Raw genomic sequence first — 111,179 nt, forward strand, 5'->3', positions numbered from 1 at the left:
CTTTCGCGGGTACGGGAATATCAACCCGTTGTCCATCGACTACGGCCTCTCGGCCTCGCCTTAGGTCCCGACTCACCCAGGGCGGATTAGCCTGGCCCTGGAACCCTTGGTCATCCGGCGGAAGGGTTTCTCACCCTTCTTTCGCTACTCATGCCTGCATTCTCACTCGTGCCGCGTCCACAACTGGGTCACCCCGCTGCTTCACTCGCGGCACGACGCTCCCCTACCCATCCACACACCTGCACAAGGAATCAAGTCCAAGCGAGGTTAAAATGTGAATGCCACAGCTTCGGCGGTGTGCTTGAGCCCCGCTACATTGTCGGCGCGGAACCACTTGACCAGTGAGCTATTACGCACTCTTTAAAGGGTGGCTGCTTCTAAGCCAACCTCCTGGTTGTCTATGCGACCCCACATCCTTTTCCACTTAGCACACGCTTAGGGGCCTTAGCTGGTGATCTGGGCTGTTTCCCTCTCGACTACGAAGCTTATCCCCCGCAGTCTCACTGCCGCGCTCTCACTTACCGGCATTCGGAGTTTGGCTGATTTCGGTAAGCTTGTGGGCCCCCTAGACCATCCAGTGCTCTACCTCCGGCAAGAAACACGCGACGCTGCACCTAAATGCATTTCGGGGAGAACCAGCTATCACGGAGTTTGATTGGCCTTTCACCCCTAACCACAGGTCATCCCCCAATTTTTCAACATTGGTGGGTTCGGCCCTCCACGCGGTCTTACCCGCGCTTCAGCCTGCCCATGGCTAGATCACTCCGCTTCGGGTCTAGGACACGCGACTGAATCGCCCTATTCAGACTCGCTTTCGCTACGGCTCCCCCACACGGGTTAACCTCGCCACATGCCACTAACTCGCAGGCTCATTCTTCAAAAGGCACGCCGTCACCCCGCAAGGCTCCGACGGATTGTAGGCGAACGGTTTCAGGTACTATTTCACTCCCCTCCCGGGGTACTTTTCACCATTCCCTCACGGTACTTGTCCGCTATCGGTCACCAGGAAGTATTTAGGCTTACCAGGTGGTCCTGGCAGATTCACGGCAGATTTCAGGGGTCCGCCGCTACTCGGGAACACCCACAGAAGGTCAGCAACTTTCACCTACCGGACTTTCACCGTCTACGGTCAGCCATTCCAGACTGTTCGACTAGCCACTAACTTTGTAACTTCTCGAACAAGTGTCAGCTTGTTCAGCAGGGTCCCACAACCCCGACCACGCAACCCCTGACAGGTATCACACGCAGCCGGTTTAGCCTCGATCCGCTTTCGCTCGCCACTACTCACGGAATCACTAAATTGTTTTCTCTTCCTACGGGTACTGAGATGTTTCACTTCCCCGCGTTCCCTCCACACACCCTATGTGTTCAGGTGTGGGTGACACCACATGACTGGTGCCAGGTTTCCCCATTCGGACACCCTGGGATCACAGCTTGGTTGACAGCTCCCCCAGGCCTATCGCGGCCTCCCACGTCCTTCATCGGCTCCTGGTGCCAAGGCATTCACCGTTCGCCCTTGACAACTTGACCACAAAGATGCTCGCGTCCACTGTGCAATTCTCAACAAACGACCAACCCACAACCCGATCCGCCCCACACCAAACCCAGCCCTTCAGGACCAGCGGTATGTGGGGCCAGGCCATGCCTGGCAGACTCCCAGCCCCCACACCGGAGGGCTGGCCAAGTCTCTGAAACAACAACCGATGGTTGTTCCTTCAGGACCCAACAGGGTGCTCACATTTCTTCTCAGCCGCACCAGGGACTTCGTTCCCACCACCCGAAAGCAGCTGTACTAGAAGGAACCCGGCCGTTGCCGAGGAAAAACTTGCCAGTGTCTCCGCCATCTGAGCACCCCACCACCACAGTCGGGCAGTGCGGGCTCCTTACCGACTTTCGTCGGAAGGTGCTCCTTAGAAAGGAGGTGATCCAGCCGCACCTTCCGGTACGGCTACCTTGTTACGACTTCGTCCCAATCGCCAGCCCCACCTTCGACGGCTCCCTCCCACAAGGGGTTGGGCCACCGGCTTCGGGTGTTGCCGACTTTCGTGACGTGACGGGCGGTGTGTACAAGGCCCGGGAACGTATTCACCGCAGCGTTGCTGATCTGCGATTACTAGCGACTCCGACTTCACGGGGTCGAGTTGCAGACCCCGATCCGAACTGAGACCGGCTTTTTGGGATTCGCTCCACCTCGCGGTATCGCAGCCCATTGTACCGGCCATTGTAGCATGCGTGAAGCCCTGGACATAAGGGGCATGATGACTTGACGTCATCCCCACCTTCCTCCGAGTTGACCCCGGCAGTCTTCGATGAGTCCCCGCCATAACGCGCTGGCAACATCGAACGAGGGTTGCGCTCGTTGCGGGACTTAACCCAACATCTCACGACACGAGCTGACGACAGCCATGCACCACCTGTGACCGCCCCCGAAGGACCTCACATCTCTGTGAGTTTTGCGGCCATGTCAAACCCAGGTAAGGTTCTTCGCGTTGCATCGAATTAATCCGCATGCTCCGCCGCTTGTGCGGGCCCCCGTCAATTCCTTTGAGTTTTAGCCTTGCGGCCGTACTCCCCAGGCGGGGCGCTTAATGCGTTAGCTGCGGCACAGGAAACCGGAGAGGTCCCCCACACCTAGCGCCCAACGTTTACAGCGTGGACTACCAGGGTATCTAATCCTGTTCGCTCCCCACGCTTTCGCTCCTCAGCGTCAGTATCGGCCCAGAGACCCGCCTTCGCCACCGGTGTTCCTCCTGATATCTGCGCATTTCACCGCTACACCAGGAATTCCAGTCTCCCCTACCGAACTCTAGCCTGCCCGTATCGACCGCAGGCTTGGAGTTGAGCCCCAAGTTTTCACGGTCGACGCGACAAGCCGCCTACGAGCTCTTTACGCCCAATAAATCCGGACAACGCTCGCACCCTACGTCTTACCGCGGCTGCTGGCACGTAGTTGGCCGGTGCTTCTTCTGCAGGTACCGTCACTCTCGCTTCGTCCCTGCTGAAAGAGGTTTACAACCCGAAGGCCGTCATCCCTCACGCGGCGTCGCTGCATCAGGCTTCCGCCCATTGTGCAATATTCCCCACTGCTGCCTCCCGTAGGAGTCTGGGCCGTGTCTCAGTCCCAGTGTGGCCGGTCGCCCTCTCAGGCCGGCTACCCGTCGTCGCCTTGGTAGGCCATCACCCCACCAACAAGCTGATAGGCCGCGAGCCCATCCCAAGCCGAAAAACTTTCCACCCCCAGCCATGCGGCCGGAAGTCCTATTCGGTATTAGCCCCCGTTTCCGAGGGTTATCCCAAAGCTTGGGGCAGGTTGCTCACGTGTTACTCACCCGTTCGCCGCTCGAGTACCCCGAAGGGCCTTTCCGCTCGACTTGCATGTGTTAAGCACGCCGCCAGCGTTCGTCCTGAGCCAGGATCAAACTCTCCAACAAAAAATTAGTTGAACAGCATCCTGACAACAAACAAATGTTGCCAAAGGAATCCCAACCAGCCAGCAAAAACTGACCAGTCCGGGGTATAAATCATAATTGGCACTGGCTTTACAAGCACCCTGTTGAGTTCTCAAAGAACAACCACACACCGACCAGAAGCCCCACCTCAGTGGAACCCCGTTTCGGGGCAACCGCTCAAACTTACTTGGTCAAACTTTCGTTGTCAACCTCGTATCCGAGGCGATCAACTTGGTTCGTCCGGATCCACGATGACGCACGCCGTGACCGGCGGTCGTTACTGTCGTGGGAAGCCGCAGACCGGCCGATCGCCGCTTCGCGGCTCTCCGCCCGGCTCCTGCCGGCTCCAAAACTCTACCCGGTCGGCTTCGCGTTCGCAACCCCGTATCCGGAGTGTTCCGCACCGCCCGATCCTCGGTCTCGCTCGGCGTTCCCGCCACGAGCCCGGTGCCCGTTCTCCGCCGGTTTGTCCGGCGTTCCCCGTGCAGAGAGAAAGTTACGCGGACGGCCCGGAGAAGGCAAATCAGGGTTCATCACTGGTTCGACCGACCGGGGCGCGGCGGCACCCGGCGCAGGCTCGGGACGCGGGCTGTCCCGACGTGCCAGAGTGTCAGACATGGATGAGTCCGGGCTGGGCACCAGGGTGTTCGCCGAGGAGGCACTACTGGGCCTCCTCCTGCCGTTCTGGCAGGTGGTGATCGGTGCGGTCGTGCTGGTCGTCCTGGTGCTCTCGGTGGGACGGCTGGCCCGACGGGGCAAATCCCGGATGACCACCGCGCTGCTGGTCACCGCCGCGGCCATCGCCGGGTTCGCGGTGATCGGCGTTCTGCTGGAAGGCTGAGACTGCCAGGCCCTGGTGTCAGAGCCGGCGGTTGGCCAGGCTGGGCAGCTCGGCCCGGATCGCGGCAAGGCGGTCGAGGTCCAGGTCGACGACGGACACACCCGGGCCGTCCGGCGCCTGGGCGAGGACCGTCCCCCACGGGTCGACCACCATGCTGCGCCCAAAGCAGGTGCGACCTGGCTCGTGGTCGCCGGTCTGGCCAGCCGCCGCCACGAAGCACTGGTTCTCGATTGCCCGGGCCCGCAGCAGGACCTCCCAGTGGTCCCGTCCGGTGTGCATCATGAACGCTGCAGGGACCACCAGCAGTTGTGCGCCGCCATCGATGGCGAGCAGCCGGTAAAGCTCCGGGAAACGCAGGTCGTAGCAGATCGACAGGCCGACCCGCAGGCCCTCGACGTCCACCACCACCGGTTGCACACCCGGCGCCACGCTCGCGGACTCCCGGTAGGAGACCCGACCGGGGATCTCCACGTCGTACAGATGGATTTTGCGGTAGCTCGCTGCCAGGGCGCCGGTGCGGTCGAAGACCAGCGACGTGTTCCAGGTGTGCTCCGGGTCCGGGCCGGCCTCGTGGAAGGAGCCGGCCACCACCCAGATGCCGAGCCGTCGGGCGATCCCGGCGAAGAAGCTGCCGACCTCCCCGTCCACCGGCTCCGGCTCCGGCAGTCCGGCGGCGGGGCCGAGGTAGTCGACGTACTCCGGAAGGACGGCAAGGTCCGCGCCGCCGGTGGCGGCGCGTTCCAGCAGGACCTCGGCGGCGGCCAGGTTGGCCTTGCGGTCGTCCCGGGCGTTCAGCTGGCAGACGGCGACACGCATGACCACAGGGTACGGCGGGAGGTGCCGGCGTGGACAGCGTCAGCGGCGGTCGGGGGCCAGGGCACCGACAGCACCTGTACGACCGGCAGCGGGACGCTGGGGAGCCGCGACACCGTGGACAGGGCGATCGAGTCGGCACGACGGAACGCTTCCCGTCGGACCCAGCCGCGGTCAGCGTGACGACAGCGGCGAAGCGGCCCGGCTGATGATGGTGGCGGCCCCCCGGTCGGGCGAATGGGACCGCCAAACGCGATCACGCCGGCCGCGTCAGGATCGAGCGGCCGGCGTGACACGGGGAGGATCAGGCCGACTTCTCCTCGCGGTCCCGCCGGGCACGGCGCCCGGTGAACTCGCGCGGAACGATCGTCGGGTTGACGTTTTCCAGGACCACCTCGCGGGTGATCAACACCCGGGCGGCGTCGGGGTTGCTGGGCACCTCGAACATCGCGGAGAGCAGAACCTCCTCGATGATGGCGCGCAGACCACGGGCACCAGTGCCCCGCAGCATCGCCTGATCGGCGATCGCCTCCAGTGCCGGCTCGTCGAACTCCAGCTCGACCCCGTCCAGCTCGAACAGGCGCTGGTATTGCCGGACCAGCGCGTTGCGCGGCTCGGTGAGGATGCGAACCAGGGCGCTGCGGTCAAGGCTGCGCACGTTGGTGATCACCGGCAGCCGGCCCACGAACTCGGGAATCAACCCGAACTTGAGCATGTCTTCCGGCATGACCTGGCTGAAGATGTCGTCGGTCGACCGATCGGACACCGACCGGAGCCGGGCACCGAAGCCGGTGCCGCCCTGCCCGGTGCGGGACTCGATGATCTGATCCAGGCCGGCGAACGCACCGCCGCAGATGAACAGCACGTTGGTGGTGTCGATCTGGATGAACTCCTGGTGCGGGTGCTTACGACCACCCTGCGGCGGGACGTTCGCCACCGTGCCCTCGAGCATCTTGAGCAGAGCCTGCTGCACGCCCTCGCCGGAGACGTCGCGCGTGATCGACGGATTCTCCGACTTGCGGGCGATCTTGTCGACCTCGTCGATGTAGATGATGCCGGTCTCGGCGCGCTTGATGTCGTAGTCCGCGGCCTGGATCAGCTTGAGGAGGATGTTTTCCACGTCCTCGCCGACGTAACCCGCCTCGGTCAGCGCCGTGGCGTCGGCGATGGCGAACGGGACGTTCAACATCCGGGCGAGGGTCTGCGCCAGGTGGGTCTTGCCGCACCCCGTCGGACCGAGCAGCAGGATGTTGGACTTCGCCAGCTCGACGGCATCATTGCCGGAGCCTGGCGCGTTGGCCGCCTCGGCCTGGATCCGCTTGTAGTGGTTGTAGACCGCGACCGCGAGCGCCTTCTTGGCCTGATCCTGCCCCACGACGTAGTTGTCGAGGAACTGGCAGATCTCCATCGGCTTGGGAAGCTCTTCCCACTTCACCTCGCCGGACTCGGCCAGCTCCTCTTCGATGATCTCGTTACAGAGATCGATGCACTCGTCGCAGATGTAGACCCCTGGGCCCGCGATGAGCTTCTTGACCTGCTTCTGCGACTTGCCGCAGAAGGAGCATTTCAGTAGGTCGCCGCCGTCACCGATCCGTGCCACCTACGTTCTCCCTGCACTCATCGGCCGGAGACCCGGCCCTGACCTGCGGACGCTGCGCGCCGTCCGGCTTGGTTCGCCCCGCCGGTCGACCGGCGAAGCGGTACGGACCCGACGTTACCCGCTGGCGGGGCATTCTCCGACCCCCAAAACGGGTGTGTCAGAGGTCGGCCGGGAACGAAAGCCCCGGCCAACCTCTGACCCGGTACTGCTCAGCTAGCGGCCTGGGCGGCCAGCAAGCCCTTCTTGCGGCTGGTCAGGATCGTGTCGACCAGCCCGTACTCCTTGGACTCCTCGGCCGTCATGATCTTGTCACGGTCGATGTCCTTGCGAACCTGCTCGATCGGGCGGTTGCAGTGGCGGGACAGCATGTCCTCCAGCTGCGTACGCATCCGCAGGATCTCCCGGGCCTGGATCTCGATGTCCGAGCCCTGCCCGTAGCCGCCCTCGGTGGCCGGCTGGTGGATGATGATCCGCGAGTTCGGAAGAGCCATCCGCTTACCGGCGGTGCCCGCGGACAGCAGCACCGCAGCCGCGCTGGCGGCCTGGCCGAGGCAGACCGTCTGGATGTCCGGACGGACGTACTGCATGGTGTCGTAGATCGCCGTCATCGCGGTGAACGAGCCACCCGGCGAGTTGATGTACATGATGATGTCGCGGTCCGGATCGGTGCCCTCGAGCGTCAGCAGCTGGGCCATCACGTCGTTGGCCGACGCGTCGTCCACCTGGACGCCGAGGAAGATGATCCGGTCCTCGAAGAGCTTGTTGTACGGGTTCGACTCCTTGACCCCGTACGACGTGCGCTCGACGAACGACGGCAGCACGTAGCGGTTGTGCACGGCCGCGAACTGGGGCGGCAGGCTCAGATCGGTCATCGTCAGCTCCTCAGCTCAGGGTCCCGGCGCCATCCGGAACCTGTGCGGCCCCGATGATCACCTTGTCGATGAAGCCGTAGTCCATGGCCTCCTGGGCGGTGAACCAACGGTCCCGGTCCGAGTCCGCCTCGATCTGCGACTGGTCTTGGCCGGTGTGGTGCGCGACCCGCTCCTGGAACATCCGCTTCGTGTAGAGCATCTGCTCCGCCTGGATGGCGATGTCGGACGCCGTGCCGCCCAGGCCACCGGACGGCTGGTGCATCATGATCCGGGCGTGGGGCAGGGCGTAGCGCTTGCCCTTGGTGCCCGCGCAGAGCAGCAGCTGACCCATCGAGGCAGCCATGCCCATCGCCACGGTCGACACGTCGTTGTCGATGAACTGCATGGTGTCGTAGATCGCCATGCCGGAGTAGACCGAGCCACCCGGCGAGTTGATCCACAGGTTGATGTCGCGGTCCGGGTCCTCCGCGGCGAGCAGCAGCAGCTGCGCGCAGATGCGGTTGGCGACCTGGTCGGTCACCTCACTGCCCAGGAAGATGATGCGCTCCTTGAGCAACCGGTTGTAGACCGAGTCGTCGAGGTTGCCAATGGAGTCGCCACCGCGCGCTTCAATCGCCCGGAGCGACTTCTTGGGGATGTGCATGTCGGTCATGGCAGCCCTTCGCTCTCCGTACCGTCTTTCCCGACACTAACCGCTGTGCGGGGCGGCAGAGTCCCGGTCGGGGCACTGTTCGCTCTCAGCGCAGCTGTGTCGGGCGTACCCGCGGCGCGGGCTTCCGGGCCGTACCCCGGAAAGGGAAACGGCCGCCATCCACCGCGCAGCGGCGGACGGCGGCCGCACCCGACGATCAGTGGTTGTGCTCGGCCTCGTTGGCGGCGCGCAGCGCGTCGAGGCTGACGGGGTTGCCGGCCTCGTCCTTGATCGTGATGCGCTCCATGACAGCGGCGAGCGCCTTGCCCCGCCGCACGTCGCCGAAGACCGCAGCGGCAGCGCCGGAGCGCACCAGCTGGTCGTAGTACTGCTGGGGAGCCATCCCGGCGCGCTGCGCCCGGTGCACGATCTCGTGACCGAACTCGTCGTCGGAGACCTGGACGTCCTCGGCGTCGGCCAGCGTGTCCAGCAGGAGCTGGACCTTGACGCCCTCGGTCGCCGCCTCGGTCAGCTCGGCGTCGATCTGCTCCTCGGTCTTGTCCTCGGCCGCGAGGTATTCCTCCATGGAGGCGCCGATCCGCTCGAGCTGGTCGACCATCGCCTGCTTGCGGCTCTCGACCTCCTCGCGGACGACACCCTCCGGGGCCGGGATCTCGGCGGCCTCGACGAGCTGCGCCAGGGCCTTGTCCCGAGCGGCGTAGATCTGCTCGACCTGCTTGCCCTGGGTGACCCGCGCCCGCAGGTCGCCGCGCAGCTCCTCGATGGTGTCGAACTCGCTCGCCATCTGGGCGAACTCGTCGTTCAGCTCGGGCAGCTCCTTCTCCTTGACCGTGCGAACGGTCACCGCCACGTCGGCGTCGCGACCGGCGAAGTCGCCGCCGACCAGCTGAGTGGTGAAGGTGGTTTCCTCGCCGGCGGAGAGGCCGACCACTGCCTCGTCCAGGCCCGGCAGGAGCTGCTTGCTGCCCACCTCGTGGGAGATGTTGCTCGCCTGGCCGCCCGGCACGTCCTCGCCGTCGACGGTGGCGTTCAGGTCGATCTGGACGAAGTCACCCTCGGCGGCGGCCCGCTCGACGGTCTTGAGGGTCGCGAAGCGCTCCCGCAGGTTCTTCACCTGCTCGTCGATCTCGCTGTCGTCGATCTGCAGCTCGTCGACGGTCACCTCGATGGTGCTCGTGTCCGGGATGGTGATCTCGGGCCGGACGTCGACCTCGGCGGTGAAGTTCAGCGAGTCACCGTCGTTGAACTCGGTGATCTCGACCTCGGGGCGCCCCAGCGTCTTCAGGTCGTGCTCACGCACGGCGGCGAGGATGTTCTCCGGGATGGCCTCCTGGACCGCCTCGTTGAGGACGGTGCCCCGGCCCACCCGCTGGTCGATCACCGCGGTCGGCACCTTGCCCCGGCGGAAGCCCGGGACCTGGACCTGCGAACCGATCTCCCGGTACGCCTTCTTGAGGCTCGGCTCGAGCTCGACGAACGGCACCTCGATGGCGAGCCGCACGCGCGTCGGGCTCAGAGTCTCGACGGTGCTCTTCACAGGCGTACTCCTTGACGGATCTCAGTTGAGTCTGGGCGTGATTCAGCCCATCGAGTGTAGGCGAGCCGGCCTGACGCTCCGGCATCGCCCGGGGACCGCGCTGGGCGGCACCCGGGGCGGCCCGGCCGCGGACGACAGTCGGGGTGGCGGGATTTGAACCCACGGCCCCTCGCTCCCAAAGCGAGTGCGCTACCAAGCTGCGCCACACCCCGTGGCGACGAGCAGTCTATGCCGTCGCCGCGCCTCAGGCGGTGCCGGGGCATCCCCCACCCGGACACATCCCCCAAACCCGCCGAATCGCCCACTCTGCCGAGCACGGAGGTGCCCGCCGCCCGGCCGTCGCCCAAGATCCGCACAACTTCCGGGTTGTAGTGGCCTCAGGGCGTGCGGAGACCACAACATCCCTGATGTTGTGCGGATCTTCGGGGCTGCCACGCGGGGCCGGGACGACGCGGCGCCGTCAGGCGGTGGCGTGGCTACGCGCCGGGCGCAGCCATTGGGTACGCTGTCGGCGCGACCCGCTCAGGTGGGTGCACGCGGGCGTAGCTCAATGGTAGAGCTTCAGTCTTCCAAACTGACTACGCGGGTTCGATTCCCGTCGCCCGCTCCACCAGCCCTCCGGCCCAGGCCAGAGGCTGTCCCCCGGGGACACCGGCTCGACCTGGAGGATGTCCAGCCATGATCCTCCCGAAGGTGCGGGACCGGCGCTTCATCACGCTTCGCCGCGGTGGGAGCCTCACCGATCCGGATCACCACCTCCTCGCCCTGTGGGCCGCGTCCTGCGCGGAGCACGTCCTGCACCTGTTCGAGTCGGTTCGGTCGGACGACCCTCGACCGCGGGAAGCGATCGAGCACGCCCGCGCCTGGGTGCGGGGTGAGGTCACGATGACGCAGGCCCGCTCGGCGGGCGGGCACGCCATGGGCGCGGCCAGGGACCTGCGCGGGGCGGCACGGCACGCCGCGTACGCCGCCGGCCAGGCGGGGGTCGTCGCACACGTCGCCGCGCACGAACTGGGTGCGGCCGCCTATGCGATCAAAGCCGCACGTGCCGCCGCGCCGGCCGGCGACAGCGATGCCGCGGGGCGACTCGAGTGCCGGTGGCAGCGTGCACAGCTCCCGGAGGCGATCCGCGAGCTGGTGCTCGACGACCAGCGGCTGCGCAACGACATCTGCTGGTCGGTCTTCGACTGCTGAACAGGGCGCCAGCCCACCTCACCGCTCACCAGCCCGTACCCCCGGCGTTCGATGTCCGCCGATACGGCTCCTGCGCGACCGGTGGCGGATGGCCGAGACTGTGGCGATGTCGCACAAGGGTGAGGGCGCTCCGCGCAGGCAGGTCGTTCTTGCCGCTCTGCTCGTCGTCGCCGGCGTGCTCGTCCTCTTCGTCCCGGCGGGCGACGAGGGCAGGGTCCTCATCGCCCTCAGCGAAGGTCACGGACTGACGGCCGTGGACGTGGTCGGCGCGGCGCTGCTGACGGTGGGCGGCACCTGGCTGGAGGTGCTCGTGATACGACGCCTGCCGCACCTCGCCCTGCCCCCACGGGCCCTGTTCGCACTCGGCCTGCTGGCCGGCCTCGGCGTGGGACTCCTGATCGCCTCGGTCTTCTCGGGGTTCTTCTGGTGGTGGGCCGTCGGCGCCAGCACGCTTGGCGTCGCCGTCGCCGTCCTCGTGCCCCTCACGGCGCGCCGGTGAGGCCGGCGCGCCCCGGATCACCCCGTACGCGTCACGAGGCGCGCGGCAACGCGAGCCAGTCCTGCCAGGCGATGTCGCGGCCCAGGTAACGGGGCTGCCGGAAGGGCCAGTCCGCGGCGATCCACTGCGGCACCAGCGCGTCGAGTGCGCGCTCCGCCTCGCCGCCGACGAGGTCGTCCACCACCCACCAGGAAACCTCGCCGTCCGAGCCGGTGCGCTCGGGCGGATCGACGTAGACGCAGCCCAGGATCGCCGTCTCGTCCGCGTCCAGCAGCGCGTAGTTGAACGACTGGTGCGCGGCTATCTCGACCTCGTGTCGCAGCAGGTCGATGCGGTCCTCTTCGTAGGTCATCTTCTCGTTCGGCCACGCCCAGGCCGGACCGAAGATCTCCCACAGGCGCTCCCGGGAGCCCATCACCGCGGGGTAGTCGAGCGCCGTGTCCGCCTCCCGGATCGGCCGCAGGTGAAGCGTGGTGCCGGGCACGGGCACGTGGACGGGGTGGACGAAATCGTCGGGCAGCCAGCTCATGGGCGCTGACGCTACAACCGCCTTACACCTGATGATCCACGCGGCGGGCTCTGACGCACAGCAAGGCCCAGGTGGACCGCACGGTGGCGGCACCTGGACCCACTCGGCGAGGCCGAGTCGCCGTGTCACTTCAGGTGGAACCGTTCGTCGACCGCGAGAGCCGCCAACTGCGGCACGGAGAACGGCAGCTTCGTCAATGCCGGCCGGCTCTCGTCCAGCCGCACGCTCTGCGCCACGAAGACCACCACGCCGTCCGGGTGCCGGTACGCCGACCACTGGTCCAGCCGATCGTCGTCGCTCGGCCGGACCACCACGCCGACCCGCGTCGCACCGACGGTCTCGACCTGGCACTCGCCCCTCATGCCCCAGAACTTCTGGGCCAGGTCGCACGGCTCGGCCGGCAGCGGGTTGGGGGCGTCGTGCACCTCGACGATCACGCGCCCGGTGCCCTTGCCCTGGGCCACGGCCACCGAGGTCAGGTAACTCCACACGTCGATGCCGTCCACCTCGGCCTCGAACTGCGCCTGCTGGGTCCGCAGAGTCGGATCGGACTGGCCCGGTGGATCCTCCGGTGCGGTGAAGCCGGCGGGCACGATCGAGACAGCCTCCCTGAGCAGGTGGATTCCCTGCTCGTACTTGGATCCGGCTCGCGCGGTCCGGTCCTCCTGCGGTCGACCGTCGGGCCCGGTCGGCCACGCCTGCTTGGTGTCCCCCGACGCGTCCGGAGATGCCAGTGGCCCGTTGCCCGCCGGCTGGTAGAGGCGGCCGTCCGGAGTGGTGACGGCCGCGAAGCCGGCGACCGCCAGCACGACAGCCGCCGATCCGAGGGACGCCCACACCGCTCGGCGGCGGAACTGCGTCCGCCGGGCCGCGCCGAGCGCTGCTCCCGTACTCAATGGTGGTGGCGGGGTAACGCCCGCCATCTCGCTGCGCAGGCCCTCGCGCAACTCTTCCTCGTTCATCGCTCCCCCATCTCGATCCCGCTGTACGTGGGTGCCAGGAGGCCGCGCAACGTGTCGAGCCCGCGTGCCGCCTGGCTCTTCACCGTCCCTGGAGAACACTCCAGCAGCGCCGCGACATCCTCGACGGACAGGTCCTCCCAGTAGCGCAGAACCAGCACGGCCCGCTGGCGCGGTGCCACGCGGGCCAGCGCCTGGAGCAGCACCAGTCGGCTCTCCGCCGAGTCGGGCGGGGCCACCTGGTCGGTGTTCTCGCCACCCACCCGTTCACGCCGCCACCAGCCGCGACGGCGCTCGTCGAGGAATGTCCGGATCAGGATCTGGCGCACGTAGCTGTCGAGCACCTCGTGCCGGGAGATCCGGTTCCAGACCCGGTAGAGCTTGACGAACGCGGTCTGGACCAGGTCTTCGGCGCGGTGCCAGTCGCCGCACAGCAGGTACGCGGTGCCGCGCATGGCACCGGAACGTGCCGCGAAGTACTCGGCGAACGCCTTGTCGCGATCGCTCATTCAGGCCTCCGATCCCCGTTTCGAGGTAGTCACGCGGGGTCCGGCACGCCGGGTTGCTCCGGAACTCGCGGACGTGTCACCCGATCAACGCCGAACGACGTCCGGAGGCTACAACCGATGCCGCATCACCTTGACAGGTGTCGATCTATGCACTGGTGTAAGGGCCAGGTACATCGATGTCCGTCAGGAGGGCACATGATCGTCCGACGACGGTGGACAGCTGCCGCCACCACAGCGATCCTGTTCAGCGCAGTGCTGTCCCACCCCGCTCCGGGAACCGCGGCACCCGCCGATCCCGCACCACCGATCACCCTGAGCGCCACCGAGACCGCCCTGGTCCGAGTGCAGCTACGTGACCAGGCACAGCTCGACCGACTCGTCGCCACCGGCGCGGACCTCGCCAACCGGCCCCGGGCGCGGGACGGGCGGATCCTCGCCGACCTCGTGCTCAGCGGCACGCAGCTCGCCGAGCTGACCGCCCAGGGCGCGAAGGCCGTACAGGTCGTGCAGCGTGCCGGGGACGGCAGCCGGCACCATGCCGAGAGCGTTCGCGCGGCGCAGGCCCGCACCGCCGCCGGGCTGCGCGCTCCGGCCGCCGGCCAGCGGACCACCGCCGCCGCGGCCGTGGACACCCTCCAGGTGCAGCAGGCGTACTGGTGGACCACGAGCGGCCAGACGTTCCTCCAGGCCCAGGTGGCCACCACCGCCACCGACGACCCGGACGTGGAGATCACCGTCAGTTGGCGGACGGCGGACGGCGCCACCGGGTCGTTCCCGCTGTACCGGTTCGAGGACTCCGGCGAATACCAGTACCACTACAACCTTCCCCAGCCGGTGCCGAACCGGCCGGTCCAGTTGACCGCCACCTCCAGCCTCGGCGGGGCCAGCCGCGTGATCACGCCGACGTTCTGGCCCAACGCCACCCCGCCGCCCCTGCCGGCCGGTTACCAGAAGGACTTCATCGACGCGTACCTGACGCCGACCGACATCCAGGCTCGGATCAAGCGGCTGGCCCGCCAGTACCGGGATCTGGTGGACGTCATCGACCTGCCGAACAAGACCCAGGGATACCGGCGCAACGCCGTCGCGTACCTGGGTGACCCGGCCGTGGCGGCCGTGGTGGTCGAGTCGGTCCGCTTCGGCGACCAGGGCATGAACGGCGTGCAGGTGCGGACAGTCGACCCGGGCCGGCGCAACCGACCGCTGACCGTCCGTTACCGCGATCGCGTGCTGACCGTGTCGTTGGCCACCGACACCGCCGGCAAGACGGTGAGCACCACCGACGAGGTCGCCGCGGCGATCAACGCCCGCCAACCGAACCGCTTCCGGGCCACCGTCGAGGACGGCTCGACCGGGCTGCCCATGCCGGTCGCCGGTCCGGCGCGGCTCGACGACGGGTTGCAGGGCACCGAGGTGCCGGCACGGCCGTGGACGGTGCAGGCGCTGCGCCTCGGCGTACACCGTGACGGCTCCCGGGTCGGCGTGCTCGCCTACTCCCAGGAACACGCCCGGGAGTGGGCCACGCCGCTGGTGACGCTGGAGTTCGCCGAGCGGATGCTGGCCAACGCCCGGACCGACCCGGCCACCCGCGAGCTGCTGGAGCAGGTCGACATCTTCGTCATTCCGACGGTCAACCCCGACGGCGCGAACTATTCGTTCAACGACTTCAACATGCAGCGCAAGAACCTGGTCAACCACTGCACCGGGGCGGCCCGCGACCCGAAGTACCGCACCTCGTGGGGCGTCGACCTCAACCGCAACTACACCGTCGGGTCGTACTTCGACGGCTACGTGGGCGCCAGCGCCAACTGCCTCTCCGGCACCTACGCGGGCACCGCCGAGCTGTCCGAGGCGGAGAGCAGCAACGTGATCGCGCTCGCCAAGGCCCACTCGAACATCAAGTTCGCGATGAACGTGCACTCCTATGGCGGGTACTTCATGTGGCCGCCGGGGGCGTACCGGGCCGACGGCCGGGTCACCCTGCCGCGACCGTCGATCGACGAGTCGACGCTGTTCCTCAACAGCGCCCGGCGGATCGTCGGCGCCATCGCGCAGGAACGGGGCACCGTCACCTGGCCGTCGCAGACCGGGCCGGTCGCCGACGTGCTCTACTCCGCCGCCGGCAACTCGGCGGACCAGCTCTACTACGAGTTGGGCATCTTCGCCTGGGACTTCGAGGTCGGCAACGACCGGTGGAACCCGGCGACCAACCAGTGGGAGGGCGTCGGCTTCCAGCCGCCGTTCGACGAGGCACACGGCGAATCCCAGGAGTACGCCGGCGGACTGGTGGAAATGGTCCGGGTGGCCCGCGACTACGCGGCGGCCCAGCCCGCCGCCTGATCTCCGGGCGGTGCCGTGCCCGCACGCCGGGCACGGCACCGCCCGCCGACATTTCATCCGTTTCCGCCCGACGGCTCGCGGGTAGGGCTTGTTCATGGACACGAACACCACGGCCCACCTGATTGGCGGCCCCCGCGACGGCAGCACTCACGACACCGGCGGCGACGCGCTCGTCGAGCTGGAGATCGACGGCATGATGCACCGCTACATCAAGACCACGAAGCAGCACGACGACGGCCAGCCGCTCTACAACTACGACGGGATGGTGGCCCCCGACGGCGGCGAGCCCGGCGTCGAGGACCCGGCCGCCCGGGTCGTCTCGCCCCGCGCCGACGCCGAAGGGCACGGCGGCACCCACTGACCGCAACACCGAGCGGATCGAGCCGCCCCGAACGGGGGCACCAGTCGAACCGGCCGGCCACGGATGAACCGTGGCCGGCCGGGTAAGCAGCAGCCTTGCCTGGTGGGGAGACGACCGGCGTCGCGGCGTGCCGCGACCGGGCGTACGGGCGGGCGGCACTGAGCCGACCCGCCCGTACGCGCCCGCGATCAGTTCGAGGAGATCCAGTTCCAGGCCGAGACGACCCACTCGGTCTGCTGGAGCCAGGCCACGCCGAGGCCGACGAGGAACACCGCCGTCGCCAGGTGGGCGCCGCGCGCACCGCGCCGGACCCGACCGAGTTGCCGCTCCAACACCACCCGGCCGACCAACCGGAACAGGGCGAACAGGCCGACCGCCACCAGCAGACTGAGCACCAGCACCAGCAGCGGACCGCTCAGGTCACCCTGGCCGGAGAGCGCCCAGATCCCCCAGCAGACGAACGCGAACAGCCCGGCCGCCGCGCTCCACTCACCGCCACGCCGGAGCTGCGACATCCGCGAGCTCAGCGACCGGCGCGGGGCCGGCTCGCCGGGCCAGCCGGTGCCGGTCGGCTCCTGCTCCACCACCGGGAACGGCTCGGTCCGCGGGCTGCGCGGCTGGCCCACCGGGGCGACACCCCGGCGGAACCCGTCACGCTGCGGCGGCACCCCGACGCCGGCCTGCGGCGGCACCTCCACGGTCCGCTCCGCCCACGGCTGCGTCTGGTCTGCCATCTTGTCCTCCCCCTGACCGACGGCAACAACACCGCCTGATCCGAGGGTAGCCAGCCGGCAAACTGGTCGCCGACCCCGCCCGAGACGCCGGCCGACGCGACAGTGCCGAATCCCACCCCGGGCAGGGTACGGTCGGCTGATGGGTGACCCCGACCGACGACGGCGACGGCTACGCCACCACCCCGACTCGGAGCCGGCCGGGCGCAGTGCCGACAGCCCGACGGTCAGCACCCCCGGGGTGCATGACGGTGACGACCCGCCGCCGCGCCGCCGAGGCCCGGGTGGCGACGAGCGCGACGGCGAGCGGGGGCTGCGAGGGCTGGTCGGCTCCGGCTCGTCCCAGGTGGGCCTGAGCGCCGCGCTGCGGGCCCGGGACGCCGCCCGGCCCACCGACGAGGATCTGGCCGAGGCGGAAGCCCGGGTGGTTGTCGTCCGCCGAAACTGGGTGCCCCGCGAGGAGTTGCCCCGCTCGCCGCGCTGACCTCAGGGCAGGACGGGCAGCTGCCGGGTCCGCTCATACTCGGCGACCTGGTTGATCCGACGGGCATGCCGCTCGTTGCCGGAGAACGGCGTGTTCAGGAACGCCTCGACGATGCCGGTGGCCTCGTCCAACGTGTGCTGCCGGGCACCGATCGCGACGACGTTCGCATCGTTGTGCTGGCGCGCCAACTGAGCGGTCTCGACGCTCCAGGCCAGCGCGGCGCGGACGCCGGCGACCTTGTTGGCGGCGATCTGCTCGCCGTTGCCGGACCCACCGATGACCACTGCCAGACCTGTCTCGTCAGCCACCACCTGGTCGCCGGTGTGCAGGCAGAACGTCGGGTAGTCGTCGTCCGGGTCGTAGCTGTGCGGGCCGACGTCGACGACGTCGTACCCCTGCTTGGCCAGGTGGTTGGCCAGGTGCACCTTCAACTCGAAACCGGCGTGGTCGGATCCCAGGTAGACGCGCATACCGGGCAGTCTGTCAGGCCGCGCTCTCCGACGTCGCGGGGGCGGCGTCGGAGAGCCGGGTTCGTCACACGGTCGTGCCGGGGAACGCTCAGCGCGGCAGCTCGGCGACGACCAGACCGCCACGCGCCTTCGGGGTGAACCAGGTGCTCTTGCGGGGCATCTTCTCCCGAGCGAGGTTCACCGCGACGAAGTCGGCGACGGTCACCGGCGCGATGAGGATGGCCAGCTCGGCCCGCCCGGCGTCGACCTCACCGGTGAGCCAGCTCGCCGGGTAGTCACCGCCGACGTAGGTGATCCTCTTGTCGCCCGGGTCCAGACCGAGCGCGTCGCGCAGCAGCAGCCGCTCGACCAGAGCGTGGTCCAGGTTTTCCAGGCGGGCGGAGGCCGTCGTCGGCAGGCGCACCGCGTACCCCTGGCCGTCGAGGCGGAGGTGCACGGTGCCGCCACCCTGCGGGACCTCGACCGGGCCGTCGATCGGCTCGACCTCGGCGCCCGCGGCCCGCAGCCGGTCGAGCAGCTCGGCCGGTGTGGTGGTCAGCTCGCTGACCAGTCGGTTGTACGGCTGGATGGCCACCGACGCGGGGGTCGTGACCACGGCCAGGAAGCGCGACAGCCCGCCGGTCTGGGCAGCCAGGCTGCGGTGGTTGCCGTCCGCGACGACCAGCTCCCCGCCGCCGGCGAGAGCGGTCAACGCGGCCTGCTCCGGCCCGGGACCGAGCAGCCAGATGGCGTGCGTGCGCCCCGCCTGGTCGGTGTCCGTCGCGGCGGGCGCGCCGGACATCTCGGTCGCCGACGCGAGCGCGGCGTGCAGCTCGTCGCCGCGCCCGGTCTGGAGCAGCAGTACGGGTGAGAGCAGGTGACCGAGCGCCTCGGCCAGTGCCACCCGCTCGCGCACCTTGGCGATGAAGACGTCCTCGTTGCGGATGACCAGACCGGGCTCGTCGGCCCGGGTGGAGATCTGGTCGGTGTCCACCATCGCGAACAGCCCGTACGCCGGCTCCTCGCCGGGTGCGGTGATCCGGTAGAGCACCACCACCTGCTCGGCGGGGGTGTAGCTGCCGTCCGCCTTGGCCTCGGCGAGGCGCGCGACCGCGTCCGGCAATGCGTCCAGGAACGACCTGCCCAGGCTCTGCGGGGCGCGGTGCGGCATCTCGATGCCGAGGGCACTGTGCGGGTTCGCCTCGATGATCGCGGTGATTTCCGCGTCGTCGGCGAACTCGTCGTAGTTCTGCGCGCCGGTGCCACCAGTGGTGACCCACGCCCGGGAGATCGGATGCACGACCGTCATACCCGCTGACGCTACCGGCGACGGTGTCGCCGTCGACGGGGGACCCGCGGGGGGTCCACCAGATGAAAGCGCCAGGCCGGGCGGAGTGGTCAGCCGGTGCGGTCGGACGCGCCCCGGCGGTGCCTGCCTGCGGTTGCCGGCCCGCCATTGCCCCGCCGGCCGGTGCCGACCGGCCCGGTGTTCACGGCACGGCGGGGTGACGCGGGCGGCCCCGGCACGGGCCGCTCGGGCGGCGGCGACGGGACGGGTCGCGGGCTCATGGGCGGCGTGGGCACCGGACGTGAGGGGGCGGGCGCCGGCGGAGGCGGCGCGGGTTGGGCCGGTGCCGCCGCCGACGGGACGGGCGACGCCGGGACCGGCAGCGCCGGGACGGGCGACGCCGCGGTGGACGCCACGAGGTCGATCGGGCCGGAGTCGACGGCTGACGTCAGAGGGTCGGCCGACGTGGGCGGCGTGAGCCGGGAGGTCACCGGAACCCGGGCCACGCCCACCACGATGGGCGGCGCGAGCAGGTCGACAAGATGGGCGGGTAGGTCCGGACGGACCGCCGGCCAGCGGGAGTCGTCAACGGACCAGTAGGCCGCGCCGGGAGTGTCGATCACCCCCTGCCGGGTCAGCTGATCGTCACCGGACGCACGGTGCTTGGCCATCGGGATTGCCTCCACGAACTGCGGGGTGCGGCCCTGCGGGTCGCTGCGGCGGACATGCAGGCCAACGAGCGCGGCGGTCTCCCGGTGACGGGGCGGGCATCGCCACGACGCGACACGCCGAGCGGGGCGCGCTGCGGAGGTGGTCGGCGATGGAAAGGACCCCCGATCGACGCCGGGCGTCGGCCGGGGGCCCCTGGACACACCTCAGTCGAAGATCGGGCCCTGCTCCCGGGTGCGCTTGAGCTCGTAGAAGCCCGGCGTGCCGGCGACCAGCAGGACGCCGTCCCAGAGCCGGCCCGCGGCCTCCCCCTTCGGAGCCGGGGTGATCACCGGGCCGAAGAACGCGACAGGGGTGCCGTCCGGGCCGGGCGCGTGGACGACCGGCGTGCCGACGTCCTGCCCGACCGGGCGCATCCCGGCCTCGTGGCTGGCCCGCAGCGCCTCGTCGTAGTCGGTGCTGTCGGCGGCCGCGGCCAGCGCCGGGTCCAGACCGGCGTCGGTCAGCGCGGCGACGTACAGCTCGTGACCCCGCTCCTCCTTGCCCAGGTGCATCCGGGTGCCGAGCGCGGTGTAGAGGGGACGCAGGGCGTCGTTGCCGTACCGCTGCTCGGCGGCGATGCAGATCCGCACCGGGCCCCAGGCGGTCTTCAGGAACTCCTTGTATTCCTCGGGCATCTCGTCCCGGCCATCGTTGAGCACGGCGAGGCTCATCACGTGGAAACGGATGTCCACGTCACGGACCTGCTCGACCTCAAGCAGCCAGCGGGATGTGATCCACGCCCACGGGCAGGCCGGATCGAACCACATGTCGGCGGTGACACGATCGGTCACGGTGAGCTCCCTTCGCGACGGGGGCGCCGGCAGTCCGGCGTCTCAGGGGAATCTTCACCCCGCAGCCCGTCGAGCGGCACCCGAATGAGAGCGTGACCTCGGCCACCGCGGGCTGCTCGTACATGGAAGACTCGGTTCGGGCCGGCCGCCACGAGCGGTTGGCAGACGGGCGCCGCCGGGCGTACGGCGAGATGTTGGGATGGAGACGAACAGTGCCGGGAGTGCGCAACCTGACGCAGGTCGAGGCGACCGAGCGGGCTCGCCTGCTCAATGTGACGGGGTACGACATCAGTCTGGACCTGTCCACCGCCGTGCTGGCGGCGGACGGCCGCACGTTCCGGTCCACGACCGAGGTGCGTTTCCGCTGCTCGGAGCCGGGTGCGAGCACGTTCATCGAGCTGGCCGCCGAGTCGGTGCGTTCCGCGACGCTGAACGGCTCCCCCGTCGACCTCTCCGACTGGTCGGCCGAGAAGGGCCTGGTGCTGTCCTCCCTGGACAGCGACAACACGCTGGTCGTCGACGCCGACTTCGGTTACTCCAACAGCGGCCAGGGTCTGCACCGCACTGTCGACCCGGTGGACGGCGAGACGTACCTCTACAGCCAGTTCGAGACGGCCGACGCGCAGCGGGTGTTCGCCTGCTTCGACCAGCCCGACCTGAAGAGCGTCTACACCTGGCACGCCACGGTGCCGGCGCACTGGCGGGCCGTGTCCAACATGCCCGTGCAGCGCGAGGAGCCGGCGGGTGAGGGGCTCAAGACCCTGCACTTCACCGTGTCGCCCCGGATGAGCACCTACATCACCGCGATGTGCGCCGGCCCGTACCACGAGGTGCGGGACAGCCACGACGGCATCGACCTGGGGGTGTTCTGCCGCGCGTCGATGGCGCGCTACCTGGACGCCGACGACCTGTTCCTGATCACCAAGCAGGGCTTCGACTTCTTCCACGAGAAGTTCGGCGTGCGCTACCCGCTGCCGAAGTACGACCAGCTCTGGGTGCCCGACTTCAACGCCGGCGCGATGGAGAACTTCGGCTGCGTCACGCACGCCGAGTCGCACTACCTGTTCCGCTCGCAGGTCACCGACTTCGAGTACGAGCAGCGGGCCAACACGATCCTGCACGAGCTGGCCCACATGTGGTTCGGCGACCTGGTCACCATGCGCTGGTGGAACGACCTGTGGCTCAACGAGTCGTTCGCCGAGTGGGCCAGCCACTGGTGCAACACCCACGCCACCCGGTTCACCGAGGCATGGACGACGTTCCTGTCCATCCGCAAGAACTGGGGCTACCGGCAGGACCAGCTCTCCTCCACGCACCCGGTCTACACCGAGATGCCGGACATGGAGGCCGTCGAGGTCAACTTCGACGGCATCACCTACGCCAAGGGCGCGAGCGTCCTCAAGCAGCTCGTCGCGTACGTGGGTGAGGAGCCGTTCGTCGCCGGGCTGCGGGCCTACTTCGGCAAGCACGCCTGGGGCAACGCCACCTTCGACGACCTGCTCACCGAGCTGGAGGCGGCCTCCGGCCGGGAGCTGCGCAAGTTCGCGGCGCAGTGGCTGGAGACCGCACAGGTCAACACGCTCCGCCCGGAGGTGACCATCGGCGCGGACGGCACCTACGAGCAGGTGGCGGTCCTCCAGGAGGCGCCGACGGCATACCCGACGCTGCGGACGCACCGGATCGGCGTGGGCCTGTACGACCTCACCGACGGGCGGCTGGTCCGTCGCGAGCGCTACGAGGTGGACGTGACCGGCGAGCGGACCGACCTCGCCGAGCTGCGCGGTGTCCGGGCGGCCGACGTGCTGCTGCTCAACGACGACGACCTGAGCTACACCAAGCTGCGCCTCGACGACCGGTCGATGGCCAACGTGGTGCAGCACATCGGTGGCTTCGAGTCGTCGCTGGCCCGGGCGCTGTGCTGGACCGCCGCGTGGGACATGATCCGCGACGCCGAGCTGTCGGCCCGTGACTACGTGGCGCTCACGCTGAGCGGGCTGCCCGCCGAGACCGACATCAACCTGGTCACCGCCACCCTGCGGCAGGCGACCACCGCGCTCACCCTGTACGCCGACCCGGCCTGGGCGCCGACCGGTTGGGCCGACCTGGCCCGTACCGCCCGGGACGCGCTCGCCAGCGCCGAGCCCGGCAGCGGTTTCCAGCTGGCCTGGGCCCGCGCGTTCACCTCGGCAGCCCGCTCCGACGAGGACCTGGCGACCCTGCGCGGTTGGCTGGACGACACCGGCATCCCGGCCGGGCTGACCGTGGACACCGAGCTGCGCTGGTCGGTCCTCGCCGCGCTGGTGGCCAACGGCGCGGCCGGTGCCGCCGAGATCGAGGCGGAGCTGGCCGGCGACCGCACCGCGAGCGGTGAGCGGGAGGCCGCGTACGCCCAGGCGTTGTTGCCGACGGCCGAGAACAAGGCCGCCCTGTGGGCGCTGCTGACCGGCTCCGACGCGCTGCCCAACTGGCGGCACCGGGCGCTGTTGCAGGGCTTCGCGCACCCGACCCAGGTGGAGCTGATCGCCCCGTACCGGGAGCGGTACTTCGAGACGGTGGCGCAGGTGTGGGCCACCCGGGACAGCGAGCCGGCGCAGGAGTTCGCCCAGTTGGCATACCCGGCCTACCTGGTGGAGGACGACACGGTGGCGGCCACCGACGCGTGGCTGGCCGGCGACGGGCACCCCGGCCCGCTGCGCCGGCTGGTCGCCGAGGGCCGCGACGGCGTGCTGCGGGCGCTCAAAGCCCGCGCGAAGGACGCGCAGACCGCCTGAGCAGCGGTTGTCCGGCCCGGGGCCGGCGTGGGTGTGAGCCCGCGCCGGCCTCGGGCCATTATGGTTGCGGAAGGAGGTGGACGCGATGGCACAGCCGACCTACCAGTGGCAGCCCCCGGAGCGGGGCTGGCGCGAGCAGGACCTTTTCGACCTGCCTGCGGACGGGAACCGCTACGAGATCATCGACGGGAGCCTGCACGTGACCCCTCCAGCTGGTCCCGAGCACCACGAGTTGGCGGACGAGATCCGGATGACGCTGCGCCAGGCGGGTCCCACCGATTGGCGGGTGATCCGGGAGATTGGGGTGCGGGTTCCCGGCGGCAATCTCATCCCTGATCTGACGGTGTTGCGACCGAGCGCACCGCGCGGGCGAATGTGGGCCGAACCGCTGGACATCGCGCTTGTCCTGGAAGTCGAGTCGACGGGAAGCCGTCGTCATGACCGGTTCACCAAGCCGGCGCTGTACGCCGAGGCGGGTATTCCGCACTACTGGCGGGTGGAACGCGGCGATTTCGGCCCGGTGATCTACCGCTACCGGCTCGGCAAGGGTGACCATTACGAACTGCTGGGCACCGTTGGCCCGGACGACCCGGTGAGCGTGGACGAGCCGTGGCCGATGAGGTTGGACCCGAGCGCCTGGCCTCGCTGAAACAACCCAGGCAGATCGAAGCCCGGCCCGCTGTTCGCGGGCCGGGCTTCGTCGTACGAGGAGAGGGTCAGCCCTTGCCGGCGTGGCTGGAGAGCTGGTCGAGGCCGTTGATGATGCCGCCGGCCAGGTCACCGCCGCTGAACGCGCCGGCCATCGAGAGCGCGGCCAGCTTGGCGTACGTGTCGGGGATGCGCTTGCGCGCGTACCGGCCGGTGATGATCTCCAGCTGACGCTGGTTGGGCGACACCGCGATCAGCACCGACTTGTCCGGGTCGGCGAGCTGACGGTGCAGCCGCTGGGCGTGCTCCCGGACGGGCTCGTCGAGACCGCCGACGAAGACCGAGAAGACCAGGCCGGTGCCCTGGTCGGCAAGGCGCAACGCCTCGTCGATGCGCAGCAGCTGGCGGGTCGAGAAGGGCCCGTCCAGCACCTCGGGCGGATTTTCCGACCCGGCGTGCTTTTCACCAACGGTCACTTGCGCCTCCGGTTCCACCGGCCGGCGCCTCGACGCTGGCCTGCTCAAGCTTGTGGCTGGTCAGCGCGGGCGCCTGCGCCCCCGCCGTCAGCGCGGTGCCGGCCGAGTCGGCCAGCTGCTCCGGGCGGCCCAGGAACCAGACCGGAGTGAAGTCGAAGGGCCGGCCCGGGCGGTAGCGCTTGGCACCACGGCCACCGCCGGTGGCACCACCGCTGCTACCGGCATAGGTGAGGCCGGCGATGACCAGCACCGCGGCCAGCGGGATGCCGACGAAGACCAGCAACGTCTCGGTAACAGACAATCCCAACGCCCCCAGGCGGAAGAAGGACGACCTCGAACAAGCGGGTCGGATGGATGATCATGATGCTGGCCACCCGACGCCGTCACCATTCACGTTAGCGGAGTCGACGGCCCGCCAGATTGCGGGGTGCCGATCCCATCCGTCACTGGAGTTCTCCAGTTGCGCAGCGGTCGCGATGAGCCGGGCGTCGTCGCCGTACCGGCCGGTGAGCAGCACCCCGACGGGCAGGCCGTCGGTGGTGGTGCCGACCGGTAGGGAGACGGAGGGATCGCCGGTGACGTTGAAGATGGCGCAGTAGGGCGAGAAGCGGCGTTGCCGGTCGAAGTCGGCCGCCGGGTCACCATCGGCGGTGAACCAGCCGACGGGCGCCTGCGGCGCGGCCAGGGTGGGACAGAGCAGCAGGTCGACCCCGGCGGTGCGACGGGCGCCGAGGCGGACCTGAGCCTGCAACTCGCCGAGGGTGGCGGCCAGCGTGCCGGCGGAGATCTCCGCGCCCCGGGCGCGCATCAGCCGGGTCAACGGCAGCAGCTCCGCTTCCCGCTGCGGCGGCACCGGGGCGAGCGCCAGCACGTACCAGAGGATCTCGAACAGCGGCCACACCGCCGGCCCGAGCGGCGGCGGCACCTCGACCACCTCGTGGCCGGCTGCGGTGAGCAGCGCGGCGGCCCGGTCCACGGCGGCCACGCAGTCGGGGTGCACCGGCTCGTCGGCGAGCATCGGCGTGGTGAACCGGCCGATGCGCAGCGGGCCGGGCTCGGCCCGGCGTGCCACGGCCAGATATCCGCCGGACGGCGCGGGCGGCGACAGGTAGGGTTCGCCGGGGACCGGCACGGCCATCACGTCGAGCAGCGCGGCGACGTCGGCGACGGTCCGCCCGAGCGGGCCGCTGGTGGGCAGGCCGAACGCGCCGGAGCCGAGCGGCCCGCCGGAGACCACGCCACGGCTGGGCTTGTAGCCGACCAGGCCGCAGAGCGACGCCGGGATGCGCAGCGAGCCACCGCCATCGGACCCCTGGGCGACCGGGACCAGCCCGGCAGCCACCGCCGCCGCGGCGCCGCCGCTGGACCCACCAGCGGTGTACGCCAGCTGCCACGGATTGCGGGCCGGCGGCGCGACCCGGCCCTCGGAGTAGAGCGAGCAGCCCAACTCGGAGGTGGTCGTCTTACCGAGGCTGACCAGCCCGGCGGCCTTGATGAACCGGACCACGTCGGCGTCGACCGGCGGGACGAAGTCGACGAAGGCGGCCGAACCGAAGGTGGTGCGCACGCCGGCGGTGAGGGTCAGGTCCTTGATCGCGGTCGGCACACCGTGCAGCGGGCCGCGCGCCTCGACCGGCACGGCGTCGGCGGCGCGTGCGGCCTGCCGGGCGAGGTCCTCGGTGACGGTGACGAACGCGCCCACGGTGTCGCCGAGCGCGGCCACCCGGCCCAGGCAATGCTCGACCAGGTCGACGCTGGTCAGCTCGCCACGGGCGATCGCGGCGGCCTGTTCCAACGCGGTCAGGTCGTGCGGCTCGGCCATCCCCTCATCCTGCCCGCTGGGACGGGCCCCGGGCGTCCGACACACGCCGGACTCCCCCACCCACTCGGCCCACCGGCCCACAGATGCGCTCAGCCGCGCAGGAAGCGCTGGGCGTTGGTGGAGAGGAGCTTGTCGCGCTGGGCGTCGGTGAGGAAGTCGGCGTCGCGGACCACCGCGCCGGCCGGGCGTTCCCCCAACGGGTACGGGTAGTCGCTGCCGACCAGCACCCGGTCCTCCCCCATCGTGTCGACCAGCAGCCGTAGCGCGGGTGCCGCGAAGACCACCGAGTCGACGCTGAACCGGTCCACGTAGCTGCTGGGCGGGGCGACGGACGCGCCACGGACCAGGTCACCACGGCGGTGCCAGGCGTTGTCGGCGCGGCCCAGCCAGAACGGGAAGCTGCCACCACCGTGTGCGAAGCAGATCCGCAACGTCTCGGGCACCCGGTCGAAGACGCCGCCCAGGATCATCGCCAGCACCGACAGGTGCGTCTCGGCGGGCATCCCGGTGAGCCACCGGGCCATCCAGCGGTCCAGGCGCGGGCCGTCCGGCATGTCCCACGGGTGGACGAAGACGGGTGCGCCCACCTCGGCACAGTGCTGGAGGAAGGTGACCACCCCGGCGTCGTCCAGGTCCCGGTCGCCGACGTGGTTGCCGATCTCCACACCCACGTGCCCGGCGGCCAGGCTGCGGTCCAGCTCGGCGCACGCGGCGTCCGGGTCCTGGAGGGGCACCTGGCAGAACGGCACCAGTCGGTCGCCACCGGCAGCGGTGACCTCCAGGGTCAGGTCGTTGAAGATCCGGGCGACCTTCACCGCCTGGTCGGCCGGGCGGTCATAGCTGAAGAAGACCGGGGTGGGCGAGACCACCTGCACGTCCACGCCGTCGGCGTCCATGTCGGCCAGCCGGCGCGACGCGTCCCAGCACTCGGCTCCGACCGGGCGGAACTCCCTCTCCCCCACCATGATCATGGCGGCTCGTTCGGAGTCGACCCGCAGCCACGGCCAGCCGGACCCACCGCACGCCGCGCCGAGGTCCGGCCACCCCTTCGGTACGACGTGCGTGTGCACGTCGACGACGCCTGCGGGCATCAGCCCTTGCCCGGGTGCAGGGTGCCGCAGTTGGCGCAGGTGCGTGCCTGCTCGTCGGCGTAGAACGCCTGGAACACCGGCGGTAGGTCGGCGGCGATGTCGCGGACCTGCAACTCCACCTCGTGCACCTTGTTGCCGCACTTCGGGCAGTACCACTGGAACGTCTCCAGCGTGCCCTCCTCACGGACCCGCTCGACGACCATGCCGATCGAGCCGGCCTCCGGCCGCTGCGGCGAGTGCGGGGTGTTGCGCGGCAGCATCCACATCTGACCCTCGCGCACGTGCACCGTACGCGGCCCCTCGGGGGTGACCAGGTTGATGTGCATGTTGCCCTTGACCTGGTAGAAGAACTCCTCGTACGGGTCCACGTGGAAGTCGGTGCGCTGGTTGGGCCCGCCCACCACCATCACGATGAAGTCGTCCCCGCCGGGGAACATCTCCTTGTTGCCCACCGGCGGCTTCAACAGGTGCTGGTTGTCCGCGATCCACCCGGGAAAGCTGAACGGTTCGGCGATCTCACTCACGACTGACCTCCCGAGGGAAGAAGGGCCACGGCCTGGATCTCGATGAGCAGGTGTGGATGGGGCAACTGGTGCACGGCCACCGTGGTGCGGGTCGGCCCGGACGCGTCGAAGAACTCCGCCCACACCTCGTTGTAACCACCGAAGTCATTCATGTTGACCAGGTACGACGTCACCTGGACGAGGTCGGCGAGGTCCGCGCCGACCGAGCGCAGCAGATCGCCGATGTTCTCGATCACGGCTCGCGTCTGCACCCGGATGTCGAGGTTGGTCGTGCCGAACTCGTCCACCGACACACCAGCGAAGCTGTTGTCCGGCCGCCGCGACGACGTACCCGAGACGAAGGCGAACCCACCCGCCACCTTGACGTGCGGAAAGGCCCCCCGAGGCACAGCCTTGCCGGCCACCACCCGCGCGGTCACGACGACGCCCGCAGCGACGCGGTGCCGAGCTTCTCCACGACCGCACGGACGTGCGCGCCGGGACGCAGCGGCACAGCCGCGGTGGCGGCGCCGGCCAGGAAGACCCACCCGGACTCCAGCCGCACACCGTGCCGGCCGGCCAGCCGGATGCCCTCGTCGAGGGCCCGGCGTGGATCGCCGAGGATCGCCGCCGTCGAACCGACCTGCGCCACCCGCCCGTCGACCTCCAGCAGCACACCCAGGTTGTCCAGACCCGCCGGCACCGGCGACCACGGCCCGATCACGAACGCGGCGGCCGAGGTGTTGTCGGCGATCACGTCCGGCAGCGAGAAGCGGAAGTCCGCGTACCGGGAGTCGATCAGCTCGATGGCCGGGGCGACCGCGCGGACGGCGCTGGCGAAGTCGCCGACCGGCTCACCCGGCTCGGGCAGCCGGTCCAGCAGGAACGCCACCTCCGGCTCGACCCGGGGGTGGATGTACGCGGCCCGGTCCACCACGCCACCGTCGGGGACCCGCATCGTGTTGGTGAGCCGCCCCCAGATCACCTCGTCCACGCCGACCTGTGCCATCTTCGCCCTGCTGGTCAGCCCCATCTTCAGCCCGACGAGCCGCTCACCGGCGTCCACCCGGCGTTGGAGCAGTGCGGCCTGCACGCCGTACGCGGCATCCACGTCGAGGCCGGTCTCGGCGGCGAGCTGCGGGATCGCGGTGGCCGTGGCCGCTGCCGCGCCCAGCTTCTCGGCGATCCCGGCGATGTCCGGTCCGATCATGACTGCTCCTCCTTGCCGGCCAGGTCGAGTGCGACGTCCACGATCATGTCCTCCTGGCCGCCGACCATCCGGCGCCGGCCCAGCTCGACCAGGATCGACCGGACGTCCACCCCGTACCTGGTGGAGGCCCGCTCGGCGTGCCGCAGGAAGCTGGAGTAGACCCCCGCGTACCCCAGGGAGAGCGTTTCCCGGTCCACCTGGACCGGTCGGTCCTGCAACGGGCGGACGATGTCGTCGGCCGCGTCCATCAGCGCGAACACGTCGCAGCCGTGCTTCCAGCCGTGCAGCTCGGCGACCGCCACGAAGACCTCCAGCGGTGCGTTGCCGGCACCCGCGCCCATGCCGGCGAGGGAGGCGTCGACGCGGACGGTCCGGCCGTGGGGTGCGCCCGGGCCGACCGGCGCGGACCCGGTGACCCGACCGTGTTCGACGGCGAGCACGCTGTTGGCGACCCCGAGCGACAGGTTGTGGTGCGCGTGGATGCCGATCTGCGTCTCCGGGTCGAGGACCTGCCGGTACGCGTCGATGCGCTGCGCCACGTCGGACATCAGCAGCCGACCACCGGAGTCGGTGACGTAGACGCAGTGCGCGCCGTAGGACTCCATGAGCTTGGCCTGAGCGGCGAGCCCGGCCGGATCGTTCATGTGCGACATCATCAGGAACCCGGCGACGTCCATTCCGTTCTCCCGCGCCCAGGAGATGTGCTGGGCGGAGATGTCCGCCTCGGTGCAGTGGGTGGCGATCCGGACGCTTGTCACCCCGAGCGCCTTCGCGGCCTTCAGGTCGGCGATCGTGCCGATGCCCGGCAGCAGCAGCGTGGTCAGCTTCGCCGTGGTGAGCACCTCGGCTGCCGCGGAGATCCACTCAGCGTCGCTGGCGGCGCCGTGGCCGTAGTTGACGCTGGAACCGGCGAGCCCGTCCCCGTGCGCCACCTCGATCGCGGCCACCCCGGCGGCGTCCAGCGCGGCGGCGATGGCGCGGACCTGCTCGACGCTGTACTGGTGGGCGATGGCGTGCATGCCGTCGCGCAGCGTCACGTCCTGGATGTACAGGTCGGTCATGGCGCGGCCACCTCCGAAGAACGCAGGGCGATCAGCCGCTCCGCGGTACGCAGAGCGGCAGAGGTCATGATGTCCAGGTTCCCGGCGTACGCCGGCAGGTAGTGCCCGGCACCGGAGACCTCCAGGAAGACCGACACCTGCAACGCGGTGAGCTGCCGCCCGAGCGTCGGCACGTACGCCCGCACCCGGTCGAACTGCACGTCCTGCTTGAGCCGGTAGCCGGGGACGTACTCCTGCACCGCCGCCACCATGTCCGCCACCGAGGCGGCGATGGCGTCGGTGTCGGCGTCGGCGTCCGGGCAGAGGCAGTAGACGGTGTCCCGCATGAGCAGTGGCGGGTCCGCCGGGTTCAGCACGATGATCGCCTTGCCCCGCTCGGCCCCACCGACCACCTCGATGGCCCGAGCGGTGGTCTCGGTGAACTCGTCGATGTTGGCCCGGGTGCCCGGGCCGGCCGACCGGGAGGCGATCGAGGCGACGATCTCCCCGTACGCCACCGGGGTGACCCGGCGCACCGCGGCGACGATCGGCACCGTTGCCTGCCCGCCGCAGGTCACCATGTTGACGTTCGACTCGTGCAGGTGCTCGTCGAGGTTGACCGGCGGCACGACGTACGGGCCGAGCGCGGCCGGGGTCAGGTCGACCACCGTGCGGCCGTGCGCGCGCAGCACCTCGTCGTGGTGTCGGTGCGCTCCCGCCGAGGTGGCGTCGAAGACCAGTTCGACGTCGGCGAACTCGGGCATCGCGACCAGCCCGTCCACGCCGTCGGCGGTGGTGGCCACGCCCAGGCGGCGGGCCCGGGCCAGCCCGTCGGACTCCGGGTCGATGCCGGCCATCGCCACCATCTTCAGGCTGTCACTCAGCCGCAACACCTTGATCATCAGATCGGTGCCGATGTTTCCGGACCCGAGCACCGCCACACCGGTCACTGGTTGTCTCCCTTGCTGAAACTCGTGCGCACCGAGCCGAGCCCGGAGATCCGTGCCTCGTACGCGGCTCCCGGGGTGACCGGGACCATCGGGCCGAGCGCCCCGGAGAGCACCACGTCCCCGGCGCGCAGCGGGTCACCGGCGCGAGCGAGCGTGCTGGCCAACCAGTGCAGGGCGTGCAGCGGGTTGCCCAGGCAGGCCGCGCCGGCGCCGACCGAGACCGGCTCGCCGGCGTGTTCCAGCACCATTCCGCACAGCCGCAGGTCGACGTCGGCGAGGCGGCGAGGCGTGGTGCCGAGCACGAAGAGCCCGCTGGAGGCGTTGTCGGCGACGGTGTCCACGATGGAGATGTCCCAGCCGGCGATCCGCGAGTCGACGATCTCGATCGCCGGCAGCACGTAGTCCACCGCGCGGATCAGGTCGACAGTGGTGATCTGCGGGTCGGCGAGATCCCTGTCGAGCACGAACGCGATCTCCGCCTCGACCCGCGGCTGGAGCAGCCGGTCGATGGGCACCTCGACCCCGTCGCCGACCGCCATGGCGTCGGTCAGCATGCCGAAGTCCGGTTGGAACACCCCAAAGGTCTCCTGCACCGCCCGGGAGGTCAGCCCGATCTTCGCGCCGACCCGGCGTTCACCGCGGCCCTGCCAGGCCCGCGCCTGGAGCTGCTGCACGTGGTACGCGGACTCGACGTCGCCCTCCGGCAGCAGCCGGCCCCGAAGTGGTGCACACGGCTTGCCGGTGCTGCGGGCGTCGGCCAGCTCCCGGTTGGCGGCCTCGATGTCAGCTTCCATGCCCGCTCCCTCGCTACGGCTCACGACAGGTCCACGCTCGCTACGGCTCACGACAGGTCCACGCAGACGTTGGTGAGTTCGGAGTAGAAGTTCAGCGAGTGCACGCCGCCCTCCCGGCCGATGCCGGACGCCTTCACCCCGCCGAACGGGGTGCGCAGGTCACGCAGGAACCACGTGTTGACCCACACGATGCCGGCGTCGAGCCGGGCGCCGGCCCGGTGCGCGACGCCCACGTCCCGGGTCCAGACGGTCGCCGCGAGGCCGTACTCGGTGCCGTTCGCCAGCGCGTACGCCTCGTCCTCGGTGTCGAACGGCGCGACGTGCACCACCGGCCCGAAGATCTCCTCGCGGTTGGTGCGCGCCTGCGGGCCGAGCCCGGTGAGCACTGTCGGCTGCACGTACGACCCGCCGTCGCGGGTGTCACCGAAGGTGGGCGTGCCGCCACCGGTGAGCACCTCGGCGCCCTCGGCGCGGGCCAGCTCGTACGCGCCGAGCACCTTCGACCGGTGCTGGTGGGAGATCAGCGGCATGGTGGCGGTGGCCTCGTCGGTCGGCCAGCCGTACGCCAGCTCACCGGCCCGCTTCGCCAGCCGGGCCGTGAACTCCTCGAAGACCGGGCGCTGCACGTAGATGCGTTCGGTGCAGAGGCACACCTGCCCACCGTTGGTGAAGCTGGACCGCACCGAGCCGGCCACCGCGGCGTCCAGGTCGGCGTCGGCGAAGACCAGGCCGGCGTTCTTGCCGCCCAGCTCGAAGCTGACCGCCTTCACGCCGTCGGCGGCGGCCCGCATGATCGCGCCGCCGGTGGCCGACTCGCCGGTGAAGGTGATCGCGTCCACGCCGGGGTGGCGGGTGAGGAACTCACCCGCCGAGTCCGGCCCGAACCCGTGCACCAGGTTGAACACCCCGGCCGGTACGCCCGCGGCGGCCATCACCTCGGCGAGCACCGTCGCCGAGGCGGGTGTCTCCTCGCTGGGCTTGACCACCACGGCGTTGCCGCAGGCCAGCGCCGGGGCGACCTTCCAGGTGAGCAGCAGCAGCGGCAGGTTCCACGGCACGATGACCGCGACCACGCCGACCGGCTTGCGCAGCGCGTAGTTGAGCGCCCGGCCACCGGTCGGGGTGACCGTCGTGAACGACTCGGTGGGCGCGGTCGCCACGATCTCCGCGAACGCCCGGAAGTTCGCCGCACCACGAGGAATGTCCAGCGTGCGGGCCTGGGCGATGGACTTGCCGGTGTCGGCGACCTCGGCGGTGACCAGATCGTCGAAGCGGCGCTCCAACTCGTCGGCGACCCGGCGCAACACCTCGGCGCGTTCCCGTTCGCCCATCCGGCCCCACGGCCCGCGCAGCGCCGCCCGGGCGGCGGCCACCGCGTCGTCCACAGTCGACCGCGACGCCTCGTCCACCTCGAAGACCTGGTCCCCGGTGACCGGGCTGGCCTTGGTGAACATCGACCCGCCGGCGACGAACTCGCCGGCGACGAAGTTGCGCAACCGCTGCGGGCCACCCGGCGCGTGGCCGGCCATCAGTCGCGGGTCCCACAGGCCGGTCATTCCTGCCTCCCTCGGCTCAGTACCGCGCCGATCGCGCCGACCAGCAGCACCGCGGCCCCGCCGACGACCGCCCCCAGCACCCGGTGCTGTCGGCGCACCCGGCGGCGCACCTCCGCGTACGGGGTGGTGGAGAACGACACCAGCTCGTACTGCGAAACGTACCGGCCGGGGAGGGCTCGCTCCAGGGCGTGCTCCACCCGCCGCCGCGTCTGGAAGACCGGGGAGGCGACCTTGTCCCGCATCTCCACGAAGTTGGTCAGCGCCATCGTGGCGATGGCCTCGGCGTTCTCCTGCCGGCGTCGCTGGAAGAGGGGCAGCGCCGCCAGCCAGTCGTCGGCGCACTCGTCCAGGCAGCGCTCCAACTCGACCACGTCCTCGAAGGCGCAGTTCGCGCCCTGCCCGTAGAAGGGCACGATCGCGTGCGCCGCGTCACCGAGCAGGCCGACGCTCCCGTTGACCTGCCAGGGCGTGCAGCGAACAGTGCCGAGCACGCCCACCGGGTTGTGCTGGTAGTCGTCGACGAGGTTCGGGGCCAGCGGGATGACGTCCGGGTAGTGCTCGGCGAAGTGCCGCTCGATTTCGGCCAGGCTGGTCAGCGAGGCGAAGCTGCCGGCGCCGTCGTTGGGCCAGAACAACGTGCAGGTGAAGGAGCGGTCCGGGTTCGGCAGCGCGATCATCATCGAGGTGCCGCGCGGCCAGATGTGCAGGGCGTCCGGGTCCAGGGCGAAGTCCCCGCCCAGCGGCGGGATCGTCAACTCCTTGTAGCCGTAGTCGAGGAAGTCCACGCTCTCGTTCAGCAACCCGTACGCGAGCAACTGCCCCCGCACCGCGGAGCCGGCGCCGTCGGCACCCAGCACGACCGACGCCTTGGCCGCGACAGTGCCCTGCGGTGTCTCGAAGCTCAGCGAGCCGTCGGTCGGGTCCAGCCCGACCAACCGGTGGTCGAAGACGACCCGCACCCCGGGCAGCGCGGTGGCCTCGTCCAGCAGGGCGTTGTTCAGCGCGCCCCGACTGATCGAGTTGATCGCCCGGTCGCCGGCCGCGCTGTACGACTGGAACTGCTGCTCCCCCTGGACCGGGTGGATCATCCGGCCCCGCATCGGCAGCGCGTCGGTCATCACCTGCTCGGCGAGCCCGATCCGGCGCAACGCGTCCAGGCCGCGCTCGGAGAGCGCCAGGTTGATCGAGCGCCCCCGCTCGGCCGTGCCGGCCCGCGGGTCGGAGCGGCGCTCGTAGAGCGCCACCGGGTAGCCGCGCCGGGCCAGGAAGCAGGCGGCCAGACAGCCTGCGAGGCCGGCACCGATGATCGCGACCTCGTCGCGCCGCGCGGTCACGGGTTCACCTGCCCCACCGTCGCGGCGAGCGCCGCCGCGGCCCGCCAACAGTCGAGGTACGTGGAGTAGAGCGGCACCGGGGCGAACCGGATGACGTCCGGTTCGCGGGCGTCGGCGATGACGCCGTGCTCGTGCCGCAGGCGTTTGGTCAGCTCCGCCGCGCTGCCGTGGCCGATGCGCACCGAAAGCTGGCAGCCCCGCCGAGCCGGGTCGCGCGGGGTGACCACGCGCAACGGCCGGTCGACGACGACCTCGTCGAGCAGCGACTCCAACCAGCCGGTGAGTCGCTGGCTGCGGGCGCGCAACGCCGTCATGCCGACCGCGTCGAAAACCTCCAGCGAGGTGCGCACCGGGCCCATCGCGAAGATCGGCGGGTTGGAGATCTGCCAGGCCTCCACTGTTGCGGGTGGCCGCGACACCGGGGTCATCTCGAAGCGGGTGGCCGCCGCGGTGCTCCACCAACCCTCGAAGCGGGGCACTGTCTCGTCGCCGAGGTGCCGCTCGTGCACGAAGACGCCGGCCAGGGCACCCGGACCTGCGTTCAGATACTTGTAGGAGCACCACGCGGCGAAGTCGACATCCCAGTCGTGCAGGGCCAGTGGCACGTTGCCGACCGCGTGGGCCAGGTCCCAACCGACCACCGCGCCGGCCGCCCGGCCGGCGGCCGTGATCGCCGGGATGTCCAGCAGCTCACCGGTGAGATAGTTGACCCCGCCGAGCAGCACCAGCGCCACCCGGTCGCCCTCGGCGGCCAGGTAGGCGGTCACGTCCTCGGTGCGCAGGGCGTCCTCACCGTCGCGCGGGCGCAACCGGACCACGGTTTCGTCCGGTTCCAGGCCGTGGAACCGGGCCTGGCTGCGCACCGCGTAGCTGTCCGACGGGAACGCCGCGTCCTCGATGACGATGCGGGTGCGCGCGCCGGCCGGGCGGTAGAAGCTCACCATCAGCAGGTGCAGGTTGACCGTGAGCGAGTTCATCACCACGGTCTCCGCGGGGCGGGCGCCGACCAGTCGCGCGGCCGGCGCGGTCAACAACTCGTGGTACGGCAGCCACGCGCGCGTCGCCTCGACGTGCCCCTCGACGCCGAGCCGCGCCCAGGCGTCCAGGTCGGCGAGGAGTTCGTCGCGGGTGGCCCGGGGTTGCAGGCCCAGTGAGTTGCCGGCGAGGTACGCCGACTCGGGGTGGTCGCCGCCGTCGGCCGGGGGCACGTGGAACAGGTGCCGGTGACCCGGGTCGGCTTCGTCGAGGCGGTGCGCCTCTCGTTCTGGGGTGTGCACAGGGGTGTCTCGCTCTCCGGTCACATCGCGGTGCGGGCCGACCACAGCTCCGGGAAAACCACCCGGGCCATGCTGCGTTGCAGCCACGCCAGGCCGGCGGAGCCTCCGCTGCCGACCTTGGCGCCCATCGTCCGCTGCACCGCCTTGACGTGGTTCCACCGCCAGTCGCCGAACTCCTCCGCGACCGAACTCAGCGCCTCACCGAGCAGTCGCAGGTGGTTGTCCGGGCCGCCGTCGTCGTAGATCCTCACCCAGGCCGCCTCGACCGACGGGTGCGGATCATGTTCGACGGCAACGTCCCGGTCGAGCAGGTCGGCGGGCAGATCGAAGCCACGCCGGGCGAGCAGCGCGAGCACATCGTCCCAGAGGCTCGGCGTGGCCAGCCCGGCGGTCAGCGCGGCGTACACGTCGGTCTGTCGACGGAACGGGCGGATCAGCGTCGGGTCACGCAGCCCGAGCAGGAACTCCAACTGCCGGTACATGGCCGACTGGAAGCCGCTGGCCTCACCGAGCAGGTTGCGGAACCGGTTGAAGTCGGCCGGGCTCATCCAGCGCAGCCCCTGCCAGGCGGCGTTGAGCCCCTCCAGGTGCAGTTTGGCTCGACGCAACGGCGCCAACGCCTCCCAGACCTGGTCGGCGCGGATCAGCCGCTGGGTCTCCCGCAACTCGTGGCAGGTCAGCCCGAAGTACAGCTCCATGATCTGGCTGACCATCAGGAAGGACATCTCGCCCGGGTCGCTGCTGAGCGGGTGCTGCATCCGGTGCAGGGCGCTGGCCTGCACGTACGCGTCGTACGGCACCATGTCGGCGAACTCCAGCGTGGGCTCGCCACCGGTGCGCTCCGCCTGGGCTGCCCGCTGCCCCGGGGTCACCGGTCGCACCGTGGCGGGGCGGTTCGGCGCCCGCCGCTCCGTCTGATCCACCATCTCGTCTCCCTCCCCCGGACTCGCCGACGTCATGATCCCTCGGTCGGATCGGCCTACGGAATGCCAGATCAACGGCTCTCGCCGCCTTCTCCTGGCGAACCAAAGGCAACTAGGCGAAGTCGGTTCACGAAAGTAAGGTCTGAGCGTGGACGACATGGACTGGGCGCTGCTGCGCGAGTTGCAGGCCGACGCGCGGCTGTCCTTCAGCGAGTTGTCCCGGCGGGTGCACCTGTCGCCACCGGCGGTCGCCGAGCGGGTTCGCCGGCTGGAAGAGTCCGGAGTCATCACCGGCTACCACGCCCATGTCGACCTGAGCCGAGCCGGCCGCACCGTGATCGCGCTGATCCGGATGTCCTGCTACGGGGCGCGATGCATCCTGCACGACCCGGCGGTGGCGGGCTGGCCGGAAATCCTGGAGATCCACCGGATCACCGGGGACGCGTGCAGCGTGCTGAAGGTGGCCGCCGGCTCGATCGGCGCGTTCGAGGGCGTCATCGACCGACTCGCCCCGTACGGCCAGCCGTCGAGCACGATGGTCCTGTCGTCCCCGCTGGGCTGGCAGCCGATCACGCCGCTCCCCTCGACCGGGGTCGCCCCGCGCCAGCGCTGACCCACCCCACCCTCACCGCCTGCGGGTTTGCTCCCGCGCCAGCGGGAAAGCAGCCCGCGTGCCCAGGGGAGGGTTCCGGCGGTCGTCGCCGGTTGGGGGGAAATCATGCAGGGAATCCGCACGATCAACCGCGCGCTCTCGTCCGCACTGACGCTGGTCGGGCTGGTGGGGGCGTTCGTCCTGATGTCTGTCGCGCCGGCCCGTGCCGGCGAGAACACCTTCATCGAGGTGACGCCGAACAGCGCCCAGGCCGGTAGCCGGGTCACGATCCGGGCGAGTTGCGACAACGACAACAACCGGCAGGCCAACGTGCACTCGGAGGCCTTTGATCACGTGACGCTCAGACCGGACAACGGCTTCCTCAAGGGGCAGGTCACCATTCCGGGCAACAAGCAGGCCGGCGACTACGCGGTGGACCTGCGCTGCCAGAACGGCCAGACGGCCACGACGAACCTGACCGTGCTGAACATGGCGTCGCCCAGCAAGGGACCGGCGACCGGGGGCGGCGGGACGGCCGGCGGTCGCGGCACCGGCTCACTGCTGGTGCTCGGCGGCGTGGCGCTGGTGGCCACTGCGATCGCGCTCGGCATGGCGGGCGGCCGGCGTCGGACCGGAGCCGGCTCCTGAGCCGGACGACCCATGACCCGCAGATCCGCGCGTGCGCGGCCGGACTGCCGCGCCCGCCTCCGGGCCGGGCCGGCGCTGCGCGCCTCCGGCCGGCTGGTGGCCCGCGCCTCCCGCCGGCTGGGCCGCGTCGCCGGTCAGGCCGGGTCGGCCAGCATCGCCACCACCGATCCGACCGCCCAGCCGCTGCGACCGAGGCGTCCGGCCGGGTCGCCGTTGGCCGGACGCCTGATCGGTGCGGGACCAGGGTTGCCGGTCCTGGCCGTCGCCGCGCTGATGGTGCTGATCGTGGCGATGCTCGGCGTCGAGCAGGTGACCGGTATGAGCCTGTTGCCGGACCAGCTCAGCGCCGGCTTCCGACCGCCACCGAAGAAGTTCCCGGTGCTGTCGTCCAGCCGTCCGACCAGCCTCGCCATCGGCAAGATCGACGTCGAGGCGCCGGTGCACGACGTGGGCATCGCCCCGGACGGCACCATCGCCGTGCCGGACGCGGCCCGCGCCCAGGAGGCCGGCTGGTACGACCAGGGGCCCACCCCCGGTCAGTACGGCCCGGCCGTGATCGTCGGCCACGTCGACACCACGAGCGGGCCGGCGGTCTTCCACAAGCTTCGCGAACTGCGCTCCGGTGACCAGATCGAGGTCACCCGCACCGACCGGAGCGTGGCGATCTTCGAGGTGGATTCGGTGGAGCGGTTCGACAAGGGGCGGCTGCCGGTGGACGAGGTGTACGGCGACTTCAGCCGTCCGAGCCTGCGACTGATCACCTGCGGCGGCCAGTGGGTCGGCGGCGAGACGGGCTATTCGGACAACGTGGTGGTCTTCGCCTCGCTGACGAAGGCACGTACAGGTGGTTGACCCGGGTGAAGCGGAACCGGGTCAGTTCTGACCGGGGCTTGCCACGGGTAACCCCGCAACCTTGGCGCTCTCGAGCAGTCGCCGGTCATAGCTGACGAAGGCGATGAGTGCCGTTCCGGACTCGTTGGTCAGAACCTGAGCGGTGGCAAGGTGAATGGCGTCGAGGCTGCGTAACGTCGGCTCGGCAAACGCGGCAGCGGTCGCACGGATCGTGCCGTCGATCTCCAGCCGAAAGAGCCGTCCGACGGCCGCCGGCACGCCGACCAACGCCTGCGGGGCTGATCGGCGTAACGCTCTGGGCACTTCGACCTCGACCAGCGCGGAGGAGACCAGGGGGACGTCTCCGTGGGTGTTGAGCCAGGAGACAAGCTCAGCGCTGCACGCCTCCTGCCGAACCAACTTGACGACGGCGGCGGAGTCCAGATAGATCACCAGCGCTCCTCGTCCCGCATCTCGGCGAGCGTGGCAGCCACGTCCACATCCTCGTCACCCAGCTTCGGGGGAAGCGGCACAGAGCCGCCGCCGGTCGGAGCGACTGCCCGCCCCGCAGCTACGAGCTTGGCCAGTACCGACCTGTCGTCACTCACCGGAACCAGTCTGGCGATCGGATGCCCGCGATCGGTGATCTCGACGGTTTCGCCGCCACTCACCCGAGCCAGCACCTGACTCGTGTTCTGGTTCAGCTCTCGGACCCCGATGCGTTCCACAGACCGAGTGTAGAACTAAATGTTCTACACTGCGAGCCTATTCGCCTCGTATCGAGAAGACGGCGGCCAGTGGGTCGGCGGCGAGACGGGCTATTCGGACAACGTGGTGGTCTTCGCCTCGCTGGTCAAGGCGCGTGCCGGCGGTTGACAAGCCTCGACGTACTCGGCGAGCCGGGCGGCCCCGGTGAGCATGGCCCGGCCGCGCTCTGTGAGCCGTTGCCGCCACTGGCGCAGCGACGCGGCGAGCGGTTCGGCCCCGCCCGCGTCGCGCACCTGACGCAGCACGCCAGCGATGTGGTCGAGCCGGTAACCGCCCCGACGCAGCAGGTGGGCCAGTTCGGCGTCGCGCACGTCGTCCGGTGAGTAGACGCGGTGCTGGGTCGCGGGATCGCGCCCTGGCCGCAGAATCCCGGCCAGCTCCCACTTGCGCAGCGTCGCGGGTCGCAGCCCGAGCCGGTGTGCCAGCACGCTGATCGGCACGGCTTCCCGGCGCTGCGGTGACGGCTTGGTTCCGGTGAGTGCCACGACCGCCGTCTCGACCACGTCCAGGGTCTCTCGATCGCGCTGCAACAGGGTGTGACTCTGGTCGATCGTGCGCAGGGCCGTGTCGATCTCGCCCCGGTTGATTGCGCGCATGATGTCACCGCTGGCCGCGTAGCCGTGGCCCACGATCAGCGCGAGGTAGGCGCTCAACGCCTTGGCGTGCACCTCGGTGAACCGGCGGTAGCCGTTCGAGGTGCGCTCGGCCGGAGGCAGGACGCCCTCGCGTTCGTAGTTGCGCACGGCTTGCGCGGAGAGGCCGTGCCCGCGCGCGAGATCGACCGGTCGGCGTACCCCTGGGTTTGAGGGTTTCGTGGCTGCCACCGCGCTCCGTCACTCGTAAGTTTCAACCGCTGGTTCAACGATACGGTTGATGCAATGACCACCCTTCTCGACCTGCTTGCCGGATCACCGGCCCTGCTCGCGATCGGCGAGCCGACGCATGGTGAGTCCGCCTTCCTCCAGGTCCGCAACGAGGCCTTCATGACGCTGGCCGAGCACGGCTACCGGTCGATCGCGCTGGAGAGCGACCGGGCCGCGGGGCTGATCGCCGACGAGTTCGTGCAGGGCGGCGTCGTGACGCTCGACCGTGCGCTCACCGAGGGGTTCAGCCACGGGTTCGGAGCGGCCCCGGCCAACCGCGACCTTTTGCTGCGGATGCGCGAGTGGAACGCCGGACGGCCGGTCGCCGAGCACCTGACGTTCCACGGCTTCGACGCCCCGGTGGAGCTGGAGAGCGCCCCGAGCCCGCGGCGCCACCTCAACGACGTTTGTCACTTCCTCGGGCTGGACCGGTCCGCCGAGATCGACGACCTGATCGGGGATGAGACGCGGTGGAGTGACACAGACGCGATCTGGGAGCCGGGCCGGTCGGTCGGTCGCTCGACCGACGCTCAGCGACTGCGGGTGATCGCCGACGACCTGCTGACCGAGCTGTACCTGCAGGCACCCCGGCGACCCGAGGGCTGGCCGGCGGCGCTCGTACACGCCACGTCGGCGGTCGCGTTGCTGCGTTACCACGCCGCGGCCGCCGCACCACTGACCCAGGAGGAACGCTTCGCCCGCCTGGCCGGGGTCCGGGACGCGCTGATGGCCGAGAACCTGCTCGCGATCCGGGCGGCCGAAGCCCACCGCGGACCCACGCTGGCCTTCGCGCACAACACGCACCTCCAGCGCCATCTCAGCACGATGACGATGGACGGCGCGGAGGTGTCGTGGGCCGGCGCCGGCGCGATCGTCGCGTCACTGCTGGGCGACCGGTACGCGGTGGTCGTCGGCAGCCTCGGCGCGAGCCCCGCGCTCGGCATCGAGGCACCCGCCACGTCGACCTACGAAGGCAGACTCCAGCAGGAGGACGACCTCCCCGGGTACGTCCGCGCGTCCGACATCGGACCAGCCGAGCAACGGGCGCACGACTACCGCTACTTTCCGCTGGACCAGGCCACCATCGAACATGCCGACGCGGTGCTGCACATCCCGACCGGCGTCGATGCGGCCACGCTCGCCGACCGAATTCTCTCGCTGCCCGGCGTCGAACAGGTCGTGGCGAGCGAGGAGAACGGGTCACCCGAGGTGGCCTGGGGCGACCGGTTCTTCTACCTCGGCCCGGACCGCCGCCAGCCGTTCGCCACCATCGTCGAGCACGACGTGCCCGGCTTCGACGAGGCCGCACAGCTTGACCGCCCCGGTGTCTTCCGCCTCAACCTGGACCTGGGCCGGGCCGAGTTCGAGCGACTCTTCGGCTTCCCGCCCAAGGCATTCGAGGACCACCGGGACTTGTTCGACTTCGCCCGGCTGGACACCCTCGTACCGCACCCGGGCTACGCGCTGTACGGCTTCGGCAGCATCGTGATGCCTGGTCCGCAGATGCTGGCCGAGATCGACCGGCTACTGGCGATGGCGTACGGCCGGGCAGCGAACCGCCACGAGCGCGCAGCGCGTCGGGCAGCCGACCAGCAGGACTGAGCCAGCTCCGCGCGGAGTCAGGCGGCTGCTTCGGGCTCGCGCAGGTCCAGCCAGTCGGCCCAGCGGGGGTCCGGGGCCCGGTGCCCGAGCACCCGCCAGGCGGTGCCCTTCGGCGCGGCCGGCAGCGCGTGCAACCGCCACCCCATCTCGGCCGGAGTCTTGTCACCCTTGGTGTGGTTGCACCGGGCACAGGCGGCGACCACGTTCTCCCAGGCGTGCCGGCCACCGCGGCTGCGCGGAAAGACGTGGTCGATGGTCTCGGCCGGGCCCCGGCAGTAGGCGCACCGCCACCCGTCCCGGGCGAAGATCGCCCGCCGGGACAGCCCGACGTGCGTCCGGTAGGGCACCCGGACGAAGCGCGTCAACCGGACCACGGACGGCACCGGGAGCGCGTCCCGGGCACTGTGCAGGATGCCGTCACCGTCGGCGACGCAGACGGCCTTGGCGGAGAGGACGAGGATCGCGGCGCGGCGCACCGACACGACACACAGCGGCTCGTAGGTGGCGTTGAGGACCAACGCGCCAGAGCCCACCGTGGGTCGTATGTCAGGCATCGCGCTCACCCTCCCGGTTCAGCGGCTGCTGCGAACCGCCGCCGACCGGGGTCGGGCACGCCGGCCCACCCGGTCGACGCCGGGCCGATCACCGACGTCCGTTGCGCCAATAGTCCCTGATCGGACCCCGGATTGCACGTACTAATCCGGGGTCGGACATGAAGCTCTCTCTCGCACCTGTCACGATGGCCGGTTCGCCCCGTTCCGGTCGTGCCCTCTGCGGCAGTTCACCCGCCGGTGGGTCGGCGGCGGACTGTCGGGTCCCTTGCGGTACGAAGACAGGGTGAGTGCCGCCAGCGTGACGCCCCTTGCCCTGTCCACCGCCGATTCGGTGAGCTGCCAGGGCAGCACCTCCTGCGAGTGGATCTACGACATCACCAGATCGGCCTGGTTCGCCGAGGGCAGTTACTGGATCCTGCTCAAGCCGCTGCGGGTGCTGCTGATCCTGGCGCTGGCGATGGTGGCCCGCTGGGCGCTGCACCGCACCATCAACCGGTTGGTCCGGACGACCACCGAGGGCGCGGTGCCGACGATGCTGCGCCCGCTGCGCGAGCGGGTGCCCAGCACGGCGGGTGACCCGGCGGAGTTCGTGCCGGAGCGGCGACGGCAGCGGGCTGAGGCGATCGGCTCCGTGCTGCGCAGCCTGACCACCGCGTTCGTCTTCGGCATCGCGCTGCTGATGATCCTGCGCGAGTTCAGCTTCGACCTGGCTCCGCTGCTGGCCAGCGCGGGGATCGCCGGCGTGGCACTGGGTTTCGGCGCGCAGAGCCTGGTCAAGGACCTGATCGCCGGCCTCTTCATGCTGATCGAGGATCAGTACGGCGTGGGCGACAACGTCGACCTGGGCGAGGCGATGGGCGTGGTCGAGTCGGTCGGGCTGCGGGTCACCACGGTGCGCGACGGTCGCGGCGTGCTCTGGTACATCCGCAACGGCGAGATCATCCGGGTGGGCAACAAGAGCCAGGGTTGGGCCCTCGTGGTGGTGGACCTGCCGATCGGTTTCAACAGCACCGAGGAGGCCACCGCCGTCCTGCGGACCGCGGCCGCCTCGATCGCGGTGGACCCGGAGCTGTCACCGGAGATCGTCGAGGCGCCGGAGGTGCTGGGCGTCGAGCAGGTGACGGTGGACGGCGCGGTCATCCGGACGGTGGTGAAGACCACCGCGGACGGGCAGTTCGCGGTGGGCCGGGAGCTGCGTCGGCGGCTCGCCGAGGCGCTGGAGAACTCGGGGATCACCGCGCAGATCGCGGCTGCTCGTATCTATCCCGGTCTGCCGACCCGGCCCCTGCCCGACAGCGAGACCGGTCAGGGTGGTGCCACCTGACCCAGGCGAAAATGTCCGCCGATGCAGGGTCGCCAGCCGCCCGGCCCCTCAGGTATCGTCCGTTCGTTCAGTCGGAGAAGCGACGATCGATCCGTTCGCCCTAGCTAGTTGTCAGACGATCGGGCAGAATCCGGAACACGCGTTCCCGACGGAGCGTGATCACATACTCGCTGATCCGCAGATCTGACGAGGGCTTCCGGCCTGACTGCCACGAGCGGCCGAACCGGAGCCGATGGAGGCGACGGTGCCCGACGAGCGACCTTCCGCGGAAGGCCCCGCCACCTTTCGCGAAGTGTTCGCCCAGCACGAGTTTCGGGCCGTGTTCGTGGCTGGTGCTCTCTCCTGGGTCGGTGACTACGTCGCGAAGGCGGCCGTCACCCTGCTCGTCTACCAGCAGACCCGGTCCGTCGCGCTCTCCGCGGCAGCCTTCGCGGTCAGTTTCCTACCCTGGCTGCTCGGTGGTCCTGTGCTCGCCGCACTGGCGGAGCGGTACCCGTACCGCAAGGTGATGGTGGCATGTGACGTCATCCGCATGCTGCTGATGCTGCTCATCGCCATCCCGAACCTGCCGTACCAGGCGGTGTTGGTGCTGATCTTCGCTGCCACACTGGCCAACCCGCCCAGCCAGGCGGCGAAGTCCGCGCTGATGCCGCAGATGCTCACCGGGGACCGGCTGGTGCTCGGGCTGTCGCTGAACAGCAGCATCGGGCAGGCCGCCCAGGTCATCGGGTACGTGTTCGGCGCAGCGGTCGCCTCGATCGACCCGGTGGTCGCGCTGCTGTTCAACGCGGCGACGTTCGGCCTGTCCGCGCTGCTGGTCCGCCTCGGCGTACGCCACCGCCCGGCGTCCATGAACCCTGCGCACCGCAGCCACCTGCTGCAGGAGACGCGCGAGGGGTTCGCCATCGTGTTCCGCACACCGGTGTTGCGGGCGATCGCGGTGCTGGTCTTCAGCGCCATGCTCTTCTCGATCGTCCCGGAGGGGCTCGCCGCCGCCTGGGCCAACGAGGGCGCCAAGGGCGACCTGAGCACGGGCGCGGCGCAGGCGGTGATCATGGTGGCCAACCCCGTGGGCTTCGTCCTGGGCGGGTTGCTGGTGAGCCGGCTGTTCGGGCCGGCCCGCCGGATGAAGCTCATGCGGCCACTCGCGGTGCTCGCCCCACTGGTGCTGGTGCCGGCTCTGTTCGATCCGTCCCCGCTGGTGGTGGCGTTGCTTGCCGCCCTCTGCGGGTTCGCCGTCGCCGGCATGCTGCCGATGGCCAACGGGTTGTTCGTCCAGGCACTGCCCAACGGCTTCCGCGCCCGTGCCTTCGGCGTGATGGCCACCGGTGTCCAGGTCATCCAGGGTGTCGCGGTGCTGGTCACCGGGCTGCTTGCCGAGCGGTTCCCCATCCCGGTGGTGGTCGGGTTGTGGAGCGCGGCCGGAGTGGTGCTCATGGGGGTGGCCGCGCTGCGCTGGCCGGACCGGCAGACCATGGACGAAGCGATCGCCGCAGCCACAGCGGCCAACGCCCAGCCGCCGCAGGAACCTGCCAGCCCTGCCAAGGACGACACGGAGGCGGGCACTCCCGAGCCGCGCTCCGGCGACGGGCAGCGCCGCCACGCGGTCACCTGACCCCCGGCGTGATCCGACGCACGCCGCACGGGTCGGGCCGGCACGGAGCGCACCTGGCAGGATGGAACGGTGAACCCCGCAGGTGAATCCGACCGTCCTGGTGCGTCGATGACCCTCTTCGAAGCGGTCGGCGGCGAGCCCACCTTCCGCAAGCTGGTCGACGAGTTCTACGCCGGCGTCGCCACCGATCCCCTGCTGCGGCCCATGTACCCGGAGGAAGACCTGGGGCCGGCCGCGGATCGGATGACCCTGTTCCTCATGCAGTACTGGGGCGGCCCCAACACCTACTCCGCCCAGCGCGGCCATCCGCGGCTGCGGATGCGGCACGCGCCCTTCCGGATCGGCGCCGCCGAGCGGGACGCCTGGCTGCGGAACATGCGCCGCGCCGTGGACCGGCTCGACCTCGAGCCGGAGATCGCCGCCACACTCTGGGACTACCTGGAGCGCGCCGCATACTTCATGGTCAACGCCGAGGAGGACCCGGCCAACGGCGGCTGATGGCCAGGCCGAGGTTGCGTCAGAGCAGCGCGCCCTCGTCGTGCAGCCAGTCCACGAAGCTGGTGGCCACCGCCGCGCCGCAGTCGAGCATCTCGACCAGGAGCGCGTCGTGGGTGCCGGCGCCGAGCGGCACCTGGAGCTCGGCGTAGATCGGTAGCTGCCCACGCTCGGTCGGGTCGCCGATGTACGCCTTGCAGAACCGGCGGGTGTGGTTCCACTCGTTGACCACCCGGTATGCCCGGTCGGCCCAGTCCGGCGGGACGGTGGCATGTGGGCGCGCCCGCATGACCAGGATCTCGTCCTCCGGCCCTTCGAGGGTGACCAGCACGGCGTGCCGTTCCCACATGGCCAGCAGGTTGCCGTCGCCGTCGGCCAGGTAGCGCACGTCGAGCAGGTCGAGTGCGTCACAGACCCGGCGCAGACTCACCGGCTCGACGTTGGCGGGCATCTCGGACAGCACCGGCCGCTCATTGGCCGGGCAGTCGTCCCCCGGCTGGCGGGGGCTGGGCGGCCCGACCCGGACCGCGCTCTCCACTGTGATCCCGCTTCGGGTTTCCGGATCGCCGCCGTCGGCGGGACCGGGGCGCCATGACCACCACGGCATCGCTCGCGCACCTCACTCCCCAGCGGATCCAGCCGCCTACGGTGCGTTGGATCCGAGGATGGACGGTACCCGGACAGCCGAGTTGAAGCACCCCCCCAACGACCGCCCCAGCCCAGAAGAATGAGCCGGGGTCAGCCGTTCGGACGAGTACTCAGGGGTGTCACGGCAAGATCCGTGGCCTTCTGCGACCATGCCGCTCCGTATGGTCCCACCAGGCCAACCCAACGACCCGCCACCCGCACCTGAACGTCGGGACCGCCGTGGCCGGCGACCGGGCCGTCAGCGGCGCCGAGGAAGCCCATCCGGACCACCGCCTGCACCAGCCGCTGGGGCACCTCGATCGGCTCGGCGGGCGGCCTGTCCGGAGTGACCAGCACCGCCACGTGGTCGAGCAACGCGTCGCGCAGCGCACGCTGACCCACAGCGCGGCCGGCCACCCCCTGCTCGCTCGCCGTCCGCAGGGTGCCCGCCGCCGCCTGCGCGATCCGTCGCAGCTCGGCGACCGGCAGCGCCTCCACCTGCTGGCTGCGCGCCGGCGGCAGCGGCCACCGCCACTGCGCGTCCCGGCGGGTCGGCAGGGCCGCACCGCCACGCTCCAGCTCGGCCAGCAGCTCGGCGGCGGCCACCGTGACGTCGTCGGCCGGCCCACCGGCCACCGTGCGGACCACGAGGACCTGCCACGGCAGCCGGGCCCAGAGGGCGACCCGGCCGGGCCCACCGGCCGGCCGCAGCCGGACCGGTGCGACCGGATCCAGCCGGACCAGTCGGGCCAGGAAGGCGCCCGCGTCCGCCACGCCGGCGACACCGTGCGTCGGGCTCGACGCGGCCGTCCGTCCCGGCTCGGCCGTACCCGGCCGGGTCATGCCGCCCCGCCCTGTGGGGCGTACGTGAGAAGGAAGTCCCGCTCCTCAGGTGTGATCCGTCGGGGCACCTGGCGGGTCAGGTCGAACGGCACCAGCACCGAACGGGCGCGGCTGGCCAGCACCTCGCCGTCGTACAGCTCGTACGCGACAGTGAACCGGGAGGCCCGGATCTCCTCCACCCACAGCTCGATCCGAACAGTGGGCGCCGCCTCCGCGGTGGCCCGGCCCAGCGCGTAGTCGACCGGGCGCAGGTAGTCGACCTCGTGCCGACGGATCACCACCCCGTCGGCGAACGAGCCGACCCCCCAGGCCCGGCCGCCGGCGAACATCAACGCCACCCGCGCCTCCTCGTACAGGGTGAGGAAGCGCGAGTTGTTGACGTGGCCGTACGCGTCCAGGTCGGACCAGCGCAGCGTGCAGTGGTAGATGAACCGGTCAGACACCTTCTCGGCCCCGGTCAGTCGCGGGTCAGCTTGCGGTAGGTCACCCGGTGCGGCCGGGCAGCCTCCGCGCCGAGGCGGTCGATCTTGTTCTTCTCGTACGCCTCGAAGTTGCCCTCGAACCAGAACCACCGGGTCGGGTCCTGGTCGTCGCCCTCCCAGGCCAGGATGTGCGTGGCGACGCGGTCCAGGAACATCCGGTCGTGCGAGATGACCACGGCGCAGCCGGGGAACTCCAGCAGCGCGTTCTCCAGGCTGGACAGCGTCTCCACGTCCAGGTCGTTCGTCGGCTCGTCGAGCAGGATGACGTTGCCGCCGATCTTGAGCGTCAGCGCCAGGTTGAGCCGGTTGCGCTCACCGCCGGAGAGCACCTTCGTCGGCTTCTGCTGATCCGGTCCCTTGAAGCCGAACGCGGCGATGTACGCCCGCGACGGCATCTCGACCTTGCCCACCATCAGGTAGTCCAGCCCGTCGGAGACGACCTCCCAGACGGTCTTGTCGCCGTTGAGGCCTTCGCGGTTCTGGTCGACGTACGACAGCGAGACGGTGGGGCCGACCCGGACCTGGCCGCCGGTCGGCTCCTCCAGCCCGACGATGGTCTTGAACAGGGTGGTCTTGCCGACGCCGTTGGGGCCGATGATGCCGACGATGCCATTGCGCGGCAGCGAGAACGACAGGTTGTCGATCAGCAGCCGGTCGCCGAAGCCCTTGCTGAGGTTGACCGCCTCGATCACCGTGCTGCCCAGACGCGGGCCCGGCGGGATCTGGATCTCCTCGAAGTCGAGCTTGCGGGTCTTCTCCGCCTCGTTGGCCATCTCGTCGTACCGGTCCAGGCGGGCCTTGGACTTGGTCTGGCGGGCCTTGGCGTTGGAGCGGACCCACTCCAGTTCCTCGGTGAGGCGCTTCTTCATCTTGGCGTCGCGGCGACCCTCGACGGCCAGGCGGGCGGCCTTCTTCTCCAGGTAGGTGGAGTAGTTGCCCTCGTAACCGATGGCCCGGCCGCGGTCCAGCTCCAGGATCCAGCCGGCCACGTTGTCGAGGAAGTACCGGTCGTGGGTGATCGCCATGACGGTGCCGGCGTACTTGGCGAGGTGCTGCTCCAGCCAGGAGACGCTCTCCGCGTCCAGGTGGTTGGTGGGCTCGTCGAGCAGCAACAGGTCGGGCGCTTCCAGCAGCAGCTTGCAGAGCGCGACGCGGCGGCGCTCACCACCGGAGAGCTGGGTCACGTCGGCGTCCGGCGGGGGGCAGCGCAGCGCGTCCATGGCCAGTTCGAGCTTGGAGTCGACGTCCCAGGCGTCGAGGTGGTCCAGCTCCTCCTGGAGCTTGCCCATCTCCTCCATCAGCTCGTCGGAGTAGTCGGTCGCCATCTGCTCGGCGATCTTGTTGAAGCGCTCCAGCTTGGCCTTGGTCTCGGCGACCGCCTCTTCGACGTTGCCGAGCACGGTCTTGGCCTCGTTGAGCGGGGGCTCCTGGGCGAGCATGCCGACGGTGTAGCCGGGCATCAGCCGGGCCTCGCCGTTGCTCGGCTTGTCCAACCCTGCCATGATCTTGAGGAGGCTGGACTTACCGGCGCCGTTCGGACCGAGCACACCGATCTTGGCTCCCGGCAGGAAGCTCAACGTCACGTTGTCGAGCACGACCTTGTCGCCGTGCGCCTTGCGGGCCTTTTCCAGGACGTAGATGTACTGGGCCACGGTGCGGGCTACCTCCGTCGGTTGCTGTCGCTGATCGGCGGCGCGGGCGCGGGCTGCGAAGACCGCCCGCCGCCGCCGGCCGGTGACCGGCCGCGCGCACGCCATCGTCAATCCTGACAGGTACGACGCGGTTCGCCCACATCACCCCGCCTCAGGAGTACGCGGACGAGCCTCCTTGCGAGAGCCGGTAAGGCAAATTACGGTTTCGGTATGACCAAGAAGATCACGATCAGCCTGCCCGATGATCTTGCCGACCGGCTGACTGAGGAGCCGAACGCCTCCGCCTATGTCGCGGAGTCCCTCCGACGGCGAGTGGCCGGGGAGAAGACGCGTGAGATCCTTCGGCGGGTCGGTTTCGAGATCACTGATGAGGGCGTGGCGGGGGTACACGCCGAGATGGAGCAGTTGAGGGCGAGCATCACCCCCGAACTGCGCGAACAGGCGGCCCAACTCCAGGCCGAGGTCTTGGCGGCACGCGCGAGAGCCAGCCGGTGACGGGCTACGGCTTGGCGCTGGATGCGACCGCCCTGCTGGCCTATTCGTCATCGTCACGGGATGTCGGTCACCGCATCGCGGAAGCCGCTGACTATGGCGTGCACGTGCTGGTGCCGGCACTCTGCCTCGTCCGCGCGCACCAGGAGGCCACTCCCGGCCAGTGGGAGATGCTCGAAGTGCTCGCCGCGTTGCCGCACATCCGGGTCACCCCGGTCGAGCCGAACATGTGCTCGTTTCTCGGCGGATGGTCACGCCGAATGGCCGGGAACACGGACCTGGCCCAGCTGGCGATGGACGCTGCCGCCCACCCCCTCGTACCGATCATGACGGATCGGCGGGAGTTGCTCGGCGAGGTACTGCCCAAGGAATGGCCGATCATCGACCTCTGATCCACGGTCTGTCGACAAGATCACCTCTAGGATTCGGTCCGACCGAGGCGGGTAGGAGACTCCGGCACGGGGCACCAGACGCCGCAGCTACGCTCAGTACGCTCATCGCGGTGGACCCGTCAGTACCCGGAGGTGGCCGATCGTGACCGTCCGAAGCTCCTTTGTCGTAGTGGCGAACCGTCTGCCGGTCGACGAGGTGAGCACACCCGAGGGGCGGCAGTGGCGACGTAGCCCCGGTGGGCTGGTCACCGCGCTGCATCCCGTGCTCGCCGAACACCAGGGCACCTGGGTCGGCTGGGCTGGTGGCACCGGCGCGGCTCCCGAGCCGTTCGACCTGGAGGGGATCCGGCTGCATCCGGTCCCGCTCAGCGCCGAGGAGCTGGAGCGCTACTACGAGGGCCAGTCCAACGCGACGATCTGGCCGCTCTACCACGACGCGGTCGAGACGCCGGCCTACAAGCGCCGGTGGCGGGAGGCGTACCGCCTGGTCAACGCGCGGTTCGCGGAGGCCGCGGCGGACGTCGCGGCCGAGGGTGCCACGGTCTGGGTGCAGGACTACCAGTTGCAGTTGGTCCCGGCGATGCTCCGTGAGCTACGTCCGGACCTGCGGATCGGGTTCTTCCTGCACATCCCGTTCCCGCCGATCGAGCTGTTCATGCAGATGCCGTTCCGCACCGAGATCCTGCGCGGTCTGCTCGGCGCCGACCTGGTCGGTTTCCAGCAGCGGCTGGCCGCGCAGAACTTCGTCCGGCTGGCCCGGCACCTGCTCGGGCTGCGCTACGAAGGGCAGATGATCCAGGTCGAAGGTCGGCAGGTGAAGGCGGGCGCCTTCCCCATCTCGATCGACACCCAGGAAATGGAGCGGATGGCCGCCGACCCGGCGATCCAGGCCCGGGCGAAGCAGATCCGTGCCGAGTTGGGCGACCCGAAGACGATAATCCTCGGCGTCGACCGGCTGGATTACACCAAGGGCATCGAGTTGCGACTCAAGGCCTTCCGCGAGCTCCTTGCTGACGGAAAGTTGACAGTCCCCGACGCGGTTATGGTGCAGGTGGCCACGCCCAGCCGAGAGCGCGTCGAGCACTACCAGGCACTACGGGTCAAGGTGGAGCGCGAGGTTGGTCGGATTAATGGCGAATTCGGCCGGGTCGGCGTGCCGGCGGTGCATTACCTGCATCAGTCGTACAGTCGCAGTGAACTCGCCGCGATGTACGTCGCCGCTGATGTGATGATGGTGACACCGCTGCGAGACGGAATGAATCTGGTAGCCAAGGAGTACGTCGCGTCTCGCGCCGACCAGGGTGGCGCGCTCGTGCTCAGTGAATTCGCCGGCGCCGCAACGGAGCTGCGCCAGGCCTTTTTGTGTAACCCGCACGACCCGGACGCGGTCAAGGACGCCCTGCTCCGGGCAGTGCACGTGGAGAAAACCGAGGCACGCCGCCGGATGCGGACAATGCAACGTCACCTGCGTACCCACGACGTGGGCCACTGGGCCAAGTCTTTCCTCTCCGAGCTTGGAGTTTCCGAGGCGGAGGCCGAGTGAACACGACCGTCAACGATGGAGCGGCGATGGCCACCGGGGTGATGGACCCCGAGCTGCGCTCCGCCATCGGCCGGATCGCCCGGGTTCCCCAGCTCCTGGTCGCCTGCGACTATGACGGCACACTGGCGCCGATCGTGGAGGACCCGAGCACGGCCGTCCCGCTGCCCGAGTCGGTCGCTGCGGTCCGCGCGCTCGCCGCGCTGCCGCAGACCACCGTGGCGGTCGTCTCCGGCCGGGCGCTGCGCGACCTGGCCGCGCTGTCCCGACTGCCCAGCGAGGTGCACCTCGTCGGCAGCCACGGCTCCGAGTTCGACATCGGCTTCGTCGAGCGACTCTCCCCCGAGCTGGTCGCGGTGCGTCAGCAGGTGCGCAACGCGCTGCGTGACATCGCCTCAGCGCACCCGGGCATCCGGCTGGAACGCAAGCCGGCCAGCGTCGCCGTGCACACCCGAGGGGTCGACCCGGAGGTCGCCGCAGCCGCCATCGAGGCGGTCCGCAACGGCCCGGCGACCTTCGACGGCGTCACCGTGACCCAGGGCAAGGAGGTCATCGAGCTCTCCGTCGTGGCCACCCACAAGGGCACCGCACTCGACCAGCTGCGGACCCAGCTCGCCTCCAGCGCGGTGCTGTTCATCGGTGACGACATCACCGACGAGAACGGGTTCGCGCACCTGCACGGTCCCGACCTCGGCATCAAGATCGGCCCCGGGGACACCCAGGCCAGCTACCGGGTCGCCGACCCGCTGGAGGCCGCCCGCGCGCTGGCGCTGCTGCTGGAGACCCGGCGACACTGGCTGTTCGGCGAGCGGGCGGTGCCGATCGAGCGGCACTCCATGCTGGCCAACGGTCGTACCGTCGCTCTGCTCACCCCCGAAGCCAAGGTGAGCTGGCTCTGCCACCCCAAGCCGGACTCGGCGGCGATCTTCGCCGACCTGGTGGGTGGCAGCCCGGCCGGTCACTTCAGCGTCGCCCCGGAACGCGGCGGCATCCCGCTGGGCCAGCGCTACCGCTCCGGCACGATGACAGTGGAGACCCGGTGGTCCGGGCTCACCGTCACCGACTGGCTGGACAAGCCGGCCCGGGAGACCACTCCGGACGACAGCCCCGCGGTCATCACCGGCGACTCGACCCTGATCCGGGTGCTCACCGGCAGCGGCAAGGCCCGGGTGGAGTTCGCGCCGAGGCCCGAGTTCGGTCAGGTCGCCGTGCAGTTGCAGCCGATCGGCGACGGCCTGCTGGTGCTCGGCTCCAACGAGCCGGTAGCGCTCTACGCCCCCGGCGTGGAGTGGGAGGTCGGCAACGACGGCGGGTACGAGACCGCCAAGGCGATCGTCGACCTCTCCGCCGCTGGCGGGCAGGTAGTGCTGGAGTTGCGCTTCGGCACGCACAGCCTTGAGCACCACCGGGTGCCGATCCACGAGCGGCAGGCCGCCGCCGAGCAGCCGTGGAAGGACTGGGTGGCCTCACTTCGGCTGCCGTCCACCAGTCGCGACCTGGTCGCCCGCAGCGCGCTCACCCTCCGTGGGCTCTGCCACGAGGCCACCGGCTCGATCCTGGCCGCGGCGACCACCTCGCTCCCCGAAGAGCTGGGCGGCGTCCGCAACTGGGACTACCGCTACTGCTGGCTGCGCGACGCGGCGCTGACCGCCCGCGCGCTGGTCGACCTCGGTTCCATCGAGGAAGCCGAGGCACTGCTGCGCTGGGTGGACGGCTGCATCGAGCGCACCGGCGGCCACCCGGAACGCCTGCACCCGCTCTACACCATCGACGGGTACGAGCTGGGCGCCGAAGCGGTCATCGACACGCTGCCCGGCTATGCCGGCTCCCGGCCGGTCCGCGTCGGCAACCTCGCCAACCACCAGTTGCAGCTGGACGTCTTCGGCCCGATCGCCGACCTGATCGCGGCCGTCGCCGACGCGCGCGGCTCGGTCCGCGACGACGAGTGGCGGGTCCTGGAGAACATGGTCGAGGCGGTTCGTCGCCGCTGGCACGAGCCCGACCACGGCATCTGGGAAGCCCGGCTGCCACCACGGCACCACGTGTTCTCCAAGGTGATGTGCTGGATGACCGTGGACCGCGCCCTGCACGTGATGCGGGAGCACGGCGGCGAGGACCGGCCCGAGTGGAAGGACCTGCGCGACCGGATCGGCTCCAACGTGCTGGAGCACGGCTGGCACGCCGACGTCGAGGCGTACAGCGTCGCGTACGGCGACGAGGACATGGACGCCTCGTCGCTCTGGATCGGGCTCTCCGGCCTGCTTGCCGGTGACGACCCGCGCTTCCTGTCCACCGTCCTGCGCATCGAGGCGGATCTGCGCAGCGGCCCGGTCGTCTACCGCTACCACTGGGACGACGGCCTGCCCGGCCGCGAGGGCGGTTTCCACATCTGCACGGCGTGGCTGATCGAGGCGTACCTACGCACCGGTCGCCGCACCGACGCCGAGGAGCTGTTCGCGCAGATGGTGCTCACCGCGGGCCCGACCGGGCTGCTCCCCGAGCAGTACGACCCGCTCGCCGAGCGCGGCCTGGGCAACCACCCCCAGGCGTACAGCCACCTCGGGCTGATTCGCTGCGCGCTGTTGCTGGACAACATGCTCAAGCAGTAGTTCGACAGCACGTAGGACGGGCCGGAGCGCTAGCGCTCCGGCCCGTCGCACTATCCGGAACGCGCAGTCCAGGCCCTGGTCGATCATGCAGTTATGGTGCCCAGTTTTGAGCCATAAAGGCTACTTTGTCACCCACCACAACTCCATGATCGACGGAGTGGGAGTGGAGGGCGGGGGGCGGGGGCGGGGGCGGGGGCGGGGGGCTCGCAGCCCGGGCTCATCCGTCGAGGGCGCCCACCACGTCGCCCACCACGACTATGGCGGGTGGGCGAATGTCGGCGGCGAGTGCGTCGGCGGCCACCGCGTCGAGCGTCGACCGCAGCACCCGCTGGGCACCTGTGGTGGCCTCCTGGACGACGGCGGCCGGCGTCTGTGGCGACCGGCCGTGCGCGATCAGGGTGGCCGTGATGGCGGCGAGGTTCTTCAACCCCATCAGGATCACCAGGGTGCCGCGCAGACCCGCGAGGGCGTCCCAGCGCACCAGCGAAGCTGGCGAGTCGGGCGCCAGGTGCCCGGAGACCACTGTGAACTCGTGCGCCACCCCACGATGGGTGACCGGGATGCCGGCCGCGGCCGGCGCGGCGATCGAGCTGGTCACCCCCGGCACGACGGTCACCGGCACGCCGGCCTCCGCGCAGGCCAGCAGTTCCTCGCCGCCCCGCCCGAAGACGTACGGGTCACCGCCCTTGAGCCGCACCACGAAGGCACCGGCCAGGGCGCGGTCGACCAAGATCTGGTTGATCTCCTCCTGCGCCCGGGACGGGCCGTAGGGGATCTTCGAGGCGTCCACCAGCTCGACGTCGGGGCGCAACTCGTCGAGGAGCAGCCCCGGCACCAGGCGGTCGGCGACCACCACGTCCGCCTCGGTGAGCAACCGCCAGCCCTTCACGGTGATCAGCTCCGGGTCCCCTGGCCCTGCCCCGACCAGCGCCACCCGCCCGGCGGTCGTCCCGGTGGAAGCGTCGGAACGGCCGGCGGTGCCGTCCGGTGCCAGGCGGACGGCGAGGAGGTCGCGGATCGCGTCGCGGACCGTCATCGCCCGGCGCGGGTCGCCGCCGCCGAGCACCGCCACGGTGACCGGGCCGTGCCGGGTCACCGCCGGGGTCCAGGCGGTGGCGGCCGTGCGGTCGTCGGCCCGGACGCAGAAGATCCGCCGCTCGGCGGCGACGGCGCTCACCGAGGCCGCCGCCAGCGGGTCGTCGATCGCGACCTGGACCAGCCACGCGCCGTCCAGGTCCTCGGGCACGAACCGGCGCGGCACCCAGTGCAACCGTCCCGCGTCGACCCGGGCGCGCAACGCCGGGGTCAGCTCCGGTGCCACCAGCAGGACGTCCGCACCGGCGTCCAGCAGCGCGGGCACGCGCCGGGTGGCGACCGCGCCACCGCCCACCACGACCACCCGCCGCCCGTCGAGCCGCAGACCCAGGGGGTACGGATTGGAGGTCACGCCGCACCACCGGCGCGGGCGACTCGCTCGCTGCGTGTGGTCACTTCTCGGCCACGCCAGCGGAGTCGAAGGTGGCTACCTCGTGCAGCACCCGGACGGCACCGGTGACCACGGGCAACGCCAGCAGCGCGCCGGTGCCCTCGCCGAGGCGCAGCCCCAGGTCGATCAGCGGGTCGAGGCCGAGGTGTCGCAGTGCCACAGTGGCGCCGGGCTCGGCCGAACGGTGACCGGCGACCATGGCACCGACCGCCGCCGGGGCGAACGCGGCGGCGGCCAGCGCGGCCGAGACCGCGATCACGCCGTCCAGCAGCACTGGCGTACGGCGGGCCGCGGCACCCAGGATCAGCCCGGCCAGCGCGGCATGCTCCAGGCCACCGACGGCGGCCAGCACACCCAGCGGGTCGGCCGGGTCGGGCGAGTGCCGGGCCAGCGCGGAGCGCACCACGGCGACCTTGTGGGCGTACGTCGGGTCGTCGATCCCGGTGCCCCGGCCGGTGGCGTCGAGCGGGTCGGCACCGGTGAAGGCGGCGATCAGCGCGGCGGCCGGGGTGGTGTTGCCGATGCCCATGTCACCGGTGAGCAGGATGCCGGCCCCGGCGTCGATCAGCTCGTCGGCGATCCGGATGCCGGTCTGCACCGCCCCCAGCGCTTCGTCCCGGGTCAGCGCGGCGGTCACCGTGAAGTCGCGGGTGCCCCGGCGGACGGACGCGACAACCAGTCGGGGCACCGCCGGGTCGAGCACCGCCGGCTCGGACCCAGCCGGCTCGGGCCCAGCCGAATCGGGCCCAGCCGGATCGGCGATCGGTCCGGTGGGCAGCGGGGTGGCCACACCGACGTCGACAACGGTGACCGACGCGCCGGCCTGTCGGGCGAACGCGTTGACCACCGCCCCGCCGGCCAGGAAGTTGCCGATCATCTGCCCGGTGACCTCCTGCGGCCACGGGCTGACCCCCTGGGCGTGCACCCCGTGGTCGCCGGCGAAGATCGCCACGGCGGCCGGCTCGGGCAGCGGCGGTGGGCAGGCCCCGGCCAGCCCGGCGAGGCGTACCGAAAGATCCTCCAGAGCGCCCAGCGAGCCCGCCGGCTTGGTCAGCCGGCCGTGCAGCTCGCGGGCGGCGGCCATGGCCGCTTCGTCCGCCGGTCGGATCGCCGCGATCGTGGTCTCCAGCATCATGCCTCCATGGTCTCGCGCAGCACCTCGATGAACGCGTCGGTGGTGTTACGGTCGCGCACCGCCACCCGCAGCCAGTCCGGGCCGAGGCCGGGAAACGTGTCGCCTCGGCGTACCGCCCAGCCCCGCTCCCGCAGCGCGGCTCGGATCGCGCTCGCGCCCGGCAGGTACAGCAGGACGAACGCGCTGGCGGGGCGGCCGACAACGCGTACACCGGGCAGGTCGGTCAGGCGGGCGACCAGGTGGTCGCGGTCGGCGGCGAGGTCGGCGGCGATCGCGCGTTCGGCCTGGACCGCGACGGCGGTGGCGCAGGCGGACGCGGCGGCCAGCGCGGGTGTGGAGACGGCCCAGAGCGGCTGGACGGCGGCCAGCCGGGTCAGCAGCTCCGGAGCGCCGAGCAGGTAGCCGATCCGGAGACCGGCCAGGCCCCAGGTCTTGGTGAGGCTGCGCAGGACGAGCAACCCCGGAAGGTCGCGCCGCTCGGCCAGCGACTCCGGTTCGCCGGGATGGCCGGGGGCGATGGTGGTGTCGGCGAACGCCTCGTCGACCACCAGCACCCGGCCGGGGCGGGCCAGCGTGGCCAGCGTCTGCGCCGGGTGCAGCACCGAGGTGGGGTTCGTCGGGTTGCCGATCATCACCAGGTCAGCGTCGGCGGGCACCCGGGACGGGTCGAGCCGGAAGTCGTCGGCGGGGTCCAGCAGCACCCGCTCGACCGGGTGCCCGGCGGCCCGCAGCGCCGCCTCCGGCTCGGTGAACTGGGGGTGCACCACCACCGGTCGGCGCACCCCGCGCAGCGCCTGGGCGATCAGCACGAAGCCCTCGGCCGCGCCTGTGGTGAGCAGCACCTCGTTCGGGTGACGGCGGTGGCGGGCGGCGACCGCCGCCCGGGCCGCCGTCGGGTCCGGATAGCGCGCCAGGTCGGTCAGGGTCGCGGCGATCGGGCCGGCCAGCCAGGCGGGAGGCGCTGCCTGGCGGACGTTGACGGCGAGGTCGATCAGGCCTTCGGTCGCCTCCGCGTCGCCGTGGTGCGCGAGGTCCGGCTCGGCCCCGGCGGTCGGGGCCATCCCACTCGGCTGATCAGACATGTCCGCGATCCTGCCGGGAAGGTGGCCGGTGGGACAGCCGATCTCGGCGTAAGCCACGTCACCACCCGCCGGTTTAAGAGTTCTTCTCAGGTACGAATCGGAAATGTCATAACTTGGCCATGTGAGTAACCGACCCCTTGCTGCCGCTGGTCGACTCGTCCCTCTACTTCGTGCCGGACTGATCGCCGGAATCGTGATCGCCGCCGCCGCGTACCCACTGGTCGCCGTCACCGGGCTCGGCGCGAAGGCCACCGCGCACGCCACGGAGCAGAAGACCAGACTGCTGACCACCGCGCTGCCCGCCGAGACCTCGTACGTCTACGCCCCGGACGGCAAGACCGTGCTGACCATGTTCTACGAGGAGTACCGGCAGTACACCAAGCTGTCGGACATGTCGCCGAACATCCAGCAGGCGATCGTCGCCGCCGAGGACTCACGGTTCTACCAGCACCACGGCGTCGACCCGAAGGGCGTCGCCCGTGCCTTCGTGTCCAATGCCCGCTCCAGCGGCGTCTCCCAGGGTGCGTCGACACTGACCATGCAGTACGTCCGGATGGCCCTGCGGGACAGCGCGACCACGCCCAAGGAGGTCCAGGACGCCACCCAGCAGACCAGCCTTCGCAAGGTCAAGGAGATGCGGATGGCGCTGGACCTGGAGAAGGAGATGAGCAAGGAGCTGATCATGGAGCGTTACCTGAACTCGGCGTACTTCGGGCACCGGGCGTACGGCATCTACGCGGCCAGCGAGATCTTCTTCTCCAAGACCCCGAAAAACCTCACCCCGGTCGAGGCCGCCACCCTCGCCGGGCTGGTCAAGTCCCCGTCGGAGTACGACCCGGCCGACTCCGACCAGAAGGAGGCCACCGGGCGACGTAACTACGTGCTGGACCGGATGAGCCAGCTCGGTTACCTCTCCCCCGACTCGGCCGCCGCCGCCAGGTCCGAGCCGATCCGGCTGAAGCTGACGACCCCGCCGCACGACTGTGCCGCGGTGGCGGAGAAGTACAACAGCTGGGGCTTCGCCTGCGACTACCTGAAGAACTGGTGGAGCGCGCAGCCCGCGTTCGGGGCGAACCGGCTGGAACGCATGGACAAGCTGCGCCGGGGCGGCTACCGGATCGTGCTCAGCATCGACCCGAAGATCCAGGAGGCGGCGGAGAAGAACGTCGGTTCCAAGGAGGCCACCGGCAGCCCGTTCGCCAACGGAATCGTGGTCTCCGAGCCGGGCACCGGGCGGGTCAAGGCGATGGCGGTGAACCGGACGTACTCGCTGGACCTCAGCGAGAACCCGCAGAGTTCCAATCCCGAGGCCGGGCCGAAGGTGAAGGCCAACTACCCGAACACTGTGGCGCCGCTGCTCGGCGGCGGTGACCTGGCGGGCTACCAGGCCGGGTCGACGTTCAAGATGTTCCCGATGCTGGCCGCGCTGGACTCGGGGATGACCCTCAACACCTCGTTCAACGCCCCCCACCGCTACCGGTCGACCGTCTACGACGGGTGGTCACCCTCCAACGCCAGCGGCGCGATGACCGGCCAACAGACCATGTGGTCCGGTTTCGGCAAATCGGTCAACACGTACTTCGTCTGGCTGGAGGAGAAGGTCGGCGCGGACCGGGCGGTCCGGTTGGCCGAGCAGCTCGGGCTGCGGTGGCGCACCGACGTCGACCGGGACCACGCGTCCCCGGAGAAGGCGAAGAAGTGGGGCGCGTTCACCCTGGGTGTCTCCGACGCCACCCCGCTGGAGATGGCGAACGCCTACGCCGCCATCGCCGCCGACGGTCGCTACTGCGAGGCGATCCCGGTGCAGTCGATCATGAACCGGGATGGCACGCCGACCACGTACGCCACCCCGGGCGGCATCCATCGTGAGGTGGCCAAGCCCCGCTGCCGGCAGGTGGTCAGCGCGGACGCCGCTCGGGCGGCCACCGACGCGGCCCGCTGCCCCACCGGCGACACCCCGGCGCGCGGGAGCTGCGGCGGCTGGTCCACCGCCGACAGCGTGCGGGGCACAGTCGGACGCCCGGTGGCAGGCAAGACCGGTACCACCGACAGCACGCGATCCGCCTGGTTCGTCGGCTACACACCGGAGTTGGCCGCGGCGAGCTTCATCTCCGACCCGGACAACCCGTTCAATGCGGTCGGTGACGGGCAGTCCCAGATCCCGATCAAGGCGGTGTCGGAGACGCTGCGCGACGGCCTGAAGGGCACACCGACCCGCCAGTTCACCCCACCGTCGGACGCGATCGTCGGCTGACCAGCCGGCGGGTCAGCGCAGGTCGGCGGCGACGAACGACCAGAGTTCGAGATCCACCCGGCCGCCGCCGACCAGCCCGGCATTGCGCAGCAGGCCCTCGTAGCTGAACCCCGCCTTCTCGGCGACCCGGCGCGAGGCCAGGTTGCCGGGTGCCACCCGCAGCTCGACCCGTTGGAAGCCGTGCTCCAGGATCAGCGCGATGGCCACCGCGTCGACGGCCTCGGCGGCGAAGCCGAAGCCCCGCGCGTGTGGTGCCATCGCGTAGGAGACCTCGGTGAGACGGGCACCCCAGTCGGTGCGCCGCGTCCACAGCGAGCCCACCACCTGGTCGTCCTCGCGTCGGACCACCGCATAGTGGTCACCCTCGCCGCTGTCCCGCCGCTGCCGGGCCAGCTCCGTGCACCAGGCGTGCCCGTCGATCGGGCCGGAGTCGTCGGGCAACGGCAGCCAGCGCCGGGTCAACTTGTCGGCGAAGACCTCCCCGGCCGCCTCCGCGTCCGCCGAGGTGAGTCGCCGCACCTCCGTACGCGGGGTGGAGACGGTCAACGCCGGGAATCGGCGCACCGCCACCTGACCGATCACGCCGGCACCCCGCCGGGCTGCGCCGGCACCGCCTCGTTCGTCGGCTCGGCCGCCGCAGCGACCAACCGGGCCGCCGTCGCCGGATGACCGGCCCAGTGCAGGGTGAGCTGCGAGGCGTGCACGTTGCGCCAGACGAACCCCTCCGGCGTGCCGCCCTCCCAGCTCCACGCCGGGCGCTGACCAGCGCGGGGGGTGAGCACCGCACGGTGCGCCTTGTGGCCGACCAGCACCGTGCCCTGGGCGGCGACCACGCTGTCGGTCTGGGCGGTCGCCTCCCGGTAGCCGGCCACCAGACCGTCCCGGCTGACGCCGATCGCGTCCAGGACACCGCACATCGGCAGCCCGTCCAACTCCCGGGCCAACCAGAGCAGCCCGGCGCCCTCGGCGACCACCGGACGCCCGGTCCGCGCCAGCTCGGCCACCGCGATGCAGAGCCGCCGGTTGGCCGACAACTGCTCGGCGTACGCCTCGGGCAGCGCGCCACCGATGACCAGCGCGCGGGTGCCCACCGGCAGTGCTTCGTCGCGCAGCGGATCGACGGTGACGATCTCGGCGCCGGCGGCGCGCAGCAACTCGGCGGTCTCCGGGTGGCTGAAGCTGCCGCCCGGCCCGCCGGCCAGCGCCACCAGAGGGCGGTCCGCCGGGGCGGTGAACGCGCCGAGGGCCTCCTCGGGAGACCAGGCGGGGGCGGGCAGCTCTGGGGCGGAGCGGGCCAGCCCGAGCAGTCGTTCCAGGTCGACAGTGGCGGCGACGGCCTCGCCCAGTCGACGGACCGCGCGGACGGCGTCGGCGGAGCCGTCGACCACCGGCGCCACACCGTGCCGCCGCGACGGCAGCACCGCCGGCAGGTCCTGGCGACGCAACGCACCGTAGACCGGCACACCCACGTCGTCCAACGCCTCGCGCAGCATCGCCTCGTGCCGCGACGACGCCACCCGGTTGAGGATCACCCCGCCGAGCCACAACTGTTCGTCGTACGAGCGGAAACCGTGCACCAGGGCCGCCACCGACTGACCCATCGCGGCCACGTCGACGACGAGCACCACCGGGCTGCGCAGCGCCGCGGCCGCGGCGGCCGTCGACTCCTGCTCCGGGCGGCCACCGACCGCGTCGTACAGGCCCATGCTGCCCTGCACGACGGCGAGCCCGGCACCGGCGGCACCGTGCGCCACCAGCGGGGCGAGCCGGTCCATGCCGACCAGCCGAGGATCGATCACCCGACCCGGCCGACCGGAGGCGAGGCCCAGGTAGGCGGCATCGACGTGGTCCGGACCGAGCTTGAACCCGGCGACGTCCACCCCCCGCTCGGCGAGCGCGGCGAGCAGCCCGATCGCCAGCGCATTCTTACCGTGCCCGGAGGACGGTGCGCTGAGCACCAGGCGCGGCACGACGGTCATCATCGACTCCTCGCGAGCGGTGGCGGGTACGCGACGGGACGACCGGGGCCGATCCGTCGGCGTGACGATACCCGTACGGCTGGAGACGTGAGCACCGCCAACCGGGGCCACCGGACCGGTTCCTGGCACGGCTCCGGCCCGGTCCAGGTCAGTGGCGCCGGTCATACGAGTAGCCTCGGTGCCGTGTACCGGTTCCTGCTGAGCCCACGCTGGCTGGGCGCTCTCGCGCTGACCCTGGTTGCCGCCGCCGTCATGGTGTTCCTCGGCAACTGGCAGCTGGACCGCTACCGGGGGCGTACCGAGGTCAACGAGCGGATCGACGCGGGCCAGCGGATGACCCCGACGCCTCTGGCCGAAGCGTTGCGTGCTCCCAGCGGCGGCGCGGGCACGACAGGCCCGGCCCCCGCCGAGGACAAGGTCTGGACACGGGTGACAGTCACCGGCCGGTACGACCCGACGAACACCGTGCTGGTCCGTGGTCGGACGGTGGACAGCCGGGTCGGCTTCGAGGTGCTCACCCCGCTGGTGCTCGCGGACGGCACGGCGCTGCTGGTGGACCGGGGCTGGATCCCGCCGGCGCCGGGTGGGGCGACCGCCCAGCCGCAGGTGCCGGCCGTTCCGACCGGTGATGTGACAGTAGTCGGTCGTGTGCACGAGACCGAGAGCGGCGCCGGCGCGGTGGCGCGGCGCGACGGGCGGCTGGAGATCCGACGGATCGGGGTGTCACGCCTGGCCGGCGAACTGCCCTACCCGGTCTACGGCGCCTATCTGCTGCTCGACGAGCAGACCCCGGCGGCCGACCCGGTGTTCAAGGCGGTGCCGGTCGGGCACGCCAACAACTGGCAGAACTTCGGATACGTCGTGCAGTGGTGGCTCTTCGCGGTGATGGCCCTGTTCGGCTACGGCTGGGTGGCCCGCCGCGAGGCACGCCGCGCCGCCGGCCTCGGCACCACCCCGGCTCCGCTGGACCGGGCGGCCGAGCCAACACCGAGCGCGTCCGCCTGACCGGCCCGGCCCGACCCGGTCCGTTCCGTTCCGGTGACTCACCCGGACGCTCGGGGGCACCGGGGACACCACGGCAGCCGGTAGTCTCCGCCGGGTGTTCACCTCACGTTGGGGGTCCCGATGAGCGTGGATCCCACGGCACCGCTGCCCGAGCCCGCTCCGGAGACCCGGGCGCACCCGCCGATCGACCCGTGGGCCGCCGAACCACCGACCGCGCCACTGCCGACGACGGCGCCGCCGGCCGCTGCGGCTTCCGGCCTACCGCCGACGACACCGTTCCCGGTCACGCCGGCACCAGCGCAGTTCTCCGGGCCTCCGGCACAGTTCTCGGCACCACCCGCGCAGTTCTCCGCACCGCCCGCTCCCTTCTCCGGGCCGCCGTCCCAGCCGGCCGGGGCATGGGGACCGGCCCAGCCGGCCGAGGGATGGACGCCGGCCCAGCCGGCCGGGGCATGGCCGGCGGTCGGGCCGTACCCTCCGACCCCGAAGGCGGTGCCCCCGGCCCTGGCCGGCTACGCCAGCGGGCCGGAGGTGGTCGCGGTGCAGATCGCCGAGATCGCGGTCAGCCCGCCCGTCATCCGTACGCCGGCCGGGGTGCTGCCGCTGGCCGGGGCGACCTGGCACGTGGCCGACTACTGGCAGCGCGAGGAGAAGGTGGCGACCTGGGCGCTGATCTGCGCCATCGTCGGCTTCTTCTGCCTGTTCGTCTTGAGTTTGCTCTTCCTGCTGGTCAAGGAGACCCGGCACCACGGCACCGTGCAGGTGACGGTGACCAACGGCGCGCAGCAGTACGTGGCGCGGATCCCGGTCGCCGATCAGACTCAGGTGGCGCACATCAACAACCAGGTGAACTACGCGAGGTCTCTGTCCAGCAGGTGACCCGGGCCGGTGCGGCCGGTCAACCGGCGGGACGACCGGCGTGGATGGCGCGGACGGCGTCGATGGTGTCCGCCTCGGCGGCGGACTTGTCGTCGCGATACCGCACCACCCGGGCGAACCGCAGCGCCATCCCCCCGGGATAGCGGGAGCTGGTCTGCACCCCGTCGAAAGCGATCTCCACCACCTGCTCGGGCCGGACCCGGACCACCCAGTCGCCGCGCTCGACCGCGAGGTCGAGGAACCGCTCGGTCTGCCACCGCAGCAGCTCGTCGGTGAGCCCCTTGAACGTCTTGCCGAGCATGACGAAGTCGCCGGTGTGCGGATCGCGCGCGCCCAGGTGCAGGTTGGACAACCAACCCTTGCGCCGGCCACTGCCCCACTCGACGGCGAGCACCACCAGGTCGAGGGTGTGCCGGGGCTTGACCTTGACCCAGGCGGCACCGCGCCGGCCGGCGTCGTAGGGGGCGTCCGGTGCCTTGACCACCACGCCCTCCTGCCCGGCGTCCAGCGCGGCAGCGAACGCGGCGGCGGCCTGCTCGGGCCCGTCGACCTCCATCCGACCGACCAGCAGCGACGAGTCGACCGCGCCGGCGAGGGCGGCCCACCGCTCCCGGCCGGGCAGGTCGATCAGGTCCTCGCCGTCGAGGTGCAGCAGATCGAAGAAATACGGAGTGAGCACTGTCGCGCCGGTGCTGGCGGCTGCCGCGAGCACCGCCGGGGCGACCGGAGTGCGGCCGGTGGTGCTGGGGGTGGTGCGTCGGGCGGCCCGACTGGAGGTCTGCTGGAACGGCAACGGACGGCCCGTCTCGTCCAGGCCGATCGCCTCGCCGTCGAGCACCAACTCGCGGCCCGGCAGGGCCCGGACCGCGGCGACCACCTCCGGAACCCGGGCGGTGATCTCGTCGAGGCTGCGGGTGAAGACGGCGATGTCGGCGCCCGAACGGTGCACCTGGATGCGGATGCCGTCGAGCTTCACGTCGACCACCGCCGGCGTGCCGGTCGCGGCGAGTGCCTCGTCGACAGAGGGGGCGCTCTGCGCCAGCATCGGCGCCAGCGGCCGGCCGACCTGAAGGCCGAACCCGGCCAACTCGGCGGCCCCGCCGGACAACGCGGCCACCGCCACGGCACGCAGGTCACCGGCGAGCAGCAGGGCCCGTCGGACCGTCGCCACCGGCACCTCGGCGGCCCGGGCGACCGCGTCGGCGAGCAACCCCGCCTGGGCGCCCTGGCGCAGCTCGCCGCTGAACAGGCCGGTGAGCAGACGCTGCTCCTCGGCGGTCGCCGCCGCGTAGAGGGCACCGAGCAACGCCCGCCGGCGGGCCTGCGAACCCGTGCCCGCCACGGCGGCGATCTGCTCGATGGCCGCGTCCACGGACGCCACCGTCAACGTCGGCTCGGCGGCCGGTGGCGGCAGGTCACGCAGGCTCGCGTAGCCCACCCCGGTCTGTCGTTGGCGCAGCTCACCGGCGAGATAGCCAGCACCGGGCTCGACCTCGCCCGGGTCGAGCCGGCGCAACGCGTCAGCGAGCAGCTCCACCTTGGCCCGCCGGCCGCTGGTGGCGCTGACGGCAGCGGAGGTGGCTGCCAGGTCGAGGAACCGCACGCAGCTCATCCTGCCAGTCACCTCCGACACCGCCCGGGCATTGCCGTGCCCGGGCGGTGTCGGCAGGTTGCCGCCCACCAACGCGGACGACGATCAGGCGGAGACGGGCTCCTCGATGCGCAACCCCCGGGCACGGACCTCGCCAGCGACACGGGAGAGCACCGAGTCGAGGGCGACCAGTGCGGCGGAGAGCTCACCGAGCTGTTCGTTGAGCGTGTCCTCGGACCACGCGGAGACGTCGACGTCCCCCAGCGCGCTGACAGCGGCCCCCAACCGGGCCATCACCTCGTTCGTACTCATGTACGAAAGGCTATAACAGCTGACCATCCGACACGCCGTAAACTCCCAGATCAGGCCCGAAATCGCCGTTCCGTGACCTAACTACGCGCAGCGGCGACATTGCCGAGCAGCAACGCCTCGGCGAGGCAGACCTTGGCGAACTCACCCAGGTGCAGACTCTCGTTCGGGCCGTGCGCGCGGGCGTGCGGGTCCTCCACACCGGTCACGAGGATCGCCGCATCCGGGAACATCTCCTGGAAGGTGGCGATGAACGGGATCGAACCGCCGATGCCGACGTCCACCGGGTCGGTGCCGTCCCAGGCAGCCCGGAAGGCCGACCGGGCGGCGTCGAACATCGGCCCGGACGCGTCGATCACGCACGGGTTGCCGTCGTGCTCCAGGCTGACGGTCACCTGGGCACCCCACGGAGCGTGCTTCTCCAGGTGCGCGCGAATCGCCGCGTACGCCCGCTTGGGGTCGTCGCCGGGAGCGAGACGGACGTTGAGCTTCGCCTTCGCGGCCGGGACCAGGGCGTTCGGCGCCTCGCTGGTGGACGGCGCGTCGATGCCGAGCACCGCCACCGCGGGCTTGGTCCAGAGCCGGTCGGTGATCCGGCCGGTGCCGATGAACTGGACGCCGTCGGCCAGCCCGGCCTCGTTCCGGATCCGGTCCTCGGGGTAGTCGACGGTGGCGCCCTCCCGGCCGACCAGCCCTTCCACCGCCACGTCGCCGGCGTCGTCGTGCAGCGTCGACAGCAGGCGGACCAGCGCGGTGAGCGCGTCCGGCACGGCACCGCCGAACATGCCGCTGTGCACCGCGTGGTCCAGCGTGCGCACCTCGACGAAACAGTTGACGACGCCGCGCAGCGAGGTGGTCAACGCCGGTACGCCGATGTCCCAGTTGCCGGAGTCAGCGATCACGATGACGTCCGAGGTGATCTCGTCGCGGTGCTCGATCAGCAGCTGCTCCAGCGAGTCGGAGCCGTACTCCTCCTCGCCCTCGATGAAGAGCACCACACCGACCGGCAGCGCGTCCCCGTATGCCCGCAGCGCCGCGACGTGCGCCATGATGCCGGCCTTGTCGTCAGCCGCGCCCCGGGCGTAGAGCCGGCCGTCACGCTCCACCGGCTCGAACGGGTCGGACTCCCACAGCGACCGGTCGCCGACCGGCTGCACGTCGTGGTGGGCGTAGAGCAGCACGGTGGGCGCACCGGGCGGGGCCGCCCGACGGCCGATCACCGCGGGCTGACCGCCGGAACGCACGATGTCGACGTCCAGGCCGCAGCCGCGCAGCAGTTCGGCGACCGCCTCGGCGGAACGTTCCACGTGTGAGTGGTCGAAGCCCTCGAAGGCGATGCCGGGGATGCGGACGAGACGTTCCAGGTCGGCGCGTACGCCGGGCATCTCCCGCTCGACGGCGGCCCGCACCTCGGACTCGGACATGATCGGTGAGGTCATGACCGGCATCGTATGCCGGCCTTACCCCGACGTGCCGGCCGAGCCCGTACCGTCACCGCCGCCCGCCGGCCCGGTGCCCGCCCGCGCGCCGGGTGCGGCCCGGCCGGCGCGCTGGGCGCGGCCGGCTGCCTCGGTGGCGGCGTCCATCCAGGAGCGGGCCCGACCGGCGGTGCCTCCGACCCACTCGCCGACGTCGCTGGCGCCGTCGCCGAGCCGGCGCAGCAACCCGACCAGCGGGTCGGTGGACCGGCTGAACTCCTCCCGGTACGACTCTGCAGCGGCCTTGATCTCCTCCGACACGCTGGTCGAGCTGTCGTCGTCGCGGCGCGGGTAGTCACCGGCCAGCACCCGCCCGTACGCCCCGGAGTCGATCCACTGGCGGAGCTGCGCCGCCCGGGCCACCGGGGCCGGATGGGTGCTCCACGCCGTCATCCTGATCTTGTGCAGGCTGTCGCGAAGGTCGCCGCCGCCGGCGTACTCGGCGGCCTGCTCCAGGAACGCGGCGGTGTCGATCTGGGACAGGTCACCGCCGCCCGCGAGCTTCATGAGCAGACGCAGCGCGGCCGCCGGGTCCTGCCCGGCGAGCAGACCGGCCCGGTCGGCGGACAACTCGGCCTTGCGCCACCACTCCAGCATCGCCGCGATGATCGCCCGCAGCGCGATCGCTCCCACCGGCAACCAGCTCAGGTTGGCCGCCCACCGGGTGAGGATCATGAGCATCGTCTTGTAGACCGCGTGCCCACTGCCCACGTGCCCCAGCTCGTGGCCGAGCAGGCAGCGCAGCTCGTCCTCGTCGAGGTGCTGCACGCAGGCGGAGTTCAGCACGATGAACGGCCGTTCCAGGCCCACGGCCTCGGCGCCCAACCAGGGCGACTGGGTCACGTACAGCTCGGGCAGTTCCGCCACGTCGAGCGCCGCCGCGGCCTCGGCGTAGCGCTGCCACACCGCCGGGTACTGCCGGTGGTCGACCCGGATCCCCGAGGCGAGCACGGACAGCCGGAAACCACGCTCGTTCCACATGCCGAAGAACGACCGCACCACGTCGTCGAACCCGCGCAGCTCCCGCAGGGCGACCAGAGCGCCCCGGTCGGCCGGATGCTCCCAGGCCCGCGAGCTGATGCCGGTGAGGGTGATCCGGCGCCGCGCGGGCGTGTCCGTTGCCGACATGATGAGTCCCCCGATCGCCGCGCCCTGGATGCTTCGCGTCGTGCCGTTGGCCGCCGTCCCGCCCAGTGCCCTGCCGGTGGCGGCCCTCTCGCATCGTGCCGTAGCCGCTGGCGGACGTCCATGCCCCCGCTCAACCGATGCGAAGGTAGTACCGGTCCGAGTCGTGCGGCAGCGTCGGCGCGCCATCCACCAGCAGGTCCGCGTGGTTGGCCGTGTCGTCGGCCGCGAAGTGCGTCTGCTCACCGGCGTGCCAGCGACGCAGCTCGGGCAGGATCTCCGGCCCGTCCCGGGCGACCGCGCGCTCCAACCGCAACGAGCCAGGCGCGGTGACGAACACGGCCAGGGTCAGCTCCGGCCGGACGACCGCACGGGCCGCGGTGACCCCCTCCAACACCAGCACCGGCGCGACCGGAACCGGAACCGGCCGCGGCAGGAAGCTCTGCCGCACCCAGCTGTAGCGCCGATAGGCGCCGGGCCTCCCCTCCCGCAGCGGACCGAGCACCCCCTCCTCGAGACGGGGCCAGAAGGTGACCTGGTCGTCCCAACCGTCGAGCAGGTCGTCGGTGTGCACCACGGGCGGCCGGCCGCCGGGCAGCGCCGCCAGGGCATCCGCGAGGCGCTCGGCGAACCGGCTCTTGCCCGCGCCACTCGGCCCGTCGACCGCGACCAGCCGGGTCCGCCCCAACCGCGCCGGGCCCGCGAGCACCCGACGGGCCAGTTCGGCGTACGCCTCGACCACTGCCACTGACGACCTACCAGTCCGACGACCGGTCGGTCCCCCGACGTCATCGGTCGTTCCGGTGATGTCCACGGCCCTCCGCTGCGGTGCCGGCCGGGTGGCCTCGGGACTCCGCGCGGCCTCGCAGTGGTGCCGGCCGTGCGGCCTCGGGGTCAGCCCAGCCTCGCGTGGTGCATGACCGAAAGTATGCCGCCGGAGCCGCCCGCCCGGGTGATCGACTCCGATTCATTGAAATAGGGGTATCCCGGTCGACCAGATACCGCGATTTCCGGAAAGCCGAGTGGATCACGCCGCATCAGCGGCCTGGCCGGGCCGGCTGACACGTCCGACTGACCATCCCTGGCCGGCCGTCGTCACGTCCGGGGGAATTGGGGCGGCCACGGGTGACGGGCGGCCCGTTCGCCGCCCCGGGGTGCCACCGAATCGGCATCATCGGGTGGTGCTCCGAGATGTGATGAGCCCCGGTATCGACGCCCTGCTCGAACAGGCCCGTGCCGGGCTGCACCGACTGACTCCGCAGCAGACCGTCGAGGCGGTCCGCGGCGGTGCGCTGCTGGTCGACACCCGCACCGATCTGCAACGCCGCGAACAGGGCGACCTGCCGGGCGCGGTCGTCATCGACCGTACCGTGCTGGAATGGCGGCTCGATCCGGCCAGCGCCTGGCGGATCCCGGAGGCCACCGGGTACGACCGGGAGATCGTGCTGGTGTGCCGACAGGGCTACAGCTCCAGCCTGGCCGCCGCCAGTTTGCAGACCCTCGGGCTGCGTCGGGCCACCGACATGATCGGCGGCGTCGACGCCTGGCTCGCCGCCGGCCTGCCGACAACCGACCGCCCCGCCGACATCCGCCCCTAGTCCTCCCTCACCCCGCCCAGGCGCACCACCGGGCGCCGCCGCGCACTGCGCACCGGCCGCACGGGCCCCGTCCCGCCCCACCCCGCCCTCGCCCCGTCGATCATGGAATTGTGGTGGGGGATGAAAGGGGTCAGTCGGAGCACAACGGGCACCACAAGTGCATGATCGACCGCGGCCAGGGAGTCCGCGGCGGACGGAGGTGCGCCGCCGTGGAGGCTGGGGGCTAGTTCTGAGGCGGCGTGGTGGTTGGTGGGGGGCCGGGTGGGATGAAGGGGAGGCCCGCCGGTGGCCCGGTTTCGATGAGACGCCAGAGGGCGTCGGTGTCCAGGTGTTCCTCGACGAGGTCACCGAGCAGATCGAGCGAGCGTTCCCGGGCGGCGGCGAAGCTGGTGGCCGGTGCGACCCGGAAGCCGGTACGGCCGGCCAGGCGAGCCGTCTCGGTGAGGAACCACCGACGGAACCCGTCGGACTCGAACGCCCCGTGCCAGTGCGTGCCGTGCACCGCGCCGAGTACGGCTCCCTCGCCGACACCGTCGTCGCCGGTCAGCAGCGGGGCCAGGGTGGGGTCGGTGTGCGAGACGTACCCGTGGTGGATCTCGTAGCCGCGCACCGGAAGGCCACCGTGGGCGGTGCCCACCGACTGTCGGACGGTCTTGCGTGGATCGAACGTGATCTCGATGGGTAGCAGGCCCAGCCCCGGCACGCTGCCCTGCCGGCTCTCCACCGGGTCATGGATGGCGCGGCCGAGCATCTGGAAGCCGCCGCAGAGGCCGAGCAGTGGCTTGCCGGCCGCCACGTGTGCGGCAACCGCGTCGGCGAGGCCCGTTTCGCGCAGCCAGGCGAGGTCGGCGACGGTTGACTTGGAGCCGGGGAGGACAACCAGGTCGGCGGCGGCCAGCTCGGCTGGTTCGATGGTGAGGCGTACGCGGACACCCGGCTCGGTGGCCAGCGCCTCCACGTCGGTGGCATTGCTGACCCGAGGCAGGCGGACGACGGCCACGTCCAGCCATTCGGTGCCGTGCGGGGCGGCGGGGCGGCCGAGCACACGGCCGTAGGCGAGTGAGTCCTCCGCGTCGAGCCACAGGTCCAGTGCCCAGGGCAGCACCCCGTACGTGGGACGGCCGGTGACGTGACGCAGCATGTCCAGCCCCGGCTGGAGCAGCCCGAGGTCACCTCGGAACTTGTTGATCACGAAGCCGGCGATCAGGGCCTGGTCGGCAGGGTCGAGCAGCGCCACGGTGCCGAACATCGAGGCGAAGACGCCACCCCGGTCGATGTCGCCGACCACGATGGTGGGCAGGTTGGCGTGCCGGGCCAGCCCCATGTTGACGTAGTCACCAGCCCGCAGGTTGATCTCGGCAGGGCTGCCGGCACCCTCGCAGATCACCGCGTCGTACGTCTCCCGCAGCTCGGCCAGCGCCGCGTACGCGGTCTCGGCGAGCCGGGGACGCAGGTGCCGGAACGTGCCGGCGGTGATGGTGTCGACGGCCTCGCCGAGCAGCACCACCTGACTCGCCAGGTCACTGCCCGGCTTGAGCAGCACCGGGTTGAACCGCAGATCGGGCGCGAGCCCACAGGCTGCGGCCTGCATGGCCTGGGCTCGTCCGATCTCGCCGCCACGCCCGTCCGGCCCGACGACCACCGCGGAGTTGTTCGACATGTTCTGCGCCTTGTACGGCGCCACCTTCACGCCCTGCCGGTGCAGCCACCGGCAGATCCCGGCGGTGAGCACGCTCTTGCCGGCGTCGGAGGTCGTGCCGGCGACCAGCAGTCCGCCGCTCACCGCCCGCTCCCCCGCCAGGCACCAACGATTCCGCCCGCTCCGACGGACCCGCCCGCACCGACGGCCCCGCCCTCGCCGACAGCCCGCAGCCCGCGCCCGCTGACGGCGGCGACGGGCCCGAGCCCACCCGCCAAGGCGACAAGCCCACGCCCACCGGTCACGGCGGCCAACCCGCGCCGGCCCACGGCGCCGACCAGACGGCCGAGGGTCACCGGGTAGGCGGCCGCCAACCCCACGGCCGCCAGCCCGACAGCGCCGGAGATCCGGGCGGCACGCTTCAGGTGCCGCGCCTCGGGACGGGGGCCGTCGCCGAGGAACGGCCGCACGTCGGAGCGCCCGAAGTAGACGTTGCGGCCACCGAGGCGGACGCCGAGCGCGCCGGCCATGGCCGCCTCGCACTGGCCGGCGTTGGGGCTCGGGTGGTCGTTGCGGTCACGCCGCCACACCTGCCAGGCCCGTTGCCGATCCCCGTGGGCGACGGGCGCGACAGCGATGGTGAGCAGCCCGGTCAGCCGGGACGGCACCAGGTTGAGTACGTCGTCCAGCCGCGCGGCCGGAGTGCCGAACCGTGCGTAGCGCGCCGACCGGTGCCCGACCATCGCGTCGAGGGTGTTCGCCGCGCGGTAGCCCAGCAGCCCGGGCAGACCGGCGACCGCGCCCCAGACCAGTGGGGCGACGACCGCGTCGGACGTGTTCTCGGCGACCGATTCGACAGTGGCGCGGGCCAGCTCGGACTCGCCCAGCGTCGACGGGTCCCGTCCGCAGAGGTGACCGAGACGTTGACGGGCTGCGGGAAGGTCACCGGCGCGCAGCGTCCGACCCATGACTGTGGCCTCGTGCCGCAGCGTGCGGCCGCCCAGCACGGTCCACGTGCTGGCGGCCACGAGCACCGCCCGGGTCACCGGCCGGTGCCGGGTGGCCGCCGTGGCGACGGCCCCGAGCAGCACCGGCCCGCCCACGGCCAGCGCGGTGAACGCCACACCCGCCGTACGGTCCGGCCGGTAGAGGCGGCGCTCCAACGCTCCGGCGGCCTGACCGAAGCCGGCCACCGGATGCCACCGGCGCGGGTCACCGAGCAGCCTGTCGAGCGCGTACCCGGCCAGCAGCCCCACCGCGTTCGCCACCGGCGCTGTCCGTCGCACCCGCACCACCTCCGGCCGGCCAGCCTAGACGAGCAACCCGTGAACCGGCCCGGCCCACGGTGCTTCACCAGTGAAGGACGTTTCGTGGCGCGCCAGGCGGGCCGGTCCTTCAGTTGTTGTCACGCGGGGTGACGACGCTGATCGCATCGCCACCCCGCCCCCGTCGTGCCGTTACGTCCGGTGCGGTGCTGCCGGAACGGCGACCGACCAGCCGCCAAAGAGGCGGTGACGAGCGGCGTGGCGCCCGACCGGCACGGGATCGTCAGGCGCCCGGCCCGCGAGGGCCGAACCGATGGGTCATGCCGGCTGCGGGACCCGACCCCGGCCACGCCGCCCCCGACCGGACTGCGCGGGCTCCGGCTGACCCTCGTCCGGCACCGGCTCCAGCTCGTCCAGGTCGGCGTTGTCCTCGTCCTCCTCGGGCGGGAGGGGCAGCTCGTCGTCGAGGTCGGGCAGGACGTCGACCGGCCCGATTCGCCCGCCGCTCGGGACGAGATCACCATCCACCGGGCCGTCGGCGAACGGGCTGGTGCGCAGCGCGGCGTAGTCGGGCAGCTCGAAGTCATCTTCCAGCGAGCGGTCGTCGGGCAGCACGGGCGCCTGCCCGGCCGGGACCGGCTCGGTGGGCTCGCCGTGCACGCGGCTCTCGGCCTCCGCGTCCTCCACCGTGCTGGTCGTGACACTGGGCCGGTTACGCAGGAACCGGGCCCGCCCTCGGGACAGGTCGTGGCCGACGGCGACCGCCTCCAACTCGTAGAGGGTGCGGTGGTTGCCGGCGTCGTCGGTCCAGTCGCGGGTGTAGAGCCGCCCGCAGACCACCACCGGATCGCCGACCATGACCGATGCCGCCACGCCCTCGGCGAGCTTGCGCCAGCAGTTGACGCGGACGCGCAAAGAGTTGCCGTCGACCCACCGGCCGCTGTCGCGGTCGAGCCGTCGGGCGGTCGAGGCGACCTTGAAGTTGGCCACCAGGGTGTTGCTCTGGGTGGTACGCCGCCACTCGGGCGTTGTCAGCACATTGCCGACGATTGTCACGTAGGTGTCGAACATCGTCCCTCCAGGGGGATTGGGGCCTGCCAACGCGAGTCGACTCGACAACGAGCCTCTGCGCTGAGGGCGGCCATCACCAGCGCCCCACCGGCGACCTGTGGACAACGAAGCCACCTGTGGACAACGCCCTGATCACGCCCTGATGTGGTACGCCCGACCCGCCCGACTCGACGTCGGCGGTTTCCGGGGCTGCCCGAACTGGGTATGCACTTGATCAACGCACCACCGACAGCTCCACGTCGACGAGAGGTCAGCGCCATGATGATCACCGAAATCGGCTCCGCAAACGTCTCCGAGGCGCAGCGATGAGCGCCGTGGCGAACCCGGCCACCGTTGCGGAGTGCCTGCGGGTGGGTGCCGGGTTCTCGCAGGGCGACCGCAACTGGATCGCCGAGCAGTTCGCCACCCTCGACGCCCGGTTGGCCAGCTTCCACGCCGACGCCACCGAGCTCGAGGTGTCGGTGAAGGACCGGGAGGCCCGCGGCCAGAAGGTCACCCTGGAGTGCTGGATCGCCGGCCGACAGAAGATCGTCACCACCTCCGCCGAGGAGGACCTGCACGCCGCGCTCAACGACGTCCGCGACGACCTGCGCCGCCGGCTCAACGACGCCAAGACCCGCCAGGAGCCCCGGCACAACAAGCACCTGCGCGACGTCCCGCAGCCGCAGAGTGAGCTGGACCCCGCCGACGGCCAGGAGCAACTGCCCGCCGCCGACCCGAGCCGCGCCGACGCGGAAACGGTCTGACCCACGCCTCGTCCCCGCGATCCTGCACCTTCGGGGCCGCGCACGCAGCTCGCAGAGGCTGCGCCGCGGCAACAGGAGCAGGATCGCGGGGGCAGGCCAGGATCGCGAGGGCCAGCCAGAGCGCGGGCTACCGCTGGGTAGGTTCGCGGCGTAGCGTCGCGTTCGTGGAACCGGACGTGTTGGGGCCGCCGTACGAGCGGCAGACGATCAACCTGGGCACCGACGACGAGGGACCGGTCGTCGCGACTCTGGTCCGGCGGCGCGCCGAGCGCCCCAGCGGGCGGGCCGTCCTCTACGTGCACGGCTTCGTCGACTACTTCTTCCAGACCCATCTGGCCGACTTCTTCGCCGAACGAGGCTGGGACTTCTACGCGCTCGACCTGCGCAAATACGGGCGCAGTCTGCTCCCGGGCCAGACCCCGAACTTCTGCCGCGACATCAGCGACTACTTCCCCGAGCTGGACGCCGCCGCCGAGATCATCCGCTCCGACGACGGGCACGACACCCTGCTGGCGATGGGCCACTCCACCGGCGGCCTGATCCTCTCGCTCTGGGCGGACGCCCGCCGCGACACAGGCACCGTCGACGGCCTGGTGCTCAACAGCCCGTTCTTCGACCTGAACGCCCCCTGGGCGGTGCGCCGACCCCTCGCGGCCGCCGTCTCCCGCCTGGGCCGCAGGGCGCCGCACCGCATCCTGCCGTTCGGGCTGGGCACGGTGTACGGCGAGAGCATCCACTCCGACCACCGCGGCGAGTGGACCTATGACCTGGCGTGGAAGCCGCTGGCCGGGTTCCCGGTCCGGGCCGGCTGGCTGAACGCGATCCGCACCGGTCAACGTCGGCTGCGCGCCGGCCTGGACATCCAGGTGCCGGTGCTGCTGGCCTGCTCGACCCGCTCCTTCCGGGGCACCAGGTGGCACGACAACGCGACCCTGGCCGACGCCGTGCTGGACGTCGAGCACATGGTCCGGTACGCGCCCCGCCTCGGCCGGCACGTCACCCTGGCCCGCTTCGACGGCGGGCTGCACGACCTCACGCTCTCCGGCCCGGCCGTCCGCAAGAAGGTCTTCGACGAGGTGGGCCGCTGGGCCGAAGCGTTCCTCGCCGCCGGCCCCACCGCCCCGGCCGATCCGGTCACCACCGATCCCGGGTCGAACGACGTGGCGCCGGCCGCCCCGGCTACCGCCGACCCCGCACCGGCCGACCCTGCGGCAGGCGGCGGGCCAAAGAGCGTCGAGACCTCCACCGACACCGACTCGACCACCAGCGAGGTCGGGCTACCGGAGAGCCGACGGTCCACGGCCGACACGGCAGGTGCGGTGCCGGCCGGCGGCTGACCAGCCGGGAGGGCGACGCGAGGCACGGGTGACGTCAGTGGGCGTGGCTCAGAGGCTGCGCCGGGCGTGGCTCAGACGGTGCTGCGTGGCTCAGATGTCGCCCGGCGTCGCCGGAAGGACGGCTCGGATCCGGTCGAAGGTCGCCACCGGGTGCTCGCCGACGCCGGGCAGCACCAGGCCCAGGCAGTACGGCGACAGCTCCCCGCTGGAGTCGGGCTGGACGACGAAGACCGGCGCGCCGACGTACCCCTGCGGCAGCTCCGTGGTGATCCGCACGGCGTCCCCGTCGCGGACCACCCGCTCGATCGCGACCTCCAGCGGACGCGACCCGTCTTCGCGTACCCCATGGGCCAGCACGAAAGCGGAACCGGCGTCGGCGCCGAGGCGGGCGACCACCTCGGGCCCGGCGGCGATCCCCGCAGGGACCGGCTGGACGCGCCACCGCCAGCCGCCGTCACCGGCCAACCGGTGCAGGCCCGCGGTCGGCAGCACCGCGACCCCGTCACCCGGAAAACGGGCCCAGCCGGGCACGATGTCGACCTCGGACACGGCGGCCGGGGCGACGCCGGCCGGCTCGGTGACGCTCGTCCGCAGCCCCAGCTCACCACCCGGCGTGCCGACCAGGTCGGCCGCCGTCAGCAGCGACTCCCCGACCGGGTCGTCGCCGCCCTGGAAGAAGAACGCGGTGCCGTGGTGCTGGTCGTCGTCCGACGACCGGTACGGAAGGATGGCGCGACCGACAACCTGGCACAGCTCGTAGGCGACGTCGCTCTCGGCGTCGGAATCCAGCAACACCAGCCAAAGGTACGGTCCGGGACCAGGTCGGTCCGCGGGAACCCGGATGCCCACCAGGCGGCTGACATGAGACCCTGCTCGACAACGTGGACGCGGGCACCCTTTTCGCCGCCGGGCAGCAGGACGGCGGTACCCTCTGGGCGCGACATCCACGTCACGCGCGCCCGTAGCTCAGCGGATAGAGCAGGGGACTTCTAATCCCAAGGCCGCAGGTTCGAATCCTGCCGGGCGCACCACCGTCGTCCCAGGTCAGCGACCTGTCTTTCCCGGTCGAGTCGATCACAACGGCCCCCGTACGGCCATTCATTCAGCCGGCGGCGGTCGATCGGCCTTGTTCGTGGCCCGGAATCGCGGTTGCCGACCCAGATCACTGCGTTAAGGGCAGGCACTCGGCGAGCAGGTCGACGACGTCGCGCCAGGCTCGCTGCGCGTGTCGTGGGTGGTAGCCGACGCCGGGGACCGTGGGGTGGTCGACCGGCGGGTGGTGGAAGGCGTGCAAGGCGCCGCCGTAGACCACGAGGCGCCAGTCGACGCCCGCGGCCTGCATCTCGGCGGTGAACGCGTCCCGTTGCGCGGGCGGCATGATGGGGTCTTCCGACCCGACCCCGGCCCACACCGGGCAGTGAATGCGCGCCGCCTCGCCCGGTCGGCCCGTGATCAGTCCGTTGACTGTCCCGATCGCGCGCAGGTTGACGCCGTCGCGCCCAAGTTCCAGCCCGATGGCGCCCCCGGTGCCGTAGCCGACGGCGGCGATCCGGTCGGGGTCGGTCCGCGGTTCGGCGCGCAACACGTCGAGCGCCGCGTGGCCGATGCCCCGCATCCGGTCGGGGTCGGCGAGCAGCGGCATGCAACGGGCCAGCATCTCCTCGGGGTCGCCCAAATAGCGCCCGCCGTGAAGATCGAAGGCCAGCGCCACGTACCCCAGCTCAGCCAGGGTGTCGGCTCGGCGGCGCTCGACGTCGCTGAGCCCCGTGCCCTCTGGTCCGAGCAGCACCGCGGGCCGGCGGTCGACACCGGCCGGGAGCGCGAGGTGCCCGACCATCGTCAAACCGTCGGCCGGATACTCGACCGTACGCGTTGTAACCGTCCTCATGAGACCGGACTGTAGCGACCGTCGAGCCAGGTCGGACCGGTCTTCGCCGCTGGCAGAACAATGCTGTGCCTGGCAACTGCCGCGGGCAGGCCAGCATCGCTCCGGCGTCAGCTCCGCTGCGCTGATAGCGTCGGGATGTGTCGATGTTCCGCACTCCTCAGGTGATCCTCTTCTCTGAGGACGTTCTGCGCGCGGCCGAGTTCTACGCCGGTCTCGGCTTCGCCGAGACCTTCCGGGTGCCAGTCGAGGGCGAGCCGATCCACATCGATCTGGTGCTCGACGACTGCAAGATCGGCATCGCCTCGGTGGCCTCCACGCGCGACGATCACGGGCTCGACCCGGTACCCCAGGGCCAGCGGGCCGCGGTGATCCTCTGGACCGACGACACCGCCGCCGCGTACGCCGCACTCACGGCGAGCGGCACCCCCGCACTGGCCGCACCGCACCGGTGGCTCGATCGCCTGCTGATCGCGTGGACGGCCGACCCGGACGGCAACCCGATCCAGATCGTCCAGCAGCTCTGAGCTGGGCGGCACCGGACCGAGACCCTTCCGCAGACGACGAACGGTCCCTGCCCTGGTGGGAGGGACCGTGTGCGGTCGGCGTCACCTGTGCGGAAGGCCGCAGCGTGGGGTGTGTTCAGCCCTGCTGGTAGCGCTCGTTGCGTCGAAGGGCCTCTTCGAGCTGGTCCTCAAGAATGATGATCCGGCAGGCCGAGGCGATGTCGGTGCCCTGGTCGCACATCTCCCGGGCTCGTGCGGCAAGGCGGAGCTGGTAGCGGGAGTAACGGCGGTGCCCGCCGCTGGAGCGCTGCGGGTCGAAAAGTTTGGCGTCACCGAGCCGACGGAGGAAGTCCTGCGAGCAGCCGATGATCTCGGCGGCGCGGCCCATGGTGTACGCCGGGTAGTCCTCGTCGTCGAGCATGTCGTCGGATTGGGTCATGAAACCTCCATCACGAGGGCCCCGGTGCTCGAAAGCACCGGGGCCCAAGGGTTGTGGGTCAGGAACACCATCTGCCGACAGAACGTCGGCTTGTCTTGTCCGCACCGGCCGTCAATGACGGCATCGGGTGCGAGGATCGCGTATGCGTGACCGGAGACCACCTTTCGTTCGATGGATACTGCGGTGTCCGCGCCCAGCCCATGTCCACGGGTGGCAGCGGGCGATCCAACGGTGTTACGCCCTCCCTTGCCTCTGATTTCCTCTGTCGTTCCTCTTGCTGTCCGTCGGTGTCCGAGCCCCACGCGACTTCATGGCCCTGACACGTGCGACGAACCCTGCTTGCCTCGGGTGAAGCCCTGAACGAGCCTCAGCCTCACCCGCAACTTCTGAGTGGGCCCACGAACTTCCTGGCCCAACTCCTTCGTCCTCGTGCGGGACGGTTACGTCAGCGTCTTTACTTGCTCCGTCTTCGACTTGAGAAACGTTAGCCGACAGCCGCAAGAAAATCTAGCTCTTCGCGCAGAGATTTTCTCTGCCGACGTGAGCAGTCCCGTCGACCGTGCAGCTGAGAACGCCGCCGGCAGGCGCTGCGCGGCCGACAGAAACACCCGGCGGGTGTCTACGGGCCGGCTGGCCTATGGCGTTAATAGGGCGTGACGTTCGAGGAGTACGCGTTCGCTCGCACATCGGCGCTGATCCGGCTCGCCCGACTGCTGACCGATGACGAGCACCTAGCCGAGGACCTGGTTCAGGAGGACGGCCTGGTGGTCCTCGGCGGGTACCAGCCGACCGGCGACCTGGGCCGCCCGGACACCTGGTGACACCACTGCGGTCGTGGATTGTCACCCGAACAGGTTGGCTGGCGGCAGAAGTCGCCCTTCCTTGGCGTGGGAGTAGTCGCGGGCCTCGGTCACCAGGCCCGCGTCGTCGAAGCGCAACAGGGTGCAGCCGGAGATGGTGAACGGCCGGTCGTTCGGGTAGGTGACCGCCCAGTATTCGACGCTCGCCGTGTCGCCGTCGACCTGCGGGTCGCCAAACCAGACCTCGGCCGGGCGGGTCTCCTCGTCGAAGCACTCCCGCAGGTAGGCGCGGAGCCCCACACGCCCCCGGTACGGGCGGAACATCGACGCCCAGTGATCGCCGTCCTCGGCTTGCAGCCCGGCGATGCCGTCGACGTCCTTGGCGGGCCATCCGTGCGCCCACACGGTCGCCCACCGCCTGGCCGCGTCGCGTACCTCCACGCTCGTCCCCCTCACGACAGTGCTTGCGCTCCTTCTACCAGCGACCTCCGACATGTCGTGCGGGCAGTGCGTCCGGTCGCACGGATGGACGGTTCTCAGCCGCGTTCGCCGTCGAGGAGCAGAGGCTCCACGCCGGTGATCCGCAACACGCGCAGGGTGACTCCGCTGGCGCCTCGGACCAAGAAGCGAGACCCGACCTGTTCCGCCCGGTCGCGCGCCAGCAGGAGGACGTGCACACCCGCGGCGCTGAAGAACCCGACGCCGCTCAGGTCGCAACAGACCTCGGGATGGCTGTCGACCGCGTTGAACAGTGCCGTCGCCAAGCGCGGCGCGGTGTCCATGTCGACATAACCCACCGGGGCGACGACCATCCGGTCGGCGGAAATGGTCGCGGACAGGTCGGTGGGCTCAGTGAAGCGAGCCACGTGGAACGACAGCTCGGAGGACTCCACCTCAGGGAAGCCAACCGCCTGGCGGATGGCGAGCGTCGCTGGTGTGACCAGCCCTTGGCTGACTGCCAGCGGGGACCGATCGAAGTGGGTCTGGAGGAGCCAGGAACGCTCAATCATAGGGGCTCGCGCCTCCTGTCGAGATTCGTAACAGGAAGGGCGCGTGTCTTGACCCGAACCCAACGGTAATAGGAACGGCCGCCGACCGCCAGTCAACTCGTACGCTGTTGCCGAGTTCAGCCGGCAGCACGCTGGCGGGCCGCCTCAGCGTTCCGTAGCCGAGCGCTCACGGCAGGTGCCCTGCGTCACCGCGATCCCGTTTGAGGCTCGACGGCCGGGCGGCCCTTTCGACCAGCGCGGCGGCGACGTCCCGCAGTTTGCGGTTGGAGTCCTGGGAGACCTTCGCGAGGACGGCGAACGCCTCGTCCGGGGTGCAGCGACGTTCGCCCATGATGATGCCCTTCGCCTGCTCGATGACCGCTCGACTCTGCATGGCCGACTGCATCTGCGCGGCCAGGGTGGCGGTGGTGTCGTACAGGTGGGCGTTGGCGAGGGCGACGGCGGCGTACCCGGCGAACGTCTGCGCGAGGGTGACCGCGTCGTCGTCGAAGGCGCCCGGTTTGACCCCGTAGATGTTCAGTGCCCCGAGCACGGTCTCCTGGATCGGGAACCCGATCGACAGTGAGCTGAGCGCTCCGCCCTGCACGGCTTGGGCCGCCCACCGCGGCCAACGAACCTCTTCGGACATGTCCGGGACGGACACGACGGCGGCCTCTCTCGCCGCCTCCAGACACGGGCCCTGCTCATACTCGTACTGCAGTTCGTCGAGTCGTAACGCCATCTCGCCGCTGAACGCGGCGGTGTGCGCCCCCTCCTGCTTCAGCAACGTCACCGATACCTCTTCCGCGCCGGGAATCGTTCGGCGTGCCAGCTCGGAGACCTGGCTCAACACTCCGGACAGATCGGTCTCGCCGAATTTGATCTGGCCGAGTTCAGAGATCGCCGCATTGGGATCAATGGGCTGCTGTGCCATGACGTCAAAGGTCCTCGTGCCCGGGGCGCGTACCAGTTGCAGGAAGGCGACGGCAGCGCGCGTGGTGATGGCGCACCGCGAACACGGGGCGCCGCACAGGCTCGCCAACCGAGCCCGGCGCCCGCTGCTGGACGCTGACTGGCCGACGCACAGGCGTCGGCTGCGGCAACAACTATACGACGCCGCTCGGAGCGGTTCCGAACGTGCAGCCGGATCGGGTCCAGCGCGCGGGCCGGGACGGCCGGCGCTGTTCCGTCGCGCCGACAACGTGCCGGGCGATCGTCGGGCACGCGCGTTAGCGGCACTCGTTTGACCTCTGTGGTGACTGGGCATGATGGCCCAGAAGCGTGAGCGCGACGCCCCGGCCTGGGATGTCTCGATCGCACCTCGGACTGTGCGAGCCGGGTCTCGACCTCACCCGACAGCGGCTGCGGGAGGCACCGATGCCAGCAGGATCAAGCCCCAAGAGGGAGCGGCAGTACGAGCACATCAAGGAGAGCGCGCAGGAGCGGGGCGCCTCCGCCGGCCGGGCCAAGGAGATCGCGGCCCGCACGGTGAACAAGGAACGGGCCCGCTCGGGTGAGGCGCGCACGTCGAGCCGGTCGTCGCGCAACGACGTGTCGTCCGGGCACCGCGGCGGTAAGCGCTCCCACAGCGGCGCGAAGGGTCGCACCAAGGACCAGCTCTACAACGAGGCGAAGCAGCGTGGCATCAAGGGGCGCTCGTCGATGTCGAAGGCGGAGCTGGAGCGCGCCCTGTCGAAGTAGCAAGGCTTCCGCGTGAGCGGTGCCGACGCACCTCGGCGCCCGGCACCGCCCGCGGCGGTCAGCTCATCGTGGCCAGCAGGTCCCGACAGGCCCGCTCGCAGGCCCGGCAGGCGTCCGCACAGATCCGGCAGTGCTCGTGCATGTCGGCGTGCCGGGCACACTCGTCACCGCACGACTTGCACGCCGTGGCGCACGCCTCCAGGAGGCTCCGGCTGAGGTTCGCGTCGTAGCCGGTGTGCCGGGACAGCACCCGGGCCGTGGTGGTGCAGATGTCCGCGCAGTCCAGGTCTGTCCGGATGCACTTGGTCAGGTCGGCGACCATGTCCTCGCTGAGGCAGGCGTCAGCGCACGCCGTACACGCCTGGGCGCAGTCGTTGAGGGCGTCGATCGCCGCCGCAAGCTTCGCCCGGTCCAGGTTGATCGACTTCGGGTACGTCTCGAGCATGGGCATCGTGGTGCTCGGCATCGGGGAATCCTCTCGTCGGCTTCCCTCGGCCCTACCCGAAGTCTCGCCCCGCACACGTCCCGGGCAGGCAGGATGCCCTCAGGCCCCGGATGGCTTGGCGGCCCGGTCGACCAGAGCCTGGGCCACGTCACGGACCTTGCGGTTGGAGTCCTGTGAGACCTTCGACAGGACCGCGAACGCCTCGGTGGGGCCGCAGCGCCGCTCGGCCATGATGATGCCCTTGGCCTGCTCGATGACCGCCCGGTTGGCCATCGCCTCGCGCATCTGCCGGGCGAGGTTCGCGGTGCTGTCGTAGAGCTGGGCGTTGGACAGGGCAACCGCGCCGTACGCGGCGAACGTCTCCAGCACCGTCACTGTGTCGTCGTCGAAGGCCTCGGGCGTGTGCGCGTAGACGTTGAGCGCTCCGACGACAGCCTCCTGGATCGGCAGGCCGATCGACACCGAACTGCCCAGGCCCTGCTTCCGCCCGCGGTCTGCCCACTCGGGCCACCGGTCCTCGGTGGAGAGATCGGGGACGGACAGGACGTCGCCGCTGGCAGCGGCGTCCAGGCACGGGCCCCGGCCCTGGGCGTACTGCCGCTCGTCCATCTCCCGGGCCACCTCGCTGGTGAAGGCAGCCGTATGCCCGACCCCACCACGGATCAACGTGACCGACACCTCCACCGGCATGGGCAGGACGCGTTTCGCGAGCTCGGCGACCCGTTGAAGGACCTCGTCGAGGTCGACTTCGGAGAGCTTGATGCTCCCGAGTTCGGCGAACGCGTTGGCAGGGTCCGACGGCAGGCGGGGCATGGGCACCAGATCCTCGGGGCCGGCGCGCCTGTCGGGCAGCGGAGCAGTCGAGCGCGCGGATGGCAGCACGCCGTGGCGGGCTGCTGCACAGACCCGCCCTGGCGGCTCCGGGACCCACGCCAATATCTTGACGCCGGCTCGCCCCGCCCCATTCAGGGGCACGGGCTACAGAGTTTTCACCCTACTCCCCTGCCGTGGGACGTGCCGCGACGACGTTTTGCCAGGACGAGAGCGGCTCGCGAAGCGCTGAGCGGGCTCAGACTGGCCCCAGCAGGGCGGCCAGCGCTTCGTCGCCCTGACCGAGCTGCGCTCCACCCGTTGGTGGCGCGACCAGGAAGCGTCGGCAGCCGTCGAGTTCCACGTACCGGTCGGGGCCGGCGGCGCCGTCCAGCGGGCGCAGCACCGCGAAACGCGACGCCGGGCTCTTACAGTCGGCCACCGCCCGCCGGTTGGCCAGACCACGGAGCACGCCCGCCTGGCGCTCGGCCGGCAGCGGCCCGCCGTACACGAAATCGCCCGCGGGCTTGCCGCCACCCTGTTGCGACGTGGGCACCTGGTAGACGCAGAGGCGCAGCGGCCCGGCGGCCAGAGACGTGGCCGGCGCGGGCGGCCCGGGCCGTCCGTTGCTGGTCTCCACCCACACCATGTCCGCCCACCGTTGCGCGCATCCGGCGGCCTCGGCCGCCGGGGATTCGACCTGTCCGACGGTACGGGTGTCCACAGTGGTCCAGGACAGCCCGGCGAGCGCGTCGCTCACCTCGGCGCGCGGCCTGCCGCAGACATTCGTCGGCAGGTACGGCCGCAGCCAGCGCCCTCGATCGTCGAGCAGCGCCAACCAGGGTGGGATGACCATGTCGGCGGTGCAGGCGATCTCCCCGTCGGCCTGCTCGTTGGGCAGGCGCAGTGCGGCGAGCAGCGGTGCGATCTGCTCGGCGCGTCGCTCCGTGGCGGTCTGCTCCTGGCCTCCGTTGACGCCCGGCCGGATCTCCCGCCCGCAGAGCACGGCGGCGACCGGGGTGAACGCGGAGTCGATGCGCCCGATCTTCGGCTCGGGCACGGTCGGTGTCGGTGTCGGCGTGTTCGGTACCGACAACACCGCACCGGCCTGTGGTGCCGCTGCGCGGCAGGAGGCCCACGAGTCGACGATCTGAGCCGGGCCGGGCTCCTCGGCCACGCCCGGCCCGGTGGTCGTGCCACCGCAGCCACCCAGCGCCATGCCGAGCAGTGCGAACGCCAGTACGGTCCGGGACGAGCGCATCCGGCTCACCACCTCTCCACCCGAGGATGGGACGGCCCACTGCCGCATCCGGTTCCCGCCAGGGCACCTGACGAACGCGAGTGGTTCACGCGCGAGCCGCGACACGCGCCCCTGCGACGGCGCGCTGCGGCGTGATCCGAGCGACCGGCGGGGACGCCGCCAACCGGGTGCGACGTGCCCGGCGGCATGATGACCGGATGGCACATCTGGGACTCGTCGCGCTGGTGGTCAGGGAGTACGACGAGGCGATCGACTTCTACGTCGGCGACCTCGGTTTCGAGTTGGTGGAGGACACTGCCCGACCCGACGGTTCGCGATGGGTGGTGGTCCGCCCGGCGGGCGCCCGGGAGACGGCGTTGCTGCTGGCCAGGGCGAGCACCGACGAGCAGCGCGCCCGGATCGGCGACCAGACCGGCGGCCGGGTCGGGTTGTTCCTGTACACCGAGGACTTCGCCAGGGACCACGCCCGGATGGTGGCCGCCGGGGTGCGTTTCCTGGAGGAACCACGCCACGAGGCGTACGGCTCTGTCGCGGTCTTCGCCGATCTCTACGGCAACCGCTGGGACCTGCTCCAACCCCGCAGCGCAGAGTGACACATTAGCGACACTCTGCGCACAACGGGTCAACGTTCGACACCAGCCATGCTATTGTCCGATGTCGATCTCTACCGCACGGACCCGGACCGGGTCGTTGTCGGAAGGACACTTCCCGATGCCGGCCGTTGCCACCCCGCCCGTGCCGCCGCCCACGCTGGACAATCCGGCCGGCGGCGCATTCGGCCTCATCTTCACCACACTGCCGGCGCTGCTGCGGCTGACCTGCGGGTTGGTCGGCGCGTCGGTGGCCCTGTCGGTGCAGACCCCGCCGGTCGAGCCAGCCGTGTTGCTGCCCGGCGTCGCCGCGCTGACCGGCTGGTCGCTCTGGTACGCGCACCGCGCGTTGCGCCACGGGATCACACCGAGCCTGGTCGCCGGTGACGTCGCGGTCACCGCGGTGGCCTGCCTGCTCATCCCCGTCATGGTGGCACCCGGGGTCCTGCCCGGTGAGGGCAGTTGGATCGCGGTGCTGGCCAGCACCACGGTGATCAACACCCAGGCCACCGCGCCGGCGCGCTGGTCCATCCCGGCCGGCCTGCTCGTCGTCGCCACCTATGTGACAGGCGCGCAGGCCGCCGGCAATCCCACCGAGGCTCGGGCACACGCGGCCACCCTGTTGGTGCAGACCGCCTGCACGGCGATGATGACGGCGGTGATGCGTCGACGGCTCGGCCGTGCGGACCGCGCCTTCGTCGAGCATCAACGGTTGACCCGGGAGGCGTTGGTCGCGCGAACCGCCCGCGAGGCGGAACGTCAGCAGAATCGCGACCTGCACGACACGGTGCTCGGCACCTTGACCATGGTCGGGCTGGGCGCGGTGTCCGGGCCCTCGACCGCCTTCCGCGACCGGTGTGCCGCCGACCTGCGTACTCTCGTCGCGCACACCGACGTCGGCCCGGTGGCCGGTGACGGCCCGGTGCCGCTGGACGGGCGGTTGCGGTTGGTGGCGGCCCGCCTGCCCGAGCTTCCGGCGCACCTTGACCTGGAGTCGTGTGCGGTCCCGTCCGGGGTTGCCGACGCCATCGGCGAGAGCACCTACGCGGCGATGTCCAACGTGGTCCGTCACGCGCCGGGCGCGCGGGCCACGCTGCGGCTGAAACGGGACGCGATCGGCGTCGTGGTCGAGGTAGTCGACGACGGCCCCGGCTTCGACCCGGCCACCGTCCCACCCCACCGGTACGGGTTACGCGAGTCCATCGGCGGCCGGATGGCGGCGGTCGGCGGTCGGGCCGACGTGCACTCGGCACCCGGCACCGGCACCCGGATCCGACTGGAGTGGCCTGGTGTCGGCTGACCTCGGCGCGCCAGCGCACACCATCGGCGCACCGCAGGCACCGGACCGGACCAGCGTGCCGGCCCCCCGGGAGCCGGTCTCCGCCGACGGGCTCGCCGCGCCGGCGGCCGTCGCGCAGGCCTCCGACCGTGGTGCGCGGATCGCCGCCGTCGCCATCGCGCTGGCCTGGCACGTCGCGATCGGGCTGCCGGCGGTGTGGGCCGCCCGCGCGGAGTTCGCCGCGCCGGTGGTGGTGCTCGGCGCGTGGGCGCTGGTCGCGGTGACCGGCGCGGTGGCCGGGATACGGCTGCTGCGTGGCTCACCGCTGCCGCCGTGGCCGTTGGCCGCGCTGCTGCTCGCCGTCGACGCGGCCGTCTTCGCAGCGGTCGGCGAGCGGCAGTTGTTCGCCGCCGCCAACTGGGTGTGGGGCACGCTCGGCTGGTTCTTCGTGCTGGCCCTGTGGGGTCGGCGGGTCGTGGGGCTGATCGCGCTGCTGACCACGCACGCGTTGATCGCGCTGGTCGCCGTGCTCGGGCACGGTCCCGACCCGGTCGACGTGGCCCGCTACGTGATGTACGTCTACGGCACGTTCTCGCTGCCGGTGGCGGTGTTCGTGGGCAGCGCGACGATCGTCTCGCTGGCGCGGGAACGCGCCGCCGCCTCGGCCGCCGGCCATACTATGGCGGCGGAGCGCGACGCGGCGGAGCGTGGCCTCCGCGACCGTCGGGACCGGCTCGCCCTGGTCAGCTCGGCGGCCGGGCGGGTGCTCGGGGAGTTGGCCGCCGGTCAGGCCGACCCCAACGACCCGGAGGTGCAGCGCCGCAGCGTGCTGGCCGCCGCCCGGCTGCGCCGCCTGATCGCCGAGTCGGACGACGTGCCCGACCCACTGCTGCACGAGTTGCGGGCCGCCGCCGACCTGGCGGAACGCAACGGCCTACCGATCGACCTGGTCACCATCGGGACCCCGCCACCGCTGCCGGTGGAGATCCGACGCCGGCTGGCCGACCCGCTCACCGGCACCCTCGCCGACGCCGAGGGCTGGGCCCGGCTGACAGTGGTCTCCGGCCCGGACGAGGTGGTGGTCAGCCTGGTCACGCCGGACCGGGAGGGGCCGGAGGCGACCGGCCCGCCACCCGGGGAGTACGACGACGGGCAGGTGCAGCACCTCTACGAACGGGACGGGAACATCAGATGGGCGCAGACCCGGTGGCAGCGATGACCGGCGAACGGCCGATCGGTGTGGCGATCGTCGACGACCATCCCGTCGTGGTCGAGGGGGTTCGCGCCTGGCTCGCCACCGAGCCGCGGCTGACCGTGCTGGCCACCGGCGACGACCCGGACGAGGTGCTGCGGGTGGCGCCGGACGCCGACGTCGTCCTGCTCGACCTGAGGCTGCACGGGCGGATGGCGTTGGACAAGTTGGCCGAGCTGAGCACCGCCGGGCGTCGGGTGGTGGTCTATTCGGAGCACACCGACCCGCAGACCATGCTCGCCGCGCTGGACGCCGGGGCGGTGGCGTTCCTGGCCAAGCACGAGGGGCGGGAGCACTGCGTGGCGACCGTGCTGGCCGCCGCGAGCGACCGCCCGTACGTGCCGCCGGCGCTGGCCGGAGCCATGGTCGGCGACCCGCGACCGGACCGGCCGATGCTGTCCGACAAGGAACGTGAGGCGCTGCTGCTCTGGTTCCAGTCGATGTCCAAGGCGTCGGTGGCACGCCGGATGCGGATCAGCGAGCACACGGTGAAGCAGTACGTCGACCGTGCTCGGATCAAGTACACCCGGGCGGGGCGGCCGGCCGCCACAAAGGCGGCATTACTCGCCCGCGCGATCGAGGACGGCCTCGTCCGCCCGGAGGAGATCGGCATCTACCGGTCACACGCGGCGCACGACCGGCCGACCCCCTAACAGGCGTCATGACAGCGGCCGGCCGATCCGACAGGCTTCACCACACAGCCAGCTGATCGGGAGGTCGTGACGATGCACGCCGACGCGTCCCCCTTTTTCATCGGTCCGCACCGGTTCGACGCCCCGGACGACGAAGCGGGGCCGACCCTGGATCGCCGTTACAACCTGCGTCCGGTGCATGGTGAACGGGTCCTCGCCCGCCACCGTCTGCTGGTCGCGGGCTACCTGCTCGGGCCGAGCGAGACACGGCGCCGTTGGCAGCTACCCGAGCCCGTCGCGGTGACCGTCACCGACCAGCGGATCTGCTGGGTGGGCAGCGGCTCTCATCTGTCGCTGGTCGCTGACGACCTGCCCCGGGCGCGGCCATCCGCGCGGATGAACGGCCTGATGAGTGGGCAGATCCGGTGGCAGTGGCCGTCCCGGTTGGAGCTGCCGGTCGCCGAGGAGGACGAGCCGTCCCAGCTGTTGATCGTCTGCGACGCGTTGCGCACCATTCAACAACCGGCGTTGGCCCTCGGCGGCCCGGCGGGAGAGGTCGTGGCGTTGGCCCGGCAGGTCCGCCGGGCGGTCGCCATGTTCCGGCTCACCCGACCCGAGCTGGTCGACCTGTCGGCTCAGGAGCGCGACGTGCTGCTGTTGCGGGCCGGCCCCGCCCTGCTCGCCGGGGCCACCCGGGTCACGCTGCCCGGCTCATTGCCGGTGGAGTTCCACTCCCGGGACGACTACTACCGCTCGGGGCCGGAGCCGAGCTCGTGGCGCGGGCTCGCAGGCGGCGCAGCATCCGGGCATCGCTGAAGCCGACGGTCCGCGCGGCGGCTTCCACTGTCGTGCCGTGGCCGATCAGGTGCTCGGCACGTTCCACCCGCAGCACCTGCTGGTAGCCGAGCGGGGTGAGCCCGGTGGCCGCCCGGAACAGCCGGGTCAGCGTCCGTTCCGCAAGGCCACCGGCAGCCGCCAGCTCGGCCAGTGGCAGCGTCTCGGCGTACCGGCTGTCGATCAGATCCTGCACCCGGTGCACCGAGTCGGACAGGTGGGAGCGGTGCCGCATCATCGCGCTGGCCTGCTGCTCGTGCCCGTTGCGGCGGGCGTAGACGACCAGCGTGCGGGCGATCTTCGCGGCGGTCGACGGGCCATGCCGGGTGGCCACCAGGTGCAGCGCCACGTCGATGCCACTGGCGATGCCGGCCGAGGTGACCACCCGGTCGTCGACCACGTACAGCACGTCGCGGATGACCTGGGCTGCCGGGTGCCGGCGGGCCAGGTCGTCCTGCACCTCGTGGTGGGTGGTGCAACGTCGACCGTCGAGCAGCCCGGCCCGCCCGAGGGCGTACGCCCCGGCGCAGATGCTGGCCACCGTGCCACCGGCGCGATGGTGCTCGGCCAGCCGCCGCAGGTCGCCTGGCGACACCGGCCCTTGCGGCCCGTGCGCCGCAGGCCGCCAACCGGGCACGATGACCAGGTCGTCCGGGGCCAGCTCGGGCCACCGGGTGTCGGCGACCAGGGGTACGCCCTGCACGGTGGTCACCTGCTCCCGCTCGGCGACGTAGTGCAGCCGGTAATCGAGACCGAGGTCGGCGGCGCTGGAGAAGACCTGGGCCGGCCCGGCGAGGTCCAGCAGGTGCAGCTGCGGGACCAGCAGGAAGACGACCCGGGTCATCGCGTCAGCTCCGGGTGCCGGCGAGGGCCGCGCCGGTCACCTCGTCCACCGTGCGGATGGTCGCGAAGCGGCCAGCCAGCGCGTACTCGGTGCGGGTGACGATCTCCTCGTTGGTGAGGGTGCGCGGGTCGGCCAGGATCTCCGCCACCGTGGCGGTCTCCGGCAGGTCCCGGTGTGGGATGGGGAAGGTCAGCGTGGCGTCGGTGACGAACGTCATCCGGTAGCCGAGGTCGGAGCCGACCCGGGCGGTGGTCTCCACGCACTGCTCCGTGCGGATGCCGCAGACGGTGATGTCCTGGATGCCCACCTGGGTGAGCACCTGCTGGAGGTTCGTGGTGGTGAACGCGTTGTGCGCGGTCTTGACCAGCGTCGGCTCACCCTCGGCCGGGACCAGCCCGTCGATCAGCCGCACGTGCCCGAGGGCGGGGTCGAACAACCCACCGGTGCCCGGCTCGGAGTGCAGGACCCAGACCACCTGGTCGCCGCGCTCGCGGGCCGCGGCGACCAGTCGTTCGACCTGGCGCACCAGGTCGGGGTTGGAGCCGTACGCCCAGATCGGGCGCTGACGGAAGGACTCCTGGACGTCGATCACGACGAGTGCTGCTCTGCTCATGCTCCGATCCTGACCGGATGAGGACCGCGCCGGCAGACACCATCACGCCCGGGTGCGGAACGATCCGGCCACGTCGGCGTCAGGCGCTGGGGGTGCGCTGCTCGGCGGCGGCGTCCAGAACGGCGGCCTCCTCCGGCGTGGGCGCGCTGCCGCCCAGGTGCGCGGGCAGCCACCAGGTGTCGTCCGGGCCGGCCGGGGCGTCCGGGTAGTCCCTCTGGGCCCGGTCGACCAGCGCGCTGAGCCGGGTGGTCAGCTCCTCGGCCAGCACGTTCGGGTCCGGGAAGTCCGCCGGGTTGATCGGCTCGCCGACCAGGATGGTGATCGGGGTGTGCCGGCGGGTCAGCGTGCGCGGGCGGCCCTTGGTCCAGAGCCGTTGGGTGCCCCACACCGCGACCGGCAGCACCGGCACCTTCGCCGAGCGGGCCATCCGGACCGTGCCGCTCTTGAGCTCCTTCACGGTGAACGACCGGCTGATCGTCCCCTCGGGGAACACGCCGACGACCTCGCCACGCTTGAGCGCGTCCACAGCGGCCCGGAACGAGGCAGCGCCGGCCTGCCGGTCCACCGGAATGTGCTTCATCCCGCGCATCAACGGGCCGCCGATCCGGTCCGCGAAGACCGACTGCTTGGCCATGAACCGGACCAGCCGCCCCGAGGGGTTCGCGCCCAGGCCGGCGAAGATGAAGTCGAGGTAGCTCACGTGGTTGCTGGCCAGCACCGCCCCGCCGGTGCGGGGTACGTGGTGGGCGCCCTCGATGGTGATCTTCAGGTCGAGAAGGCGGAACGCCGTCTTGGCGGCGGCGATAATGGGCGGGTACACGAGCTCCGGCATCCGCAGAATCTACCCTGCCAGCCTGTGGTTCGGCTGGGTGGCGACCGGCGGCGACGCGGGTTGCGCGCCGCCGCCGGTTCGTCGGTCGATCGCTCAGTCGGCGAGCTTGTCCAGGTCCAGCCGGCCCCGGGCGAACGCGTCCACCCGACCCCAGCGACCCGGGATGTCCAGCACCTCGATCCGCCCCATGCCCACCGGCAGCCGTGGCTCGACAGTCAGGTGACCCTCGTGCGGCTCCAGACCGAGCATGGTCCGCAGCAGCAGCAGCGGGGTGCCGGTCGACCAGGCCTGCGGGCTGCACGCCGTCGGATACTCCACCGGGAACTTGGTCAGCTCCCGGGGATAGCCGCCGAACGCCTCCGGCAACCGGCCGTCGAAGTACGTGGCCGCGTCCAGGATGCCGTTGGCGATGGTGGCGGCCTCCTCGGCAAACCCGTACCGGCGCAGACCCCAGGCGATGAAGGAGTTGTCGAACGGCCAGATCGTGCCGTTGTGGTAGCCGATCGGGTTGTACCGGGCCTCCCCCTCGGCGAGGGTGCGCACTCCCCAGCCGGAGAAGAGCCGCGGCCCCACCAGGTGGGCGGCCAGCTTCTCCGCCCGCTCGGGTTCGACGATCCCGCTCCACAGCAGGTGGCCGATGTTCGAGCTGAGGATGTCGCACTGGCGACCGTTTGGGTCCAGGGCCAGGGCGTAGAACTCGCCGTCGTCCACCCACCAGTCCCGGTTGAACCGCTCCTTCAGGGCTGCCGCCTCCCGCTCCAACTGGTCGGCGAACTCCGGGTCATCCCAGAACTCGCGGGCCATCCGGGCCCCGCGGACCTTCGCGTCGTACGCGTACCCCTGCACCTCGCAGGTGGCCCGCGGGAACGGCGGCAGGGTGCCGTCGCGGTAGGAGATCGAGTCCCAGGAGTCCTTCCAGCACTGGTTCTCCAGGCCGGTGTCGGTGTTGCGCCGCTCGTACCAGATGTAGCCGCTGCCGACCAGGTCGGCGTAGTTGTCGATCCACTTCAGCGCCGCCCGGGACTCCCGCTCCAACTCCTTGACCAGCGCGACGTCCCCGGTCCACCGCTCGTACTCGTCGAGCAGCACGACGAACAGCGGTGTCGCGTCCACCGAGCCGTAGTACGGCGAGTGGGGTTGCTCCTCGAAGGCCGCGGTCTCGCCGTAGCGCATCTCGTGCAGGATGCGCCCCGGGTCCTCGTCCCGGAAGTCGTCGAACCGGCTGCCCTGCAGGGAGGCCAGGATGCGCAGCGTCGTCTTCGACAACTGCGGGGTGAACGGCAGCGTCTGGAGGCAGGTGAGGATGCTGTCCCGGCCGAACATGGTCATGAACCAGGGCAGGCCGGCGGCCGGCAGGGTGGCGCCGCCCAGCGACAGCGGCGAGAAGCGCAGCGCCGCCAGGTCGATCAGGCTGCGCCGGTACGTGGCGGCCACCCGGCCGTGCTCGCTGTTGACCTTCGGGGCGTCGGCGATCCACTGCTCCAGGTCGTGCTGGAGGGCGAGCCGCTCGTTGCCGTGCACGCGCAACCCGAAACGCAGGTCCCGGCCGCCCGGACCGACGGCGTGCGTCTGGACGTCGATCGAGGCTTCCCACTGCTCGTTGGGCTCCAGGTGCACCGTGTACACGAAGCCCTTGCTGTCGTAGCGGGGAGACATCGACGAGGAGATGACCGTCTCGCGTTGGAAGTTGCCCCTTCGGTATCCCAACCGCAGCCGGTCCGACTCGACCTCGGTGAAGATCTCGCCCTTCTTGTTCACGATCTCGTCCTTGACCTGGAACAGGTCGGCGAAGTCCGACGCCGCGTCCATTCGGACTTCCAGGTCGACCGGCTTCTCGTCGTGGTTGAGGATGGTGAGCTGCTCGCAGAAGCTGCCACCCACCGCGCGCTCGCGGATGATCGACAACTTCGCGTCCACGTAGTGCGTGGCCATCCCCGGGACGAGGAAGAACCGCGACTCGAAGTACTGGAGGTCGTCGAAGGAGAGCGAGTTCAGCCGCTCGCCGTTGACGGTCAGCACCCAGGTCGACAGGAACCGGGTGTCGATGGAGAACAGCCCGGTCGGCTCGCTCGGTGTCGCCTCGATGTCACCGGTGTCCTCGCAGACGACGAACGTGTTGCCGTCCAGGATCCGGATCGTGTTGCTCTGCCCCATCAGTCCGCCTCCCCCACGAAACGCCGACGAGGTCCACGGGCGTCCGGGGAACCCGGGAAGATCCGCTCCACCTGTACGACGAGACGAGCGTCCCCGGACACCGTCATGTCCCCGCGCAACAGCGCGGCCAGGCCGTGTTCGCGGCCCGAGGCGATGTCGTCGAAGAGCACCGGGCTCGTCCCGATGACCGTGTCGGCCTCCTGGTCCTCCTGACTCACGTCCAGCCGGCCGTGGTCGATCCTCAGCAGCCAGTGCCGGGTCTGCGCCCCCTCGTGCAGGTCGATACGCACTGTCCCGGAGGTCTTGGCCAGCAGGGGTTCGTACCCCCGCCGGTCCAGGTCCTCGAAGAACCTCGTGGTCGCGTCCACCATCGGGTCCACTCCTCCCAGTTGCCGGGCCCGGGGTCCCACCCACCGCGCTCGCGTCGCGCGGCCGGCCGGCGTTGCACGTCCCCGCACGGGTCCCCGCCGGTTCCCCGGTCAACCTCGCCCGGATCGGGTGAGCCGCCGGGCGGTGTCGGACCAGCGCGGTAGCGTCCCCGACGGGACGTGCGGGACGGGAGGCACATGAGCGGGCAGACACCACCACAGATCGACCGGCGGCAGGTGCTCGCCTACCGGGCGGCGGCCCAGCAGCTCGACCGCTCCGGCGGCCCTCGTCCGGGCGACCTGGCCGTTCTGGCTCTCGGCGTGCAGGACACGCCCTACGGCACCGCCCGGCAGGCACTGGCGGCGCGCGGCGCGACCGGGCCGGACGACCGCCTGGAGCTGGTCTGGTCGATGCGCGGCGCCCCGCACCTGCACCGCAGGGCCGAGTTGCCGGCGCTGGCCGCGGCGATCTGGCCGCTCAGTGACGCCGACGCCACCCGCCGCATCCCCGGCCAGATCGGCGCGGGTGCACGGCTCGGGCTGGCTGCCTTCCGGGCCACCGCCGAGGCGTTCCAGTCGGTGGTCACCACCGAGTTGGAGCGCGGCGTGGTGAGCCGTGCCGTCTCCGACCGGGTGCCCAGCGAGCTGACCTACGACTGCCGGGTGTGCCAGGCCCGGCACATCTCCGGTGCGGTCTTTCAACAGGCCGGGCTCGCCGGTGGGGTGCGCCTCGTGGTGTCCGGCCGCGCCGCCCGGCTCGCCCCACTGCACGAGCGCACCGACCCGCCCACCGCCGCCGCGCACACCGCCGAGCTGGTCACGACATACCTGCGGCTGCTCGGCCCGGCCACCCCGGCCGACGCCGCCGGCTTCCTCGGCTCCTCGGCGACGGAGCTGCGTCGGGTCTGGCCGACGGGCCTGGTCGAGGTGCGGGTCGACGGGCGACCCGCCTGGCTGCCGGCAGACGCGGTCGAGGCGCTGACCAACGCGCCGCCGCCCCGGCTGGTGCGGCTGCTGCCGCCGGGCGATCCGTTCCTCGCCGGTCGCGATCGTGACCTGCTGGTGCCCGAACGCGAGCACCAGAAGCAACTGTGGCGAGCCATCGGCAATCCGGGTGCGCTGCTGGTAGACGAGGAGGTGACCGGCACCTGGCGGGCACGGCAGGCCGGAAAGAAGCGACTGGAGCTGACCGTCACCCCGTGGTCCCCGCTGTCCGCCCGGGTCCGACGCGACGTCGACGCCGAGGCCGCGACGGTGGCCGCCGCTCGTGGGGTCACCGACGTGCGGCTCCAGTTCGACCAGTCCTGATCCCTCGATCTGGCCCCCGACACCGCAGCGCCGGCCCTCCCCCGAGGGAGAGAGCCGGCGCGCCCGCGGCGGACGGTCAGTTGTTTGGATCGTCAGCGCTGATGTCCGCGAGCACCGACTGCGGTTCACGCTCGACCGCGAGGTCACCCATCGAGATCAGGCCGACAAGACGCCCGTCGTCGATCACCGGGAGCCGGCGTACGGCGTACGTACGCATCAGGTCAGCGGCGGCCACCACGTCGTCGTACTGGCTCACCGTGATCACGTCGCGGGTGGTGATCTGGTTGAGCTGCGTCGAGCCCGGGTCCATGTTCTCCGCGACACCTCGGACCGTGATGTCCCGGTCCGTGACGATGCCGACCACGCTGTCGCCGTCGGTCACCACCACATCGCCAATCGCGCTGTCACGCATCTCCTGCGCGGCGGCGATGAGCGTGTCGTTGCCGTCCATCGTCACCAACCGGGTCGTCATGAACTCTCCGACCGTTGTCATGGTGCTCCCCTCTCGGTGTCGGCACGGCCCGTCTACCCGCCGCCCCGGACGGGGTAACGCCGACGGCTCGCCGGGCTATCCGTGGGGGTGCCGCAAACGCCGCAGTTCGTAGAATCCACTGCTGGTCACTGTGTAGAACATCGGCAGCAGAAGGAAGATCACCAGCGCGAACAGCGGGCTGGCCAGGTATCCGACGAGAATCGCCAGCGCGTACGCAAGCAGGCCGACTGCGGCCCGTGCCCGTTCGGTCGGGAAGAACCGCCGCGAGACGGCCTGATCCAGCAGGTCGTGGTGTCGGGCGAGGTAGTGGTACAGACCCAGCCAGCTCGCCGAGACCAGCACGCCGACCAGGCCGTAGAGGGCCACGCCGGCCCGCTGGTCCGCCTCGTCGCCCTCCCGCATCGCCTGTGAGACGACCGAGGTGGCGAACGGCAGCAGCGCGGTGCTGAACAGCACGCCGAGGTTGTACCACTGCAGGGCCTTTCCGCTGCTTCCCACCCGGTTGAAGGCGGCTCGGTGGTTCAGCCACCCCACCGCCACGTACACGTACGACGTGACATAGGCGAGGTACGCCGGCCACTGCTCGACCAGCGCGTGCAGCAACTGACCGCGGCCGACCCGAGGTGGCTGAAGGTCCAGCACGAGCAAGGTGATGATGATGGCGAAGACACCGTCGCTGAACGACAGCAGACGGGAGGTTTCCCGTCTCAGGGTCGGGCCACCGGGGCGGGTCCCGTCGCTGGCCTGGTCGGCGCCCATCCCGTACCCCCCTTTCGCAGCTGGCCCGCGACGGCGGAGCAGGCACGGGAGGGCGGTATACCCCGCGGCGGACGACGCACCCCGCGCGTCGCGTTCCCACCGCCTGGTGCCGCTGCCTACCGTGGGCCGATGACGACGGGCGAGCAGGAGTTGCGGGAGTTGGTCGCCGGCTGCGCCTGGCTCACCCGGGCACTGACAGTGGTGCGTGACTCCGGGCTGCCGGACGCCTGGATCGGCGCGGGCGCCCTGCGCGACCTGGTCTGGGGCGAGCGGTACGGCGACGGGTTCGATCCGACGATGGTCCGGGACGTGGACGTGGTCTTCTTCGACCCGACGAGGCTGACCCGCGACGACGACCACCGCGCCACCGCCCGCCTGACGGCGGCATGGCCCGACCCGCCGTGGCAGGCACGCAACCAGGCGGCGGTGCACACCTGGTACGCGGCGAGGTTCGGCGGCGACCCGATCGAGCCGTACCGCAGCGTGGCCGAGGCGGTGGCCACCTGGCCGGAGTACGCGACGGCGGTGGTCGTCCGGCTGGACCCGGCCGACCGCCTGGAGGTCTGCGCCCCGTACGGTCTGGCGGATCTGCTGGGCGGGGTCTGGCGGCACAACCCGGCCCGGGTGGACGTGGCCCGGTCCCGGCAGCGGTTGGCCCGGCACCGACCCGCGCAGCGCTGGCCCGGGGTGACCGTGATCGAACCGGGCTGACCGGCAGCGACGGGCGCGTCAGCCCCGGGGCGGCATCCCGTAGATGCGCTCCACGTGCAGGCGCAGCACCAGCCGCGCCTCGTCGACCATGGCCTGGCGGTATTCGTCCCAGTCGGGGTGGTCGCCGCGCAGCCCTCGGTAGAGCGCCACCAACTCCTCGACGGTCTCGTCGCCGGGCTCGGCGGCCGGCGCGGTCAGCTCGGCGCGGCACTCGACCACCGCGTACGCCCAGCCGTCCTCGCTGCCGACGTGGAAGCTGGCCCGGGGGTCCCGGCGCAGGTTGGCGGTCTTGGCCCGGCCGCCGGTGACCGAGACCCGGATCAGGCCGGCGCCGCGGTCGAAGGAGTAGACCACTGTGGACAGCTGTGGCCGCCCGTCCCGCTTGATCGTGGCGAGGACGCCCATCGAGCCCCCGGCGACCAGATCGGTCAACGCCTGCTGGACGCGGTCATCCGGCACGGGTTCCTCCAGGTGGGACGATCGATCGGCTTCGTCCCATCCAAGCACGACCGGCCGATCGTCGCAGGAGGCCGCCAGGAACGGGACCGGGCCCCCGCCGACGTGCGGCGAGGGCCCGGTGACGACGACGGTCAGCGGCGTTCGGCGGCGACCAGCTCGGCGATCTGCACCGCGTTCAGCGCAGCGCCCTTACGCAGGTTGTCGTTGGAGCAGAACAGGGCCAGCCCGTAATCAGCGGTCTCGTCGGCGCGGATCCGTCCCACGTACGTCGGGTCCTGCCCGGCGGCCTGCAACGGCGTCGGCACGTCGGTCAGCGCCACACCGGGCGCGTCGGCCAGCAGCTCGTGTGCGCGCTGCGGGGTGAGCGGCCGGGCGAACCGGGCGTTGATCTGCAACGAGTGACCGGTGAAGACCGGCACCCGGACGCAGGTGCCGGACACCTTCAGGTCGGGGATTTCGAGGATCTTGCGGCTCTCGTTGCGCAGCTTCTGCTCCTCGTCGGTCTCGAACGAGCCGTCGTCGACGATCGAGCCGGCCAGCGGGAGCACGTTGAAGGCGATCGGCTGGGTGAACGAGCGCGGCGCGGGAAACTCCACGGCCGAGCCGTCGAAGGCCAGCCCCGCGGCGTGCTCGGCGACCTTGCGGACCTGCTCGTCCAGCTCGGCGACGCCGGCCAGCCCGGCACCGGAGACCGCCTGGTACGTGGAGACGACCAGGCCGATCAGACCAGCCTCGGCGTGCAGCGGGCGCAGCACCGGCATCGCGGCCATCGTGGTGCAGTTGGGGTTGGCGATGATGCCCTTCGGGCGGTCGAGGGCCGCGTGCGGGTTGACCTCGGCGACCACCAGCGGCACCTGCGGGTCCATCCGGAACGCCGAGGAGTTGTCGATCACCACGGCGCCGGCCTCGGCGACCCGGGGTGCCAGCTCCCGTGCCGTGCCCTTACCGGCCGAGAAGAGCACGATGTCCAGGCCGGAGTAGTCCGCGGTCGCGGCGTCCTCGACTGTCACCTCACCGTCGCGCCACGGCAGTGTCCGCCCGGCCGACCGCGCCGAGGCGAACAACCGCACCTGCTCCGCCGGGAACTTCCGTTCCGCCAGCACCTGCCGCATCACGCCACCGACCTGGCCGGTGGACCCCACAATGCCGATCCTCATGCTCGCGAGGCTACCCAGCCCACCACCGCAACCGGGAGCCCTTTCCCACGCCCCAGGCCCGCATCACACCCACCCCACCGCAAAAACCCATCCCCGACCGCCCCACCACCCCTCGGTGCCCTCCCCCGTGATCAAGAGGTTTGCGTCAGAAATCGCGCTTGGTTTGACGCAAATCTCTTGATCAACGGCGGGTGGGGGCAGGAGGGCGGGCGGGGTCAGGGGTTGGGGTTGGTGATCAGGTCGCCCAGGTTTGCCGCCGTCAGGTCGTCGCGGATGACCGCGGCGTCGCCTTCGATGACCAGGGTCAGCGCGTCCGGGTGCAGGTGGGTGGCCGCCGCTGCGGAGACCTGGTCCACGTCGGCGGCGAGCAGCGACTCCCGCAGACGGGCGTGGTAGTCGTCCGGCAGGTCATGCACCACCAGCGTGGTCAACGCGGAGGCGATCGCCCGAGGGCTCTGCAACTCGACGGAGAGCTGCCCCGCCCGCCAGGACCGCGCCACCTCCAGCTCGTCCTCGGTGACCCCGCTGGCCTGGGTACGGGTGATCTCGCCGACCGCCTCGACCAGGGCCGGCGCGGTGACCGCCGTCTGCACGCCGGAGCTGACCGCGAACCGCCCGAACCGCCGGGACGACGCGAAGTCGCCCCGGATGCCGTACGTGTAACCGTGCACCTCGCGCAGCAGGTGGTTGAGCCGGGAGGTGAACGCCCCGCCGAGCACCGTGCCGGCGAGCGTCATCGGCACGTGGTCGGGGTGTGCCCGGTGCGGCGACGGGTGACCCAGTCGCAGCGTCGACTGCACCGAGCCGGGACGGTCCACCAGGATGATCCGCCGGCCGGTGTGCAGCGGCACGTCGAGCGGGCCGCCCCGCTCGGCCGGGCCGCCGCCGGTGCCGGCGAACGCCGCGGCGGCGAGCGCGTCCAGGTCGATCCGGTCCAGGTCACCGGCGACGATCAGGGTGCCGGGGCGCAGGAACCACTCGGAGTGGAAGACCGTGACGTCCTCCACGTCCAACCCGGCGACCGAGTCCGGGTCGCCGTGCATCGGCCGTCCCCAGCGGTTCTCCGCGCCGAACAGGTCCGCGCGCAGCGCGGCGTCGGCGCGCGGGCCCGGGTTGGCCCAGTCCATCCGGAGTGCGGTCGCCTCGTCGTCGCGGACCCGGCGCACATCGGCGGGGTCCAGCTTGGGCGTCCGCACCGCCTCGGCGAGCAGCTCCACGGCCGCGCTGAGCCGGTCCACCGGGATCACCACGCTGGCCTGGAACGAGTCCCAGTCCAGCCCGGTCATCAACGCGGTGCCGAGCCCCTCGACGGCGAGGGCGTACGCGGCGGCGTCCCGTTGCGCGGTCCCCTCCTCCAACGCCTTCGCCAGCACACCGGACAGGCCCTCCTTGCCGACCGGCTCCTGGCCCGCGCCCACGTCGAGCAGCAGCAGCGCCACGGCGAGGTTCTGCCCGGGCAGGTGCGCGGCGACGACCTGGCCGCCGGCCACCGTGCGGCGGACCACCGGCGGAAACCGGTACGGGCGGGCGGCGCCCGGGCCGGGACGGTCGGCGATCAGCGTCATGAGGTCTCCTCGGGCAGGTAGGTCAGGACCACCCGGTCGGTGGCGAGCACCTCGGCGGCGGCCTCGGCGATCTGCTCGGCGGTCACCGCGAGCAGGCCCGGCAACTGGTCGGCGATGCGGGCCGGGTCGCCGAACTGCGTGGCGTACCGGCCGAGCAGGTCCGCGCGGCCGTCCACGGTGGACAGCTGACGCCACCACCCGGTGCTGAGCAGCGCCTTGGCCCGGTCCAGCTCCGCGGCGGTGACCGGCACCGTGGCCAGCTCGTCGACGACCTCGGCCAGCCCTTCGGCGAGCCGCTCGGCGCTCACTCCGGGGCGGGCGGTGGCGGTGGCGATCAGCGGCGCCGGGGCGTGCGCGAGGTCCACCCCGTACGCCCCGACCAGGTCCGGCTGGGCGATCCGCTCACCGTCGGCGAGCCGCTGGTAGAGCCGGCTGCCCCGACCGCTGCCGAGGATGGTGGCGAGCACGGTGATCACGTTGTAGCCGGGGGTGCCGAACGGGTAGCTGCGGTGGGCGATGTACACCCGGGGCGCCGGCACGTCGGCGCTCACCGACTCGACGGCCGTCTGCCCGGTGGCCGGGACACTGCGGCCGTCCGGGGCCGACGGGATGTCGTCGCGCGCGGGAAGGGCCCCGAAATACTTGTCGGCCAGTGCGAACACATCCGAGGCGGTTGCGTCGCCGACCACGGTGAGCACCGCGTTGTTGGGCGCGTAGTAGGTCTGGTGGAACGCCTGGAAGGTGGCGAGGTCGGCGGCGTTCAGGTCGGCCATCGAGCCGATCGTCGCGTGATGGTACGGGTGCCCCGGCGGGTAGAGCAGGGGCAGCAACCGCAGCCAGGCGTCCCCGTACGGGACGTTCTCGTAGCGCTGCCGGCGCTCGTTCTTGACCACGTCGCGCTGGTTGTCCAGCGTCTCCTGGGTGAGCGCCGGGACCAGGCCGCCCATCCGGTCGGCCTCCAGCCAGAGAGCAAGCTCCAGATGCTCGGCCGGCACCGTCTCGAAGTAGTTGGTCCGGTCCGGATTGGTGGTGGCGTTGAGCGAGCCGCCGGAGCCCTGGATCAGCTTCATGTGCTCGGTCTTCGCCACGTTCACCGAACCCTCGAACATCAGGTGCTCGAAGAGATGGGCGAAGCCGGTCTGCCCGGCCGGCTCGTGCCGGGAGCCGACGTCGTACCAGAGGTTGACGGCCACGGCCGGCGCCGTGCGGTCCTCACTCACCACCACGCGCAGGCCGTTGTCCAGTCGGGACGTCTCGATGGGCCAGGGGTAACCGCTGTCGGGCATGCCCCGACGCTATCCGATCTCACGGGCGGAAAGGTGACGTGCGGTCGGTCGGCGAGCCGACCCGCCGCATCGGGGCCGCCGCGCGGGGTAACGGAGGGGCATGACCGTCACCCCGCCCCCGTCCGCCGGCTGGGCCGCCACCGCCGTCGAACGCGCCAGCGCCGCGCTCGGCCGGCGGCGCCACGGCCGGCTGCTGCATCCGGCCGGTCACTCTTTCGCCGGCGAGACGATGATCTGGGGTACGCCCGGACCACCCGTCGGTGTCGGTCTGCTGGACGAGCCCGGCCGGTACCGGGCCACCGTCCGGATCTCCAAGGGCACGCCGACGCCCGGCAGTTGGCCGGACGTGCTGGGTCTCGCGCTGCGCCTGCACCGCGACGGCGAGCGTCCCTTCGACCTGCTGGTCAGTTCCAGCGGCGCGGCCCCGCTGCTGCGCAACCTGCCGCTGCCCCGGCGCCGCTTCACCGGGACGTACACCACGATCATGTGTTACCGCGTGGGCCGTCGCCGGATCTGGCTGGCCGCGCTGGCCGACCCCGACTCGGTCGGCCTGGGGCGCAGCCTGAGCACGGTGGCCGCCGCGACCCGGGCGGACACGCCGCGTCTGGTGCTCGCGGTCGCGTCCGCCGTGGGGTCGTGGCGGCCGGTGGGGCAGGTCAGCTTCGGTGCGCAGCTCAGCGCCGAGGAGGACGCCGCGCTCGCGTTCGACCCGGTGCGCAACCTGCCACCCGAGCTGCGGGTGGCAGGTCCGCTGGCCTGGCTGCGCGAGCAGACCTACCGGGGGTCACGCCGGGCACGTGGTGCGACAGCTCAGTCCGGCGGCTCGACCGCGACCACCGTCTGATCCGAGGTACGACGTTCCAGCACGGTGTCCGGGGCGGCGTTCTGGTCCGCCTCGCGGATGTCCGACTCGGCGAGGATCGCCTCCGCCTGCGCCTCCGGGTCGTCGCTGCCCACTGCCTCCTCCTCGGGCAGGAGGTGGTGGGCGCGGGACTCCACCCGGTCCTGATCGCTCTGCTCGTTGGTCATGGCACCCCTGTTACCCCGACCTCGTCCCCGGCACGCTGCCTCCGCCCCGCATCTTGGGACGACGGCCGGAGGTTCCCGCCCGGTCGGGTACGCTGGCCCGGTGACGCGTTCCTATCGATGGTTTAGGCAGCCGGCTCGCACGCCGGTGACTTCACCATGAACTGACGTCACCACGGACCGAGCCGGCTGGGCAGGAGCTGTCGTTCCTGCCCTTTTGCGTACGAGCAGCCGGCTCGTCCCGGGCACCGGCCCCGGGCACGGTCGGCGGAAGGATGCCCACCGTGACGACCCCGGAGACCAATCGGGTCAGCGATCAGCGGATCGACCGTGTCGTGCCGTTGACCACGCCCGCCCTCCTGCACCACGAGTTACCCCTGGACGCCCCGCTCGCCTCGGCCGTGCTGACCGGCCGCCGCGCGGTGGGTCGGGTGCTCGACCGCGAGGACGACCGCCTGCTGGTGGTGGTCGGCCCCTGCTCGGTGCATGATCCGGCCGCCGCCCTCGACTACGCCGAGCGTCTGCGCGGTGCCGCCGACCGGGTGGCTGACGACCTGCTGATCGTCATGCGGGTCTACTTCGAGAAGCCGCGCTCCACCGTCGGCTGGAAGGGCCTGATCAACGACCCGGGCCTGGACGGCAGTGGAGACGTCAACACCGGCCTACGGCTGGCCCGGGCGCTGCTGCTCGACGTGCTGCGTCTCGGCCTACCGGTGGGCTGCGAGTTCCTCGACCCGATCACCCCGCAGTACATCGCGGACACGGTGGCCTGGGGCGCGATCGGTGCCCGCACCGTGGAGAGCCAGGTGCACAGGCAGCTCGCCTCCGGCCTGTCCATGCCGATCGGCATGAAGAACCGCCCCGACGGCAGCATCGGCACGGCCGTGGACGCGATCCGCGCCGCCGGGGTGCCGCACGTCTTTCCCGGCATCGACTTCTCCGGCACCCCGGCGATCATGCACACCCGTGGGAACACGGATGGGCACCTGGTGCTGCGCGGCGGCGGCGGCCGGCCCAACTACGACGCCGAGTCGGTCGCCGACGCGCTCGACCTGCTCCGCGCAGCCGACCTGCCGGAGCGGCTGGTGATCGACGCCAGTCACGCCAACAGCGGCAAGGACCACCGCAACCAGCCGAAGGTCGCCGCGGACGTGGCCGCCCAACTGGCCGCCGGCCAGCGTGGGATCACCGGCGTGATGCTGGAGTCGTTCCTGTTGCCGGGCCGGCAGGAGCTCGACCCCACCCGGGAGCTGGAGTACGGCCGCTCGGTCACCGACGCCTGCCTCGGTTGGGACGACACCGCCGAGGTGCTCGACCACCTGGCCTCCGCAGTGCGGGCCCGCAGGGCCACCCTGCCGACGACGGTGTGACGGCCGCCACCCGAGGGCACGGAACACCGACGGGGGTCGGCTCGTTGACAGGGGTGTCGGTGTGTCCAGTGTCCCCGGGCCTCACCTAAATAGCCTTCGCGGAATACCGTCCGGCTGGAGCCGCGTAGTGCCACTCGCCGAGAGGCGACCTGCACACCGACACCAGCGCCGCCCCCGACCCACAAGGTCGGGGGCGGCGCTGTCTGTGGGCGGGCCACCAGAGCCAGAGGTGCGACAGGCCCCCCGGCGTGACGTTTGACCGATTCCGCCCCGGGTAGCTGATCGAGGTGACCGACGACGCATCCGTGTCCGGCGAGCCGGACACCCGGGCCCTCGACGACCTGCTCGACGACATCTACCGGGCGCAGGAGCGGGTCACCCAGGCCGAGATCTACCGCCGGGCGGTGGCTGCCGAGCTCCCGCCGGACCTGCTCGCCCGCATCGACGCGCTGCCCGAGGGCGAGTACGCGGTGGACGAGGCCAGCGACCTGCTGGGCGGTTCGATCGGGTGAGCGACCGCAGAAGGGACACCGACATGACCGACCGCGAGGACCACGACGAGGAAATGCCGGCGCTGGGTCAGCCGCCGAAGGGCAGGGACACCACGCCTGAGCCCGACTTCGCCAACGAACACGACCGCACCGCCGTGGACCGGGACATCATCACCGGGGCGGACGAGGACGAACGGGAGCCGGAGTCGCCGCACGGCTGGTCCGGCATGCAGCGCTGAGACGTACGACATTCGACAGCGGGGGCCGGCATGCGCCGGCCCCCGCTGTCGTTGTCCTCGACTGCTCAGTCGTCGTCGTGCCCACCCTCGGCGGCCTGCTGCGCCGTCGCGTACGCCATCTGGAGGAAGTCCGACGCGGCGACCGCCGTCAGGGCGGTGGCCACCAGCCGGGTCAGCCGGGGCGCGAGCACCAGGCCGCCGGTCAGCCCGGTGGCCACCCAGACCGCCAGGCAGAACGGGCAGCTCAGCAACTCGCCGATGGCGTGCCGGGTCGGGCTGCCCGAGTCGCGGACCTGCTCCATCACCTCGCCGCTGCCGATCGGGCGGTCGTAACGGGTGAACGGCGCCCGCAGGGGGCTGGTCACCGCGTCCTTGGACAGCAGCCGGCTCAACTTGTGCGTGGCGATGGAGAGCAGCACCACGTCGGACGGGGCGGGACGCTCCGGCACCGGGCGGCCGGTCACCTTGACCAGACCGGCGAGAGCGCCCGTCACCCCGGCGTAGGCGCCCATCGCCACCAGATAGCCGCCGAGCGGTCGGTGTTCGTGCGGCGCGTACGCCCGGCGCAACCGTGCCGCCTTTTGTCGCAGGCCAGTGTCGCTCACCCGGTCTCCTCAGATGTGTCGTGGTGGTACGGGAGTGGTGTCCCGCGTGGCCGGCTCAGCCGGCCTGGAGGTTGTCGGCGACCTCGCGTGCCAGGTTGGTGAGCGCTTCGTCGGCCAACTGGTCCGGGCCCGCCCCTCCCGAGCCGTCGGCCAGGTCGAGCTGGATCCGGGCGCCGCCGGAATCCGCGGGCTCCACCCGGATCTCGGCGGACCAGTCGTCGCCGTCGCCGTCACCCCAGCGGGCCCGCAACTCCTCGCCATTGATCTCGGCGGCGGGGCTGCCGTCGCCGCGAAGCGGCTCCGGCAGCCAGGCGGAGGCGCGGTCAGGGTCGGTGGCCGTGTTGAAGACCACCTCGGGTGGCGCGGACATGCCGCGCACGGCGCGCGCCGGCATCAGGCGTCCCGCAGGCGGCTGGGGTCGACCTCCCGGCCCGGGTGGCGGGCCAGGTACTCGGTCTCGAGCTCCGCCGTACGTCGCAGGTGGTTGGCGAGCGCGGAGTCCGACGCGTGCCGCAGGGTGTCGAGGCGGGTGCGGTGCAGGCTGTGCATCTCGCGGATCAGATCCTCGTCGGTCAACTCCGTCGGGTCGATGCCGGGCAGATCGCCGTCGAGACCCGTGGAGCCGGCCGGGTCGGCGAGGTCGTCGCCGCCCCACTCGGGCACCCGCTGCTCCGGGCTCATGTCGCTGCTGCCGCTGGACGCAAAGCCGTCCTCACGTACCGATCCGGTCATGATCGCCCCCCTTGATCTCGTTTGGGCTGGCGTCTAGACGATTGCCCAGGTGCGGGATCGCCAAACCCGCGTCAGCTACGACACGGTGTCGGAGACCGGCGCCGTCCCCGGTACCCTCGATGCCATGAGGCGGCTCTGGACCCCGGCGTGGATCGCGCGCCACGCGGCCATGGTCGTGCTGACCGTGGGTTTTCTCGGGCTGGGTTGGTGGCAGGTCAGCCGAGCCGCGGCCGGCAACAGCCTGAGCTGGGGGTACGCGGTCGAGTGGCCGATCTTCGCCGGCTTCGTGGTCTACGTGTGGTGGCGCGAGGTGAAGTTGGCCCGCAACCGGGCGGCGGAGGCCGACGCGCCACCGGCGGACCCGGCTGTCGCGCCGGAGCCGGCTGTCACCACGGGTTCCCGCCCGGCGGTGCGCCGACCGGTGCGGGTCTCCCGGGTGCCGGTCAGCGACGATGCCGTCCAGGACAACGACCTGGCCGCCTACAACCACTACCTGTCATGGTTGAACGCCAATCCGGGCGCCCGGCCCGGTGACTATCCCGGCTGAGCCGGGCTCGGAAGGACGGACGACGGTGGGCGCTGCCCTTACCCGGTACCGCGTGATCGCCTGGATCGTGGGCGTGGTGCTGATCATGCTGGTCGTGATCGGCATGCCCCTGAAGTACGTGTTCGACAACGCGGTGGTGGTCGAGACGATCGGGCCGGCGCACGGCTTCCTCTACATGATCTATCTTGTGGCCGCGTTCGACCTGAGCCGCCGCGCGGACTGGCCGCTGAAGCGGATGCTGCTGGTGATGCTGGCCGGCACTGTGCCGTTCGTCTCGTTCTACGCCGAGCGCCGGGTCAGCTCCTGGCTGGCCGCGCCGCAGGAGCAGCGGGCTCCGGAGCCGGTCGCCCGCTGAGTGGCCGCTGGGCCGACGCCACCTCGGCGCCGGCCCACCGCCGTCAGGTCAACGACTGGGTCGCCACGGGTCGGCCGACGCGAGCGGATCGACCCAGCCGCCGTACCGGTTGACTTCCCGGGCCCGTAACAGTGCCCGCGTGACCTGGCCGAACTGCCGTTCGTCGTCGGCGGTGAACAGCAGCATCTCCGTTCCCCGGTACCACCCCCACAGCTCGTAGGGCGGTGGGCGCCAGCGATCGCCCACCAGGGCGAGCGCGGCCGGAAGCAGGAACACCGCACCCAGGATGAGGTACGCCCCGGCGGTCAGGCGGTGCAGACCTCCGGTGAAGCCGAGCAACAGCCCGACACCGCCGAGCATGCTGGCGGTGATGACCACGGCCCGCACGGCGATCCGGTCGTGCGGGCCCCGGGTGGTCCGCAGATGGGTCAGGTCGGCGACCTGGTAGCTGGTTCGACCGGCGGTGAACCGGTCGACGGTCACGATGATGCCGGGCCGTGCGTACAGCAGGGTCGACCGGGCGCCCGGCACCGTTCGCGGCGGCGTCGTTCCTGCGCCTTCACGATTCACGGTTCCTCCCGCGGGGGACGGTTGGCCGAGATGACCCGCTGAATGACATCGCTACCGGTCGACGGGATTCCCGGCTCCGTTCACATTGTGTTGGGAGAACGCCAGCCGGCCTGGGCATTTGCGGACTCTCGACAGCTCCCCCAACCGCAGGACATCGCCGAGAAACAGCATCCATTTCAGGTTTTATCGGTTATGGGGGGCGGGTCTCCGGCGGCATACGCCCGGAACGACGAAAGTCGCATTTCCGTCAGTTGGGCACCAAAAGGGCGATACGCCCTCCCCTGTCAGGCGTCAACAGCCACGATGACGCCACCCAGCGCAGGGGTACGACAGGCCACTTCGCCAACATTCGCCCCTGCTTCAACTGCGAGCAACATCCGTCCCGGGTTAGGTTGGGCGAGCCGGTCCGGCCCAGTGCCGTCCGCCCCGGGTGGCCCCGGCCGGTGTCGCCGAGGGCATCAGCAGCCCCGGCGGCCGTGGGAGAGGGGCCTTCCGCTCTTGTCATCCCTGAGAAACCTGCTGCGCACCGTGGCGCTGGCCGGCATGTCGGCCGCGCTGATCGCCCCGACGGCGGTGGCTCGCGCCGAGCCGTCCCCCGCCGACCTGACCCGCCGGATCGAGACGTCCTCGACCGAGTTGGAGCGGGTCGTCGAGTCGTACAACAAGCTGCGTGAGGAGATCAAGACCAACGAGGCCGCAGCGGCCCGATTACAGGCCCGCATCGGCCCACTCGAAGAGCAGGCCAAGCAGAGCCAGGCCGACGTGGCCAAACTGGCCAGCACCGCGTACAAGACCGGCGGCCTGCGGACCGCGGACGCCCTGCTGCGCGCCGAGGGTGCCACCGCGCTCCTGGACCGCCTCGGCACGCTCGACCAACTGACCCGCCAGCGGCAGGAGAGCATCTCCAGCTACACCGCTGACCAGCGGCGGCTGCTCGACGAGAAGTCCCGCCTGGACGCGACACTGACCCGGCAGGCCGCACAGGCCCGTGAGCTCGCGGCAGGCAAGAAGCAGATCGAGCAGGACCTGGCCAGACTGTACGAGCTGCGCGAGCAGGCGTACGGGGCGGCCACCGAGCGACCCGAACCCAAGGCCGCGGTGGCCGAGGCCAGGAACGTGCCCGCGGTGGCAGGTGACGCCGGGGCCGCGGTGCGCTACGCGTTCGGCGCGCTGGGCAAGCCGTACGTCTGGGCAGCCGATGGGCCCAACGGCTACGACTGTTCCGGGCTCACCTCGGCGGCCTGGCGGGCGGCCGGAAAGTCGCTGCCACACAACACCCGGATGCAGTGGAGTGCCGTCGCGCACATCGGCCGGGGCGACCTACGCCCAGGCGACCTGGTGTTCTACAGCGGGCTCGGGCATGTCGCCCTCTACGTGGGCGACGGCCAGGTGATCGACGCGCCGAGCGCCGGTCGCAACGTGCTCAAGCGGGGCATGAACATGATGCCCATCCAGGGCTACGGTCGGGTCCGCTAGGCAGACGAATACGGCGAATGGCCGGCGTCCCCCTATCGGACGCCGGCCATTCGCCGTATTTACCACCAGGTCAGGCTGCCTGCAGCCCCTCGGCCCGGGCCAGCTCACGCAGCCGACCGAGAGCCTGGATCTCCAACTGTCGGATCCGCTCGCGGGAGAGCGAGAACCGGGAAGCGACCTCGGTGAGCGAGTGCTCCCGGCCGTCCTCCAGGCCGTAGCGGGCCCGCATGATGCCCGCCGACCGGTCGTCGAGGTGGTTGAGCAGGCCCTCGATGCGCTGCCGCTCCAGACCGCTGAGGACGATGTCCTCCGGCGACGGCGCGTCACTGTCGGCGACCAGGTCGCCGAGCTTGGTGTCACCGTCGTCGCCCACCGGGGTGTCCAGCGAAACGGTGTCCTGCGACCAGCGGCGCAGCTCGTTGACCCGCTCGACGGTGACGCCGAGGGCCGCGGCGATCTGCTCCGGCTCCGGGTCGGCGCCCAGCTCACGGGTCAGCTGCCGGGCCACGTTGCGCATCCGGTTGACGTCCTCCACCAGGTGCACCGGCAGACGGACGGTGCGCTCCTGCTGGGCGATCGCCCGGCTGATCGCCTGGCGAATCCACCAGGTCGCGTAGGTGGAGAACTTGTAACCACGCTCGTAGTCGAACTTCTCGACCGCCCGGACCAGGCCGGTGTTGCCCTCCTGGATCAGGTCCAGCATGGGCATGCCCGAGCGCACGTAGCGGCGGGCGATCGATACGACCAGTCGGAGGTTGGCGCGGATGAAGAGGTCCTTCGCCCGCTCTCCCTCGACGACCAGCCACTCCAGGTCGGCCCGGTCGACACCGGCGGGGAGGGCGTCCTCACCGAGCAGGTGCTCGGCGTAGAGGCCCGCCTCGATC

Annotated in this window: 114 protein-coding genes, 3 tRNA genes, 2 rRNA genes and 2 pseudogenes (1 of these 121 running past the window's edge); 44 read left to right on the forward strand and 77 right to left on the reverse strand. The window is 71.1% G+C overall.

Going from position 1 to position 111,179, the window contains the following annotated elements; genetic code table 11:
- Positions 1–1,530, reverse strand: a 23S ribosomal RNA gene (locus CLT68_RS00005); the annotation flags it as partial.
- A 384-nt stretch (positions 1,531–1,914) separates the two neighbouring features.
- Positions 1,915–3,431 (reverse strand): 16S ribosomal RNA (locus tag CLT68_RS00010).
- A gap of 634 nt (positions 3,432–4,065) precedes the next feature.
- On the opposite strand from CLT68_RS00010, the gene CLT68_RS00015 reads away from it, so the two are divergent.
- Complete coding sequence (locus CLT68_RS00015; protein ID WP_088949748.1) at positions 4,066–4,290, forward strand: hypothetical protein; 225 nt, start codon at positions 4,066–4,068, stop codon at positions 4,288–4,290.
- 18 nt (positions 4,291–4,308) lie between these two features.
- On the opposite strand, the gene CLT68_RS00020 is transcribed toward CLT68_RS00015, so the two are convergent.
- The 6 genes from CLT68_RS00020 to CLT68_RS00050 all read right to left on the reverse strand — a co-directional run bounded on the left by CLT68_RS00020 (position 4,309) and on the right by CLT68_RS00050 (position 9,976).
- Positions 4,309–5,106, reverse strand: a complete 798-nt coding sequence (locus CLT68_RS00020; RefSeq protein ID WP_099856637.1) for a carbon-nitrogen hydrolase family protein — start codon at positions 5,104–5,106, stop codon at positions 4,309–4,311.
- Between the two features lie 301 nt (positions 5,107–5,407).
- Positions 5,408–6,703, reverse strand: coding sequence for an ATP-dependent Clp protease ATP-binding subunit ClpX (clpX, locus tag CLT68_RS00030; protein WP_088949750.1), 1,296 nt, complete (start codon positions 6,701–6,703; stop codon positions 5,408–5,410).
- 209 nt (positions 6,704–6,912) lie between these two features.
- Positions 6,913–7,575 carry an ATP-dependent Clp protease proteolytic subunit gene (locus CLT68_RS00035; protein WP_088949751.1) on the reverse strand — a complete coding sequence of 221 codons (663 nt, stop codon included), beginning with the start codon at positions 7,573–7,575 and terminating at the stop codon, positions 6,913–6,915.
- 10 nt (positions 7,576–7,585) lie between these two features.
- On the reverse strand, positions 7,586–8,227 hold the full coding sequence (locus CLT68_RS00040; RefSeq protein ID WP_088949752.1) for an ATP-dependent Clp protease proteolytic subunit: 642 nt from the start codon (positions 8,225–8,227) through the stop codon (positions 7,586–7,588).
- Positions 8,228–8,423: 196 nt separating this feature from the next.
- Positions 8,424–9,764 carry a trigger factor gene (gene tig, locus CLT68_RS00045; protein ID WP_099847954.1) on the reverse strand — a complete coding sequence of 447 codons (1,341 nt, stop codon included), beginning with the start codon at positions 9,762–9,764 and terminating at the stop codon, positions 8,424–8,426.
- Positions 9,765–9,902: 138 nt separating this feature from the next.
- Positions 9,903–9,976: transfer RNA gene (locus tag CLT68_RS00050), tRNA-Pro, on the reverse strand.
- 324 nt (positions 9,977–10,300) lie between these two features.
- Here CLT68_RS00050 and CLT68_RS00055 point away from each other — a divergent pair.
- The 3 genes from CLT68_RS00055 to CLT68_RS33020 all read left to right on the forward strand — a co-directional run bounded on the left by CLT68_RS00055 (position 10,301) and on the right by CLT68_RS33020 (position 11,457).
- Positions 10,301–10,374: transfer RNA gene (locus tag CLT68_RS00055), tRNA-Gly, on the forward strand.
- Positions 10,375–10,442: 68 nt separating this feature from the next.
- Complete coding sequence (locus tag CLT68_RS00060; RefSeq protein WP_099847956.1) at positions 10,443–10,958, forward strand: putative immunity protein; 516 nt, start codon at positions 10,443–10,445, stop codon at positions 10,956–10,958.
- Between the two features lie 88 nt (positions 10,959–11,046).
- Positions 11,047–11,457, forward strand: a complete 411-nt coding sequence (locus CLT68_RS33020) for a hypothetical protein (protein WP_199176954.1) — start codon at positions 11,047–11,049, stop codon at positions 11,455–11,457.
- A gap of 31 nt (positions 11,458–11,488) precedes the next feature.
- Here the strand turns inward: CLT68_RS33020 and CLT68_RS00070 are convergent, their stop codons facing one another.
- The 3 genes from CLT68_RS00070 to CLT68_RS00080 form a co-directional block, all read right to left on the reverse strand.
- On the reverse strand, positions 11,489–11,986 hold the full coding sequence (locus CLT68_RS00070) for a GNAT family N-acetyltransferase (RefSeq protein WP_099847958.1): 498 nt from the start codon (positions 11,984–11,986) through the stop codon (positions 11,489–11,491).
- 125 nt (positions 11,987–12,111) lie between these two features.
- The gene (locus CLT68_RS00075; protein WP_099847960.1) at positions 12,112–12,948 is read right to left on the reverse strand and encodes a hypothetical protein; all 837 of its coding nucleotides are present in this window, start codon (positions 12,946–12,948) and stop codon (positions 12,112–12,114) included.
- Positions 12,945–13,454, reverse strand: coding sequence for a SigE family RNA polymerase sigma factor (locus CLT68_RS00080; RefSeq protein WP_099847962.1), 510 nt, complete (start codon positions 13,452–13,454; stop codon positions 12,945–12,947). The genes CLT68_RS00075 and CLT68_RS00080 overlap by 4 nt, the downstream gene beginning before the upstream one ends.
- A 195-nt stretch (positions 13,455–13,649) precedes the next feature.
- On the opposite strand from CLT68_RS00080, the gene CLT68_RS00085 reads away from it, so the two are divergent.
- Positions 13,650–15,794, forward strand: coding sequence for a M14 family zinc carboxypeptidase (locus CLT68_RS00085; RefSeq protein ID WP_099847964.1), 2,145 nt, complete (start codon positions 13,650–13,652; stop codon positions 15,792–15,794).
- A gap of 94 nt (positions 15,795–15,888) precedes the next feature.
- A complete protein-coding gene (locus tag CLT68_RS00090) occupies positions 15,889–16,155 on the forward strand; it encodes a hypothetical protein (RefSeq protein WP_099847965.1) in 267 nt (88 codons plus the stop codon).
- Positions 16,156–16,343: 188 nt separating this feature from the next.
- Here the strand turns inward: CLT68_RS00090 and CLT68_RS00095 are convergent, their stop codons facing one another.
- Positions 16,344–16,889 (reverse strand): hypothetical protein, encoded by a 546-nt coding sequence (locus CLT68_RS00095; protein WP_088949760.1) that lies wholly within the window; start codon positions 16,887–16,889, stop codon positions 16,344–16,346.
- A 139-nt stretch (positions 16,890–17,028) separates the two neighbouring features.
- On the opposite strand from CLT68_RS00095, the gene CLT68_RS00100 reads away from it, so the two are divergent.
- Positions 17,029–17,370, forward strand: a complete 342-nt coding sequence (locus CLT68_RS00100; protein ID WP_099847967.1) for a hypothetical protein — start codon at positions 17,029–17,031, stop codon at positions 17,368–17,370.
- A 2-nt stretch (positions 17,371–17,372) separates the two neighbouring features.
- Here the strand turns inward: CLT68_RS00100 and CLT68_RS00105 are convergent, their stop codons facing one another.
- The 4 genes from CLT68_RS00105 to CLT68_RS00120 all read right to left on the reverse strand — a co-directional run bounded on the left by CLT68_RS00105 (position 17,373) and on the right by CLT68_RS00120 (position 20,609).
- A complete protein-coding gene (locus CLT68_RS00105; RefSeq protein ID WP_099847969.1) occupies positions 17,373–17,840 on the reverse strand; it encodes a ribose-5-phosphate isomerase in 468 nt (155 codons plus the stop codon).
- Between the two features lie 88 nt (positions 17,841–17,928).
- Positions 17,929–19,128 carry a DUF1015 family protein gene (locus CLT68_RS00110; protein WP_099847971.1) on the reverse strand — a complete coding sequence of 400 codons (1,200 nt, stop codon included), beginning with the start codon at positions 19,126–19,128 and terminating at the stop codon, positions 17,929–17,931.
- Positions 19,129–19,217: 89 nt separating this feature from the next.
- Positions 19,218–19,778, reverse strand: coding sequence for a hypothetical protein (locus CLT68_RS00115; protein ID WP_199176955.1), 561 nt, complete (start codon positions 19,776–19,778; stop codon positions 19,218–19,220).
- A 204-nt stretch (positions 19,779–19,982) separates the two neighbouring features.
- The gene (locus tag CLT68_RS00120) at positions 19,983–20,609 is read right to left on the reverse strand and encodes a mycothiol-dependent nitroreductase Rv2466c family protein (RefSeq protein ID WP_099847973.1); all 627 of its coding nucleotides are present in this window, start codon (positions 20,607–20,609) and stop codon (positions 19,983–19,985) included.
- Between the two features lie 221 nt (positions 20,610–20,830).
- Here CLT68_RS00120 and pepN point away from each other — a divergent pair, with 221 nt between their 5' ends.
- Positions 20,831–23,380, forward strand: coding sequence for an aminopeptidase N (gene pepN, locus CLT68_RS00125; protein ID WP_099847975.1), 2,550 nt, complete (start codon positions 20,831–20,833; stop codon positions 23,378–23,380).
- 85 nt (positions 23,381–23,465) lie between these two features.
- Complete coding sequence (locus CLT68_RS00130) at positions 23,466–24,029, forward strand: Uma2 family endonuclease (RefSeq protein WP_099856640.1); 564 nt, start codon at positions 23,466–23,468, stop codon at positions 24,027–24,029.
- Between the two features lie 67 nt (positions 24,030–24,096).
- On the opposite strand, the gene CLT68_RS00135 is transcribed toward CLT68_RS00130, so the two are convergent.
- From CLT68_RS00135 to CLT68_RS00200, 14 genes are all read right to left on the reverse strand, one after another.
- Positions 24,097–24,504 (reverse strand): DUF5130 family protein, encoded by a 408-nt coding sequence (locus tag CLT68_RS00135; RefSeq protein WP_088949767.1) that lies wholly within the window; start codon positions 24,502–24,504, stop codon positions 24,097–24,099.
- The gene (ctaJ, locus tag CLT68_RS00140) at positions 24,491–24,805 is read right to left on the reverse strand and encodes an aa3-type cytochrome oxidase subunit CtaJ (protein WP_435794572.1); all 315 of its coding nucleotides are present in this window, start codon (positions 24,803–24,805) and stop codon (positions 24,491–24,493) included. The genes CLT68_RS00135 and ctaJ overlap by 14 nt, the downstream gene beginning before the upstream one ends.
- Before the next feature lie 57 nt (positions 24,806–24,862).
- Entirely contained in the window at positions 24,863–26,326 is a 1,464-nt protein-coding gene (locus CLT68_RS00145) for an amidase (RefSeq protein ID WP_099847977.1), read from the reverse strand.
- 89 nt (positions 26,327–26,415) lie between these two features.
- A complete protein-coding gene (locus CLT68_RS00150; RefSeq protein ID WP_099847979.1) occupies positions 26,416–27,417 on the reverse strand; it encodes an amidohydrolase family protein in 1,002 nt (333 codons plus the stop codon).
- Positions 27,417–27,941 (reverse strand): 3-hydroxyanthranilate 3,4-dioxygenase, encoded by a 525-nt coding sequence (locus CLT68_RS00155; RefSeq protein WP_099847981.1) that lies wholly within the window; start codon positions 27,939–27,941, stop codon positions 27,417–27,419. Before CLT68_RS00155 ends, CLT68_RS00150 begins: the two co-directional genes overlap by 1 nt.
- A complete protein-coding gene (locus tag CLT68_RS00160) occupies positions 27,938–28,360 on the reverse strand; it encodes a RidA family protein (protein ID WP_099847983.1) in 423 nt (140 codons plus the stop codon). The genes CLT68_RS00155 and CLT68_RS00160 overlap by 4 nt, the downstream gene beginning before the upstream one ends.
- Entirely contained in the window at positions 28,357–29,130 is a 774-nt protein-coding gene (locus CLT68_RS00165; protein ID WP_099847985.1) for a fumarylacetoacetate hydrolase family protein, read from the reverse strand. The genes CLT68_RS00160 and CLT68_RS00165 overlap by 4 nt, the downstream gene beginning before the upstream one ends.
- Positions 29,127–30,191, reverse strand: a complete 1,065-nt coding sequence (gene dmpG, locus CLT68_RS00170; protein WP_099847987.1) for a 4-hydroxy-2-oxovalerate aldolase — start codon at positions 30,189–30,191, stop codon at positions 29,127–29,129. Before dmpG ends, CLT68_RS00165 begins: the two co-directional genes overlap by 4 nt.
- Complete coding sequence (locus tag CLT68_RS00175; protein WP_486482041.1) at positions 30,188–31,120, reverse strand: acetylating acetaldehyde dehydrogenase; 933 nt, start codon at positions 31,118–31,120, stop codon at positions 30,188–30,190. Before CLT68_RS00175 ends, dmpG begins: the two co-directional genes overlap by 4 nt.
- Entirely contained in the window at positions 31,117–31,914 is a 798-nt protein-coding gene (locus tag CLT68_RS00180) for a fumarylacetoacetate hydrolase family protein (RefSeq protein ID WP_099847989.1), read from the reverse strand. Before CLT68_RS00180 ends, CLT68_RS00175 begins: the two co-directional genes overlap by 4 nt.
- Positions 31,915–31,961: 47 nt before the next feature.
- Entirely contained in the window at positions 31,962–33,443 is a 1,482-nt protein-coding gene (locus CLT68_RS00185) for a 2-hydroxymuconic semialdehyde dehydrogenase (protein WP_099856644.1), read from the reverse strand.
- A 23-nt stretch (positions 33,444–33,466) separates the two neighbouring features.
- Complete coding sequence (locus CLT68_RS00190; protein ID WP_099856645.1) at positions 33,467–34,804, reverse strand: FAD-dependent oxidoreductase; 1,338 nt, start codon at positions 34,802–34,804, stop codon at positions 33,467–33,469.
- The gene (gene kynU / locus CLT68_RS00195) at positions 34,801–36,126 is read right to left on the reverse strand and encodes a kynureninase (protein ID WP_199177191.1); all 1,326 of its coding nucleotides are present in this window, start codon (positions 36,124–36,126) and stop codon (positions 34,801–34,803) included. The genes CLT68_RS00190 and kynU overlap by 4 nt, the downstream gene beginning before the upstream one ends.
- Positions 36,102–37,004 (reverse strand): tryptophan 2,3-dioxygenase family protein, encoded by a 903-nt coding sequence (locus CLT68_RS00200; RefSeq protein ID WP_099856648.1) that lies wholly within the window; start codon positions 37,002–37,004, stop codon positions 36,102–36,104. Before CLT68_RS00200 ends, kynU begins: the two co-directional genes overlap by 25 nt.
- A gap of 148 nt (positions 37,005–37,152) precedes the next feature.
- Here CLT68_RS00200 and CLT68_RS00205 point away from each other — a divergent pair, with 148 nt between their 5' ends.
- From CLT68_RS00205 to CLT68_RS00215, 3 genes are all read left to right on the forward strand, one after another.
- Positions 37,153–37,617, forward strand: coding sequence for an Lrp/AsnC family transcriptional regulator (locus CLT68_RS00205; RefSeq protein WP_088949776.1), 465 nt, complete (start codon positions 37,153–37,155; stop codon positions 37,615–37,617).
- A gap of 105 nt (positions 37,618–37,722) precedes the next feature.
- Positions 37,723–38,244: a hypothetical protein gene (locus tag CLT68_RS00210; RefSeq protein ID WP_099847991.1), complete on the forward strand. Its 522-nt coding sequence runs from the start codon at positions 37,723–37,725 to the stop codon at positions 38,242–38,244.
- Between the two features lie 75 nt (positions 38,245–38,319).
- A complete protein-coding gene (locus tag CLT68_RS00215; RefSeq protein WP_486482405.1) occupies positions 38,320–39,096 on the forward strand; it encodes a class F sortase in 777 nt (258 codons plus the stop codon).
- A 21-nt stretch (positions 39,097–39,117) separates the two neighbouring features.
- Here CLT68_RS00215 and CLT68_RS00220 read toward each other — a convergent pair whose 3' ends face one another.
- The 3 genes from CLT68_RS00220 to CLT68_RS00230 form a co-directional block, all read right to left on the reverse strand.
- Complete coding sequence (locus CLT68_RS00220; protein ID WP_088949779.1) at positions 39,118–39,528, reverse strand: type II toxin-antitoxin system VapC family toxin; 411 nt, start codon at positions 39,526–39,528, stop codon at positions 39,118–39,120.
- Complete coding sequence (locus tag CLT68_RS00225; RefSeq protein WP_099847995.1) at positions 39,525–39,803, reverse strand: type II toxin-antitoxin system Phd/YefM family antitoxin; 279 nt, start codon at positions 39,801–39,803, stop codon at positions 39,525–39,527. Before CLT68_RS00225 ends, CLT68_RS00220 begins: the two co-directional genes overlap by 4 nt.
- Positions 39,804–39,893: 90 nt before the next feature.
- The gene (locus tag CLT68_RS00230; RefSeq protein WP_099847997.1) at positions 39,894–40,667 is read right to left on the reverse strand and encodes a MerR family transcriptional regulator; all 774 of its coding nucleotides are present in this window, start codon (positions 40,665–40,667) and stop codon (positions 39,894–39,896) included.
- Positions 40,668–40,721: 54 nt separating this feature from the next.
- Between CLT68_RS00230 and CLT68_RS00235 the strand changes: the two genes are divergently transcribed.
- Positions 40,722–42,308, forward strand: coding sequence for an erythromycin esterase family protein (locus CLT68_RS00235; RefSeq protein WP_099847999.1), 1,587 nt, complete (start codon positions 40,722–40,724; stop codon positions 42,306–42,308).
- 17 nt (positions 42,309–42,325) lie between these two features.
- On the opposite strand, the gene CLT68_RS00240 is transcribed toward CLT68_RS00235, so the two are convergent.
- A complete protein-coding gene (locus CLT68_RS00240; protein ID WP_030333470.1) occupies positions 42,326–42,862 on the reverse strand; it encodes an HNH endonuclease in 537 nt (178 codons plus the stop codon).
- A gap of 331 nt (positions 42,863–43,193) precedes the next feature.
- Here CLT68_RS00240 and CLT68_RS00245 point away from each other — a divergent pair, with 331 nt between their 5' ends.
- From CLT68_RS00245 to CLT68_RS00255, 3 genes are all read left to right on the forward strand, one after another.
- Complete coding sequence (locus tag CLT68_RS00245) at positions 43,194–44,186, forward strand: mechanosensitive ion channel family protein (protein WP_486482406.1); 993 nt, start codon at positions 43,194–43,196, stop codon at positions 44,184–44,186.
- A gap of 232 nt (positions 44,187–44,418) precedes the next feature.
- Positions 44,419–45,801, forward strand: coding sequence for an MFS transporter (locus tag CLT68_RS00250; protein ID WP_099848003.1), 1,383 nt, complete (start codon positions 44,419–44,421; stop codon positions 45,799–45,801).
- A 69-nt stretch (positions 45,802–45,870) separates the two neighbouring features.
- Positions 45,871–46,299 (forward strand): globin, encoded by a 429-nt coding sequence (locus tag CLT68_RS00255; protein ID WP_088949784.1) that lies wholly within the window; start codon positions 45,871–45,873, stop codon positions 46,297–46,299.
- 19 nt (positions 46,300–46,318) lie between these two features.
- Here CLT68_RS00255 and CLT68_RS00260 read toward each other — a convergent pair whose 3' ends face one another.
- From CLT68_RS00260 to ettA, 4 genes are all read right to left on the reverse strand, one after another.
- Positions 46,319–46,903, reverse strand: a complete 585-nt coding sequence (locus tag CLT68_RS00260; protein WP_088949785.1) for a type III secretion system chaperone family protein — start codon at positions 46,901–46,903, stop codon at positions 46,319–46,321.
- A 131-nt stretch (positions 46,904–47,034) separates the two neighbouring features.
- Positions 47,035–47,766, reverse strand: coding sequence for a DUF8185 domain-containing protein (locus CLT68_RS00265; protein ID WP_099848005.1), 732 nt, complete (start codon positions 47,764–47,766; stop codon positions 47,035–47,037).
- Positions 47,763–48,209 carry an acyl-CoA thioesterase gene (locus tag CLT68_RS00270; RefSeq protein WP_099848007.1) on the reverse strand — a complete coding sequence of 149 codons (447 nt, stop codon included), beginning with the start codon at positions 48,207–48,209 and terminating at the stop codon, positions 47,763–47,765. The genes CLT68_RS00265 and CLT68_RS00270 overlap by 4 nt, the downstream gene beginning before the upstream one ends.
- 14 nt (positions 48,210–48,223) lie before the next feature.
- Complete coding sequence (gene ettA, locus CLT68_RS00275) at positions 48,224–49,900, reverse strand: energy-dependent translational throttle protein EttA (RefSeq protein WP_099856650.1); 1,677 nt, start codon at positions 49,898–49,900, stop codon at positions 48,224–48,226.
- A 210-nt stretch (positions 49,901–50,110) separates the two neighbouring features.
- Here ettA and CLT68_RS00280 point away from each other — a divergent pair, with 210 nt between their 5' ends.
- The 4 genes from CLT68_RS00280 to otsB all read left to right on the forward strand — a co-directional run bounded on the left by CLT68_RS00280 (position 50,111) and on the right by otsB (position 54,933).
- Positions 50,111–50,395 (forward strand): hypothetical protein, encoded by a 285-nt coding sequence (locus CLT68_RS00280; protein WP_099848009.1) that lies wholly within the window; start codon positions 50,111–50,113, stop codon positions 50,393–50,395.
- Positions 50,392–50,784: a hypothetical protein gene (locus tag CLT68_RS00285; protein WP_099848011.1), complete on the forward strand. Its 393-nt coding sequence runs from the start codon at positions 50,392–50,394 to the stop codon at positions 50,782–50,784. The genes CLT68_RS00280 and CLT68_RS00285 overlap by 4 nt, the downstream gene beginning before the upstream one ends.
- Positions 50,785–50,926: 142 nt before the next feature.
- Positions 50,927–52,327, forward strand: coding sequence for an alpha,alpha-trehalose-phosphate synthase (UDP-forming) (locus tag CLT68_RS00290; RefSeq protein ID WP_088949790.1), 1,401 nt, complete (start codon positions 50,927–50,929; stop codon positions 52,325–52,327).
- A 26-nt stretch (positions 52,328–52,353) separates the two neighbouring features.
- Entirely contained in the window at positions 52,354–54,933 is a 2,580-nt protein-coding gene (gene otsB / locus CLT68_RS00295; RefSeq protein ID WP_099848013.1) for a trehalose-phosphatase, read from the forward strand.
- Between the two features lie 217 nt (positions 54,934–55,150).
- Here otsB and cobA read toward each other — a convergent pair whose 3' ends face one another.
- From cobA to cobC, 3 genes are read right to left on the reverse strand one after another with little or no spacing between them, the layout of a single operon-like run.
- The gene (cobA, locus tag CLT68_RS00300; RefSeq protein WP_099848015.1) at positions 55,151–56,380 is read right to left on the reverse strand and encodes a uroporphyrinogen-III C-methyltransferase; all 1,230 of its coding nucleotides are present in this window, start codon (positions 56,378–56,380) and stop codon (positions 55,151–55,153) included.
- A 40-nt stretch (positions 56,381–56,420) separates the two neighbouring features.
- Positions 56,421–57,551 carry a nicotinate-nucleotide--dimethylbenzimidazole phosphoribosyltransferase gene (locus tag CLT68_RS00305; protein WP_099848017.1) on the reverse strand — a complete coding sequence of 377 codons (1,131 nt, stop codon included), beginning with the start codon at positions 57,549–57,551 and terminating at the stop codon, positions 56,421–56,423.
- Positions 57,551–58,636 carry an Rv2231c family histidinol phosphate aminotransferase CobC gene (cobC, locus tag CLT68_RS00310; RefSeq protein WP_099848019.1) on the reverse strand — a complete coding sequence of 362 codons (1,086 nt, stop codon included), beginning with the start codon at positions 58,634–58,636 and terminating at the stop codon, positions 57,551–57,553. The genes CLT68_RS00305 and cobC overlap by 1 nt, the downstream gene beginning before the upstream one ends.
- 121 nt (positions 58,637–58,757) lie before the next feature.
- On the opposite strand from cobC, the gene CLT68_RS00315 reads away from it, so the two are divergent.
- Entirely contained in the window at positions 58,758–60,890 is a 2,133-nt protein-coding gene (locus CLT68_RS00315; protein WP_099848021.1) for a transglycosylase domain-containing protein, read from the forward strand.
- Between the two features lie 12 nt (positions 60,891–60,902).
- On the opposite strand, the gene CLT68_RS00320 is transcribed toward CLT68_RS00315, so the two are convergent.
- Both CLT68_RS00320 and CLT68_RS00325 read right to left on the reverse strand, forming a co-directional pair.
- Positions 60,903–61,472: a GNAT family N-acetyltransferase gene (locus CLT68_RS00320; RefSeq protein ID WP_099848023.1), complete on the reverse strand. Its 570-nt coding sequence runs from the start codon at positions 61,470–61,472 to the stop codon at positions 60,903–60,905.
- Positions 61,469–62,869, reverse strand: a complete 1,401-nt coding sequence (locus tag CLT68_RS00325) for a cobyrinic acid a,c-diamide synthase CobB (RefSeq protein WP_099848025.1) — start codon at positions 62,867–62,869, stop codon at positions 61,469–61,471. The genes CLT68_RS00320 and CLT68_RS00325 overlap by 4 nt, the downstream gene beginning before the upstream one ends.
- Positions 62,870–63,052: 183 nt before the next feature.
- On the opposite strand from CLT68_RS00325, the gene CLT68_RS00330 reads away from it, so the two are divergent.
- Both CLT68_RS00330 and CLT68_RS00335 read left to right on the forward strand, forming a co-directional pair.
- A complete protein-coding gene (locus tag CLT68_RS00330) occupies positions 63,053–63,874 on the forward strand; it encodes an SURF1 family cytochrome oxidase biogenesis protein (protein ID WP_099856652.1) in 822 nt (273 codons plus the stop codon).
- 120 nt (positions 63,875–63,994) lie between these two features.
- On the forward strand, positions 63,995–64,753 hold the full coding sequence (locus CLT68_RS00335; protein ID WP_099848027.1) for a hypothetical protein: 759 nt from the start codon (positions 63,995–63,997) through the stop codon (positions 64,751–64,753).
- A gap of 19 nt (positions 64,754–64,772) precedes the next feature.
- Here the strand turns inward: CLT68_RS00335 and CLT68_RS00340 are convergent, their stop codons facing one another.
- From CLT68_RS00340 to CLT68_RS00360, 5 genes are all read right to left on the reverse strand, one after another.
- The gene (locus CLT68_RS00340) at positions 64,773–66,365 is read right to left on the reverse strand and encodes an ATP-dependent DNA ligase (RefSeq protein WP_247671502.1); all 1,593 of its coding nucleotides are present in this window, start codon (positions 66,363–66,365) and stop codon (positions 64,773–64,775) included.
- A gap of 84 nt (positions 66,366–66,449) precedes the next feature.
- Positions 66,450–66,656: a hypothetical protein gene (locus tag CLT68_RS00345; RefSeq protein ID WP_030333429.1), complete on the reverse strand. Its 207-nt coding sequence runs from the start codon at positions 66,654–66,656 to the stop codon at positions 66,450–66,452.
- Between the two features lie 77 nt (positions 66,657–66,733).
- Complete coding sequence (locus CLT68_RS00350) at positions 66,734–68,077, reverse strand: dipeptidase (protein ID WP_199177193.1); 1,344 nt, start codon at positions 68,075–68,077, stop codon at positions 66,734–66,736.
- Positions 68,078–68,113: 36 nt separating this feature from the next.
- Positions 68,114–69,259 (reverse strand): M48 family metallopeptidase, encoded by a 1,146-nt coding sequence (locus tag CLT68_RS00355; protein WP_099848029.1) that lies wholly within the window; start codon positions 69,257–69,259, stop codon positions 68,114–68,116.
- A 130-nt stretch (positions 69,260–69,389) separates the two neighbouring features.
- Complete coding sequence (locus CLT68_RS00360; protein ID WP_486482407.1) at positions 69,390–70,064, reverse strand: uridine kinase family protein; 675 nt, start codon at positions 70,062–70,064, stop codon at positions 69,390–69,392.
- A 388-nt stretch (positions 70,065–70,452) separates the two neighbouring features.
- Here CLT68_RS00360 and CLT68_RS00365 point away from each other — a divergent pair, with 388 nt between their 5' ends.
- The gene (locus CLT68_RS00365) at positions 70,453–70,854 is read left to right on the forward strand and encodes a rhodanese-like domain-containing protein (protein WP_088949799.1); all 402 of its coding nucleotides are present in this window, start codon (positions 70,453–70,455) and stop codon (positions 70,852–70,854) included.
- 223 nt (positions 70,855–71,077) lie between these two features.
- On the opposite strand, the gene CLT68_RS00370 is transcribed toward CLT68_RS00365, so the two are convergent.
- The 3 genes and pseudogenes from CLT68_RS00370 to CLT68_RS00380 form a co-directional block, all read right to left on the reverse strand.
- On the reverse strand, positions 71,078–72,637 hold the full coding sequence (locus tag CLT68_RS00370) for a cobyric acid synthase (protein WP_099848033.1): 1,560 nt from the start codon (positions 72,635–72,637) through the stop codon (positions 71,078–71,080).
- A gap of 146 nt (positions 72,638–72,783) precedes the next feature.
- A pseudogene (locus CLT68_RS00375) lies at positions 72,784–73,779 on the reverse strand (cobalamin biosynthesis protein); the annotation flags it as partial.
- A 297-nt stretch (positions 73,780–74,076) separates the two neighbouring features.
- Positions 74,077–74,829 carry a single-stranded DNA-binding protein gene (locus tag CLT68_RS00380; RefSeq protein WP_099848035.1) on the reverse strand — a complete coding sequence of 251 codons (753 nt, stop codon included), beginning with the start codon at positions 74,827–74,829 and terminating at the stop codon, positions 74,077–74,079.
- 305 nt (positions 74,830–75,134) lie between these two features.
- Here CLT68_RS00380 and CLT68_RS00385 point away from each other — a divergent pair, with 305 nt between their 5' ends.
- Together CLT68_RS00385 and CLT68_RS00390 are read left to right on the forward strand one after the other, a co-directional pair.
- Positions 75,135–75,575: an HPF/RaiA family ribosome-associated protein gene (locus CLT68_RS00385; RefSeq protein WP_099848037.1), complete on the forward strand. Its 441-nt coding sequence runs from the start codon at positions 75,135–75,137 to the stop codon at positions 75,573–75,575.
- Between the two features lie 164 nt (positions 75,576–75,739).
- Positions 75,740–76,723, forward strand: a pseudogene (locus CLT68_RS00390) (alpha/beta hydrolase); the annotation flags it as partial.
- 279 nt (positions 76,724–77,002) lie between these two features.
- Here CLT68_RS00390 and CLT68_RS00395 read toward each other — a convergent pair.
- Complete coding sequence (locus tag CLT68_RS00395) at positions 77,003–77,707, reverse strand: hypothetical protein (protein WP_099856659.1); 705 nt, start codon at positions 77,705–77,707, stop codon at positions 77,003–77,005.
- Between the two features lie 160 nt (positions 77,708–77,867).
- On the opposite strand from CLT68_RS00395, the gene CLT68_RS00400 reads away from it, so the two are divergent.
- A tRNA-Arg gene (locus tag CLT68_RS00400) sits at positions 77,868–77,943 on the forward strand.
- A 131-nt stretch (positions 77,944–78,074) separates the two neighbouring features.
- Here the strand turns inward: CLT68_RS00400 and CLT68_RS00405 are convergent.
- Positions 78,075–78,800: a dienelactone hydrolase family protein gene (locus CLT68_RS00405; RefSeq protein ID WP_099848041.1), complete on the reverse strand. Its 726-nt coding sequence runs from the start codon at positions 78,798–78,800 to the stop codon at positions 78,075–78,077.
- A 143-nt stretch (positions 78,801–78,943) separates the two neighbouring features.
- Here CLT68_RS00405 and CLT68_RS00410 point away from each other — a divergent pair, with 143 nt between their 5' ends.
- The gene (locus CLT68_RS00410; RefSeq protein WP_143743117.1) at positions 78,944–79,324 is read left to right on the forward strand and encodes a VOC family protein; all 381 of its coding nucleotides are present in this window, start codon (positions 78,944–78,946) and stop codon (positions 79,322–79,324) included.
- Between the two features lie 115 nt (positions 79,325–79,439).
- Here the strand turns inward: CLT68_RS00410 and CLT68_RS00415 are convergent, their stop codons facing one another.
- Positions 79,440–79,742 (reverse strand): MerR family transcriptional regulator, encoded by a 303-nt coding sequence (locus tag CLT68_RS00415; RefSeq protein ID WP_099848045.1) that lies wholly within the window; start codon positions 79,740–79,742, stop codon positions 79,440–79,442.
- A 653-nt stretch (positions 79,743–80,395) separates the two neighbouring features.
- Between CLT68_RS00415 and CLT68_RS33600 the strand changes: the two genes are divergently transcribed.
- Positions 80,396–80,563 (forward strand): hypothetical protein, encoded by a 168-nt coding sequence (locus CLT68_RS33600; protein ID WP_486482042.1) that lies wholly within the window; start codon positions 80,396–80,398, stop codon positions 80,561–80,563.
- Between the two features lie 21 nt (positions 80,564–80,584).
- Here CLT68_RS33600 and CLT68_RS00425 read toward each other — a convergent pair whose 3' ends face one another.
- The 3 genes from CLT68_RS00425 to CLT68_RS00435 form a co-directional block, all read right to left on the reverse strand.
- Positions 80,585–80,998 (reverse strand): nuclear transport factor 2 family protein, encoded by a 414-nt coding sequence (locus CLT68_RS00425; RefSeq protein WP_158240852.1) that lies wholly within the window; start codon positions 80,996–80,998, stop codon positions 80,585–80,587.
- A gap of 80 nt (positions 80,999–81,078) precedes the next feature.
- A complete protein-coding gene (locus CLT68_RS00430) occupies positions 81,079–81,552 on the reverse strand; it encodes an STAS domain-containing protein (RefSeq protein WP_099848050.1) in 474 nt (157 codons plus the stop codon).
- A gap of 166 nt (positions 81,553–81,718) precedes the next feature.
- Entirely contained in the window at positions 81,719–82,465 is a 747-nt protein-coding gene (locus CLT68_RS00435) for a GAF and ANTAR domain-containing protein (RefSeq protein WP_099848052.1), read from the reverse strand.
- 443 nt (positions 82,466–82,908) lie between these two features.
- Here CLT68_RS00435 and CLT68_RS00440 point away from each other — a divergent pair, with 443 nt between their 5' ends.
- On the forward strand, positions 82,909–83,232 hold the full coding sequence (locus CLT68_RS00440) for a plasmid stabilization protein (RefSeq protein ID WP_099856660.1): 324 nt from the start codon (positions 82,909–82,911) through the stop codon (positions 83,230–83,232).
- Positions 83,233–83,290: 58 nt separating this feature from the next.
- On the opposite strand, the gene CLT68_RS00445 is transcribed toward CLT68_RS00440, so the two are convergent.
- The 3 genes from CLT68_RS00445 to CLT68_RS00455 form a co-directional block, all read right to left on the reverse strand.
- Positions 83,291–83,698: a four-helix bundle copper-binding protein gene (locus tag CLT68_RS00445; protein WP_099848054.1), complete on the reverse strand. Its 408-nt coding sequence runs from the start codon at positions 83,696–83,698 to the stop codon at positions 83,291–83,293.
- 78 nt (positions 83,699–83,776) lie between these two features.
- Positions 83,777–84,490 (reverse strand): GAF and ANTAR domain-containing protein, encoded by a 714-nt coding sequence (locus CLT68_RS00450; RefSeq protein WP_099848056.1) that lies wholly within the window; start codon positions 84,488–84,490, stop codon positions 83,777–83,779.
- A gap of 256 nt (positions 84,491–84,746) precedes the next feature.
- On the reverse strand, positions 84,747–85,748 hold the full coding sequence (locus tag CLT68_RS00455; protein WP_099848058.1) for a hypothetical protein: 1,002 nt from the start codon (positions 85,746–85,748) through the stop codon (positions 84,747–84,749).
- Between the two features lie 197 nt (positions 85,749–85,945).
- Between CLT68_RS00455 and CLT68_RS00460 the strand changes: the two genes are divergently transcribed.
- The 5 genes from CLT68_RS00460 (at position 85,946) to CLT68_RS00480 (ending at position 90,317) form a co-directional block, all read left to right on the forward strand.
- The gene (locus CLT68_RS00460) at positions 85,946–86,341 is read left to right on the forward strand and encodes a VOC family protein (RefSeq protein WP_088951975.1); all 396 of its coding nucleotides are present in this window, start codon (positions 85,946–85,948) and stop codon (positions 86,339–86,341) included.
- 118 nt (positions 86,342–86,459) lie between these two features.
- Entirely contained in the window at positions 86,460–87,638 is a 1,179-nt protein-coding gene (locus tag CLT68_RS00465; RefSeq protein WP_088949812.1) for a sensor histidine kinase, read from the forward strand.
- A 22-nt stretch (positions 87,639–87,660) separates the two neighbouring features.
- Positions 87,661–88,836 carry a hypothetical protein gene (locus CLT68_RS00470; protein WP_486482408.1) on the forward strand — a complete coding sequence of 392 codons (1,176 nt, stop codon included), beginning with the start codon at positions 87,661–87,663 and terminating at the stop codon, positions 88,834–88,836.
- A complete protein-coding gene (locus CLT68_RS00475; protein ID WP_088949813.1) occupies positions 88,809–89,522 on the forward strand; it encodes a response regulator transcription factor in 714 nt (237 codons plus the stop codon). The genes CLT68_RS00470 and CLT68_RS00475 overlap by 28 nt, the downstream gene beginning before the upstream one ends.
- A gap of 72 nt (positions 89,523–89,594) precedes the next feature.
- Positions 89,595–90,317: a hypothetical protein gene (locus CLT68_RS00480; RefSeq protein ID WP_143743118.1), complete on the forward strand. Its 723-nt coding sequence runs from the start codon at positions 89,595–89,597 to the stop codon at positions 90,315–90,317.
- On the opposite strand, the gene CLT68_RS00485 is transcribed toward CLT68_RS00480, so the two are convergent.
- The 5 genes from CLT68_RS00485 to CLT68_RS00505 form a co-directional block, all read right to left on the reverse strand.
- The gene (locus CLT68_RS00485) at positions 90,199–91,179 is read right to left on the reverse strand and encodes an AraC family transcriptional regulator (RefSeq protein WP_099848060.1); all 981 of its coding nucleotides are present in this window, start codon (positions 91,177–91,179) and stop codon (positions 90,199–90,201) included. The two genes, CLT68_RS00480 and CLT68_RS00485, sit on opposite strands and share 119 nt — an antisense overlap.
- Before the next feature lie 4 nt (positions 91,180–91,183).
- Positions 91,184–91,792 carry an isochorismatase family protein gene (locus CLT68_RS00490; protein ID WP_099848062.1) on the reverse strand — a complete coding sequence of 203 codons (609 nt, stop codon included), beginning with the start codon at positions 91,790–91,792 and terminating at the stop codon, positions 91,184–91,186.
- A gap of 79 nt (positions 91,793–91,871) precedes the next feature.
- Positions 91,872–92,624, reverse strand: coding sequence for a lysophospholipid acyltransferase family protein (locus CLT68_RS00495; protein WP_099848064.1), 753 nt, complete (start codon positions 92,622–92,624; stop codon positions 91,872–91,874).
- Positions 92,625–92,717: 93 nt separating this feature from the next.
- Complete coding sequence (locus CLT68_RS00500; protein ID WP_099848066.1) at positions 92,718–94,778, reverse strand: glycogen debranching N-terminal domain-containing protein; 2,061 nt, start codon at positions 94,776–94,778, stop codon at positions 92,718–92,720.
- The gene (locus CLT68_RS00505) at positions 94,778–95,149 is read right to left on the reverse strand and encodes an SCP2 sterol-binding domain-containing protein (RefSeq protein WP_099848068.1); all 372 of its coding nucleotides are present in this window, start codon (positions 95,147–95,149) and stop codon (positions 94,778–94,780) included. Before CLT68_RS00505 ends, CLT68_RS00500 begins: the two co-directional genes overlap by 1 nt.
- A gap of 195 nt (positions 95,150–95,344) precedes the next feature.
- Between CLT68_RS00505 and CLT68_RS00510 the strand changes: the two genes are divergently transcribed.
- Positions 95,345–96,454 carry a winged helix DNA-binding domain-containing protein gene (locus CLT68_RS00510; protein ID WP_099848070.1) on the forward strand — a complete coding sequence of 370 codons (1,110 nt, stop codon included), beginning with the start codon at positions 95,345–95,347 and terminating at the stop codon, positions 96,452–96,454.
- A gap of 76 nt (positions 96,455–96,530) precedes the next feature.
- Here the strand turns inward: CLT68_RS00510 and CLT68_RS00515 are convergent, their stop codons facing one another.
- Both CLT68_RS00515 and CLT68_RS00520 read right to left on the reverse strand, forming a co-directional pair.
- Positions 96,531–96,947 (reverse strand): CBS domain-containing protein, encoded by a 417-nt coding sequence (locus tag CLT68_RS00515; RefSeq protein WP_088949820.1) that lies wholly within the window; start codon positions 96,945–96,947, stop codon positions 96,531–96,533.
- Between the two features lie 75 nt (positions 96,948–97,022).
- Positions 97,023–97,706 (reverse strand): TMEM175 family protein, encoded by a 684-nt coding sequence (locus CLT68_RS00520; protein ID WP_099848072.1) that lies wholly within the window; start codon positions 97,704–97,706, stop codon positions 97,023–97,025.
- A 129-nt stretch (positions 97,707–97,835) separates the two neighbouring features.
- Here CLT68_RS00520 and CLT68_RS00525 point away from each other — a divergent pair, with 129 nt between their 5' ends.
- Positions 97,836–98,417 carry a nucleotidyltransferase family protein gene (locus CLT68_RS00525; RefSeq protein WP_099848074.1) on the forward strand — a complete coding sequence of 194 codons (582 nt, stop codon included), beginning with the start codon at positions 97,836–97,838 and terminating at the stop codon, positions 98,415–98,417.
- 18 nt (positions 98,418–98,435) lie between these two features.
- Here CLT68_RS00525 and CLT68_RS00530 read toward each other — a convergent pair whose 3' ends face one another.
- From CLT68_RS00530 to CLT68_RS00545, 4 genes are all read right to left on the reverse strand, one after another.
- Entirely contained in the window at positions 98,436–98,876 is a 441-nt protein-coding gene (locus tag CLT68_RS00530) for a PPOX class F420-dependent oxidoreductase (protein ID WP_099848076.1), read from the reverse strand.
- A 131-nt stretch (positions 98,877–99,007) separates the two neighbouring features.
- Positions 99,008–100,033, reverse strand: coding sequence for an aspartate-semialdehyde dehydrogenase (locus CLT68_RS00535; RefSeq protein ID WP_088949823.1), 1,026 nt, complete (start codon positions 100,031–100,033; stop codon positions 99,008–99,010).
- 215 nt (positions 100,034–100,248) lie between these two features.
- On the reverse strand, positions 100,249–101,598 hold the full coding sequence (locus CLT68_RS00540) for a M16 family metallopeptidase (RefSeq protein WP_099848078.1): 1,350 nt from the start codon (positions 101,596–101,598) through the stop codon (positions 100,249–100,251).
- Positions 101,595–102,884 (reverse strand): M16 family metallopeptidase, encoded by a 1,290-nt coding sequence (locus CLT68_RS00545; protein WP_088949825.1) that lies wholly within the window; start codon positions 102,882–102,884, stop codon positions 101,595–101,597. The genes CLT68_RS00540 and CLT68_RS00545 overlap by 4 nt, the downstream gene beginning before the upstream one ends.
- 100 nt (positions 102,885–102,984) lie before the next feature.
- On the opposite strand from CLT68_RS00545, the gene CLT68_RS00550 reads away from it, so the two are divergent.
- The gene (locus tag CLT68_RS00550) at positions 102,985–103,728 is read left to right on the forward strand and encodes a phosphodiesterase (RefSeq protein ID WP_088949826.1); all 744 of its coding nucleotides are present in this window, start codon (positions 102,985–102,987) and stop codon (positions 103,726–103,728) included.
- Here CLT68_RS00550 and CLT68_RS00555 read toward each other — a convergent pair.
- Positions 103,695–103,913, reverse strand: a complete 219-nt coding sequence (locus CLT68_RS00555; protein WP_088949827.1) for a hypothetical protein — start codon at positions 103,911–103,913, stop codon at positions 103,695–103,697. The genes CLT68_RS00550 and CLT68_RS00555 overlap by 34 nt on opposite strands.
- A 272-nt stretch (positions 103,914–104,185) precedes the next feature.
- On the opposite strand from CLT68_RS00555, the gene CLT68_RS00560 reads away from it, so the two are divergent.
- The 3 genes from CLT68_RS00560 (at position 104,186) to CLT68_RS00570 (ending at position 106,010) form a co-directional block, all read left to right on the forward strand.
- Positions 104,186–105,280, forward strand: coding sequence for a 3-deoxy-7-phosphoheptulonate synthase (locus CLT68_RS00560; RefSeq protein ID WP_099848079.1), 1,095 nt, complete (start codon positions 104,186–104,188; stop codon positions 105,278–105,280).
- A gap of 278 nt (positions 105,281–105,558) precedes the next feature.
- Positions 105,559–105,792: a hypothetical protein gene (locus tag CLT68_RS00565; RefSeq protein WP_218907803.1), complete on the forward strand. Its 234-nt coding sequence runs from the start codon at positions 105,559–105,561 to the stop codon at positions 105,790–105,792.
- Between the two features lie 23 nt (positions 105,793–105,815).
- On the forward strand, positions 105,816–106,010 hold the full coding sequence (locus CLT68_RS00570) for a hypothetical protein (protein ID WP_099848081.1): 195 nt from the start codon (positions 105,816–105,818) through the stop codon (positions 106,008–106,010).
- Between the two features lie 65 nt (positions 106,011–106,075).
- Here CLT68_RS00570 and CLT68_RS00575 read toward each other — a convergent pair whose 3' ends face one another.
- The 3 genes from CLT68_RS00575 to CLT68_RS00585 are packed head-to-tail and all read right to left on the reverse strand — an operon-like array spanning position 106,076 to position 107,350.
- On the reverse strand, positions 106,076–106,615 hold the full coding sequence (locus CLT68_RS00575) for a DUF1360 domain-containing protein (protein ID WP_088949833.1): 540 nt from the start codon (positions 106,613–106,615) through the stop codon (positions 106,076–106,078).
- Positions 106,616–106,670: 55 nt separating this feature from the next.
- A complete protein-coding gene (locus CLT68_RS00580; RefSeq protein ID WP_099848083.1) occupies positions 106,671–107,009 on the reverse strand; it encodes an SRPBCC family protein in 339 nt (112 codons plus the stop codon).
- Positions 107,009–107,350 carry a DUF6158 family protein gene (locus tag CLT68_RS00585; protein WP_370453105.1) on the reverse strand — a complete coding sequence of 114 codons (342 nt, stop codon included), beginning with the start codon at positions 107,348–107,350 and terminating at the stop codon, positions 107,009–107,011. Before CLT68_RS00585 ends, CLT68_RS00580 begins: the two co-directional genes overlap by 1 nt.
- A gap of 121 nt (positions 107,351–107,471) precedes the next feature.
- Between CLT68_RS00585 and CLT68_RS00590 the strand changes: the two genes are divergently transcribed.
- Both CLT68_RS00590 and CLT68_RS00595 read left to right on the forward strand, forming a co-directional pair.
- On the forward strand, positions 107,472–107,894 hold the full coding sequence (locus CLT68_RS00590; protein ID WP_199176957.1) for a hypothetical protein: 423 nt from the start codon (positions 107,472–107,474) through the stop codon (positions 107,892–107,894).
- 25 nt (positions 107,895–107,919) lie between these two features.
- A complete protein-coding gene (locus tag CLT68_RS00595; protein ID WP_088949837.1) occupies positions 107,920–108,249 on the forward strand; it encodes a DUF3817 domain-containing protein in 330 nt (109 codons plus the stop codon).
- A 48-nt stretch (positions 108,250–108,297) separates the two neighbouring features.
- Here CLT68_RS00595 and CLT68_RS00600 read toward each other — a convergent pair whose 3' ends face one another.
- Complete coding sequence (locus tag CLT68_RS00600; protein WP_088949838.1) at positions 108,298–108,819, reverse strand: DUF6232 family protein; 522 nt, start codon at positions 108,817–108,819, stop codon at positions 108,298–108,300.
- A gap of 498 nt (positions 108,820–109,317) precedes the next feature.
- Here CLT68_RS00600 and CLT68_RS00605 point away from each other — a divergent pair, with 498 nt between their 5' ends.
- The gene (locus CLT68_RS00605; protein WP_099848085.1) at positions 109,318–110,295 is read left to right on the forward strand and encodes a C40 family peptidase; all 978 of its coding nucleotides are present in this window, start codon (positions 109,318–109,320) and stop codon (positions 110,293–110,295) included.
- Between the two features lie 70 nt (positions 110,296–110,365).
- Here the strand turns inward: CLT68_RS00605 and CLT68_RS00610 are convergent, their stop codons facing one another.
- Positions 110,366–111,179, reverse strand: partial view of a sigma-70 family RNA polymerase sigma factor gene (locus CLT68_RS00610; protein WP_088949840.1) — the 3' portion only. The gene runs 176 nt beyond the window's last position; the window shows 814 of its 990 coding nt (coding positions 177–990); its start codon lies beyond the right edge, outside the window; its stop codon occupies positions 110,366–110,368.

This window comes from Micromonospora sp. CNZ299 (assembly GCF_002754415.1).

Coding starts and splice junctions, on each gene's coding strand:
- CLT68_RS00415 (WP_099848045.1), bottom strand. CDS start 79,742: ATGACCCAATCCGACGACATGCTCGACGACGAGGACTACCCGGCGTAC.
- CLT68_RS00475 (WP_088949813.1), top strand. CDS start 88,809: ATGGGCGCAGACCCGGTGGCAGCGATGACCGGCGAACGGCCGATCGGT.
- CLT68_RS00485 (WP_099848060.1), bottom strand. CDS start 91,179: ATGACCCGGGTCGTCTTCCTGCTGGTCCCGCAGCTGCACCTGCTGGAC.
- CLT68_RS00080 (WP_099847962.1), bottom strand. CDS start 13,454: ATGAGCGATCGCGACAAGGCGTTCGCCGAGTACTTCGCGGCACGTTCC.
- CLT68_RS00150 (WP_099847979.1), bottom strand. CDS start 27,417: ATGCCCGCAGGCGTCGTCGACGTGCACACGCACGTCGTACCGAAGGGG.
- CLT68_RS00500 (WP_099848066.1), bottom strand. CDS start 94,778: ATGGGGCAGAGCAACACGATCCGGATCCTGGACGGCAACACGTTCGTC.
- CLT68_RS33020 (WP_199176954.1), top strand. CDS start 11,047: ATGGCCGAGACTGTGGCGATGTCGCACAAGGGTGAGGGCGCTCCGCGC.
- CLT68_RS00105 (WP_099847969.1), bottom strand. CDS start 17,840: ATGCGCGTCTACCTGGGATCCGACCACGCCGGTTTCGAGTTGAAGGTG.
- CLT68_RS00035 (WP_088949751.1), bottom strand. CDS start 7,575: ATGACCGATCTGAGCCTGCCGCCCCAGTTCGCGGCCGTGCACAACCGC.
- CLT68_RS00015 (WP_088949748.1), top strand. CDS start 4,066: ATGGATGAGTCCGGGCTGGGCACCAGGGTGTTCGCCGAGGAGGCACTA.
- CLT68_RS00445 (WP_099848054.1), bottom strand. CDS start 83,698: ATGCCGAGCACCACGATGCCCATGCTCGAGACGTACCCGAAGTCGATC.
- CLT68_RS00545 (WP_088949825.1), bottom strand. CDS start 102,884: ATGCCCGACAGCGGTTACCCCTGGCCCATCGAGACGTCCCGACTGGAC.
- CLT68_RS00450 (WP_099848056.1), bottom strand. CDS start 84,490: ATGCCCCGCCTGCCGTCGGACCCTGCCAACGCGTTCGCCGAACTCGGG.
- CLT68_RS00430 (WP_099848050.1), bottom strand. CDS start 81,552: ATGATTGAGCGTTCCTGGCTCCTCCAGACCCACTTCGATCGGTCCCCG.
- CLT68_RS00435 (WP_099848052.1), bottom strand. CDS start 82,465: ATGGCACAGCAGCCCATTGATCCCAATGCGGCGATCTCTGAACTCGGC.
- CLT68_RS00525 (WP_099848074.1), top strand. CDS start 97,836: ATGACGACGGGCGAGCAGGAGTTGCGGGAGTTGGTCGCCGGCTGCGCC.
- CLT68_RS00090 (WP_099847965.1), top strand. CDS start 15,889: ATGGACACGAACACCACGGCCCACCTGATTGGCGGCCCCCGCGACGGC.
- CLT68_RS00040 (WP_088949752.1), bottom strand. CDS start 8,227: ATGACCGACATGCACATCCCCAAGAAGTCGCTCCGGGCGATTGAAGCG.
- CLT68_RS00325 (WP_099848025.1), bottom strand. CDS start 62,869: ATGACCGTCGTGCCGCGCCTGGTGCTCAGCGCACCGTCCTCCGGGCAC.
- CLT68_RS00540 (WP_099848078.1), bottom strand. CDS start 101,598: ATGACGCTGATCGCCGACCGTCCCGGCCCGGGCGCCGCCCGCCCGTAC.
- CLT68_RS00385 (WP_099848037.1), top strand. CDS start 75,135: ATGAGCGCCGTGGCGAACCCGGCCACCGTTGCGGAGTGCCTGCGGGTG.
- CLT68_RS00095 (WP_088949760.1), bottom strand. CDS start 16,889: ATGGCAGACCAGACGCAGCCGTGGGCGGAGCGGACCGTGGAGGTGCCG.
- CLT68_RS00515 (WP_088949820.1), bottom strand. CDS start 96,947: ATGACAACGGTCGGAGAGTTCATGACGACCCGGTTGGTGACGATGGAC.
- CLT68_RS00505 (WP_099848068.1), bottom strand. CDS start 95,149: ATGGTGGACGCGACCACGAGGTTCTTCGAGGACCTGGACCGGCGGGGG.
- CLT68_RS00580 (WP_099848083.1), bottom strand. CDS start 107,009: ATGCCGGCGCGCGCCGTGCGCGGCATGTCCGCGCCACCCGAGGTGGTC.
- CLT68_RS00570 (WP_099848081.1), top strand. CDS start 105,816: ATGACCGACCGCGAGGACCACGACGAGGAAATGCCGGCGCTGGGTCAG.
- CLT68_RS00075 (WP_099847960.1), bottom strand. CDS start 12,948: ATGAACGAGGAAGAGTTGCGCGAGGGCCTGCGCAGCGAGATGGCGGGC.
- CLT68_RS00405 (WP_099848041.1), bottom strand. CDS start 78,800: ATGAGGACGGTTACAACGCGTACGGTCGAGTATCCGGCCGACGGTTTG.
- CLT68_RS00110 (WP_099847971.1), bottom strand. CDS start 19,128: ATGACGGTCGTGCATCCGATCTCCCGGGCGTGGGTCACCACTGGTGGC.
- CLT68_RS00235 (WP_099847999.1), top strand. CDS start 40,722: ATGACCACCCTTCTCGACCTGCTTGCCGGATCACCGGCCCTGCTCGCG.
- CLT68_RS00410 (WP_143743117.1), top strand. CDS start 78,944: ATGTTCCGCACTCCTCAGGTGATCCTCTTCTCTGAGGACGTTCTGCGC.
- CLT68_RS00145 (WP_099847977.1), bottom strand. CDS start 26,326: ATGGCCGAGCCGCACGACCTGACCGCGTTGGAACAGGCCGCCGCGATC.
- CLT68_RS00210 (WP_099847991.1), top strand. CDS start 37,723: ATGCAGGGAATCCGCACGATCAACCGCGCGCTCTCGTCCGCACTGACG.
- CLT68_RS00250 (WP_099848003.1), top strand. CDS start 44,419: ATGGAGGCGACGGTGCCCGACGAGCGACCTTCCGCGGAAGGCCCCGCC.
- CLT68_RS00480 (WP_143743118.1), top strand. CDS start 89,595: ATGCACGCCGACGCGTCCCCCTTTTTCATCGGTCCGCACCGGTTCGAC.
- CLT68_RS00510 (WP_099848070.1), top strand. CDS start 95,345: ATGAGCGGGCAGACACCACCACAGATCGACCGGCGGCAGGTGCTCGCC.
- CLT68_RS00060 (WP_099847956.1), top strand. CDS start 10,443: ATGATCCTCCCGAAGGTGCGGGACCGGCGCTTCATCACGCTTCGCCGC.
- CLT68_RS00180 (WP_099847989.1), bottom strand. CDS start 31,914: ATGGAAGCTGACATCGAGGCCGCCAACCGGGAGCTGGCCGACGCCCGC.
- cobC (WP_099848019.1), bottom strand. CDS start 58,636: ATGTCTGATCAGCCGAGTGGGATGGCCCCGACCGCCGGGGCCGAGCCG.
- CLT68_RS00465 (WP_088949812.1), top strand. CDS start 86,460: ATGCCGGCCGTTGCCACCCCGCCCGTGCCGCCGCCCACGCTGGACAAT.
- CLT68_RS00130 (WP_099856640.1), top strand. CDS start 23,466: ATGGCACAGCCGACCTACCAGTGGCAGCCCCCGGAGCGGGGCTGGCGC.
- CLT68_RS00550 (WP_088949826.1), top strand. CDS start 102,985: ATGACCGTCACCCCGCCCCCGTCCGCCGGCTGGGCCGCCACCGCCGTC.
- CLT68_RS00085 (WP_099847964.1), top strand. CDS start 13,650: ATGATCGTCCGACGACGGTGGACAGCTGCCGCCACCACAGCGATCCTG.
- CLT68_RS00495 (WP_099848064.1), bottom strand. CDS start 92,624: ATGCCGGAGCTCGTGTACCCGCCCATTATCGCCGCCGCCAAGACGGCG.
- CLT68_RS00115 (WP_199176955.1), bottom strand. CDS start 19,778: ATGGCCAAGCACCGTGCGTCCGGTGACGATCAGCTGACCCGGCAGGGG.
- otsB (WP_099848013.1), top strand. CDS start 52,354: ATGGCCACCGGGGTGATGGACCCCGAGCTGCGCTCCGCCATCGGCCGG.
- CLT68_RS00460 (WP_088951975.1), top strand. CDS start 85,946: ATGGCACATCTGGGACTCGTCGCGCTGGTGGTCAGGGAGTACGACGAG.
- CLT68_RS00560 (WP_099848079.1), top strand. CDS start 104,186: ATGCCCACCGTGACGACCCCGGAGACCAATCGGGTCAGCGATCAGCGG.
- CLT68_RS00265 (WP_099848005.1), bottom strand. CDS start 47,766: ATGACCCGGCCGGGTACGGCCGAGCCGGGACGGACGGCCGCGTCGAGC.
- CLT68_RS00240 (WP_030333470.1), bottom strand. CDS start 42,862: ATGCCTGACATACGACCCACGGTGGGCTCTGGCGCGTTGGTCCTCAAC.
- CLT68_RS00335 (WP_099848027.1), top strand. CDS start 63,995: ATGAGCGTGGATCCCACGGCACCGCTGCCCGAGCCCGCTCCGGAGACC.
- CLT68_RS00305 (WP_099848017.1), bottom strand. CDS start 57,551: ATGCTGGAGACCACGATCGCGGCGATCCGACCGGCGGACGAAGCGGCC.
- CLT68_RS00020 (WP_099856637.1), bottom strand. CDS start 5,106: ATGCGTGTCGCCGTCTGCCAGCTGAACGCCCGGGACGACCGCAAGGCC.
- CLT68_RS00345 (WP_030333429.1), bottom strand. CDS start 66,656: ATGAGTACGAACGAGGTGATGGCCCGGTTGGGGGCCGCTGTCAGCGCG.
- CLT68_RS00535 (WP_088949823.1), bottom strand. CDS start 100,033: ATGAGGATCGGCATTGTGGGGTCCACCGGCCAGGTCGGTGGCGTGATG.
- CLT68_RS00455 (WP_099848058.1), bottom strand. CDS start 85,748: ATGCGCTCGTCCCGGACCGTACTGGCGTTCGCACTGCTCGGCATGGCG.
- CLT68_RS00380 (WP_099848035.1), bottom strand. CDS start 74,829: ATGTTCGACACCTACGTGACAATCGTCGGCAATGTGCTGACAACGCCC.
- CLT68_RS00555 (WP_088949827.1), bottom strand. CDS start 103,913: ATGACCAACGAGCAGAGCGATCAGGACCGGGTGGAGTCCCGCGCCCAC.
- CLT68_RS00100 (WP_099847967.1), top strand. CDS start 17,029: ATGGGTGACCCCGACCGACGACGGCGACGGCTACGCCACCACCCCGAC.
- CLT68_RS00340 (WP_247671502.1), bottom strand. CDS start 66,365: ATGAGCTGCGTGCGGTTCCTCGACCTGGCAGCCACCTCCGCTGCCGTC.
- CLT68_RS00365 (WP_088949799.1), top strand. CDS start 70,453: ATGAGCCCCGGTATCGACGCCCTGCTCGAACAGGCCCGTGCCGGGCTG.
- CLT68_RS00440 (WP_099856660.1), top strand. CDS start 82,909: ATGCCAGCAGGATCAAGCCCCAAGAGGGAGCGGCAGTACGAGCACATC.
- CLT68_RS00280 (WP_099848009.1), top strand. CDS start 50,111: ATGACCAAGAAGATCACGATCAGCCTGCCCGATGATCTTGCCGACCGG.
- CLT68_RS00185 (WP_099856644.1), bottom strand. CDS start 33,443: ATGGCCGGCCACGCGCCGGGTGGCCCGCAGCGGTTGCGCAACTTCGTC.
- dmpG (WP_099847987.1), bottom strand. CDS start 30,191: ATGACCGACCTGTACATCCAGGACGTGACGCTGCGCGACGGCATGCAC.
- CLT68_RS00260 (WP_088949785.1), bottom strand. CDS start 46,903: ATGCCGTGGTGGTCATGGCGCCCCGGTCCCGCCGACGGCGGCGATCCG.
- CLT68_RS00490 (WP_099848062.1), bottom strand. CDS start 91,792: ATGAGCAGAGCAGCACTCGTCGTGATCGACGTCCAGGAGTCCTTCCGT.
- CLT68_RS00165 (WP_099847985.1), bottom strand. CDS start 29,130: ATGATCGGACCGGACATCGCCGGGATCGCCGAGAAGCTGGGCGCGGCA.
- CLT68_RS00350 (WP_199177193.1), bottom strand. CDS start 68,077: ATGTCCGAGTCCGAGGTGCGGGCCGCCGTCGAGCGGGAGATGCCCGGC.
- CLT68_RS00590 (WP_199176957.1), top strand. CDS start 107,472: ATGAGGCGGCTCTGGACCCCGGCGTGGATCGCGCGCCACGCGGCCATG.
- CLT68_RS00070 (WP_099847958.1), bottom strand. CDS start 11,986: ATGAGCTGGCTGCCCGACGATTTCGTCCACCCCGTCCACGTGCCCGTG.
- CLT68_RS00520 (WP_099848072.1), bottom strand. CDS start 97,706: ATGGGCGCCGACCAGGCCAGCGACGGGACCCGCCCCGGTGGCCCGACC.
- CLT68_RS00355 (WP_099848029.1), bottom strand. CDS start 69,259: ATGTCGGCAACGGACACGCCCGCGCGGCGCCGGATCACCCTCACCGGC.